Origin of the sequence: Actinomadura rugatobispora (assembly GCF_042656285.1) — a bacterium.
Taxonomy (GTDB): Bacteria; Actinomycetota; Actinomycetes; order Streptosporangiales; family Streptosporangiaceae; genus Spirillospora; species Spirillospora rugatobispora.
This window is the reverse complement of the sequence record NZ_JBHSON010000003.1, coordinates 115344-221031: the sequence shown is the minus strand read 5'-3', so window position 1 is coordinate 221031 and position 105688 is coordinate 115344. Positions and strand designations below refer to the sequence as shown.

Sequence of the window (105688 nt, the reverse complement as noted above, 5' to 3'; positions counted from 1 at the left end):
CCCGCGGGTTCCGGCGCGCGCCGGCGGTGCCATGACGGCAAGGGAGCCTTTCTGGGGGGTAAGGGTGGGGAGGGCTTGCGGGTGACATTCGGGGGATCCGGGTGACGCTTATGTGGGGGGATGTGAGCATGGGTCCGCCGGAAAATCGTCAGGGGGACGATCGGCGAGCGATCGATGGGAACGCACCCGATGCTCGATCTGTTGACAGAATTGCGGCGGACGCCCACGTCATTGTGGACGGAGTCGGCGTTCGGGACGCGGTCCCTCAACGCCCCGCCGGACGGTGAACGGCCCAAGCCGCGTCCGCAGTTCTGCCGGGCGGTCGTCCGGCACCTGGCCGAGATGGACGGCGGCACCGACTTCGCCGCGGTCCGGATCGGGCGCGACGAGCTGAAGCGCCGGACCGGCCACCAGGGCGAGGGCACGCTGTACGCCACCTTCGGCCCGAACGCCCAGCAGTCGCTGGCGTCGCTGCTGGCCGCCGAGATGGGCTCGACGTTCGCCGTGCGCGACGCCGTCCGCCACGTGCTCGCCGAGACGAAGGTGTGGAGCCACCGGCCGCACCGCGACGGCTGGCTGGCCGCGCTGGAGGACGGGGCGGCGCCGTCCCGGAGGTTCGCCGCCGAGACGCTGGTGCGCGTCCTGGCCGACTGGACGGCGCGCAACCCGCGGCTGGCGCGGTCGGCCGGGCACCTGCCGCCGCCGACGGCGGTGCAGGACCTGTGCGTCATCTCCGGCGGGCGCGCCTCGTCCGCCGACGCCAGGGTCTTCCTGGCGGAGGTCGTGCGGGTGGCGGCGGGCTTCGAGGGCGCCTCGGCGCAGGCGGTGCTGAACGCCGTGCACGACGACCTGATGCGGCTCCTGGCGATCGGGCACTCGGACTACGCCGACGAGCTGGTGCGCAACGCCAGGGAGTCGCTGGGCGAGATCGAGTACATGTGGCCGCACCTCGGCCCGGACGAGCGCGAGCGCGTGGCCACGAGGCTGGGCCCGATCGTGGGCGACCTGTACCGGCGCATGGACAAGGACGAATCATGACCGGACCGACGGCGCTGGCCGACGCCGAGGCGGACCTGGCGGCACGGTACGAGGTCGCGATGCACAGGGCGGAGACGTCCGGGGACCTCAGGGATCTGGAGCGGCTGCTGGCCCGGGCCGCAGAGCTCCTTGGCGCGTCCAACCGGATCGCGCTGCTCGTGGAGTGCGGGCTGGAGGAGATGAAGAGCCGCGCGCGCCCGCTCACCGAGTCGGTGGAGGTGTGGGAGGCCCTGTGGTGGCGCGCGTCCGCGGCGCTGCCGTCCGACGATCCCACGCTGATGTCCGCCCGTGCCTTCCGGGCGCGCTACCGCAGGCGGCGCGGGCGGAGCGAGGACCTGGAGGCGGGGGTCGAGTCCTACCGCCGCCAGTGGGAGCAGCGCCGCGAGGCCCTGGGCGTGGACCACTACCGGACCCGGGTGATGCACGCGAACCTGGCCCTGGCCGTCCGCGACCGGGACGCGGACGGTGACCTGGACGAGGCGCTGCGCATGCTCAGGGACGAGGTCGCGCACCGCATCGCCAATTACGGCGAGCAGCACCCGTTCACCTGGATCGTCCGGTCGGTCCTGGCGCAGACGCTGGTACGGGCGGCCGAGCGCGCCCCCGGCCCCGCCCGCCGGGCCGAGCTCGCGGGGGAGGCGGCGGAGATCGCCGGGTCCCTGGCCGACGGGCGGCGGATCAGGTTCGGCGTCGCCGACATCTCGACGCTGCGGGCGCAGCTGGTGCACGCCCACGCGCTGGTGCTGCTCGGGCGGGCGGCCGAGGCGGTGCCGGAGATCCGGCACGTGCACTCCAAGGCGCGGTGGGCGCGGGTGCCGCTGGAGCCGGGCTGGGCGGAGTCGCTGCTGGCCCGTGCCGAGGCCGGGGCGGGCGAGCCGTCCGAGGCGCTGCGCTGGGCGGAGGAGTCCCACCGGCTCAAGGCCGGCTATTTCCCGCCGGGCAGCCGCCAGGTGGTGGAGGCCGAGCGCCTGCTGTCCCGGCTCCGGGAGGACGCACCATTCGATTCCACTCATCGATCTTGATTTATGGAATCTCGTATTCCATCGGGGACATGTCTTTATTGGAATTCTTGATGGTGCGTATCTGGTTTGTCTAAAGTCGTCCGGGCATGCTGGCGATCCGGGCCGGCGGCCTTTCCCTGGCCGCGGGAGCGCGGGCGGGAATGACGGGGGACGCGATGGGGGAGTCCGATGGCGCCGCCGAAGTCGGCGGGCCGGCCTGGCGGGAGGCCCGGGCGGCCTTGATCCGCTATCTGGATCGCGGGGGTGGTCCGGCGGATCTCGACACGGCGGTCGAGCGGCTCCGCGCCGTCGTGGGTCCCGGCCCGGACGCCCGCATCGAGCGGGACGCGCTGGTGCGGCTGCTCCTGGGGGTGCTGCTCGTCGTCCGCGTCCTGCCGGAGGGCCTGCTGCGCTCCGGGACGCCCACCTTCGAGCTGGCGATGCGCCTGTTCACCAGCTGGAGCCCGCCCGGCGCAGACTCGGCCTCGGATCTCGACGAGGGCATCTGCCACCTGACGAACGCGTCCGAGGACGCCCTCCTCTCGGAGGAGATGCACACCCTCGCCAGGGGGCTGCTCGGGACGGCCCTCATCTTCAGGGGGATGTCGAACGGCGGCGGCACCGACATGGAGCGCGCCCTCGGCCTCATGTCGGAGGCGATGACGGCCGGGCTGCCCACCGGGAAGGCGTTCACGACCGGCGAAGGGCTGAAACTGCCCGACCTCATGCGGGCGCTTGTCGGCCTGACCGCCGCAGGGAACGCGCCCGGCGCGGCCGACCCGGCGCGGTTGGAGACGGCGCTCGACGCGCTCGGCCAGGCCCGCGAGGGGCTCGCCGGACACCCCCTCGGCGACTACCTGACGGGTGCCTTCGGCGAGACGCTGGCACGGCGCGCCTACCTGACCGGCCGGTTCGCCGACTTCGGGACGGCGTGGGAGCACATCTCCGGCGCCCTGGAGAAACTGGAGCACGACGACCACCTGCTGCACGACCACCTCGTCTACGACGAACTCCTGCGCACCCTGGCCGGGGTGACGGTGTCCCACACCGCGCACACCTTCGACCACGGCCGGATCGACGAGCTGGTCCGGCTGAGCGGACGGGTTCTGGAGCGTCCAGGCGACGACCCCCGGGACGAGGGCAGGGACCGGTTCCTCGCCGGCATGGCGATGGCCCTGCGCGCCCTGCGCGACCGCAGCCGCGACGACGAGGCCGCCGCGATCGGGCACCTGCGGCGGGCCGCGGAGCGGATCCCGCCCGACGACCCCCTCATGGCGAGCGTCGTCGGCCTGCTCGGGGGCCTGCTCTTCGACCGGCACGGCCGCGAGGGCGGGCTGCAGGACTCGGCGGCGGCGGGCGTCTACTTCGACATCATCACGCGCGCCCTCAAGGAGTCGCGGGCGAACGGCGAGGTGCTCGACCCCACGACCGAGGCCGCCGTGCTCGGCATGGGGACCTACGCCCGCGCGGTGCACGGCTGGCGGACCGGCGACGCCGGAGAACTGGACGCGGCGCGCGGGGAACTGCGTTCGCTCGCCGAGCTGATCCCCGCCGACCATCCGTGGCACCCCCGTGTGCGCACGTCGCTGGGCGTCACCCTCATCGTCCACGCCCGGCTGAACGGCGGCACGCCGGAGGAGATCGGCGAGGGGCTCGGCATCCTGGCCGAGGAGGCGGAGACCGCCGCGGCCCCGCTCGCCGGAGCCGAGGTCGTCGACACGCCCGCCGCCGACCTGTCCGGGCTGCTGGCCAGGGGCGGGTGCGCGCTGGCGGCACTGGCCGTTCTCTCCGGCGACGGCCCCGACGCGGACGCGCGGCTCGACCGGGGCGTCCAACTCCTCGAACTGTCGCTGGACGACCGGCTCACGCGCCGCAGCGAGCTCCCGGGCGCCCGCCTCCAGTGGGCGCTGGGCACCGTGCTCCTGCTGCGGTACGACCGGAGGCGCGTCCAGGGCGACGAGCGCGCCGCCCAGGATCTCGGCGCGGGCATCGCGCGCCTGGAACGCTCACGGGAGTTGTCGGCGGACCGTCCCGGCGATCCGTCCAGGACCGCGTGCCTGCAACGACTGGCCCTGCTCTACCGCGACATGGCCGACACGGACCGGGCGATCGAGGCCGGCATGGAGGCGCTGCGCGCCCACGCCGACGACGTCCTGCTCCAGACCACCTCTGAAGGGGCCCTGACCGTGGCCCGGGGCGCGGCGGAGCTCTCGCAGGCCATGGCCGGCTGGTGCCTGGGCGAGGGGCGGCACGAGGACGCGGTGGCCGCGCTCGAACTCGGCCGCGGGCTCGTCCTGCACGCCGCGACCGAGAGCCGGGACCTGCCCGAGGTCCTCGACGGCCTGGGCGAGACCGATCTCGCCGCGCGGTGGCGGGCCGAGCAGTCGAAGTCTCCGGCGGCGCCCTGGGACGGCGGGGTCACGGGCCTCCGGGCGGCGGACGGCCCGTCCACGCAGCTGTTCGGCGAGATCCTGGGCATGGAGCCGCCGGACGATCTGCGCGCCCGGACTCTGGAGACGTTGCCGGGACGGCTGCGCACGGCCCCGTCGGCGGTCGCCATCGCCCAGGCGGTGCGGGCTCTGGGGTCCGACGCCCTCGCCTACCTGCTCCGCGACTCCGGCGGCACGGCCGGGCGGGCGCTCGTGGTGCGCGCGAACGGAACGGTGTCGTCGGTCGAGCTGCCCCGCCTGGACGCCTCGGGCGACGGCCCGCTCGCGGAGTTCGTCGAGGCGGAAGCGGCCCTTGACCCGGACGACCCCAACGACGGCCCGGCGAACGCCAGACGCGACGCCGCGCTGGAGAGCCTGTGCGACTGGGCCGGGGAGGCGGTCCGGCCGCTGGTCGAGCACGCCCTCTCCTGGAGCCTGGCGCAGCGGGAGCCGCGGCTCACGCTGGTGCCCTGCGGGGTCCTGGGCCTGGTGCCCTGGCACGCCGCCGCGCTCGCCCCGGACGGCTCCCGGCGCGTCCTGCACGACCTGGTCGTCACCTACGGCGCCTCCGGCCGCCAGCTGATCGACGTGGCCGGCCGCGAGGCCGTGGACCCGTATCGGAACCCGGTCTTCGTCGCGAACCCGTCGGGCGAGTTCTTCTGGAACGCGAGCGTGGTCAAGGACCTCCGGCGCCACTACTACCCCGGGTCGCTCCGGTACGGACGCCCCCGCGGTTCGGCCGAGGGCGCGGGTACGGCGGAGGAGGTTCTGCGGTGGCTGCCCGGCGCCGCCGCCGAGCGCCCGGAGCGGGCGCCCGCGTCCCTGATCCAGTTCGGTTGCCACGCCCTGGCGATGCGTCCCGCCGCCCGCTCCTACCTCGAACTGGCCGGCGGCGAGCGGCTCGAAGTCTCCGACGTCCTGCGCCAGGCGCGGCGGAGCGGGACCGGGGCGGGCGGCGGCATGGTCATCCTCTGCGCCTGCTCCTCCGACCACACCGAGGTCGACCACGACGAGGCGCTGACCCCCGCCACCGCGTTCGTGGCCGGCGGCGCGGTGACCGTGCTCGGCGCCCGCTGGGCCGTGCGCGACAGCCGCGCCGCGCTGCTGGCGTTCATGTATCACCACCACCTGCGCGAGGGCCGCGCGCCGGCCGACGCGCTGCGGCTCGCGCAGCTGTGGATGCTCGACCCCCGGCGGCGGCCGCCGTCCCCGATGTCGGCGCTGCTCACCGACCGGGTCTCGGACGAAGGACTCGCCGACATCGCCTCCTGGGGCTCGTTCGCCCTGCAGGGGCGGGGAAGGTAGGAGGACGGTGCCGTCACCGACACCCTTCGGAGAGGCGCTGCGCGCGCTCCGCGACCACTGGCCGGACGTCGCAGGCAGGCTGGACGGCGCGGCGCGGGCCCGCGTGCTGGAGCTGATCGGCCGGTACCGCGACGCCGACCCCGACGACCGGCTCGACGTGGTCCTCGAACTCATGATGCTCCTCGGCGAGGTGCTGCCTGCGGGCCATCCGGTGCGGCGGGCGCTCGCCCAGGGCGACCCCATGATGCGGGCCACCGCCCTGGCCGGGGACGAAGAACTGTGGGCGGACCTCGACGTCCTCTTCGCCGAACTGGCCGAGTCCACGTCCGGCACCGGGCGCTTCGACGTGGAGGCCGTGCTGCGCGAGGTGAAGGCCCGGCTCCTGCGGAACCCCACGCTGACGGAACGGGAGGTGCGCGAGCGCGGCCAGGACCCCGCCGCCGCGGACCTGATCAAGCTGCCGGACCCGGCGGGCGTCCCGCTCCTGCCCGCCTTCCAGTTCGGGGACGACGGGGCGCCGCGTCCCGTGGTGCTGCGGGTCAACGCGATGCTCGGAGCGGGCGGCGACCCGTGGGGCGTGGCGAGCTGGTGGCTCGACCTCAACGCCCGCCTCGACGAGGCGCCGTTCCGGCTCCTGGGGCAGGTCCCGGACGAGTACATCCTGGCCGCCGCGGCCGCCGTCATCGAGGACGCCGGCTGATGGTCGCCCAGGAGCCGCCCGCCGACTACGACGGGACGCCCAACGTCCACGTGCTGAGGGCGGGCACACGCCTCTACCGCTGCCACAGCGTGCGCCGCACCGCCACCGGCTTCAACACGCGCCGGGTCCACTCCCACTTCGGAGGCGGGCGCTTCGACGCGACCGAAGAGCACCCGTACCCCTACTACTACGCGGGCACCAGCAAGACGACCGCGCTGGCCGAGACCCTCCTGCGGGACGTCCACCGCGATCAGCGCGGCTTCCACATCCTCCCGCGGGCCGCGGTGCAGGACCTCATGCTGTCCGAGGTCGAGACCCTCGCCGACCTCCGGCTCATCTCGCTGCTCAGCGCCGTCGACCTCGCCGCGGTCGCGCAGGACCGCTGGCTCATCCACTCCTCCGAGTATCCGCAGACCCGGTACTGGGGGCACTGGCTGCGGGAGCAGCGCGTCGACGCCCAGGGGATCATCTGGGAGTCGAGCCGGGACTTCCCGCACCGCACTCTGATCTTCTTCGGCGACCGCTGCGGGGACGGCGCCGCGCCGCTGAGACCCGTGGGCGCACCGGAGCCGCTCGGCAAGCCCGCGGGGATCGACCTCCTGAACACCCTCCTGAGCCCCTACCGGGTGATCGTCGCGCCCGACTGACGCCGCTCCATGAATTCCATGGCATTCATGGAATATGTGGAGAATTCCGTTTTTCGGGTCGGATCTTGGAATTGTTCGAATGGGTCGAAAATGTAGTGCCCGCTATCCTTCTTGTGTCATAATTTCGGGTATCGGAGGATGCGTGGTCAGGGCCTCCGAGACAGATCTCTGACGTGGATCGGGGCGGGACGGATCACGGATCCGTTGATCCGTACATTTCGCGGGTGAGCCGTGCTCACCAGCCTCTTCAGCATGCCGGGCGGCCGGAATCCCTTGACCGCGGCCCGCCATGCCCTCTCGCGCCCGGACGGTCGCAGCGAAAGAACGAGGTAAGTCGATGGTCTCCTTTGACAAGGACGAGCAGGGGAGCGCGAGCCGGCGCGACAGGCGCCGCCGCCGGAGGATCGATCTGATGCTGGTGCTGACGGCCTTGGCGGTGCTGGTGACCCTGGGCGCATGGCTGTTCCCCAGGGACAAGGGGCCCGTCTGGCTGCTCGGCCGGGACCCGGCCACCCCGGCCACGCCGGCTCCGGCCACCCCGGCGACCCCGGCGACCCCGCCCTCCGTGCCGCCGCCCACGGCCACCGCCACGCCCTCGCCCACCCCCGTCGCGGACTGGCTCGTCGACATGGAGCCGGTCGACGACAGCAGCGACGTCGACCCCGAGCCGGTCACCATGGGCGGCGTCGACTACCCGCGCAGCCTGCGGCACGAGTGCAGCCTGTTCTGCAACGACGACGGCAAGGGCGTCGAGGTCTACTACCTCGGCGGCAGGTACAAGAAGTTCGAGGCCATGATCGGGGTCAACGACCGGGCCGAGGAGGAGCAGGTCGGGCTGTTCCAGGTCACGCTGGACGGGCGCCACCAGCCCGGCACGAAGGTGTCGACCGGCCACCCGAAGAAGATCTCGATCGATGTCACCGGGGTGCTGCGGCTGCGGCTGGAGGCGTTCCGTCCCGGCACGACCGACGACCCGGCGATGGCCGGGGCCCGCGCGGCGGGCGGCCGGTCGAACCTGCTGCCCGACCTGGCCTGGGGCGACCCGCGCGTGTCGCAGTGACCGCGGTCAGGGGTCGCGCGAGGTGCGCCAGATGTGCTCGAACTGGCCGAGCCAGTACCCGTACCAGCGGCCGCCGTCGCGCGGTCCGAGGGTGATGTGCATGCGGCCGTGGCTGGACTCGTTGCGGGCGCCGTGGAACTCCACGATCACCTTCCCGTCGGGCGAGGACGGGTCCAGCGCGATGAGGCTGAACCCGGGGTTGTAGGGGAGCAGCCGGTAGGCGAACCGGCCGGGGCAGCTCCAGCGGCCCATCGTCCTCAGCCGTTCCAGGCTGGCGGCCAGGGAGCGGGGGAAGCGCTGCCCGGGGAAGTCCACCGAGTCGGTGAGCTGGCACGTGGCCAGCGCGATCGCCTCGGTGTGCTCGGGGTCCAGGACGACGACCCGCACGATCCCGTCGGCCCTGCCGAGCACGTGCCGCCTGAGGGTGTCGCAGCGCGCCGCGGTCAGCACGTGCGCACCCGAGGGGGCGAACAGCCACAGCTCCTTGGTGCGGCGGAGCAGCGCTTCGAGGGAGTCCTGCTCGAAGGCGGTGCGGTCGTCGAACGGCTGCCCGGGGACGGCCGCGCGGTCGTCCGGGATGGTGATCCGGTAGACCAGCAGCCCGATCCCGGTGATCGACACCGTCCAGCGCAGATCGTCGCCGATCAGGTCCGTCAGCGGGGACACGGCGGCGATGACGAGCGCGGTGAACGCCACCACGTAGGCCTCGACATGGCGCCGGTCGCGCAGATCGCGGCCGATCCTGCGAAGTAGGTCGGTCATGCCCTTCATGGTGAGCGCGTTCCTGCCCGCCGCCGAGGGCACGCCCACGATCCGCCCAGGCGGCGACCGGGGGCCGCCCCGCCCCGGAAAGGGGCGCGGCGGGGGCGCCCCAGTGACCCCCGCCGCGCCCCAGGCCATCAGCCGTTGTCGCGTGGCTCTTCGCTCTCCCCGTCGGGCGGGCCGAGTCGCATGGCGTCCTCCTCGTGCATCGGCGTGCATCGGATCTCGATGCGTCCGACGATGCTCCGCCGCGCCCCGCCGGGTAAGGCGAGAACAAGGACAGCAACTGGACAGGCCCCTCGTCGGACGGCGCGTTCCGGTGGCCGTGGACGAGGTACGCGATCCCCGGCTCGTGCAGGATCAGGACCGAGCGCTCGCCGACGGCGTCTCCCGCGCCTCCTCCAGGACTTCGATCGCCTCGCCGGCGCCGGCGCGCATGTCGTCCGCCATGCGCCTGAGCATCGGGGGAGCGTCCCGCCCGCCGGACAGCTCGTCGAAGAAGGACCGGGCGGTCTTCATCAAGGTCGCGATCTGGAAGAGGTTGATGCGGCCGGCGCGGCCCTCCGACAATGCCCGGCAGTACATGAGCAGCAGCTTCAGCAGGAGGGGCAGGGGCTTGATGTTCTCCGGGAGCCGTTCCTCCTCGACGCGGCCGAGAAGCTCGACCGCCTCCTGGAAGTCCTGGGGCCCGGTGGCCACCACGTGCATGGCGATCTTCAGCAGGTCGGCGGGGCCGGCGGCCCGGAACGGGAGGAGGATGCCCTGGACGAGCACGATGCCGAGCAGCAGGCGTGCGGTCTCGGCGCGGTCGGCCGGGAGGGCCTCGCCGGAGACGACCTCGCGCAGCAGGGCGAGGATCGTGTTCTGCTCGGTGGGATCGCCGTCCGCCATGTTGCGCAGGGTCAGCAGGGCGGCGAGACGGAAGGTGACCTCCGCGCTCCACGCGGCGCCGGGGGCCGGGTCCGTGGTCGCCTGCACCTGGCGGGCGGTCGCCAGCGCCTCGATGGCCTCGTCGAGGTAGGGGCGGCGGGCCTGGAGGTCGTCGTCGGGGGAGCTCCTCCACAGGGCCCCCGCCAGGTCGGCCAGGGCCCGGACGCGCTCGTCGTCCCGGCCCGAGGCGGCTGCGTCGGCGGCTCTGCGGCGGAGGGCCTCCAGGTCGTCCGGGGGGTCGTCGTCGGTGGTGCGGCTCATCGGACAAGCCTTTCTGTGCTCTGGTGATCTCAGTTTCCTGTTCTGATCGACCCGCCACCGAATATTCCAGGCATCTTTCTCGGGTCATGGAATGGTCCGAGGAGAATGGTGAAAATTAAAGGAAAGGCGTGCGGGTGGAATGCCTCAGTGGCGCCGGGGCGGCCGGTGGGCGGCGCCGCTCAGGCAGCGGGGCCGCGCACCCGTCCGGGGGGCGCCGTGCGGGGGCGGCGCGGTCGCGGGGCCGTGCTCGATGGTCTCGGCGAGCAGGTCGAGGGACTCGTCCAGCCGCCGCCGGACCGTCCTGGCGTCCCTGGCCATCCGCCCGGCGAGCCAGTCCAGCCGGTCGCGCAGGAAGCGCTGCCGCGTCCCCTCGTGCAGCCCGAGCGCCACCCGGGCGACCAGGGCCAGATCCTGGGGCAGGGCCTCGATCTGCGGGGTCAGCATCGCGATGAGCCGGGCCCGCGATCCGTGGTCGCCGCGGGCATTTCCCAGATGCTCTTTCAGCAATGGCCCCAGGCGTGCCGTGAGATCGGAGGCGTACACGCCCCTTCCCCGGCAGAGCATTCTGAGTTCCCGGCGCAATGACGAGGCCCGCGCTGCGCGCAGGGCGGGTTCGGAATGGTGATCGCTCATGGCCGCCTTCTTCCGCCGATCACCTTTCACGCTAAGGCGGCACGGTGCGGAACCACCGCGGGCGACCGCATGACGCCCCGCTTCCGACCGTTAGGCGACCGGCGGGACGGCGGGGTGGTGGCAGGCGATCCAGTGGCCCGGGGCCAGCGGGCGCATGGCGGGTTCCTCAGCGGCGCAGCGGGCGTCGGCGCGGGGGCAGCGGGTGCGGAAGCGGCAGCCGCTCGGCGGGTCGACGGGCGAGGGCGGCTCCCCGCCCGCCCGCTCCTCCTCCTCGGCGGTGAGCCGGAGCGGGCCGCGCGGGACGGAGGAGAGCAGCGCCCGCGTGTACGGGTGCGCGGGCCGTTCGACGAGGGTCTCGCCGGGGGCCAGCTCGCACGTCTTGCCCAGGTACATGACCAGGACGCGGTCGCTGACGTTCTTGATGACGGCCAGGTCGTGGGCGATGAAGACGAGCGTGAGGCCGAAGCGGGCCTTGAGGTCCTCCAGCAGGTTGAGGATCTGCGCCTGGACGGACACGTCCAGCGCCGACACCGGCTCGTCGCAGATGAGGACCTCGGGTTCCAGGGCCAGGGCGCGGGCGATGCTGATGCGCTGGCACTGGCCGCCGGAGAACTCGTGGGGACGGCGCCCGGCGGCGGTGGCGGGGTCGAGGCCGACCGCTTCGAGGACCTCGTCGACGCCGTCCCGCGAGCCCCAGACGCGGGGGCCCTCGGCGACGATGTCGCGGACGCTGCGGCGCGGGTTCAGCGAGGAGATCGGATCCTGGAAGATCATCTGGAGCCGGCGGCGGGTGCGGCGCAACGCCTCACCGCGCAGGCCGGTCAGCTCCAGGCCGTTCAGCCGCACCGACCCCGCGACGGGGCGAGGCATCTGCATGACGGCGCGGGCCGCCGAGGACTTCCCGCAGCCGGACTCGCCGACGATCCCCAGCGTCTCCCCGCGCGCCACGTCGAAGCTGATGCCTGAGACCGCGTGCACGGTGCGGCGCCGTCCCGCCGGGAACCGCACCGTCAGATCCTCCACGCGCAGGACCTCGTCGCCGTCGCGCAGATGCGCGGTGCCGCTACCCGCCATGCGGGACGCTCCCTTCCATCTGGGCTGTGCGCGGTTCGTCCGCCGGGTACCAGCAGGCGTAGGCGCGGCCGGTCGTGCCGTCCGAGGCCAGGGGCGGCTCCTCGGCCGCGCAGCGGTCCCGGGCGAACGGGCAGCGCGGATGGAACCGGCACCCGGACGGCGGCGCGGCCAGATCGGGCGGCCGTCCGTCGATGACCTCCAGCCGGGTGTGAGCGGGCGCGGCCAGGTCGGGTGCGGCGCGCAGCAGCGCCTCGGTGTAGCGCATCCGGGGCGCGCCGAGGACGGCGGCGGCCGGGCCGCGCTCGACCACCCGGCCCGCGTACATGACGATCACGTCGTCGGCGCGGTCGGCGACCACGGCCAGGTCATGGCTGACCAGGACCATCGCCATGTCCCGCTCGTCGCGCTGCCGGTGCAGCAGCGCCATGATCTGCTTCTGCACGGTGACGTCCAGCGCGGTGGTGGGCTCGTCGGCGAACAGCACCTCCGGGTCGCACGACAGCGCCATCGCGATGGTGATCCGCTGCCGCATCCCGCCCGACAGCTGGTGCGGGTGGCCGCGCAGGACACGGCGCGGCTCCGGGATGCCGACCGAGGCGAGCAGTTCCTCGGCCCTGGCCCGCGCCTCCCCGCGTCCCATCCCGAGGTGGACGCGGAGCGGCTCGGTGACCTGGGCGCCGATGGAGCGCACGGGGTTGAGCGCGGTCATCGGGTCCTGGAACACGGTCGCCATGCGGGTGCCGAGGACGGTCCGCATCTCCTCGGGGTCGGCGCCGTCCAGGTCCCGGCCCGCCAGGCGGACGCGTCCGGAGCGCTCGACGCCCGCGTCCGGGAGCAGCCCCAGGACGGAGCGGATGAGCATCGACTTGCCACTGCCGGACTCGCCGACGATCGCGAGCGTCCGGCCGCGTTCGAGGGTGAACGACACCCCGTCGACCGCCCGCACCAGGCCGCGCGGCGTGGGGAAGGCGGTGCGCACGTCCACCGCCTCCAGGAGCGGCGGCGGCCCGTCCCGCACGGGATCGTCCTGCACCGGCGCGTCCCGCAGCGCGGACCGCGCGGGCCGGCGCCCGGCCCGGACCGGCTCCAGGCCGCTCCGCCGATGGCCGGTGACCTCCTGGAGCCGGTCGCCGACCAGGTTGAACGCCAGCACGGTCAGGAACATCACCACGGACGGCACCAGCACGACGTGCGCGCTCGTGTCCAGCGTGCTCCGCCCCTCGTTGATCATCCCGCCCCACGTGGGCGTCGGCGGCCGCACCGACAGGCCCAGGAACGCCAGGCTGCCCTCGGCCACCACGACCACGGCCATGATGACGAACGCGTACGAGGCGGCGGGCGGCGCCACGTTCGGGGCGATCTCGCGCCGCATCACCGTCCCGCCGCGGGCGCCGAGCGCGCGTGCCGCGGTCACGAACTCGCGCTGGGCGAAGGTGAGGGTGGCGCCGCGGATCAGCCGCACCCAGGCGGGCGCCCCGAGCAGCCCCAGGACGATCAGCACGTTCCGCACCCCGGCCCCGGCGAACGCCACCACCGCCAGCGCGAACACCAGCGCGGGGAAGGCCAGCAGGATGTCGTTGGCGGTCATGATGACCCGGTCGGCCAGCCCGCGCCGGTACCCGGCGAGCAGCCCCAGCGGGCCGCCGATGAGCAGCCCGAGCGCGACCGCGCCCAGTCCGACGCCCAGCGAGACGCGGGCGCCGTGCACGACACGGCTGAGCATGTCGCGGCCGAGCGCGTCGGTGCCGAACGGGTGGGACGGGCTCGGCCCCGCGTTCGGCTCCCCGGCGAGCGTGGCGTCGTAGTGCGGCAGGGGCAGCAGGTCGGCGGCCAGGGCCGCGCCCGCCACGAGCACCAGCCACAGCGCCGCCAGCCGGAACCCCCAGCCGAACCTCCCCCGGTCAGGACGCATGGCGGATCCTCGGGTCCAGGACGCCGTACACCACGTCGATGGCGAAGTTGACCAGCACGTAGCCGACGGCGACCACCAGCACCCCGCCCTGCACGACCAGGTAGTCGCGGGACAGGATGCCCTCCACGATGAGCCGCCCCACGCCCGGCAGCCCGAACAGCGTCTCGATGATGACCGCGCCTCCGATCAGCGCCCCCAGGTTCAGCCCGACCACGGTGACCAGCGAGATCGCCGAGGGGCGCAGCGCGTGCCGCCACAGGATCCGGCGCGGTGACAGGCCCCGGGCGCGGGCCAGCGTGATGTAGTCCTCCCGCAGCGTCGCGACCAGGTCCGAGCGCAGCACCCGCGCGTACACCGCCAGCTGCCCGGCGGCGAGCGTCACCGCGGGCAGCAGCATCGACCGCAGGTTCCCGCCCGGCGACACCCCGAACGGGGTGTGCCCGGTCGCGGGCAGCAGCGGCCACCGCACCGCGAACAGCATGATCAGCACCACCCCGGACACGAACACCGGCGTGGACAGCAGCCCGAAGGCCGCCGTGCTCAGCAGCCGGTCCAGCGGCCCGCCCGGACGGCGCGCGGCGGCCAGCCCGGCGGGCACCGCCAGCCCCAGCGAGATGACCTGGGAGAGCAGCAGCAGCTCCAGCGTCACCGGCATCCGTTGCGCCAGCGACTCGCCCACCGGGACGCTGGTGATGTACGAGGTGCCCAGGTCGCCGGTCACCGCGCCCGCCAGCCAGGCGGCGTACCGGCTCCAGAACGGGTCGTCCAGGCCCAGCTCGCGGCGCACCCGCTCCAGCGCCGCCTCGTCCCCGCCGTACCCCAGGATCTGCATCGCGGGGTCGCCGGGCAGCAGCGTGATCATCCAGAACGCGAGCACGGTCACCGCGAGCAGCACGAACACCAGTTGCGCGCCCCGCCGCAGCACCACCCAGGCCATCCGCGCCTACCCGCCGATCCAGATCTGGTCGAACTTGTGCGTGGCCGAGCCGGTGAGCGCCTTCCCGACCGAGCCGTCCGGCAACGTGGAACGCCCGAGGCCCTTCACGTTCGCCTTGGTGATGACGGCGCTGGTGGTGAGGTGGTCGACCCAGATGAACGGGAGCTGCTCGCGCAGCCGCCGCTGCACGGTGGCGTACGCCTGCTTGCGCGCGGCCTCGTCGGAGCTGCGCCGACCGGAGTCCAGCGCCGCGCTCAGCTGCGCGTCCCTGATCCGGCTCATGTTGATCGACAGCCCGCCGGACGGCTGGACGAAGCGGGAGTGCAGCCAGGAGTACTCGCGGTCGGGATCGGCGCCGGTGAACTGCGTCCAGACGACCGCGCCGTAGTTGCCGGTGAGGGCCCGCTGGATGAGGTCGGCCTGCTCGGCCTGCCGGATCGTGACCTCCACACCCGCCTTGCCCCACATGTCCTGGACGAGTTCGGCGTTCTGCATCGACGACTGGTCGGGCACGCTCAGCAGCTCGAACCGGACCGGGCCCTTCTCCTTCTCGTACTCGGCCACCAGCGCCTTCGCCCGGTTCAGATCGAACGCGGGGTAGCCGCCGGGGACGTACCACCTGGAATCGGGCGACCAGGGGCCGTCGGCGGGCTTGGTCAGCCCGGACCGCAGCGTCTTGACGAACGCCTGCCGGTCGGTGGCGTGCGCCAGCGCCCTGCGGACGCGCAGATCGTCCAGCGGGGCGGCGGCGGTGTTGAGCATGAACGCCAGCTCGGGCACCGACATCCCGGTCGCCTGGTACATCCGGTACCGGCCCTGCTGGGCGAGCTTCCCGAACTTGACGATGTCGTTGTCGCGCTGCGTCGCCATCGCCGTCAGCCCGCCCGACTCCAGCGTCTGCGCCCGGGTCTGGAAGTCGGGCAGGATCCGGAACTCGATCTGGTCGAGATAGGGCAGGCCCTTGCGCCAGTACTTGGGGTTCTTCCGCACGACGAAGCGGTTGTCGGGCGTGTGGCTCTGGAACACGAACGGCCCCGTGCCGACCGGCCGCCGGCTGGCCTCCGCCGGGTTCGCCAGCGCCGTCCTCGGAATGATCATCCCGACCTGGTCGACGAGGACGTAGGGGAAGCTGCCCCACGGCTGGCTGAGATGCACCTGCACGGTGCCGCCGTCCAGGACCTCGATGCCGCGCACCGGGGCCAGGACGGCGGCGGTCAGCGGGGACGCCTTCTGCGCGTCCAGGTTGGCCTTGACGACCTCGGCGGTCAGCGGCTCGCCGGTGGAGAACGCGATCCCCTCGCGGATCTTGATCGTCCACTGGGCGCCGTTCTCCGCGGGCGTGATCGACTCGGCCAGGTGCGGCCGCCAGGCGCCGGAGGCGTCGACGGTGGCCAGCGACTCGATGATCGTCCCGCCCATGGCGTAGGTCTGGGCGGCGAAGGAGTCCTTGGTCGGGTTGAAGCCGTTGGCGTCGGCGCCCAGCCCGTAGACCAGCCGCCCGCCCGGGACCGGACTGCCCTCGGGACCGGGGCCCGAGGCCGGGGCCGTCCCCCCGCCCGAGCACGCCGCCGCGGCCAGCGCCGCACCCGCCACCAGTGCCAGGACGGGACGCCGGCGTCCTCGCCCGTCCATCGTGTGTGCCACGTGCGGACCCTCCTCAGCACCGGACAGTGATCCAGGTCACGAGATTCACCGATAGTACTATCGGTCAAATGAAAAGCAACGCTTGACGAAAGATCATCGATATGCTGCACACGATGGAACGCTTCACCGCCAGACCTATCGGCGAAGGCTCCGGGAGGCCCGATGCCTGATGTGTCGCTGAGCCGGCGCGAGGCCAAGGACCTCACCCGGCGCCGGCTGCTCGCCTCCGCGCTGCGCATCCTCGACACCGAGGGCGAGGCGGGCCTGTCGACCGGCAGCGTCTGCCGCAACGCCGGCATCGCCCAGTCCACCTTCTACGTGCACTTCCGCAACATGCACGACCTGCTGGAGGCGCTCGCCGAGGAGGCCGGCCGCCGGGTCGGCCCGGTCGTCCGGGAGGCCCGCCGACGCTCCACCGCGGAACCGCACAGCGCCGAACGGCTCCGCGAGGCGTTCCGGGTCCCGCTGGAGGCGATGTGCGGCCACCCGGAGTTCTTCCGCCTCAGCGTCCGGACCCGCCTCGACCGCAACTCCCCGCTGGGCGAGGCCGCCCGTGCCCGCGCCGCCGAAACCCGCGCCCGCCTCGTCGAAGACCTGGTCGCCGCCGGCCTCCCCGCCGCCACCGACCGCCAGCGCCGCAGCCTGGAAATGGTCGCCGACGGCGTCACCGCCCTCACCGAGTCCATGGCCCTGGGCCACCTGGACGGCCGCTACCCCGACCTGGAGGAGTGCGTGGACATCCTCGTGGCCTTCTTCGCCGGCACCCGCGCCCAACTCCTCACCGACCGCGAACCCGACGACGCGTAGGTGAAGAAGGAGACCGCCCCGATGTCGTCCGTCCGGGGACCCGTCCCGGACGGACGATGACAGAGTCCGGCGCATGACGATTCGGCAGGCGCGCCAGGCATTCGGGCGCCGGGCGCCCGGCAGGCCCGCGGCGGTTCACCACGTCACGGCGACGGCTCTGGTCATGGCGTTGGCCGGGGGCTGCTCGTCCGGAGGCGCCGACGGCCCGACGGCGAGCGGCGCGTCCGCGAAACCGGCCACGACTCCGGCGACCGCCATGTCATCCGCCGCGCCTGGGGCGCCGTTCCAGGCCGGCGAATGCTTCGATCCGCAGGCGGGCGCGAAGGGGTGGGGCGACTGTTCCCGTCCGCACGACTACGAGGTGATGCTCGCGCAGCGCCTCCCGGACAGGGTCGTCGGCGACTATGTCCGGACGGAGATGCGCCGCGCCTGCCACGCCGCCCTGCCGACCTATCTGAAAAGCCCGGACGCGAACGCCAGCCGACTGCAGGCCGCGACGGCCGGACCCTCGCGCGGCAAGGACGGCGCCCGCTGGTTCGCCTGCCTGGTGTCCGAGGAGGGGCCGGACGGCCGTCCGCGCCGCCGGACGGGCAGTCTCGCCGGGGCGCTCGCGGGTGGTCTCGGGTCCTTCCAGAAATGCCTGGTCGGCGAGCCTCTGGACGACGGCCCGCCGCGTATCGTCCCGTGCGACCGGCCGCATCGGAGCGAGGCCGTCCCGGGCGTGCTCGTGCTCGGGCGCCCCACCGACCAGCCGCCGGACCTCGAGGAAATGACCTCGCGCGCCCTCGACCACTGCAAGAAGGCGGTCGACGCCCACGTGGGCCGCGGCAGGTCAGGCGTGCGCCCGAGCGGGCTGTCTCCCCTGCCCGAGGAATGGGCGGAAGGAGAGACGACGGCGACGTGCTATGCCGTCACCAAGAAACCGGTGACCGGCTCACTGCGCGGACGCTGACCGGGACGTTCCCGTCCGGTTCCGTCACGGCGGCGGCCAGATCACGTACCACCGGCCGCCGGTCCGCTGGAGCCCGAGGAGAATGTCGTGCGCCACGGGGCCTTTTCCGTTCGCGCCCCCGATCGGCGGCAGCTTCGGGTGGACGTCCTCCACGCCCACCGTCACGAATCCGTCGCCGTCGTTCCGCACGCGGCGAACCATGGCGCCTCTCGCGTTCCGCAGGTCGGTGCGCGACCAATGCGCGCTGCCGAGCCAGATCAGGTTCCCCATGCACGTCGTGTAGTCCGGCGAGGGTCTTTCGAGCGGACGATCCGGATGGTCGAAGTCGACGGCCATCGTGCAGGCGTCCTGATACTGCCGGTGCCCGACGTGGCGGAGAAAGCGTTCGGCGCTCGTCACCGGGTCGGGTGACGCCCCCGCGGCGGGCTTCTCGAACATCACGACCGCCGCCGCCGTGAGCAGCGCGATCGTCAACGCGACCGCGCACGCGAGCAGCGCCTTCCGGGGCCACCCCCATTCGGGCGGGAGAGGCGAGTCCGGGAACAGGACGCGCACGGCCTCGAACCTGGTCACCGATCCTTGCCCTTCTTCCGGGGCCCGCCGTCATCGTCATCGTCCTTCGGGTCGTCGCCGCCGTTTCCGGGGCGCTCGTCCTTTCTCCACTGCTCCCGGATCTCCCTGATCCGCGAGCGCCTGAGGAACCACTCGGTGACGACCGAGACGAGCACGAGAAAGCCGAGGTCCTGGTTTCCGTAGACCGTGTGCCGCGCGACGTCGATGCGGCCCTTGGCGCGGGCGTCGCGCAGTGCCGCGTCACCGAGCCGGCTGAACGCGTTCGCCACGAAATCGTTCAGCTTGCTCTGCGCCTGCTTCGCCGCCGCGGCCAGTTTCTTCCCCGCTGCCGCGATCTCGCGCGGGTCGCTCGACTGCTCGGTCGCGTCCTTGACCCTGTTGTGCTCGATCACCAGAGCGTTCACGGCCGTCATCGCACGGGTCGCCTTGTCGATGAGCCCGGCCTTGCCCACCTCGTCCAGGGCGATCTCGCCGTTGGCGAGGACCTTGCGGATCAGCCTCTCCACCACGGCGGGGAGGTCCTGGACGGCGCCCGCCGCCAGGTCGGCGAGCCTCCGCGCGACGGCGACACGATCGGGTCCGGGATCCTCCGGGAGGGTCGCGAGGAAGTCCGCGACGATGTCCGCGCGGGGCTTGACGTTCCCGGCGTACAGGGACAGCTGGGCGAGCAGGTCGCGTGCGGCGTTCTGCTCCGGGGTCAGAGCGGCGGGGTCGAGGAACGGCTCGTCGTCCGGCTCGAAGCCTTCGTCGAACCGTTCGGGCACGTCGTTGCCCTGCGTCTCGTCCACCACGTTCGGCCCGTGCTCCGCGGGCGCGTCGGCGGGCGCGTCGGCGGGGGCATCGGCGGGGGCGTCCACCCCCGGCCGGGAACCGGGGGTCGCCGGGACGCCGGGCGGCGGGACCCCGTCGGGCGCGATCTGGGGCTCGGTGGGCACGCCGGGTTGCGGCGCGTCCGACGGCGGAAGCTCCCCGGGCGCCGGGACGTCCGACGGCGCGCTCTGCGGCGGCCCGGCGGCAGTCTCCGGGACGGCGGTCGCCGGCCCGAGCCCGAGCGCGACCCGCTCGAACCACGAACCCAGGAAGGGAATGACCGAGGTGGTGAGCATCACGACCGGGAGCAGCACGAACGTCACCAGCACCCCCGCGCCCAGCAGCGCGATGCCCACGAGCGGCACCGTGCCCGTGCACGCGGCGATGTCGTTGATGTCGCTGCCGCAGTCGCGTTCCGGCGCGGCGAGGACGATGAGGATCGGCGTCGTCGTCATGACAGGTGCCCCTCGCCGACGGCGGATCCCGAGGGCGTCGCCTCGGCCTCGGGTTCCGGCCCGGACGACGGCTCGGGCCGCCACGCGTCCTGTCCCGGATCGAGGCGGGCCAGGGGTTCGTTCCGCCTGATTCGGTGGACGCGGTGACGCAGCCGGTCTTCGAGGTCACGGTCCACGCCGAAGTCGCCGCGTGCGCGGTGCCAGCGCGCGAAGGCCAGGTCGATCTGTGCCGCGTGGAGCCTTCGGACGTGGCGGTAGCGGGCGTAGTCGCGCCGCCGGTACAGGCGCCACCTCGTGCGGAAGCGCGCGCTGGCGCGGGCGAGTACGTCCACCTCGTCCGGCAGGATCGCGCCCAGGCCGGTGCGGGCCTCGTTCCGCAGTTCGGCCATCAGCCCGCGCACCTCGAACCGCAGCGCGGCGATGCCCAGCACGGCGAGCAGCACGAAGTAGGGCCCGTGGTAGATCAGCGAGTTCAACGGCATCGCGACGTACACGAGCGTCGTCGCCCCTTCGGGTTGCCAGAAGAGGCCGGTCGATCCGGCGATGTTCCATATCGCGTGGGCCACGACCGCGGCGACGTAGCCGCTCAGTGCGCAGACCGCCGTGCGCCAGACCCCCCGCTGCTGGAACGCCAGGCCGAGCGCCGCGCCCGCGATACCGGTGTAAACGGTGTGCGAGGAGAGAAGCGCGACGTACTGCCGCACCCAGTACTGGTAGATCGTCACGTCGGTTTCATCCGCCAGCATGTAGGCGGCCGACTCGGTGAACTGGAACCCCGCTCCCACGACGGACCCGATCGCCAGCCCGCCGAGCGCGCCGTTGACGCGGTGCCGGAAGACGAACAGGACCGCCAGCACCCCGGCCGCCTTGACGGCCTCCTCGTTCAGCCCGGTGGCCAGGGCCTGGACGAACACGAAGGGACGGCCCGGCGTCACGAGGCCGGTCAGCGCGTCGCTCACCACCATCGTCGTCATCCGGGCGCATTCGATCGCGACGCACATCCCCCACACGAACGCGACCGCGACCAGGGCCCAGGGCAGCCGCCGGCTCCGCTCCACCCGGCGGCACATGACGACGCAGAACAGCGTGGTCGGGACGCAGATGAGCGCGGTGGCCCAGGTCTCGTCGCCGCGTCCCCAGTGCAGCACCGTGAACCACGCCGGCAGGAACACCGCGAGGACGGCCGCGACGAGCACCTGCCCGCGGCGCCGCCACCGGACGGGCCGGACGAGCGTCAGCGCCACCAGCGACACGACGCCGGCCGCGCCCACGCCGAGCAACGGAACCGACCAGGTCACATAGGTGTACGCCAGTTCGTCGTCGTAGACGACCGCCTGGTACCACGTGACGCTCAGCAGGTAGAGCACCGGGACGGCTGCGATGGCCAGCCCGCCGAGCAACCGGCGGTGCCCGACCGCGAGAACACCCGCGGACGGCACCCGGACGGGCGTTTCGATCGTCCCGTGCGCCCCCGTCATCGGACGTTCACCACCTGGATGTCGGTGCGCGCGTAGATCCGTGCGAAGCGCTTCCGGCCGGGGTCCCAGGTGCCGAACACGAACGTCATCTTTCCGGTCGGGACGATCAAGTCCGGGTCGATGGGGATCGGCCGCGTGAAGTCGGCCTTCCGCTTGCCGACCACGGAGCCCCATTCGCCGCCCAGCCCGTCGTACCAGGACGCTCGGAAGGTGCGGTCGCCGAATTCGACGTCCTTGACATCGAGAATCGCGGCGGGCCGGGCGTCCAGATACTCGAAGACCCTCTTCGGGGGCCCCTCCACCGTCGGAGCCCGCCAGAGCGGCGCCGGGAAATAGCTCCGCACCACGACCTTCACGGGCCGGTCGGCCGCCGGGGCGAACGGACCGGCCCGCACGAAGAACACCCCGGCGACACCGAGGGCCATCGCGCCGAGGACGCCGACGGCGAGCATCGGCCGCCACAGCGGATTCCGCTGCCGGCCATCGGAAGCGCTCAAGGCCTCGTCCATTCCGAACCTCAGAATTCCGCGGTACGCCCCGCTGCCCCGGTTTCGTCTGAGCGGAAACTAGCGGCGCGGCCCCGGGACGGGTCCCGACGACGGTCCTGACCGCACCGGGCCGAACGAGTAGAAAGACCCGGTACGCGGCCGCGAGGCTCCGTAGCATCGCGCGCGGGAATCCCCTCGCGATTGGAGCCTTGGTGCGCCGGACGTACAACTACCGCCAGGCGGTCATCCTGCTCGGCGGCGAGAGCGCGCTGTCCGGCCTGCTCGACAAGGTGTCCGCGGCAGCGCTGCTCGGCATGGGCGCCTTCGACCTCCTGGACGCCCGGCTGGAGGCGTCCAAACTCGCCGACTCCCTGATCAGGAGCCTGCGCGACAAGGCCAGGGGCCTGGGGAGATACGACCGCACCGACCGGCTGGCGGCAGCCCACGGCGTCATCGTCGTCACCGCCTACTTCGAGGCCCTCGGCGAACTGAACCTGCGCGTCGCGAACACGCTCACCCGCGAGGACCGCGAACTGATGGTCGGCCGCGACCCCGTAGGCCACTGGGTGGAACAGCTCATCGCCGCCGACCTCCCCCTCCCGTCCCCGCAGTCGCCGCACGAGACCCTGCTCGCCGAACTCGACGACCGCTACGCGCGTTTCTCCATCGACCTGATCATGCTTCTTCGCGGGCTTGCGATCTGGGATCGCTGGGACGACACCGAGCGCGAACACCTTCTTCTCGATCTGCGCGAGACGCTCCCCTTGCTCGCCCGCCGCCGCTACGAGGAGCACTTCCGGCAGCTCGTCGCCGACTTCCCCGAGGTCGGGGCCTGGATCGACCTCAGCGAGCACCAGGCCACCCGCGAGGCCGTCCATGACCTCCGCGAAGGGCTGTCCGGCCTGGAGGAACACCTCACCCGCATCGCGTCCGGGCGCACCCCTCGCGACCGCCTTGCCGCGCTCATCATGGACAACCGCGCCGCCCTCGACCGCACCATCATCTCCGCCGACGACGTGCCCGCGGACATGACCATCCCCCGCCTCGGCCTCGCCTACTTCAACCCCGGCTACCGGATCCTGCCGCCCGGCCGCGACCGGAGCCCCGCGGACGAGACCGACTGGAACGACCTGCCCCGCCGCGACGACCTCAACGAGTTCCTGTTCGGCCACCTCACGCTGCCGCAGGCCACCTGGGCGCCGCTGCTCGTCCTCGGCCAGCCCGGCGCGGGCAAGTCCGTCCTCACCAAGATGCTCGCCGCCCGGCTCCCGGCCGGCGACTTCCTGCCGCTGCGCGTCGAACTCCGCACCGTCCCCGCTGACAGCGACCTGCTCGCCCAGATCGAGCACGCCGTCCGGGACGCCCTCGACGAGCCGATGTCCTGGCCCGACCTGGTGCACGAGGCCCGCGGCGCGCTCCCCGTCGTCATCCTGGACGGCTTCGACGAACTGCTCCAGGCGACCGGCGTCAGCCAGACCGACTACCTGGAGAGGATCGTCGCGTTCCAGCGCCGCCAGGCCGAACGCGGCAGGCCCCTCGCGGTCATCGTCACCAGCCGCACCGCGGTCGCAGACCGGGCCCGGGTGCCGCCGGAGACACCCGTGCTGCGGCTGGAGCCATTCGACGACGAGCAGATCGACGGCTGGATCAGGGTCTGGAACACCGCCAACCAGCGCTACTTCGCGCGCCGCGACCTCCAGCCCCTCTCACCTGAGCACGTCCGTGCCGTCCCCGACCTGGCGGGCCAACCACTGCTGCTGTTGATGCTCGCCCTCTACGACGCCGACGCCAACGCCCTGGACCTCGCCGACCGCCTGAACGAGACCGAACTCTACGAACGGCTCCTCTTCACCTTCACCGAACGCGAGGTCCTCAAATCCCAGCCGGGCATCTCCAGCCCCGACCTCTCCCGCGCCGCCGAACGGGAACTCTTCAATCTGTCGGTGACCGCATTCGCCATGTTCAACCGCGGCCGCCAGTGGGTCATTGAGGAAGACCTGGACGATGATCTGGGAACGCTCGTTCCCGCATCATCGCGGCCATCCCGGGAGTCCGCGGGCTTCCGCCGCCCGCTGACCGCTGCCGAGGAGGTCATCGGCGGCTTCTTCTTCGTGCACCGCGCCCAGGCCCTCCGGGACGACGAACGCCTCAAGACCTACGAGTTCCTGCACGCCACCTTCGGCGAATACCTCGTCGCCCGTCTCATCAGCCGCGAACTGGCCGACTTCGCCGAAGAACTCGCCCTCGCCGAATCCCGCAACCGCCCGACCCGGCCCGACGACGCATTTCTGCACGCCCTGCTCTCCTTCGCCGCCCTCACGACCCGCACCAACGTGACGGCGTTCGTGGAACACGGCATCCGGCGCCGCATCCCCACCGACAAACGCGACGTACTCCTACGCCACCTCTGCGAGATGTTCGCGGGCTCCCTCGAGACTCGCACGAGCAGCGCCTACGACGCCTACCGGCCCGCCCACGCCGTCGCGCCCCGCCGCTACGCCGTCTACAGCGCCAACCTGCTGCTCCTCAGCGTCCTGGTCGCAGGCCGCCCCCTCCGGGGCGCCGACCTCTTCGCCACCGAAGACGCGAACTCCGCAATCAACAAATGGCACGGATTCGGCCGCTTCTGGTATTCGCAGTACGAGGTCCAGGAATGGAACTCGCTCACCGAAGTGCTGCGAGCGAGCTATCCTGCGCACAACGGCGTCAGGGAGCTGCAAGTAGACAGGGAGGAAGTCGACTATGTCCACCTCAGTGCCCTGTGGCCGGACTTCGACACTCTGTACGAGCGTGATCACGATGCGCTTATTGAATACTTCAGCAACAGTGGTGTGATCGCTAAAGTGGCATTCAAAGGTGATCTGGATTCGGTCGATCTGCTCGTCATGCTGGCGCCGTACATCAGACATGTCGATGGCGACGCCTTCACCACGATATCTCGGGGTGACCTGGCGGCGATTCCGGTCGCCGAGCTGCTGGACGTGCTTTTGGGTACTCCCGCTGACCCCGAAAGGATGGTCCGGGCCTACGAGCGCGCATTCATTTCTTCCTCCGTGCAGGGACGGCGCTACGGCGACATCCTCTTGGGGCGGTTCGGGAAGGATCTCGCCGTCCTGCCGGGCGCGGAGGTCCTGACACTCGTCGATGACTGGGCCCTTCCCAGTATCGAGGACCGACAGCAAAGGCTTGTCCTCCAGCGGCTTCTGGGGGAACTGAGCGGGCGGCCCGATGTGGACGCGGAGGGACTCAGCCGCACCCGAGGGCGGTTGGCCGCGCGGATCCGCGAGCAAGGGCCGGACCAGTAGTCCAGCCGCAGATCGTGATCTTCATGTCCGGGTCGGGGCTTGTCGCCGGTCATGGCTGGTGCGGGACCGGGCTTGATGGCGGCCACGAACTCCTGTGCCCGGCGTCGCGGTTCCCTTCGGCGGAAGCGCGGCGCGATGCGGCTCATGCGGACCCCGACCATGTCCTGCCGGCGGGCCGGAACGATGATGTGGTCTGCGGCCACCATCTGATCTTCTGTCCTCGCTCTCGCGTTTCAGGATCCGGCCAGGATGAGATGCTCGCTCAGTGATGGATTACGCCACGCGAGTGATCGCCATCGACTGGAGCCGATACGAATCGGCGGCGGGACCGGTGCTCGCTGCCTATGAGGTCCCGGGCCACCTGATTGAGCTGGCCCACACCAAGCCCGAGAGGGCGTCCCATGCGGCCCGCAGGCTGAACGAGAGCCTGTGTCACCAAGGTGTGTTCATCGACTCCGCCGCTCTTCCAGCCCTCCCGTTTCTGTTGGAGGCACTACGGTCGACGACCGATACGTCAGTGGCCTGGTCGCTTTTGCACCTTTTGGAAGGCTTCGCAGACTGCTCCCGATCGATTCCGGGACCGAATCGCGACTGGCCGAACCGCGAGTGGGTCATCACGCTGCGTCAAGAGCTTGTGCTGCACCGCTCCGCCATAGCGAGTTGGACCAGGCACGAGGACGAGAATGTTCGTACCGAAGCACAAGCCGTCCTGAGCAGCCTAGATATGGATTAGTTCAGCCCATACCTGTGATTCGCGAGTGAACTGGCTCCTGCGGGCTTGGCAGGGACGACGGGAGCGAGCGAGATCACGATTCACGGCTGGAGCACTAGCTAGCCTTGTCTGTCATGGAGTCGTTGCCTGCTGATCCGACCGTGCTGCATCCGTTTCCCGACCAGCCTCGGGTGGTGCTGCTCAAGCCGTTGGTGACGTCGCCGCTGATCGAGGTGGGGGAGTACTCGTACTACGACGACCCGGACGAGCCGACCGCGTTCGAGACGCGGAACGTCCTCTACCACTACGGGCCTGAGCGGCTCGTCATCGGGAAGTTCTGCGCGTTCGCGACCGGCGTGCGGTTCATCATGAACGGCGCCAACCACCGGATGGACGGCCCCTCGACGTTCCCGTTCCCCATCATGGGCGGGGCCTGGGCCGAGCACTTCGACCTCATCACCGGGCTGCCCGGACGCGGGGACACGGTGGTCGGGCATGACGTGTGGTTCGGCAACAACGTCACGGTGATGCCGGGGGTGCGGGTCGGACACGGCGCGATCGTCGCGTCCGGTTCGGTGGTCGTCGACGACGTTCCCGACTACGGCGTCGTGGGCGGGAACCCGGCCCGGCTCATCCGCACCCGGTACGACGAGAAGGACGTCGCGCGGCTGCTGGCGGTCGCGTGGTGGGACTGGCCGGTCGAGCATCTGACCCGGCATCTGCGGGTCGTGATGTCCGGCACTCTCGACGATCTCGAACGAGCCGCGCCGCCCCGCTGACCCGTCCGCCACCCTCGTAATGATCACGCTGGGTGAACGATGCGATCCGCGGCGACGCGGTGGGCCGGCCGGAATCGGTGCAAGGTGTGGCCGTTTCGGCGGCTATGGTGAAGGGAGTGACGGAAGGTGAGGTGATCACTTTCCGTGAGGGTTGGTGACCGTTCGCTCCGGTCGGCGGCCCGGTATCCCGGACCCTGACCGTGCGGAGGCGGTGACACCCTGAAAGTCAGCGTGATCGTGCCGGTGTACAACTGCCGGTCGAGCCTGGGGCGGGCCCTGCGGTCGGTGTACGACCAGTCGATCGGCCGCGACGCGATAGAGGTCATCGCCGTCGACGACGGGTCCACCGACGGCAGCGGCGAGGAGCTTGACCGCTGGGCGGAGCGGTGGCCGCAGCTGCGGGTCGTCCACCAGCCCAACTCGGGCGGGCCGGGCGGGCCGCGTAACGCTGGGCTCGAACTGGCGGCCGGCGAGTACGTCTTCTTCCTGGACGCCGACGACCACCTGGGGCCCGAGGCGCTGGAGCGCATGTGCGCCATGGCCGACGCGAACGGCACCGACGTGGTGGTCGGCCGGTACGTGGGCGTGGGACGCAAGGCGCCCCGCTTCGACCGCGACGTCCCGCGCACGACGGTGCTCGCCACCGGCCCCTCCGTGTACGACTCGCTGTCGGTGCTGAAGCTGTTCCGGCGGTCGCTGGTCGAGGGGCTCGGGCTGAGGTTCCCCGAGGGGCAGTTCTCGCACGAGGACGAGCTCTTCACCGCCAGGGCCTACTTCGCGGCCGACGGGATCTCGGTCGTCGGCGAGTACGACTGCTACTACTGGATCGACCGCGAGGACGGTACGAGCGTCCTGCAGCAGGGCGGCTCCGATGCCGCCGAGTACTTCACGGCCATCGGCGAGGTCATGGCCTTCGCCGGTGAGCAGGTGCCACCCGGGTCCGACCGCGACCGGCTCATGGCCCGGCACTTCCTGAACGAGGTCTTCTCCCGGTTCGGCCGCCGCTACCCGGCGCTGGACGCCGCCGAGCAGGCCGCGACCCGCGACGGCGCGCGGGCGCTGTTCGAGGCGTGGTGGACCGACGGCGTCGCCGAGCGGTTCGGCGCCCGCGGCCGGGTGATCGCGCACTGCGTCACCCACGGCCTGGACGGGCTGCTCGCCCGGGTCGTCCAGTCCGGCCTGGACGGGACGCCGCCGCCGGTGACCGTCGAGGGCGCGCGGGCGTTCCAGCTCTACCCCGGCTTCCGGGACGCGGCGCTGGCCGTCCCCGAGACGTGCTACGAGATCACGCACCGGGTGCGGCAGCGGCGGCGGCTGGAGGCGGTCGAGTGGAGCGACGGCCGTCTGCGGGTGCGCGGATACGCCTTCCTGACCGAGCTCGGCACCTGGGACCAGTCGGCGGAGCTCGTCCTGCGGCAGCGGGACGGCGCGGCCGAGTACGGGGTGCCGTTCGAGGTGGCGGCCTGGCACGGCGAGGTGCCGGAGATGACGGCCGTCATCGACCTGGCGACGCTGGCGGGCGGCGGACCGCTGCCCGCGGGGCGCTGGGACGTCGTCGCCGTCATGACGGCGGGCGACATCAGGCGCGAGGGTGTTCTCCTTCCGAAACCCGGCGCCACGGTGGAGTTGCCAGGGGCTCGCGTGGTGCCGGTCAAGGGCGGGCCGCCGTACGCGGCGCCGTACTTCACCAGCGGGTCGGGGGCCTTGGCCGTGCACTGCGGCGGGCTGGCCGGCGGGCCCGCCCCGATCGCGACGGCCGCCGCCGCCGTGAGCAGGGTTCCCGAGCTGGAACTGGAACTGGCGGTCAGGACGGCGGCCGACGTCGAGGTCACGGCCGTGCTGCGGCGCCGTGACGGCGCGGCGGAGTTCGAGACGCCGCTGACCGTCCGGCGCCGGACCGAGGCCGCCGGGCGGCTTCCCCTGCACGACCTCGGCCCCGGCAAATGGGACGTGTGGTGCCGTATCGCGGTCGGTGACTCGGTCGACGAGCGCCGCCTCCAGGCACCGGAGCGCCTTCACCCCACAACGGTGAAGGGCGTCGCGCCGTACGTCACCGAGAAGGGCAACCTCTCCCTCACGGTCGCTCCGCGCCGGGGTCTCGTACGGCGCGCCTTCAGGCGCTCTTGACGCCCAGGGCGCCGTGCAGGTTCCGCACGAGCCCGATCTCCGCGACGTTCTTGGTCAGTTCGACGGTGACCCAGCCCGCGATGTCCCCGAGCGTCATCCCCTCACCCCAGGGCAGGGTGGCGGTCCGCTCGGTGGAGTCGAGGTCGGCATCGGTGAGCCCGGCCAGCTGTTTCTGCCAGTCGGCCTTGAGATCGCGCAGCCAGTCGGCGGCTCCGGCGGCGGTGCCCGGCCAGGTGATCTCCTCGCGCTCCGGCGCGCCCGTCCCGAAGCAGTGCCCGAGCGTGGTCGTCCACCAGAACCCGATGTGCCAGGTCAGCCAGCCGATGGTGAGCGCGGGGACGGGGTCGGGCTCGGGAACCTGCCAGTCGGCGACCCAGCGGCCTCGCTCGTCCTGCCGGACCGTCCAGCAGTGCGGCGCCGGCTCCCAGAGACAGAGGTCGTCGTCGATCCCCTCCAGGTGATATTCGAACAGCGCCCAAGCGATGTCCACTTGCTTGAGCAGCAGGTCAACACGTGCGACAGCCATCCGCCGACCCTCCCACCACCAAGATCCATCCCACCACTCCTTTTTCATGCCCGGCGATGCGGCGCAGGTCGGGCACGTTGAGGAGCGTGATCTTCCTGGGGGGTGGGTCGTCTGCCGGGCCACCTTGATCAGCTGCCCGAGCTTCTCCTGGCCGAGCGGCGGATCGAGGACGATGCCGTGTGCCCCGCCCGGTCGACGATGCGGCGGGAAACGCCCGCGTGTTCTCCTACCTCGCGGCCGAGTCTCGATCGGCAGCGCGCGGGCCTGCCTGTAGGACAGGCGCGCCCCCGGTGGCGGGGCAGAGGTCACGCGATCCGAGCACCTTGCCCTGCCGGGTCGGCGGTGAGTGATGAACACTGGGCTCCGGGTGCGGCCGCGGCCGTCCCGGGGTCACGTCCCGGGTCGCCTCCAGCACCAGGTCCTCCCGCGCGTGCCCTGAAGAACCGTCACATGGCGACCCCGGGAACGCGTGGCTTGAGAGAAGTGTTCAGGGGCCGCCAGAACCAGCAGGTCTGACGGCCCCGTTCGGCCTGGTCGGTCAGCGGCTGGGGTCGCGGTTGAACAGCCTTACCGACCAGAAGAAGCCGACCAGGGTGATGCCCACGGACCAGGCGAGCGTCTGGTAGGCGCTGTCGCCGATGGCGTCGCCCATCAGCAGCCCGCGCAGGGTCTCGATGGCGGGAGTGAACGGCTGGTATTCGGCGAACCAGCGCAGGGCGGTCGGCATCGAGTCGGTGGGCACGAAGCCGCTGCCGAAGAAGGGCAGCAGCATCAGCAGCAGGGGCGCGTTGCTGGCGCCCTCGGGATTCTTGGCCGCCAGGCCGAGCGCGACCGCCAGCCAGGTGAGCGAGAAGACGAACAGCGTCAGCAGGCCCGCGGCGGCGATCCATTCGGCGGGGTGGGCGTCGGGCCGGAAGCCGATCGCCAGGGCGACGACGGTGACGACGACGACGCTGATCGCGATGGAGATCATGCTGCCGATGACGTGTCCGGTGAGGATCGACGATCGGGCGATGGCCATGGTCCGGAACCGGGCGACGATCCCCTCCGCCGCGTCCATGGCCACCGAGATGGCGGTGCTGGTGGCGGCGCCGACGGTGGTCATCAGGATGATGCCGGGGGTCACGTAGTTGAGATAGGCCTCGCGGCCCCCTCCGCCGGCGAGCCCGTTCCCGAGGGTGCCGCCGAAGACGTACACGAACAGCAGCAGGAAGACCACCGGCATGCCGATGAGCTGCACCGTCATCGCGGGGTAGCGGAGCATGTGCTTCAGGCGCCGGCGGATCATCGTCGCCGAGTCGGCCAGCGGGCGGGTGGCAACGGCGGTGCTCATCGAACCTCGTCCTTCGGGTTGCCGGTGAGGGTGAGGAAGACGTCGTCGAGGTCGGGGGTGTGCACCGACAGCTCCTCGACATCGATCGACTGGTCGTCCAGGCGGGCGAGCAACTGCCGCAGCGAGCCGACGCTGCCGTCGCTGGGGACCTGCAGGGTGAGAGCGTCGCCGTTCAGGAAGCCGGTGCCCAGCGCGCGGAGCGCGGAGTCGACGCCGTGCTCGTCGGCGAAGCGCAGGCTGACGTGCCCACCGGGGATGAGCCGCTTGAGTTCCTCGGGGGTGCCTTCGGCGATCAGCGTGCCGTGGTCGAGCATCGCGATGCGGTCGGCGAGATGGTCGGCTTCCTCCAGGTACTGGGTGGTGAGGAAGACCGTGACCCCGCGCTCTGCCAGGTCCCGGATGATCTGCCACATGGTGCGACGGCTGCGCGGGTCCAGGCCGGTGGTGGGCTCGTCCAGGAAGATGACCCGCGGGTTCCCGACCAGCGTCATCGCCAGATCCAGCCGGCGCCGCATGCCGCCGGAGTAGGTGGACGCGAGCTTGCCGGCGGCCTCGACCAGGTCGAACCGCTCCAGCAGCCGCGCGGTGAGCCGCCGGCCCTCGCGTCGCGGAAGGTGGTGCAGGTCGGCCATGAGGTCGAGGTTCTCCTCGCCGGTGAGGAGCTTGTCCACGGCCGAGTACTGACCGGTCACGCCGATGGACGCGCGGACCGCCTGGGGGTCTTCGGCCAGGTCGTGGCCCGCCACCCGGATGTCGCCGCCGTCGGCGCCGATCAGGGTGGACAGGATTTGGACGGCGGTGGTCTTGCCGGCACCGTTGGGGCCGAGCAGGGAAAAGATCGTTCCTTCGGGGACGGACAGGTCGATGCCGTCGAGTACCACCTTGTCGCGGTAGGACTTGCGCAGTCCGTGGGCCGCGATGGCCAGGTCGGCCATGATGCTGCTCCTCACAGGGGGATCAAAGGTCGCGGGAGGCGATGCCGCCCGGAGGCGGATGGTGCCGCCGTTGTTGAGGGGGTGCCGATGTGGCCGGCTTGGCTGCGCGGCAGGACCGCGCCGTACACGCCTTGGCGTCGCCGACTGGCAGCACCGGCGCGGGCTCGTCCCAGGTCGTGGCAGGTCGGGCTAGGCAGGCAGGGGCGGGACGCCAGTCCAGATGGTTGCGCGATGACGATCGCGCTCGGGATGTCACCGTCCGCCGGAAAAGCGGGCGGGCGTCCACCGGCCGAGCGCCGCGAGCGACCGCGACGGCGGCTTCGGCGGGAGGACCGGCGCGGCACAATAGCAAGCAGGCGGCCGACGGTCAGGGCCCGAGGTTCTCTTTCGGCTCACCCATCGAAGAATTCCGCCGGCACCGGGTTACTTCTCGGCCGTGCCGGGCTTCCCGCCGATGGACTCCTGATGGATGTCCGCGTAGGTGCGCGAGTTTTTGAGCAGGTCGTCGCAGAAGGCGGCGACATCGTTGCCGGTGAGTTCCAGAACTCCCCTGTCGGTCGCGACGCCCTCCTCGAAGAAATCAACGATCCCTGAGAGCAGGGACCCGTCCAGCAAGTCGACCGGTCCGACCTTGAAGATGTACCTCTGCATCTCCTTGTAGACGATCTGATAGTCCGGCGGAAGGGCCTTGACTCGCGCCATGTGCGCCCGCCACTGCTTCTTGCCCTCGATGATGTCCTGGATGCCCACGTCAGCCTCCTAGTCGACCCAACTTCTTCGCGACATTCCTGTTCAGCTGCTCGCGCCACCGGTCGCGGTAGCTCCGAGCCCTTTCTCCGCCGGCCAGCGCCGCGCAGAAGCCCTCGATGTCGTCACCCAGCACGTCGTGAACGCTCTGCCCGTCCGATGCGGTCTCTTCGAGCAGTCCCAGCGCGTTGTCGAGAATCGGCATCAGATTTCGACCTGTGAAGTCCGCGTAGGGAAAAATGTGGCCCTTGATCTCTTCCCACGCCGCCCGGTAGTCGGTCGGCAATACCTCGGCCCGGGCTTCGAACGCCTTCCATTCCCTGGTGAGATCGCTGCCTGTCATGGTCTCCCAGAACTTCATCTCCCACCCTCCTTGAGCTTGTCGATCCGGGACGTGACGTACTCCCATTTGGCCCAGAACGTCGCGAGTTCTTTGCGTCCCGCGTCGTTGAGCGCATAGAACTTGCGCGGCGGGCCCTGCCCGGACGGTCGTTTCGTCACCTGGACGAGCCCGTTCTTCTCCAGCCGCAGCAGGATGGTGTAAACGGTCCCCTCGACGACGTCGGCGAAGCCCAGTTCGTTCAGCCGACGCGTGATGGCATACCCGTAGGTCTCCTCGCTGCCGATGATTTCAAGCACGCAGCCCTCAAGCGTGCCCTTCAGCATCTCCGTCAGGTCGTCCAATCGCGGGCCCTCTTTGATCTCCGGGTACCTTGTAGTACCGAGTACCACTATAAAGTACCACATAGTAGCGAGCCGGCAAGGGGGCGTGCTCGATGGCGAACAGGGCGAGCGCCGCGCGGCACTTGCCTGCGAAGGCGGTCTCCGCGTTCCGCCACAGCGCGTGGAGCTCCGGCGTACGAACCAGTGCCGCCACCAACTCGGCGCCCTCGGCGATGGCGCAACTGGCGTAGGCGTCGGCTCCCGTAGCGCGCGGTCCCGGCGGCCGTAGAGTTCGGCCAGAAGGCCGCTGCGGGTCTCGAAGCGCCGCTGAGTGTGAGGGACTCGGTGCCCTCCTCCCGGATGAGCGTGCGCGCGACGTCGAGGAACTGCCGGTGGCGTGCACTCCACGGGAGGCGGATGACACCGGACGGCCACCTCGACTGACTGGTGAGCGTCCGTGGCACGAGGAAGGCCGAACCGACATCCCCACAAAGCGGAAGAACGCGGCTCTCGTCGGGCTGGACACTCCACCGCGGCGACACGCTGATGCACCTGGCCGTCAACTCCGCCGGGGTGCACGTTGTCGGCTTGAAGGCGAACCCCACACCAATGTCCGGCACCAAACCGTGCGGTATGCGGCCCCGTCCGAGCTGAGTAGCGCTGTCAAGCGCTGTCCGCCAACAGACAACACCCAGACAGCAGGGTCAACACCTTCCGCTCCGGGCTGGCCGATGGACAGGGACGCCGCGGCGGGCGATCCGCACAGCGATTCCGCGCAGGACCACCCGCGACCGGTGAGCACGCCTCCGCACTGCGCTTGATCCCGGACAGCCCATTTGGCTCGGGAAGGCGCCTACATGCAGGACAGACCTCCTATCGGCCCCTCTACCCGTTGCCCTCGTCGACGACTTCTTCGGCAACCCGTCGCTGCGGCTGACAGAACGCGCGCCGGTGTACCTCGGGGCAGTGGGCCGCCGTGTATGAGGAGGCGGGGGAGCGGGTGAGCGCCGCCAGGGTGAGGAACGCCGGCCCCGGCAGTGTGATCACCGGCTGTCCCTGGGCCGAACGGGCCGTTCCATGCGCTGGTCGGCCCAGAACTCCACAAGGGTGTCTGCGTCGAGTTCGTCGATGCGGACACCGGAGGGCAGGGTCCGGCCGGTGGTCAACGACTGGATCGCGATCAGGGTGAAGGCGATCAGGTCGTCGTCGGAGTGTCGCGGATTGAGCACCGTGCCTCCCGCGGGTGGGGACGGGGCGGACGGCGGCGCGGTGGGGGGCATGCGGGCCTTCCGGTGAGTCATAGGGCTGGGACGGCGCCCACGCTCGCACTGGCCGGCCGTCGGCGTCCCGACTGCCAAAGACCCCGAAACACCTCATATAGATCTTGGAGCATTCGGTGCGACCCTGAAACTTCCACAAGGATCTTGAACCCTTCGGAAGGATCTTGAATTCGCCTGAAAGATCTTGAAGGGGTCGGAGGGCTACGGGGTATCCGCAGATGACAACTCCGGTCTCGACAATGGTGTGAGATGTGGGTGGAGACATGCTCGCGCTAGGGGTTTGGGGACAGAGCGCAGTTCGTCACCAAAACTGCAAGCTGCTGTTCTATGTCGGAAGTATCTGATCAACTATGGACAGCAATCACTCTGTTCAATCCGGATGGGGCATGCCTCGAAACCCCCGGGCTCCACAGAGCCCGGCTCTGCGGAGCCTTATTGACGCCATGAACGACCTATTCGCCATGGCGAGTACCACATTGCCGGACCTGCGCAGATTGTCTGCCAAGAACGGCGGTGTGCTGCTGGTGGAGTCGACCACCCACGAGTGGCTGGCGGGAAAGCGTGCCAGACCGCCCCGCCTGCAGTGGCTGATGGCGTTCGTCAAGGCCTGCCGGGCGGCCGTTGCCGAGGGGGGCTTGGACCCCGACGAGCTCGGCATGGGCACTCCGACCGAGTGGGCGGCGCGATTGGCCGCCGCCAACCGCGCGATCACCAGGGAGAACGACGAACGACGGTCTCAGCCCCCCTCACCGCCACCCCTCGCCCCTCGGATTGAGGAGGTGTACACCCCCGTCCCATCTGCCCACACCCAGCCCCCAGCGCAGCCGCCTGGCGCGTCTGACAGAGCGGTGCCACCGCAGGAGGCGGGCCCACCGCCCCCTGCGGTAGGCCCGCAAAACGATGGGCAGGGCCGCCTGCCTCCCCAGGCCCGGGAGTCGACGCGCGCGCCAGTGCCCACGGCGGTCCTGGAGGCACTGGCCGCCGCGGAGGTGTTCACCGGTGGCGCCCGGATAGAGGAGGTCCCGCTGGCCGAGATACGGGAGATCGCGGTTCTGCTGGCCGCCGCCAGCAACGCCGCAGAGATGATCAATGGTGACCCGCCCGCGGAGCTGACCCCGCCGCTGAAGCGCATCTTGAACGACTACGGGCGCACCGGTGCCCGGCTGCTCAGACATGCCGAATCCGCAGCCCACCCTCCCGCCGAGGTCGCCGAGGCCGCCTTCCAGCTCGCCGTGCTGCTGCTGTGCGATGAACGCGAGGACGGCCATGCCTACCTGGACAAGGCCACCAGAGCCGGCCACGCCGGAGCCCAGCAACTCCACTACCACCCCGCGGCTCACCTGGCCATCCGCGGGACCGCCCACCAGATCGCCCGCTCCTACCAGCGCAACGGGAACTTCAGCTCGGCGCTGGTGTTCTTCCAGGCGGCCACCAAACACGGAGACGCCGAAGCCTGCTACCAGATCGGCCTGATCCACACCGACCAGGGCAAGGCATGGGAAGCGGCCACCTGGTTCTCCCGCGCCGCCCGCAGCGGCCACCTCAGCGCCTACGAGCACCTCAACGCGCTCAGCGACCAACTCGTCACCCACATCACCCAGGTCACCCAGTAGCACACCACCGGGTCGACCAGGAAGGCAGTTGCGCCGTCGCGGCCGGCACGTGGTTCAACGGGGCGCGCTTCCCGGCTCCTGTGTCTCCACACGTGGCAGGGTGCGCTGCGCGGCACCAGGGCCGCGGGCGATGTCCGAGGCGATCGTCATCGCGTGCGCAAGATCCTCAAGACGCGGGAGGCAGAGACGACTGCGATCCTGGCCAAGATCGAAAAAGCGGAGGCGGCCGGCTTCCGCATCATCACCGGCGGCCAGACTGGTCAGGACACCTAAGACATCATCAACCGGCGAACCAATGCCCTCATCGCCAAGGACGGCGGCTTGGACGGCCATCTCGAGACCTACGAGCAACTCGACCCCGAAGGAACCTGGCAACAGGAGCGTGCCGGAGCACGCGGGAGCATGACCGATCACGCGCGACCGCACTCACGATGATCGCCCCGCCACGCCCCCAGCGACGTTTGCGCCACCCCTCCCGGTGGCAACCCGCCCGAGGGCTTGGCTGCGAACCCGACGGTCGAGGACCTGCTGACGACTAACCAGGTGACCTTCAACAACGTGGCCACCACGACCGCGCCCACGATCCTCGGCGACAGCCAGGCCACCGCCATGCCCCAGGCGGGCGCCGCCCCCTGGCACCAAACCGCGTTCACCGCCTACGGCACCCTCGCGATCACGTGACTGAGCCGCACGTCAGGAGCTGCTTGCCCGTCTGGGGCTTGGACTCCGGCCTACCGACAGGCGGGGCACCATTTGATGATGCCCGCCTGGCCGGCGGCCGGCGGAACGTTCACTCGTGCGAAACGGGGCGGGCAGGATGTGTGGGCGACGCCTTGCCCACCCTGCCGATCACTTTGGGTGTGCGCACAACGCCGAACTCATACAGCGCACGAGGGCAGCCCCCGGCGCCGCATCGCCGCCGTCGTCCTCGCTCTCGGTCTCACCGCGGGTCGGGACGGCTGCAACACCCGGCATGAGGCACTCCTGGTCGAGGCGGCCCTGCACTCCCAGGTGCAGGGCCGCTGGCGCATGGTCGACGTCACGGTGACCGGAGCTCGGGGTCTGGACATCGACCCCATGGTCCCGCTGGCCGAGGCACTAGATGATCTGCTCGGTCGGGAGGATGGTGATCTCGGTCAGGTTGACGTGCTTGGGGACCGCGCTCATGAAGGCGACCGTTTCCGCGACGTCTTCGGACGAAAGGACGTCGATCTGGGCGATCAGGTCGGCCATGAGCTTGCTCGCCGCCGGGTCGGTGACGTGGTCCGGCAGCTCGGTGTCGACCATGCCCGGCTCGATCGTCGCCACGCGGATCTTCTTGCGGCCCAGCTCGGTGCGCAGCAGCTTGGAGAGCTGGGTGACGTAGGCCTTGGTCGCCGAGTAGACCTGGAAGCCCTCCAGGATCCGGACGGCGGCGATCGACGATGTGGTGATGAGGTCGGCGCTCCGGCCGGCGGCCGCGGCCGACTCCAGGGACGGCACGAAGGCCTGGATGGTGTTCATGACGCCCTTGATGTTGAGGTCGATCTGGGCGTCCCAGTCCGCCGTGGCCAGGTCGGTGATGCCCGAGATGAGCTGTACGCCGGCGTTGGCGAAGACGAGGTCGACCTGGCCGAGTTCGTCGGCGACCCGGTCGGCCATCGCGAGGACGGCGGCGCGGTCGGTGACGTCGGTCGGCAGGGCCAGGGCGGTTCCGCCGTCGGCGCGGACGCGGTCCTCGACCTGGTCGAGCCGGTCGCCGCGGCGGGCCACCAGCGCCACCTTCGCGCCGAGTTCCGCGAAGCGGGCGGCGGTCGCTTCGCCGATGCCGCTGGAGGCACCGGTCACCACGGCGACACGTCCGGCGAGCGGGGTGCCGGAGACGACCTGGGCGGAGGGCTGGATGCTCTGCGTTGTGTTCATGCCGAAAGCGTGCATCCGGTTCCGCCGAATCGGGGGGTAGTGATACGGCCCCCCACTGAGCAGGGGTGCATCGTGACCGCCGGTAGCCTCGAATCATGCCACGCGCCGAGTTGGGCGAGTTCCTCATGACCCGCCGTGCCAAGGTGACGCCCGAGGCCGTCGGAATGCCCGCGGCGGGCGAGCGTCGTGTCCCCGGCCTGCGCCGCGACGAGGTCGCCGCGCTGGCCGGAGTGAGCGTCGACTACTACCGCCGTCTGGAGCAGGGCAAGGAGACCCGCCCCTCGCAAGTGGTCCTCGCCGGCCTCTCCCAGGCGCTGCGGTTGACCGAGGCCGAGGAGCGGCACCTGTACGCACTGGCCGGTGCGGCGCACCGACTCGGCGAAGAGGCGACGGTCCGGCCGGTACCGACCGAGCTGCTGACACTGATGGACTCGTGGAGCGACTCCGGCGCGATCTTGCTGGATCCGGTACTCGACGTCCTGGCGATGAACGCCGAGGCGCAGAAGCTGTTCGCCGGCTTCGAGGAGACCGCGAACCTGCTGGAGATGGTCCTGCTGGACCCAGAGGGCCGCCGGTTCTTCGTCGATTGGGAGGCCTCCGCCGAGGCGACCGTGGCCAATCTGCGCGACAGCGCCGACTTCGCCGTCGCTCCCGCCCGGCTTCGGGAGCTGCTCGACCGGCTGGAGGCCGAGAGCCCGGAGTTCCCCGGCCTGTGGGCGCGCCACGACGTGCGGCCCAAGACCCACGAGACGAAGGTGTTGCGCCACCCCGCCCGGGGGCTGCTGAGCATCGACTTCCACGCCTTCAACGTCGCCAGCGTGCCTGGGTACCAGCTCCTGGTTTACCGGGAGAACCCCGCTGTTCCCGGCCAGGAGCCGGGCGGGTCCGGTTGAACGAAGAAGAACGGGTGGTCACTGCACCATCCGCCATGATCAGGGTCGCTTCCACGTCCGGCGAACGCCCACGTACACCAGGGCGTTCAACCCACCGGCCGAACCCGGACCATGAACAACAAGCTTCCCCTCCCGCGCGAGCCGCGCACCGCTGGGCGTGCATAGGCGCCACTGTGCCGTTCTCGAAAGCAGGTCCGCGCCCGCGTCAGGGGCCTGGTTTGGAGCCGGTGGGTGCCCGGAGCGCGATCAGGGCGATGTCGTCGGTGCCGGTGGTGGCGAGGAGACTGTTCAGGAGGCCGTCGCAAAAGCCGTCCAGGGGGCGGCGCGCGAGCGCCGAGGCTTGTTCGCGGAGCCGCTCCAGCCCCTGGTCCAGGTCCTCGCCCGGACGTTCGACCAGGCCGTCGGTGTACAGCAGTACGGTGGAGCGCGGTGGCAGGTGCTCAACGGCGCTGTCGTAGGGCTGATCGAAAACCACGCCCAGCAGGGGATTGGCGGCGTCTTCCAGCAGGCGGCAGTCGCCGTCGGGCGTGACCAGGAGCGGTGGCGGGTGTCCGGCTACGGCGTAGTTGAGCTGCCACTGGTCGGGTTGGGTTTGCTCGACGCGAGCCAGGGCACAGGTGGCGGTCGCGTCGGGGGCCAGTGATTCCATGACGATCTTGAGCCGCCGCAGGATCTCGCCGGGCCGGCCGAGGCGATCGACGCTCAGCGCCCGCAGCATGTTCCGCAGCTGGCTCATCTGGACGGCGGCGTCAAGGTTGTGGCCGGCCGCGTCACCGATGGCCAGCACGGTCGCGCCGTCGGGGAGAACGACGGAGTCGTACCGGTCGCCGCCGACCTCGGCGGCCGAGGGGCTCGGCAGGCAGCGGGCGACGATCCGCAGGTCGGCGTCGCCCGGGCTCACGGGCGGACGGTCCCCGCAGGTGGCGGCGGTCACCACCGCCGCCACGGTCCCGTCGACCATCACCGGCAACAGCACCACGCTGTTGGCGGCCGCTTCGGTCAGCCAGGCCGTCGACCCTTCGGGCAACAGGTCGGCCGGCGGCTCGCCCGGCGGGAACCGGCGGTACAGCGGGCGGCGCCGCTCCACCGCGCGGGTGAATCCGCTGTTGGCGGCGAACTGCTCTTCGCGGAGCGGCGGGTGCGGCGGCAGGGCAAGGCATGGGAAGCGGCCACCTGGTTCTCCCGAGCCGCCCGCAGCGGCCACCTCAGCGCCTACGAGCACCTCAACGCCCTCAGCGACCAACTCGTCAACCACATCACCCAGGTCACCCAGTAGCACCCCACCCGGCTCGGTCAGGAAGGAGTGGCGCCGCCGCGGCCGGCACGCGGTTCAACGGCCGCGCTCCTGGAGCCTGTGTCTCCACGCGTGGGCAGGAGGACGCTGCGCGGCACCAGGACCGCGGGCGATGTCCGAAGTGATCGTCATTGACGTGCGCAAGATCCTCAACCGGGAGGCAGAGACGACTGCGATCCTGGCCAAGATCGAGAGAGTGGAGGCGGCCGGGTGCCGCATCATCACCGGCGGCCAGACCGGTCAGGACACCGGGGACATCATCGACCGGCGAACCAATGCCCTCATCGCCAAGGGCGGGGGCGGCTTGGACGGAACCGAGCACGCCGAATCGGGATGGCGGTCACGAGATGCCGTGAGGCGGAGAGCGGGGACGGCTCTGGCTCGGGCACCTGCCGGTCGGCCACCCAGCGGTCCTGCTCGTTGTACTCGAACAGCGCTCAAGCGATGTCCACTTGCTTGTGCAGCAGGTCAACACGTGCAACGGCCATCCGCCGACCTTCCCACCACCAAGATCCATCCCACCACTTCTTCTCTCACACCCGGCGATGCGGCGGCGGGCAAGGGCCCGCATCGGTCTGCGGAGGGTTCAGTCCGCCGCGATCCGGAAGACCGGCCAGCCGATCTCGGTACGCCAGCGTGCCGGGTCGGGGGTGTCGCGCGGGCCCACCGGGTAGCTCTCCCGGACCGGGCCGGCCACGGAGAGGGCATGCTCGACAACCCAGCCGCCGAGTCGTCCATACGTGACCTCGATCGTGTCGTGGTCACCGTGGTGGGTCGTCAGGGCGAGTTCCACCGCGGGCAGCGTCACCGTACGCACTCCGCTCGCGGAAGGCGGCGGTTCGGTCACCGGCAGGTAGACCAGGGCTTCGCCCTGGCCGTGGGTGAACAGCGCGTTGTCGTACAGGCCACCGGGCGGCCCGGCCGGTTCCGGGACGGCGGCCTCCAGCAGAGCCATCGCGCCGGGATACCAGTCCAGCAGTTCGCCCTGCTCCAAGGTGGCCTTGACAGCGGCCACGAGTGTCGGCGGGACGTGCCGCAGTTCGACGTCGAGATTCTCCGGCTCGGGCTCCAGCAGGCGCCGCAACGAGGTGACGGCCGAACGGGTGCGCTCCAGCCGATCCTCCAGCCGGCGCAGGTGCTCGGCGACCAGGCTCGCCCGCTCCCGCAGGTCGGGGGTGCGCAGGATTCGCTGGACGTCGGCGAGCGGGACCTCCAGTTCGCGCAGCTTGTGGATCACCTGGGCGATGGGGATCTGCTCCGGCGTGTAGTACCGGTACCCGCTGGACCGGTCGACGCGCGCGGGTTTCAGGAGCCCGGCGTCGTGGTAGCGCCGCAGCGTGCGGATGCTCAGATGGGTGAGCCGCGAGAATTCGCCGATCGATAGCACGCTCAGATCCTGCCCCCTCCCCCTACGGGAGATTTTCGCATTTGACCCTCTCCCTGGGAGAGACTCCAAGGTCGGGAGCATGACCGAAACCATGATCGGCCGCCGCGCGCTGGTCACCGGCTCCAGCCGTGGGACCGGTGCCGCGATCGTGGCCCGCCTGCGCGCGGCCGGCGCGACCACCCTGGCGACCGCGCGCAGCAAACCGGACCGGCCTGGCCTGTTCGTGTCCGCGGACGCCACGACGACCGACGGTGTCTCGCGGATCGTCGACGCTGTACGGCAGGAGCTCGGCGGCCTGGACATCCTCGTCCACGCACTCGGCGGCTCGGAGGCCCCGGGCGGGGGGTTCGCGGCGCTGACCGACGAGCATTGGCAGGACGAGCTGAACCGCAACCTGCTCGCCGCCGTCCGGCTCGACCGGGCGCTGCTGCCGGCGATGACCGCCGGCGCCGTCGTCCACGTCTCCTCGATCCAACGCCGCCTGCCGCTGCCCGACGGCACACTCGGCTACGCGGCCGCCAAGGCGGCGCTCACCACCTACAGCAAGGGTCTTGCCAGGGAGCTCGCACCATGCGGCATCCGGGTCAACGTCGTCTCTCCCGGGGCGATCCAGACCGAGTCCGCCGACGCGCTCGTCGCCCGGATCGCGCAAGCCGAGGGCATTGACGAGCCCGCGGCCTGGGACCGGCTGCTGGCCGCGCTCGGCGGGATCCCCCTGGGCCGTCCCGCCCTGCCCGAGGAGGTCGCCGAACTGGTGGCCTTCCTGGTCTCCGACCGCGCCGCCGCCATCACCGGCGCGGAGCACACCATCGACGGCGGCACGGTGCCGACCATCTGACCTACCGATGCGAACAGGAGAAGACCGATGACGACCTCTGACACCGTTCCCCGGATCATCCAGCGTTACTTCGAACTCGCCTCCTCACAGGACAACGAGGCATATCTCGCTCTGTTCACCGCCGACGCCCTCGTCGAGGACGAGGGCAGGGAGTACGCGGGCATCAATGCCGTCCAAGGCTGGCGCAGCAGGGTCCCCGTTGTCGAGCACACGATCACCGATGTCGAGCCGGCCGACGAGGGACTGATCGTGACCTGCACGATCACGGGGGATTTCCCGGGCAGCCCTCTGGCCGGACTGAGGTTCCACTTCCAAGAGTTCGATGAGAACCACGTGAAGGTTCTGCGCATCCGGCCTTGAGCGCGCCGAGCCGCCGAGATCCTCGCGGCCCATGGCCACGAATGCCGTCCCGCGTGAGGCCGTGGCGGCTCAGCTCAGATCGAGCCGCCCGCCCTTCACCGCGCCGATGAACGTCCGCCAGGCGTCAGGGCCGAACCCGAGCACCGGCCCCTCAGGATCCTTGGAGTCCCGAGCCAACACCAACGCCTCATCAGCAGCCACCTCGACACACTCGCCGCCGTTGCCGGTGCTGTGGCTACTCTTGCGCCACATGCCGCCCTCGACGCACTCGCCACCGTTGCCCATGCTGTGGCTGCTCCTTCGCCAAGTTCCGATCTCGACGCAGTTGCCCTGCTGAGTGCTGTGACTGCTTCTGCGCCACCGGACGTGGGGGGAATGCATGATGACGCGCTCCTAGGTCGTTGTCTTTAAGACAGTTCTGCAGCCACCTGCTCCATCAAGATGCGGGACTCGTTGGGGCCGAGGGCCCGGGAGCGGAGGTGGTCGAAGAGGTCGACGTAAGCATTGACATCGGAGGGATCCTCCAGGTAGATGCTTCCTCGTCTGTATTGAAGGTACACGACGTCCGGATCAGCGGGCTCAGGGAACCTGAGGACGTTGCAGGGGCCTTCCATGGAAGGGTGGGCACCTGCGCTGTAGGGCAGTACGACGATGTTGATGTGGTTGAGGCGGGAGAGCCTGATCAGGTGGTCCAACTGCTCCTTCATGGTTTCAGGTGGGCCGACTGTTCTACGTAGCACGGCTTCGTTGAGTACTGCCCACAACTTCGGTGCGTCGTCGCTGGTCAGCCGTTCTTGACGCTTCTTTCGGAGAGAGACCTGACGGTCGATTTCTTCTTTCGTAGGTTGTTGTATGTCGGCGAGAAGCATTGAGTTGATGTATTCCTCAGCCTGCAGGAGGCCGGGGACAGCTTCGGACTCGTAGGTGAGGATCTCGGCTGCCTCTTCCTCCAAGCCGACGTAGACCTCGAACCACTCGGGGATGGATCCCGAGTACTGGTGCCACCAGCCGCGCTGGCGGCTCTGGCGGGCGAGGGTGACGAGGACCTCGGCGCGTTCGTCGTCCAGGCCGTAGAACCGGCAGAGGGCCATGATGTCGGCGACCTTCGGGGCGTGGGTCGCGGCCTCGATGCGGCTGACCGTGGCCGGGGCGATGTCGGCGAACCTGGCCGCCTCCTCCCGGGTCTTGCCCGCCTCCTTGCGGAGCCTCCGCATCTCTGACGCGAGTCGACGCCTGCGCACGGTGGGGCTCGTTCGACTTGCCATTCTTGCTCCCTTCTGGGGGGATTTGCCGCCCGCCGGACCATGATTTTTTGATCGGGCTCACTCTTATGGGTTTACAAAATCCGTGGGCTCAATCCACACTCTGAACCATAGCGACCATCACGCACGGTGCGGGTGTGATCACGGAAGATAGTCGTGATCGCGGCGGTGTGCCGTGCCCGGCGAAGGGGCGGCCTGGCGGTGACGGCGGATACACGACCGCATGCGGTGCGGTTCGGCCTTCTGGCCCATCTCTGTTTCAAGCTCAAGGAACGGCAGGGTTGCGGCTCGCTGCTCGTCCACCCCCGGCAGGGCGAGGCGGTGCTGTACGTGCCGTACACGGAGCGGCAAGGGCGGCTCGGGGTGGCGGCGGTTGATCATCGCGGGCGTTGGCTTTACGCCTTCGGCGACCAATGGAACGTCGCGGGCGATGTCGCCGGGACCGCTGCAGCGATCGCGTGGGCGGTGGGGCTGCGGTGACCCGGCGGCATCTTGGGACGTGTGTCGTCCCCTCGGCGGCGGCGCACGTGGCGATCGGGCGGCGCTGGCTGCGCGGCACGATCGAGTCGCTACCTGGTTTCGGTGACGGTGCTGGCGACGACGCCGTCCTGCTGCTGTCGGAGGCCCTGACCAACGCGATCGTGCACGGTGGCGGCGAGGTCGTCGAGGTCGACGCCTTCTTCGAGGACGGGGCGCTGCGGGTCGAGGTCGTCGACGGCGGTGGCGGCGGCGTCCCGCGGTTCAGTGAAGAGCCGTGCGGGGAGGGCGGACGAGGGCTGCCCATCATGGAGGCGGTCGCCCGGAAATGGGGCTACGAGGCCGCGGACGGTGGCCGCCTGCGGGTGTGGTTCGAGATCACCTTCCTCTGAACGCATGCAGTACTGGTTTGGTGGAGTCATTTACCTTGCTAGCGTGCTTGCCATGTCGGATGCCCTGCCCGATCCGCGGGCGTCGCACGGGGACCGGGACCGTGTCGTGGACGCGTTGCGAATCGCCGCCGGTGACGGTCGGCTCGATGCCGAGGAACTCGACGTCCGGGTGGGGCGTGCGCTGGCGGCCCGGACGCTCGGCGAGCTGGCCGAACTCACCGCTGACCTCGTGGTCGCGGCCGACGATGTACTCGTGGTCCAGCAAGGGGGCGGCAAGTATGCGAAGGAGGGGCGGTGGCGGGTACCCGCGCGCATCGAGCTTCGCACGCAACTGTGCCGGGTCACCCTCGACTTCACCCAGGCGGAGATCACAGCGAGCGTCCTGCGTATTGACGCGGAGATGGTGCACGGGAAGCTGGTCATCGTCGGTTCGCCGGGCATCGTGATCGACACTGACGGGCTCAACCGCACGTACTCCAAGGTCAAGCTTCATTCCAAGGACGTCGCCGCCGATCCCCTTCTCCGCATCGAGCTCGTCGGCACGCTCGTCCACGCGAAGGTCATCGAGCAGCGGCCGCGACGTTAGCCTGAGGCCAGGCGCGCCGTAACGCCGCCCGGGGCGGCCACCGGCCTTCGATGGCGTCGTAGGCCGCCCGGGTGGTGTCCAGAGGAGGAAGACTCGATCACGGGTGAGGACCCTGATCCGCGTAGTCCGGCCTCCGTACGGTTGCGGCGCCCTCGGGACGGGCGATACCGCAGCGAGGGCCTGACCGACTCGGCCCCCGATCGTGCGACGGGCCGGACAGTCGTCCCGAACTACATCATCCTGGACAACCTCGCCGTGGGGACCCGGCGGTATCTGGGGACGTGGGTCGTCCCCTCGGCGGCGGCGAACGTGGCGGCCGGGCGGCGCTGGCCGCGAGGCAGGATCGGGCCGCTGCTCTGTTCCGGGGATGGTGCGTGCGAGGACGCGTCCCGCTTCTGTCGAGGGCCCTGACCAACGCGATCGTGGACGGTGGCGGCGAGGTCACCCACGGCGGGGCGGTGTCCTGCGGTTCGAGATCTCCTTACCCTGAACGCCCTTCCTGCCGCGGGTTGTCAGTCCCACTTACTAGATTGACCGCATTGGTCACGTTGTGCGGTCGGGGATGGCATCGTGGGCAATGGGTGTGCAGGGTCGATTTCGGAGAGCGTGATGGCCAAACGCCAGGGCATGTGGGCGGATCTGCAACGGGAACGGGCGCGGCGGCAGCGGCTCGAACAGCAATTGCGGAGATCACGGGAGCAGGCGCTTGCCCGGGAGAACCGCGAGCGGGAGAAGGCCCGGCGGGAGGCCGAGCGGCAGGCCGCCGCCAACGAGCGGGAACGCAGGCGGCTCTACGTCGAGCAGCGTAAGGCGGAGGCCGAGGAGAAGGGCGTCGACCTCGATACGCGGGTGGCGAGGCTGGAGACGCTGTTGGCCGATGGGATCGGCGGGACGCGATCGTTCGGGTTCGCCGCGTTCAAGAAGGCGGTCGAGCCGCCGCCGTTCGACCCGCAGGGGCTGGACGTGCCGGTCGATGAACCGGCGTGGGCGGACGTGGCTCCCCGTCCGCCCGGCGCGGTGGTGGGGCGCCTTTTCGGTGGCAACGCCCGGTACGAGCGGGAGGTCGCCGCGGCGCGCGAGGAGCATGAGCGCCGCCGTGCCCAGTACACGGAGGCCGAGGAGCGGCGCCGTCGGCGGTTGGCCGAACTCCGTGCCGAGCACGCGCGGCGGGTGGAGCGGGCCGCGGACGAGACGCGGCGGCAGAACGCCGAGGTCGACGAGTTCGAGCGGGCCTTCCGCGCCGGGGAGCAGGAAGCGGTCGCGCAGTACTTCACACTCGTGCTCGACTCGGCCGAATATCCGGACGGGTTCCCGCACCGCTTCCGCGTCGTCTACCGGCCGGAGCCCAAGGAACTGGTGATCGACTACGAGTTGCCCGGCCAGGACGTCGTCCCCGCCGACCGTGGCTACAAGTACGTCCAGACACGCGATGCGATCGAGCCGCTCGTCCGGCCGCTCAAGGAGATCAAGACGCGGTACGCCTCCGTCATCGCCCAGGTCGCGCTGCGCACGCTGCATGAGGTCTTCGCCGTCGACGTCCCGGACATCGTCGCGGCGGTCACCTTTGGCGGGTACGTGCGGACCAAGGACAGGGCTACCGGCCGTCCGATCAGGCCCTACCTGCTCAGCGTGGCCGCGACGCGCGAGGTGTTCGCCGGACTCGTCCTGGCCGATCTGGATCCCGTCGCGTGCGTCAAGCAAAAGCTTGGCGCGCTCGTCTCGCCGCACCCCTACGACCTGGAGGCGGTCCGGCCCATGGTCGACTTCGAGGCGCTGCTCAAGCAGTTCGCGTTCGTGGAGGGCATGGACGCCGTCGCCGGGCTGGACAGCCGCCCTGATCTGCTGGATCTGACCCCCGCCGAGTTCGAGCACCTGGTGCGTCAGCTCTTCGAGGCGATGGGGATGAAGTCGTGGGTCACGCAGGCGTCCAAGGACGATGGCGTCGACGGCGTCGCCACCAACGAAGACCCGATCTTCGGCGGGCTGTGCATCATCCAGGCCAAACGGTACCGAGGTGCCGTCGGCGTCGACGCCGTACGCGAGCTGGCGGGGACGATGGAGGACAAGCACGCCACCAAGGGCATCATGGTGACGACGTCCTGGGTCACCAAGGGCGGGCACGAACACGCCCGACGCCATGGCCGGATGCAGGTCATCGAGAACGAGGAGTTGAAGTTCCTGCTCAAAGAACATCTGGGCCTGGACGTTCTCATCAGCCTTCCCAAGCGGCCGCCCAAGCGATCGTGAACTGCGAGGGGCGTGTGGTCCCTTTACGGCCGCCGGTGTGGCGGCCTCTCGATGGCGAGCGTGCTCGCGAGGGGACGAGGTGATGTGCGGCTTCGTCCACTCGCTGCAGCGGGATGCGTGGTCTGACCAGCGGCGTGAGCGCGGCCGCATCCGCGGAGAGAAGGGCATCCGCAGCACTCTGGTGTACATCACCTCCGCGCCATCGAAGGACCAGGAGGTCATCCCGTGAGCATCCGGCGAACACATCGCGCGCTGCTGAGTCAGCTGCTGCCCGTCGACGACCCGGACGATCTGGCTGTGCGCCGGGGACAGTTCCACACCGTCGTCATCGGCTCGGACCGGGTCGTGTGCCTGCCTCGTACCCGGGCGGCGGCCGAGCGGTTGCCGCAGCGCGTGGCCGCTCTCCGTGCACTTGCCGGGTTCGACCTCGGCTTCCGCACACCTGAGCTGCTGCTGCAGGGCGGAGACCCGCCGTTCCTGGTGCTGAGCCGCATCCCCGGCGAACCGCTGACGGCCGACGCGCTCGACGATGGCCGCGTGGCCGGCGCCGTGGCGGCGCAGTACGCCGCGCTGCTGGCCGCTCTGGCCCTGCCTCAGGCACCGGAAGACCGGTGGCGGTACTTCGCGGAATGCGTGCGCGCGGAGCTGTTCCAGCTCATGTCCGACCACGGGCGTCTGCGGGCCGATCGGGAACTCGCAGCGCTCGACGGCCTTCCCCACCTCACCCGAGCAGTGGTGCACGGTGACCTCGGCGCCGAAAACGTCCTGTGGGAGTGGACGCACGGACTGCCGCGCCTGGCCGGAGTACTCGACTGGGACGACGTCACACTCGGCGACCAGGCCGAGGACCTCGCGGCCATCGGCGCCGGCAACGGCCGCGACCTCCTGGAGCGGGTACTCGCCTTGGGCGGCTGGTCCAACGACGGACTCACCACCCGCATTGCCGCGATCCGCGGGACGTTCGCCCTGCAGCAAGCCCTCTACGCCCTCCGCGACGGCGACGAAGAAGAGCTGGCGGACGGCCTGACCGGCTACCGCTGACGCGAACGTTCCCGGACACAGGTTCACCAGCTGCCCTCGAAGAAGGCCAGGAGAGCCGGTGCAGGGTCCGCCGCGGTGGCCGTGTTCGCCACGGCGATGACGATCATGGCCAGTGACAGCAGCGCCGACAGGACGCCGAACGATCCCAGCACGCGCTTGGCGGACGGCTCCGTTCTCGCGAATCTGATCCACAGCATTGTGCTGACGGCGATGAGGAAGGCTGCCACGATCGCGGCTATCACGGCCATCGCCACGTGGTAGCGGGCGAAGTCGCTGATCATCACTTCGAGTGCGGGCGGGGTGTGGCCACCCGCGCCCGGGTAGCCGGCCAGTTGCTGCCGGACTTGATCGAGCGTGCCGGTGGGCTCTGCGCCGGCCGTCAGCATCGGCAGCAGCGAGGCGTAGGGCGCGGCCGCGCCCTGGATGTTGGCCATCGTCGCCAGCAGCGAGGACACTGCGAGCATCGTGACGAGGACGCCGGCCGAGGCGAGAGCGGCTCTCTTTCCTCGACCGTCGGCCTTCAGGAACGCCTTCCAGACGAGGGTGCCGAGCGCGACGAGCACGACCAGCAGGACCGCGGCGATCGCCGCCTTGGCCAGGTGGTAGCGGAACCAGTAATCGACGACCCTCTCCAGGTCCGGGGACAGATCCCGGTCGCCGGAACTCCAGTACCCGGTGAACGACTCGCGGAGGGCTTCGACGAGGTCGCGGCTACCGGCGAAGTCGCCCGCCAGCATGCGGGGAGCCGCGACGAAGGCGGCGGCCAGGGCCACGGCCAGGACCGCGAGCACGGAAAGAGCGCGACCAGGGATACCCGCGGATCGCGGCAGGGCTGCATGAGCAGACATGTTCCTCGCCTTTTGAGCAGGTAGGGACTCCGTGGAGCATGACGCTCTGGGGAAACCATCCGCATCAGGCCGTGGCGTGATTCGCGCATCGCTCCCCGGCATGACCAGGCCGACTCTCTGGTCTACTGGGCCGATGGACGAGCGCGGGCCGGACGCCGACGTGGTGGCCCGCTGGCGGTGGGTGTACGACTATCCCGACGATCCGCCGGGCGGCTTCGTCTTCGGCGAGATGGTCCTGTACGCGGACGGGACGCTGCTGCGCCGTTACGGCGATGGCGGGCTGCCGTGGGCCCCGGTTTTGTGGTGGCCGGGTGAACGCGACCCCGGCCGCGCCGCCGCCCTCCTGGCCTCTCGCGGCTACGGCCTCCATCCCGCCTGAGGTTTTTTTCTGGGGCGTCGCGGTTTCTTCGCGTGCAAATCGTGATTATGCGGGCACTTTTTCTGGTGATCAACTATTGGCCGCTAGATCGACTCTAACTGGGTGATGTGGTTCTCCGGCCGGGACATGGCGTCGCGGCATGCCTACTTGAAAGCGGGCAAACTGCATGATCAACCGCAATCCCTTCCGTAGGGATAAAGGTCGTGAAGAGTGGATATTCCAGGAGGTGGAGCGCGCGGTCCGCAGCGCGGCCCGCAAGTTCAGGCTCTCTCGAAGCGATGCCGACGATCTCGTCGGTGACGTCCTCGAGTCGCTGTACAGGAATCCTGAGCGGCTCGGTGACCTGGTGGACAGGGAGGTTCTGGCGGGCTACGCCTACACGGCCGCCGTTCGCAGGGTCGTCAAGAATCTGCGGCGGAGCGCGAAGTGGAACGAGATCCCTCTCGATTCGGTTCGCGTGGCCGGGCCCGAGGAGACGGGTGCGGTCGCGACCCGGATCGACGTCCGGAACGCCGTCATGGGGCTCTCCGGGACGCTCGCGGCGGTCGTGCTCGCGCGACACTTCCTGGGAATGACATTTTCCGAAATAGCGCAGAAGTTCGATGTGCCCGAGGCGACGGTCAAAAGCCGTTACCGCAAGGCGCTGACCGAACTGGCGAAGGTCATTCCGGACCCGAACGATGACGCTGGAAGGTGAGGACATGGCAGACCTCGACTGGGAGGCCGGGTTCGCGGCCCGGCTGGACGTTCTGGCGGCCGAGGACAAGAGGGAGTTCGTTCGGGAGTTCTGCGACGGCGCGGCCCCCGCGGGGCCCGTGCCGTCACCGCGCGGATCCGGCCGCCGCGCGCGCTGGGGGTTCAAGACGGGCGTGCTGGCGGGCGTCACGGCGACCGGGTTGGCGCTGGGTTCACTCGGTGTGGCCTATTACGTCCTCGGCCCGGCCGATCACAAGTCCGGGTCCATGCACCTGGCGGATCCGGGCCGTTCGGACGACCCTGGCGGGCCGAGGAGGAGCATCCGGATCTCGTGGCCCGACAAGGAGTTCGTGACCGACGGAACCACCGGCCGTCCGCGGGCGGGGGCGGGGGCGGAGGGCATCCGGATCGGCGGCCGGACCTACACCTCGGGGTGGGTGCTCAGCGGCGGCGCCGTCGCGGCCGAGCGCGTCATCGACTTCGAGACCTCCGTGGCGCGGGGCGACCTGACCGCGGTGGTCGCCGCGCTCGGAACCTCGGAGCCATGCCGCTGGACCGCGACGGCCGGTGGGGTCCGGAAGAGCGTGCGCGCTTCCGCCGGGGGCCACGAAGCCTTCTCCCTGCCGATCGACCGCTCCACCGACGGTGTCACGGTGCGGGTGGAGAGGGAGTCGCCGCAGGCCGGACGGCCGGAGGGCTCGTGCGTCATGGCGGGCATCAAGGTGCAGGGCCGTCCGGCCGTCCCGGACGAGCGTGTCAAGCCCTCGACCACCCCGAAGGACGACCGCCCGCCCGGGAAAGCGGTGGAACGGGTACCGGTCGAGACCTCCAGCGGCCCGGCGCAGCCGTCGCCGCCTGTGGAGTCGCCGTCGGCGGAGCCCGTCCAGCCGGATTCGCAGTCTCCCGCTCCCGCGAACTGAAAGGACCTGTATCCGGATGCTGAATTCCGATGGGACGGTCTGGCGCAAGAGCCGGCGCTGCGAGAAGGGGGAGGCGTGTGTGGAGGTCACGGCCCTGCCCGGCGGCATGGTCGGGGTCCGGGACGGTGCGCATCCTGAGGGCGGCTCCGTGCTGCGGTTCTCCGGTCCCGCGTGGAGAGCGTTCCGCGCGAGCGTCGGCACCACCGTCCAGGCGCGCCGGTGAAGATCTCGCTACTTGGTTCATACGGAGGCGCAATCTTCCGGAAATGCGGTGTACCTAGCGTCTGTCAGCGCGTTGCCGCGCTCGGCGAGGCCCGTGAAACGCAGCCTTGCTCGCTGGCGGCCGCTCGATGGTGAGCGCGCTCACGAGGGGATGGGGCCGATGAGGGCCGAGTCTGCTGGGGCCGGGGCATGAGTCCCCGCCATCGTGCGCCGGTTCAGGAGAAGGGCCGGGGTGCGGGCGGGCGGCGCAGGTTCGCGCCGGCCCGCACGATCCGGGCGCGGCTGGCGCTCATCCTGGCCGTGCCGACGGTGTCGCTGGTGGTGCTGGCCGGGGCCGGTGTCGCGGGGCAGGCGCGGGTCGCGGCCGACGCCGAGGCGACGGTACGGGACGTCACGCTGGTGCTGGCCGCCCAGGAGCTCATCCACTCGCTGCAACGGGAACGCGGTCTGACCAGTGGCCTGCTCGGCGGCGCGGGCGGGTACCGGGCGCAGGTGGACGCGCAGCGCCGCGAGTCCGACCGGTACCGCGCCGATCTCGGCGTCGCGGCGCGGGCACCGGACGGTACGGCGCGGGCGGTGCGGGGTGCGCTGGGGCGGCTGGGCACGCTGGGGTCGGTCCGGGGGCTGGTCGACTCGGGGCGGATGGGCCGTACCGAGACGCTCGACTTCTACACCGGGGCGATCACCGCGCTGGCCGGGGCCGCCGCGGCCGACTCGGCGGCCCGGCAGGACCGCGCGCTGCGGCTCGGGCTGGAGGCGCTGAACGTGCTCGGCGACGCCAAGGAGGCGACCGCGCTCGAACGCGGCCACCTGAACGGGGTGTTCGCCGCCGACCGGTTCACCCAGGACGACTACCGGCGGTTCTCGGAGGTGCGGGCCGCGAAGGTGAACGCGCTGGCCCGGTTCGGGCGGGTGGCGACGCCGGGGCAGGCGGCGGCGCTCCAGGCGGCGCGGGCGACCCCGGCGGCGGGCACGGCCGACGTCTACGAGCGGCGCGCGCTGGACGGGACGAACGGCGGGCGGCTGGGCGTCGACGCGGCGCGCTGGTGGGACGCGATGACGGTCCTGGTGGACGACCTGCGCGCCGTCCAGCACCGGATCGGCGCGGACGTGCGGGAGCGGGCGCTGGACGTGCGGGCCGGCGCGCGCCGGACGCTGGTGCTGTACTCGGCGGGCGCCGCCGCGGCCCTGCTCGTCGCGGTGCTGCTGTGGCTGTACACGTTCCGGTCGGTGGTGCGGCCGCTGCGGCTGCTGGCGGCGGAGGGCCGGGAGGCGTCGGAGCGGCGGCTGCCGTCGGCGGTGGCGCGGATCCGGGCGGCCGAGGATCCCGGGACGGTGGTGGTGGACGCGTCGCGGTCGGCGCTGACCCGGCGGGCGGACGAGTTCGCGGAGGTGGCCGAGGCGCTTGAGGACCTGCAGCGCACCGCCGTGCGGCTGGCCGTCGAGCAGGCGGTGATGCGGCACAACACCGCCGAGTCGCTGGCCAACCTGGGGCGCCGCAACCAGAACCTGGTGCGCCGCCAGCTCGGTTTCATCAGCGCGCTGGAGCGCAAGGAGGAGGACCCGGGCGCGCTGGCGGACCTGTTCGAGCTCGACCATCTGGCGACCCGGATGCGCCGGAACGCCGAGAGCCTGCTGGTGCTGGTGGGCGAGCACAGCCCGCGGCGCTGGTCCGGGACGGTCCCGGTCGGGGACGTGCTGCGGTCGGCGTTCGCGGAGGTGGAGGACTACCGGCGGGTGGTGCTGCGGCGCGCGGACGAGGCGGCGGTGCGGGGGTCGGCGGCGGCGGAGATCTCCCATCTGCTGGCCGAGCTGATCGAGAACGCGCTCTCGTTCTCGCCGCCGGACATGCAGGTGGAGGTGCAGGCGCGGGCCGACGCGACGGGCTACCACATCGCGATCGTCGACCAGGGGATCGGGATGGCGCCCGAGGCGATGGCCACGGCCAACGCGCGGCTGCGCGGCGAGCAGAACTTCCTGGTGAGCCCGGCCCGCGATCTGGGCCACTACGTGGTGGGACGGCTCGCGGCGCGGCTGGGCGTCCGGGTGTGGCTGCACGACTCGCCGCTGAACGGGGTGTCGGCGCGGGTCGTGCTGCCCCCGAGCCTGCTGGTGGAGCCCGAGCCGCCCGCGCCGGAGCCGGTGCCGGAGCCGGTGCCCGTGCTGGCGGTGGCGGGTGAGCGGGGGCGGGCGGTTGACGTCGTGGCGGTGATGCCGCCGCCCGGCGACGTGGCCACGACGCGGAACGGCCTGGTCAAGCGCCGTCCGCGCGAGCAGCCCCTGCGGCGTCCGGTGCGTCCTCGGGAGGCGCCGTCCAGACCCGCCGACGATCCGGCGCGCAGGCCGGACGAGGTGCGCTCGATGCTCAACGACTTCCGGGCGGGTGTGCACCGGGCCGCCGAGCGGCGCCCCGGCGAGGAGGAGGGTGAGGACCGATGACCCAGGTGGCGGCGGAGGCGCAGAGCTTCAACTGGCTGCTCGGCAATTTCGTGCGGAACACCGACGGCGTGACCGACTCGGTGGCGGTGTCGTCGGACGGGCTGCTGATGGCGATGTCGGACGGCCTGGACCGGGACGGCGCCGAGCAACTGGCCGCGATCGTGTCCGGCGTGACCAGCCTGGCCCGCAGCGCGTCCCGGCACTACGACTTCGACGGCCTGAAGCTGGTGATGATCGAGATGCGCCGCGGGTTCCTGCTGGTGTCGGCGATCTCGGACGGGAGCTGCCTGGGCGTGGTGGCGACGGCGGGCTGCGATCTCGGCCTGGTGGGGCACGAGATGGCGACGCTGTGCGACCGGTTCGGCGGGCTGCTGACGCCGCAGATGGTGACCGAGCTGAAGAACCAGGTGCTGCGGCGGGCGGCGCCGAGATGACCGCTCCGGACGACGGGTTCGACGGCGACGGGGGGTTCGTGCGGCCGTTCATCGTGACGGGCGGCCGGACCCGTCCGGTGGACGGGCGGCTGCGGGTGGAGACCGTGATCAGCGCGCCGCCGTCCGCGCTGTCGGCGCCGCTGGGGTTCGAGCGGCGGCGGATCGTGGAGACCTGCCAGCGTCCGGTGGCCGTCGCGGAGGTGGCGCACGCGCTGCGGGTGCCGGTGGGGGTGGCGCGGGTGCTGATCGCCGATCTCGTCGCGGAGGGCCTGGTGACGGTGCACGAGCACGTGACGGGCCTGGCGGGCGCCGCGGGCGGCGACGGTCCTTCCCTGTCGCTGCTGGAGAGGATCCGTGACGGTGTCCGTGCGCTCTGAGCCCGCGGCGGGCCGGATGGTCTCCGCGAAGATCGTCGTCTCCGGCGGGTTCGGGGTCGGGAAGACGACCTTCGTCGGCGCGATCTCCGAGATCCGCCCGCTGACCACGGAGGCGGCGATGACCGAGGCGGCGGCCGGGGTGGACGACGCCTCGGCCGTGACCGGGAAGACCACCACGACCGTGGCGTTCGACTTCGGGCGGATCACGCTGGACGGGAGCGTGGTGCTGTACCTGTTCGGCACGCCCGGTCAGGAGCGGTTCGCGTTCCTGTGGGACGACCTGGTCGAGGGCGCGCTCGGGGCGGTGGTGCTGGTCGACACCCGCCGGATCGACCAGGCGTTCCCGTCCGTGGACTTCTTCGAGGAGACGGGCGTCCCGTTCGCCGTCGGCGTCAACCACTTCGACGGTTCCCGCGTGTTCGACGTGGACGAGGTGCGCGAGGCGCTGGGCGTCGCGGAGCACGTGCCCGTGGTGCCCTGCGACGCCCGTGACCGCGAGTCGGTGAAGGGCGTGCTGGTGGCCCTGCTCGACGACGTCATCATGGGCACCGCCGCCGTCCGCTAGCCGGAGGAGGCCGGGCAGGAGGTGTCGCGTGCCGGGACCTTCAGGTCGGTGAGGTAGGCGTTGACGGTGTTCTCCATGCAGGGGCCGCTGGTGGCGCTGCCGTGGCCGTGCCCTTCGTAGGTGAGGAGCACGCCGCCGCGGCCGAGCTGCCGGGCGACGGATCGGGCTCCGGCGTGGCCGGTGGCGGGGTCGTGCCGCGCGTTCGACAGCAGGATCGGCGGGGCGCCGTCCACCTTGAGGCGGTGCTGCGGGTTGGTGGCGGGGGCGCCCAGGCACGCGGTCGTGATGCGGAGGGGGAGCAGGTACGGCATGTCGGGTGCGGCGGTGTTCAGCGTCCGTACGAGCGAGGCGTACTCGCGGTGGTCGCGGACGGGAAGCCGCCAGTCCGAGCAGAAGATCGGGGCCGTGGGCGGGAGGGGGGAGAGGGCGGTGGGCGCGGCGGGCAGCGGCGTGCTCGCCTCCATCGCGGCGATCGTCCTGGCGAGACCGGCGAAGTCGGCGGTGTAGAAGGCGCGGAAGGCGATCACGTTGACCAGGTCGATCGAGGAGATGCGGGTCCCGGGCTTCTTCGGGTGCTCCAGCTCGCCGCGTTCGGCGCGGGCGAGCAGCGTCTTCCAGGTCGCGCGCACGTCGCGGCCGTGCAGGGCGCAGCCTTCGTTGGCGCCGCACCATTTCACGAACTCGTCGAAGGAGTCCTGCGCCGCGATCCCCTGGTCGCGCAGCAGCGCGCGCGCTGTCGGGAGGCTGTGGTCGAGCACGCTCTCCAGGACCATGGCGCGGATCCGGTGCGGGTAGGTCTCGGCGTACTGGGCGCCCAAAACCGTCCCGTACGAGCTGCCGTGGAAGGTCAGCTTCGGTTCGCCGAGGGCGGCCCGCAACGCCTCCAGGTCCCGGACGGTGTGGGCGGTGTCCAGGTGGTCGAAGACCGGGCCGGTGCGCTCGCGGCAGTCGGCGCGCAGTTCGGCGTTGTAGGCGAGGGTGGCCGCGAAGTCGGCCTGGCCGTCCATCTTCGGTGAGGGGCGCCGGGCGAGCAGGTCGCCGGAGCAGGTGATCGGGTTGCTGTCGCCGACGCCGCGCGGGTCGAAGCTGACGATGTCGAAGCGGCGCCGGATCTCGGGGCTGAACCTGCCGATGCCGGTCACGACGCGGTCGACGCCGCTGTCGCCCGGGCCGCCGGGGCCGAACACCAGCGTTCCGACGCGTTCGCCGGGGCCGGTGGCCGTGCGGCGGGCGAGTGCGAGGCCGAGCTTGGGGCCGTCTGGACGCTCCCAGTCGACGGGCACGGAGAGCGTGGCGCACTCGGCGCCGGGGTTCTCCGGGTCGTCGCACGGGGACCACGCCAGGCGCGAGGCGGCGGCGGGCGCGGCGTTCGGCACGGCGTTCGTCACGGCGGGTGCCGCGTGCACGGTGAAGGCGGTGACGGCGGCGGCGCCCGCGGTGAGCCCGGCGGCCGCGCCGAGCCATCGTCCAAGGATCGTCATGCCGCCCGAACCTACTCTACAGAGACTTCTTTGCAAAGCTTTCTCTGCAATTCACGAGTTCTCATGCGACGTTAAGAATCGTCCGATGCCCCGTTGAGGTCCGCGTCGCACCGTTGCGTGAGAAGGCGGAACGAACGGGGAGGACGCCTTGACCACGACCTACGACGCCGAGCGCCGGATCCTGGTGGCCTGCGACGACCACGAGGCGCGCGCCGCGGTGGAACGCGCGCTGCGCTTCGGCGGCTACACGGTGGAGACCGCCCGCGACGGGCTGGAGACGATGGAGGCGATCGACCGCGCCCGTCCCGACGCCGCGGTCCTGGACGCGCGGCTGCCGTACCTGGACGGCCTGGACGCGTGCCGGATGCTGCGCCTGCGCGGTGACGACCTGCCCGTCCTGCTGCTCGGCTCCCGCCACGGCCTGCGCGACCGGATCGACGGCCTGGAGGCCGGGGCCGACGACCACCTCGCCAAACCGGTCCAGCCGGAGGAACTGCTGGCCCGGCTCCGCATCATGCTGCGCCGCGCCCGGCGCTACGACCGCGAGCCGGAACCCGGGGAGGTCCCGCGGTTCGCCGGCCTGCCGCTGAACGCCGGCCCCCGCGAGGGCCGCCGGCGCCGCGAACCCGAGGTGGTCACCGGCTGGTGAGCGTCCAGGTGAACGCGGCCGCGATCGGGTAGTGGTCGGACAGCATCTCGTCGTCGGCGGTCCGGAAGCGGGCGTCGTCGTTGGAGTAGCCGGTGAGGCGCAGGCCGACGGTGCCGCTCCCACGGAAGAGGATCTTGTCGACGACCTCGCACGCGTCGGTGACGGCGGCGTCGTCGCAGACCAGCGCCGGGTCTCCGGCCGGGGGCGGGTCGCCGCCGCGCTCGGCGGCGACCCACGCGTCGGTGAGGCCGCCCGCCGTCACCAGGTCGCGGATGTTATCGCCCGCGCGCGTGTAGCGGGTGTTGGTGTCGCCCGCCACGATGACCGCGTTGCCCGCCGAGTGCGCCGTGATGTACGAGGCGAGCTGGGTGATGTTGGCCCTGCGCGCGGCCAGGTCGGCGTTCGTGGACCCCGCGTTCGCGTGGACGTTGTAGAGGTCGATCACGGCGCCCTCGGCGAGCCGGAGCCGTTTGAGGGTGAAGCCCTTGGGCGTCAGGCAGTCGAAGCCGTTGCAGGAGGTCCACTTCACGCGGGTCAGGCCGGTGAAGGGGTGGTCCGACATCGTGTTGAGGCCGCTGCCGAACAGGACGCCGCCGCTGGTGGGCGTCCGGTGCGGATGCCGGTCGGTGCTGTAGAGGTCGGCGTGGTAGTTGAAGTCCTCCTGGACGTTCACCACGTCGTAGGCGTTCACGCGCTCGCCGATCGGCTTGGTGTTCTGCGCCGGGTTCCCGCCGGAGATCGGCTCGGGCAGGCCCGCCACGTTGTAGGCCAGGACCGTCAGGGTCCCGCCGGTGGCGGCCGCCGCCGGGGCGGGGACCATCGCCGCCGCCACGGCGAGGGCCGCCGCCAGCCGGGTCGTCGTTCTCGCGCGCATGTCGTCCCTCCGGGGGGCAGGGGCCGGGCACGGTTCAACCCGCGTACCGATCAATCTCGCCCGGCGGCGGGCTCCCGGGAAAGGGACGAAGGTGACAAATTTCGTTCGGTGGTCGTGCGGGCGGCCGGGTGCACGGCACGGGCCGACAGCGCCATGAGCCCCGCCAGCGCCGCCACCAGGCCCAGCGCCGGGCCGAGCCCGATCAGCTGGGCGACCGCGCCGATCAGCGGGGGACCGGCGATGAACCCCAGGTAGCCGCAGGTCGAGACGGTCGCGATCGCGGGTCCGGGCGCGTCGGTGACGTGCGCGGCGGCGGTGAACACCACCGGGACCACGCACGCCAGCCCCAGCCCCAGCGCGGCCAGCCCGGCCAGGGCGGCCGGGGCCGTGCCGACCGCCAGCGCGGCGCCCAGCGCGGCGGCGGCGACCCCGCCCAGGACGCCGACGACCCGGACCGGCCCGACGGCCGTGACCAACCGGTCACCGGCGAGCCGCCCGACGGTCATCGCCACCGCGAACGCCGCGTACCCGGCCCCGGCCGTGCCCGCCCCCGTGCCCAGCGTGTCGCGCAGGTAGACCGCGCTCCAGTCGGCCACCGCGCCCTCCGACAGCAGCGCGGCGAACGCGAGCGCGCTGAGCAGGAGCAGCCGCCCGGTCGGGCGGGCCAGCGCGGGGCCCCGCGCCTGCGCGTCGTGGTCGGCGGGCAGCAGCCCCCGGGTGGCCGCCAGCCCCGCCACCAGCGCGATCGCGCCGCCCCCGGCCAGATGGACGGTCACGGGCACCGACAGGTGCGCCGCCACCGATCCCGCCGCCGCGCCCGCCAGCGCGCCGCCGCTGAAGGCCGCGTGCAGCCCGGACATGATCGGGCGGCCGTAGAGGCGCTGGACGGTCATGCCCGCGCTGTTCATCGCCACGTCCAGGCACCCCATCGCCGCGCCCCACGCGGCCAGCGCGGCGAACAGCGCGGGCCCGGACGGCGCGGGCCCCACCAGGGCGGGCAGGGCGCAGAACGCGGCCAGCGAGACCCGCGTCACCGGGCGGCTGCCGAGCCGGACGACCAGCACCCCGGCCGCCATCATCGCGATCACCGCGCCCAGCGCCGGGCCCGCCAGCGCGGCGCCCAGTTCGGCGTCGCCGAGCCCGAGCGCGGCCTTGACCTCCGGAATGCGCGGCAGCCACGAGGCGAAGACCGCGCCGTTGAGCGCGAACACCGCCGCCACGGCCCGCCGGGCCCTGCGCGTTTCGGGCATCACCGTCCCCCGCATCGCTCCCACCTCCCCGTTTCCTCGGGTTGACCGGTAAACAAGACGAGCCTACGGGTAGTCTGGTTTACCGGTCAAACGGAGAACGAACGGGGACACCATGGCCACCTTGCGGGACGTGGCGCGCGCCGCGGGCGTGTCGCACACCACCGTCTCCAACGCCTACCACCGCCCCGGCAAGCTGTCGGCCGCCGTGCGCGAGCGGGTGTTCCAGGCCGCCCGCGAGCTCGGCTACCACGGCCCCGACCCGCTCGCCGCGGGCTTGGCCACCCGCCGCGTCGGCGCCCTGGGCGTCCTGTTCACCGAGGCCCTGGCCTACGCGTTCACCGACCCGGCCGCCGTGCTGTTCCTCCAGGGCGTCGCCGGGACGAGCGAGCTCGCCGACGTCGGCCTCACCCTCATCCCCGCCCCGCCCGAATCGCCCGCCTCCGGGGCCACCGCCACCGACGCCGTGAGCCGCGCCGTCGTGGACGGCTTCCTCGCCTACTCCCTCTCCGACGACCACCCCGGCCTCGTCGCCGCCCGCGCCCGCGGCCTGCCCCTGGTGGTGGTGGACGAGCCCGAGCTCCGGCCCGGCGACAGGGAGCCCTACATCGGCGTCGACGACCGCGACGGCGCCCGGCAGGCCGCCGCGCACCTCACCGGCCTCGGCCACGAGCGGATCGCGGTGCTGGCCGACCGGCTCGCCGCCGACGCCCGCTCCGGCCCCGCCGACCGGGCCCGGCTGGAGGCCATCGGCTTCGCCGTCGCCCGCCTCCGCATCGCCGGATACCGCGACGGGCTGCCCGCCGGGCGCGCCGTCCCGGTCGTCGAGTGCGGCGGCAACACCGCCGACCTGGGCCGCGCCGCCGCCCGCGCGCTCCTCGACCAGCCGTCCGGGCGGCGCCCCACCGCGATCCTGGCGATGACCGACCGGCTCGCCCTGGGCGTCCTGGACGCCGCCCGCGAGCTGGGCCTGGACGTCCCCGCCGACCTGTCGGTGGTCGGCTTCGACGACCTGCCGCTGTCGGTCGGCGCCAGCCCGCCGCTCACCACCGTCCGGCAGCCGCTGGTGGAGAAGGGCCGGCTCGCCGCCCGCACGCTCCTCGACCTGATCGCGGGCACGGCCCCGGCCGCGCAGAGCCTCCTGCTGCCCGCCGGGCTGGTCGTCCGCGACACCACCGCCCCGCCGCCCGCCGCCTCCTGAGGGGGAGATGTCGGAGGCCCTCGGTACGGTGCGGGGGCATGGAGGAAGACGTGATCGTCCTGCCCGGCATGTGGCGTGGCCTGGTGCATCCACGGCGCGGGACGCCGGTCGAGCACCCGGTGCGGATCGACCCGGAGGCCGCCGGGGCCGTGCGGGAGCTGACCCGGGCGGCCGAGCCCGTGATCGAGACGATGCTCCGGCAACCCGTCACCGACCCGGAGATGGCCGGGGCGGTACGGGCGTGGCTGCGGGGCGAGCCCGACCCGGTCGGCGCGGCGGCCGTCGCCTCCATCCTCGTCACGTGCACCGGCGTCGACGACGCGCGCCGCGCCGCGTTCGCGGACGCCTGGGCGAGCGAGCACGGCCTGCCCTTCGCGGCCTGCGCGTTCACCGAACTGGTCGGCGTCCAGGTCGGATTCCCCCGGCGGGAACCGCCCCCGTGGGTCGTCGGCAAGCGCGGCCTCGGCCGCGGTATCGTCGCCGTCCCCGGGCCCGAGCGGCACGGCGGGGTGATGCGCGCCGCCTCACCGAGGGATCTCTCCTGGTGGTGGGCCGATGGGGCGTTCATGCGGAGGCTCCGCGCGCTGCTCGCCACCGCGGGCGACGAGGAGTACCGGGAGGCAGTACGGCGGCTCGCCGCCCATCGCGGGGACGGGCTCCGGCGGCTCGCGGTCACCTACCTCGTGCCCACCGAACGGGAGTGGGCGGACGAATGCCTCACCGAGGACCGTCCTCACGTGTCGCGGGCCACGCACCTCCAGTACTTCTGCTCCCTCTCCACCGCCGAGCAGGCCGCCGACGTGTGGGCGCAGCCGCTGGTGTCCTGGGACGAGGGGCGGCCGGAGATCCTCGCCACCCTGCTGCACGGCGGCGGAACGGCCACCATTCCGGTGCTGGCCGCAGCCCTCGGCTACAACTTCCGCAGCTACCCCTCGGCCTGCCGCGAGGTCCTTGAGGCGCTCGCCCTGGTGCCGAGCGACGAGGCGTTGCGGGTGCTGGTGAGTCGGATCCGCGAGAAGGACGCCCTGCCGTGGGTGGCGGCCGCGGCCGAGCGGTTCCCCGCCCAGGCGATCCGGGTACTGGCCGAGGCCACCGGCACGAACACCACCGAGCGGCTCACCATCGAGGGGCTGCTGCGCTCCCGCGTCAACGCCGATCCCGACCTCGCCAAGGCCGTGCTGCCCACGCTGACACCCGAAGGCCGTAAGACCGTCGAGCCGCTGCTGCCCGTCGCCGCCGACGTCCTCGATTCCCCCGATCTGCCCCCGCTGCTGGCCGACCCGCCGTGGACGCGCCGCACCCGCAACCGGGCCAAGCCCGTCGTCCTGGACGGCCTCACGCCGCCCGCCGAAAGCTCCATGCGGTGGGAACCGGGCGAGCACGAGGTCTACGACGAGTTCATGCGGCACCTCCCCGATTGGGCGCGGAAGCCGGACGCCCACTGGGCCGCCGTCGAGACCTGGGCGTCCGAGCGGATGCCCCTCGCCAACCTGTGGCTGCCGGCCGTGATGGCGCGGTTCGGGGCCGACGCCCTGCCGCTGGGGCTGCGCGTCGCCACCGGCGCGCCCGTCCAGCACGGCGCGACGCTGATCCCCTGCCTCGACGCCGACGTGGCCCGCACGATGGCCGACTGGCTCGCCCGGCTCAAGAGCGCCGGGGAGTTCGCCCGCCGCTGGCTACGGCGGCACGGCGTCGCGGCGGTGCCGTACCTCGTCCCGGTCGCGTTCGGAAAGACCGGCCCTGAACGGCGCGGCGCCGAGAGCGCGCTGCGGCTGCTGGCCGAGGAGCACGGCGAGGACGCGGTCAGCGAGGCGGCGGGCGAGGCGGGTTCAGCCGTCCGGGACCTGCTCGCCCTCGACACGCTGGAGATCCTGCCCGGCCGCATCCCCAAGACCGACTGGGCCGACCCCGCCCTGCTGCCTCGGGTGCTGCTGCGCGGGCGGGAGAGCGCCCTGCCCGCCGCCGCGACGCGGCACGTGCTGACCATGCTCGCCATGTCCAAGGCGGACGAGCCCTACGCGGGCGTCGACGTCGTCCGCGAGTTGTGCGACCCGGTGTCGCTGGCCGAGTTCTCCTGGGCGGTGTTCCTCTGCTGGCAGGGGTGCGGCGCGCCCAGCAAAGGCAACTGGGCGCTGACCCAGCTCGGGCTGCTCGGCGACGACACCACCGTGCGGCGGCTCGCGCCCCTCATCCGCGCGTGGCCTGGGGAGAAGGGCACCCCCAGGGCCGTCACCGGGCTGGACGTCCTCGCCCGGATCGGCTCCGACGTCGCGCTCACCCACCTGCACGCCCTCGTCCGCAAGGGCAAGTACGCGGGAATCAAGGACCGGGCCCGCGCGAAGATCGACGAGATCGCCGCCGCCCGGGGGCTGACCTCCGACGAACTCGCCGACCGGGCCGTCCCCGACTTCGGCCTCGACGCCGAGGGCGGCATGACCTTCGACTACGGCCCGCGCCGGTTCGCGGTCGGCTTCGACGAGCAGCTCCGGCCGCACGTCGTCGAGCAGAACGGCAAGACGCGCAAGAGCCTGCCCAAGCCCGGCCCCGCCGACGATCCCGTCCTGGCCCCGGCCGCGCACACCCTCTTCGCCGGGCTCCGCAAGGACGTCAAGGCGGTCGCGGAGGACGAGATCCGGCGGCTGGAGACCGCGATGGTCCAGGGGCGCCGCTGGAGCCCGGACGACTTCCGGCGGTTCTTCGTCACGCACCCGCTGCTGTGGCACATCGTCCGGCGGCTGGTGTGGCTCGCCGAGGACGGCGAGGGCGGGGCGACGGCGTTCCGGATCGCCGAGGACCGCACGTTCGCGGACGTGGACGACGACGCCGTCGAGCCGCCCGAGGGCGCGCGCATCGGCCTCGCCCACCCGGTCCAGCTCGCCGGATCGGTGACCGCGTGGTCGGAACTGTTCGCCGACTACGAGATCCTCCAGCCGTTCCCGCAGCTCGGACGGCCCGTCCACCGCCTCACCGACCAGGAGCGCGCCGCCACCCGCCTGACCCGGCTCGAAGGACGCGTCGCGCCCTACGGCAAGGTGCGGGGCATGGCGCAGTCGAGGTTCCAGGACTGGGGCGGCCGGCTCGTCCGCGCCGACCAGAACGGCCGGTACGTCATCGTGCACATCAGCCCCGGCCTCGGGACCTACTACGCGGGCCAGGGCGACGACCAGACCGTCACCGCGGTCTGGGCGAGCCCCGACCCGCGCGTCACGTCCGAGGACCTCCCGCTCGGCGAGATCCACCCGGTCACGATGAGCGAGGTGATCGCCGACATCCTCCGGATCAGCGACTGACCCCGGCCTCCGTCTCGGTCTCGGAGGCGAGCAGGTCCTGGAGTTCCGCGACGGCCTCCCGCAGCTTCCCGGCGAAGAGGTGCATGGCGCCGGCCACCTTCGCGGGGGTGCTCAGGTAGACGTTGAACCGGTCGGGCAGCAGCACGTACGCCACGCCGATGCAGTCCTCGCTCGTCGACCCGAACCCGAAGTAGCGGATGTTGACCGACGGCGCCGAGCTCGTGCTCAGGTAGTCGTGCCGCATGACCTGCCAGCCCGGCGTCTCGAACAGCGGGAGCGGCCCGGCCACCCCGAGCTCCTCGCCGCGCCGCTGCTGGATCAGCTGCAGCTCCCACAGGTGCTGCTCGGGCGCGTCCCCGGCCTGGCAGTCCTTCGCCCGCCGCACATGCGCCTCCGCGGCGGCCCGGAACGCCGCCCGGCGGGCCTCCTCGCCGGCCGCCGGATCGTCCAGGACCTCGACGAAGCGCAGCGCCTCGGGCGTCACCACGCGCATCGCCTCGGTCCGGCCGTGCTTGAAGTGGCGGGTCGCGATCGACTCGTAGGTGGCGCCCGTGAAGCCCTTCGAGCGCTTGTGGGCGAGCTGGTAGGCCAGCTGCACGAACGCGTCCGGCGAGATCCGCAGCCGCTTGGCCCGGTCGCCGCCGAAGTCGTCGAACGACACCGTTTCCGTCGCGGTGGCCGCGCCGTACGCGGCGAACGCCTCGCCGGCGTCCCGCACGACCTTCCGCAGCTTCTCGTCCAGCGCGAACACGATCGGCCGCACGGCCGGGACGCCCTGCGCCTCGGCGCCCGAACGGGCCGACTGTGCCTCGGCGGGCTCGCCCAGCAGCGCGTCCACGAAGCTGAGGATCGTGGTGCCGTCCAGACCGCAGTGCTCCACGTTGATGCCGGCCGTGCCATCGGCGAAGACGATCAGGGAGACCGCCTTGTCGAACCAGCGGTTGCCACTGCCGCCGTACAGGAGCTCGTCGCAGGCGTCCAGGTCGTCGCGCGGGGCGAGGTCCTCCAGGCAGACGCAGAACAGCGCGGTCTCCACCTCGTCGAGCGAGGCCGCGTTGCCGGGGTCGTGGTCCAGGAGCGCCTCGCGGGCCTCCGCCCACTCCGCCCTGGCCATGGTGGTGAGGTGCCCGACGGGCGCCTCCGGCCGCCGCTCGGCCTCCAGGACCGTGCGGAGGGCGGCGGCGAGCTCGTCCAGGGTGTGCGGGCGGCCGCCCGGCCCCAGCACGTCCACCCGGAACATGTTCCCGCGGAAGAACACCACGATGTGGCGGGCGCGGGACGGGCCGGGCCACTCCTCCGAGTAAGGGACGCGCACGGTGTCCTGCACCACGCCGGGGATCCGGGTGGTGGAGAACAGGAACGTGTTCTGCACCATCGACAGGGGGCGGCCGCGCTGGGTCGCGGGCGGGATGCGCTCCTCGTCCAGCCGCAGCTTGTAGTCGAGCGCGGCGGCGATCAGCCCGGCGGCCCGCTCCACCTGCGGCGACGCGGATCCGCTCAGGGCGGGGTCGTCCTTGAAGAGGAAGAAGAAGTTGGCGTTGAGCGCGATGCGGTCGCGGCGGCCCAGGTAGCGGTACGGCCAGAACGTGTCGAGCCAGCTGTGCACGCCCTCGCTCGCGTCGTACCGCTCCAGCTCCGCCTGCAGCGCGCGGCCGGGGCCGCCGGGGCGCTGGAATTCCTCCAGCGCCGCCCGGGTCTCGGCGAGCTGCGCCTCGTCCAGGAGCGGCGCGCACCAGTCGAGCAGCCGCTCGCAGCTCGCCTCCAGGGAGGGCAGGGGAACGCGGGGCAGGCCATCCTCGTTGCCGAAGGTGCGGGGGGACGGCTCATGATTACTGTTCAATGCGTCGATCCTCGGTCCGGATGGTCTTATCGGCTGCCAGGTCCATGATTACGCGTCACTCGCGGCGCGGGGCCGGGAAATGTGGAGTCGGGCGTAAAGGCCGCCTTCGGATTCCACGCCGCCGGCGTCCACGCCCACACCGGCCAGGGTGTCCAGCACCTGCGACTCCTCGTCCGCGGTCGCGAATCGGCGTTGCCTGAACACCCCGTCGGCGCGGACGGTCTCGTAACCGGCCGCCGCCAGGGTCTCCTCGACCGCGTCGAACGGGAACATCCGCAGCACGAAGTGCGCCATCCACGGCCGGCGCCCGCCTTCCCGGGCGGCGGCGACGATCCGGCCGATCGTCTTTTCGGTGACATAACCGATGCAACCGGTGGAGATCACCAGGTCCGCGGCGGCGAGCCGTTCGCGCTGCGGGCCGGTGGGGTCGTTCTCCTCGAGATCGGCGTGCACGGCGTCGTCGAGGAACCCGGCCCGGACCGCGTACGACAGGGCGGGCTCCGAGGTGTCCAGGCCCACGAAACGAGTGGTCCTCGAACCGGTGCGGGAACGGACCAATTCCCGGTCGCGACGCACCATTTCCTCGGTTCCGGGTTCGGCGGAGCCGGGGCCGCTGTAACGCTCGTAAAGCTCGTCCATCGTCGCGTCGCAGCGCAGCAGTGCGGCGTTGATTCCGTACGAGCAGCCGAGGTCGAGCACCGTCGGATGCCGCACCCCCGTCGCGTCCTTGTATTCCTGGAGGAGCTTGGTGAAATACGGCTTGGCGAGCTGCGGAATGGCGTAGTCGAGTTCGCGGAGCGTGCTGAAGTAGGCGCGTGGATCGGGCTGCGTGTAGATGTGGTCGAGCGAGATCTTGCCGGTGCTGTCGGCGCGCACGGTGGCGTTCCTCTCGGGGAGCAGCTCGGGCGTTGCTGGGCTAGTCGAGGAGGGCGTCGACCCGTACGGCACGGCTCTCGGCGGCCAGATGCTCGGGCAGCACGCGGCCGAAGAGCTGCTTCGTCCGCGCCACGCTGCCGATGACGCCGGGCCGCTCGCTGTAGGCGAAGATCGCCGTGTGGCGCGGTGTCGCGCCCCGGACCGGGCTGACCCGGTGCAGCGAGTAGCGGCCCTTGAAGAGCTGGAGGTCGCCGGGACGGAGGTCGAGCCGCCGGACCAGCCGGCCGCCCCCGCCGTCCAGGACGGCGCGCACGTCTTCGAAATTCTCCGCCTCGGCCGTACGGATGTTCGGGCAGTATTCGAAGGTGCCGCCGTCCTCGGCCCGCTGGGTGAGCATGCTCACGGTGAACTCATTGGTGTCGAAATGCCACGGATGTTCCATACCCGGATCGACGACGTTCAGACACAGCCCTGAGAGCGGGTCGGCGAGCTCGTGCACGCGCTCCAATCCGAAGCAGTCGGCGACGAAACGCTGGAACGGCCGGCTGGAATAGATGCGCTGGACGATGTGCCCGGCGGGGATGAGGTCGCGCGCGACGAAGGCGTTGCCGCGCGCGAACGAAATACGTCCGGGATGGCCGGCGGGCAGCGGCGCGTCCACGGCGATGTTGTAGGCGTTGACGGTCTCGACCTCGAAATGCGCCCGCGGCGCGATGGCCGCGCATTCCTCCCGCAGCGCCCCGCGCGATGCGGGAGGCACGAAATCGGGTAGCACGCTGCAGCCCGATTCCCGCAGTTCGCGGCGGGTGCGGGCCACCACGGCCCGCCATCCTGCGCTTCCCGGGTCGGACAGCGGATAGCGCGCGGTGTTGATCACCTGTTCGACGTCCCGAGCCTCGGGCGTGCCCATGACGATCCTCTCCACCCGCGGGCGCCCGAACAGGAGCCGCCCGCCGTCAAGACCCTCGATCGCGAACAGGCGACGCTGCCTGCGTCAGGAGATCCCGCCCGCAACCGGACGGGAACCCCAGACGGGTTTTAGCACAATCAATGCCGGAAATAATGGCCGAATTTTCCGTGCGGGATTGTCACCGGAAGGCGGGCCGGGCGGGGTGACCTGTGCGTACGGACGCCTCCGCACACGGCCAGTCCGGGCCCCGCCCGGAGGGGATGTGGTCCATATCACCCCCGGGCTCACCCCTCGGTCCAGCGGGGCGTGCCGTCCTCCACGCGCACCGCCGCCCGCGGGACGGGCGCCTTCTCGTACGGCGTCTCCGTCGACCGCGCCTGGCGCGGCGGCACGTGGGAACCCCCGAGCCCCTCGTGGACGCGGCACGCGCAGGACGAGTCGAGCGGCGCCGGGCAGGAGGCCGCCGCCTCCAGCATCGCACCCATGTCGGCGGGGTCGATGCGCCACCACCAGTACATGTCCCAGGACGGGTGGTCGGCCGGATCCCAGCAGTCGTGCGAGTGGTGGACGACCACGCCCCCGGCGCAGGCGCCGCAGCGGCTCACCCGCGTGTAGTCGTGGCCGATGCTGTGCCCCGGGCCGCCGTGCGGGACCCCGCGCTCGGACAGGTTCATCAGCGGTGTGAGGGACGGGCTGTCACAGCATCGGGAGACCATGGTCGATTCTGGCAAGCGGCACCGACAGACCCACCCAAAGCACTACCCCGCGCCCGTCCGCACCTTCTAGTCTCCTGCCGGGGACCACGCAACGTGAACGGTGTGCTTCACCGGGTGGGGAGGAGGCGGTGGACCCGCTCCAGCCGGGCGATCCCGAACGGATCGGCTCCCACCGGCTGCTCGCGCGCCTGGGCGCCGGCGGCATGGGCGTCGTCTACCTGGGCCGGTCGCGCGGCGGCCGGCTGGTCGCCGTCAAGGTCATCCGCAGCCGCTTCACCGGCGACCCCGACTACCGCGCCCGGTTCCGGCGCGAGATCGGCGCCGCCCGCAGGGTGACCGGGACGTTCACCGCGCCGGTGCTGGACGCCGACCCCGACGCGCACGACCCGTGGCTGGTCACCGCGTACCTGCCGGGCCTCACGCTGCGGGACGCCGTCGGCTCCCACGGCCCGATGCCCGCGGACTCGGTGCGCGCGCTGGCGGGCGGGCTCGCCGAGGCGCTCGCGGCCGTCCACGGCGCGGGCGTCGTCCACCGCGACCTGAAGCCGGCGAACGTGATCCTGACCGCCGGAGGGCCCCGGGTCATCGACTTCGGGATCGCGCGGCCGGAGGACGGCACCGCCGTCACCCGGGCCGGGACGCCCATCGGCACCCCCGGATTCATGTCGCCCGAGCAGGTGTCCGGCGAAGAGGTCGGACCGGCCGGCGACGTCTTCATTCTGGGCGCGGTCCTGGCGTACGCGGCGTCCGGGACCGAGCCGTTCGGCAGCGGCTCCGCGCGCTCCCGCCAGTACCGCATCAAGACCGGCCAGGCCGACCTGGACGGCCTCACCGACCCGTGGCTGCGCGCACTGGTCACCGACTGCCTCCACCAGGACCCCGGAAGGCGCCCGACCGCAGCCGCCCTCCTGGAACGGCTCGGCAACGAGGGCGGGCCGCCGCTGCAGGGGACGAGGTGGCTGCCCGCCCCGCTCGCCGAGGAGATCGACCGCCGCACCAACGAGTCCCGCCGCCTCGACGCCACCCCGGTCCCGCCCGCCACCAACGCCGCGTCCGTCCAGGCGGCAGAGCGACCCGGCGCCTTCGCGGTGACGGCGGAGCCGCCCGACGGCATCGGAGGGGCCGCCGAGCCGCCCAGCGCCGATGCGGCGACCGCGGATCCCGCGGACGTACCAGGCTCACCGGCGAGGGCGATGAGCCGTCGCGGGCTCATCGCCGGGGCGGGTGCTCTGGCCGCGGGCGGGCTCGGAGCGGTGCTCTGGAGCCGCAGCCGGGACGACGGTCCGGCGCGGGCGGCCGGGAGCGGCGCGTCGCCGTCGTCCTCGCCGGAAGGGCCGCCGCCGCGCGCCGTCCAGCGCTGGAAGGTGAAGGTGAGCGACTACTACCCGAACCTGATGAGCGCCGGAGGGCTGGTCCTGGCGAAGGGCGACGAGGAGCGCGTGCAGGCCCTCGACCCCCGCACCGGGCGCGTCGTGTGGAAACGCGGTGCGCTCGGGCTGTCCGAGGCCGTGGGGGACGTCGCCTACCTCGTCGACCCGGACACCTGGGACCTCACCGCCGTACGGGCGGCCTCCGGCAGGATCCTCTGGAAACACGACCTGCCGTTCGGGACCATGCCGACCCCCGGGCCCGCGCTCACCGGGCCGGTGGCCTGTTTCGGGCACGGCGACGACAAGCGGGTCCGCGCGCTCGGCGCCCGCGACGGCCGGGTGCGGTGGACGGCCCGCGCCGGCGCCGAGGAGGGCATCGCCGCGGGCGACGGCATCGTCGTCGCCGTCGACACCAAGGTCGTCGGGCTCGACGCCCGCGACGGCCGTACCGCATGGACCCGCGCGATCGACACGGGCCGCTACCCGCACCACGCCGACGGGCTGTTCCTCGTCGCCGACAAGCACGCCACCCTGCACGCCCTGCGCGCCGCCGACGGCCGGGTCGCCTGGCGCAGGCCGGGCGCGGGGTACGGCTTCCGGCTCCAGTCCGGCGGCGGGATGGTCTACACCGACGCGGGCGGCGGGACGGTCCTGGCGCTCCGGACCGCCACCGGCGAGGTCGTCTGGTCGCGCCGCCTCGGCCGGGGCGAGGGCGGCGACTACGGGCGGGGCAACGCGCTCGGCCTGTCCGGCGGCACCCTCCACGTCGGCTGCACCGACCGGAACGTGTACGCGCTCGACCCGGCGACCGGCCGCGTCCGGTGGACCTACGCCGCGGACATGACGCTCAGGTCCGGGCCGGTGGGCATCGGCGGGCTGGCGTTCGTCGCCACCCGGGACGGCCACGTCCACGCCGTCGCCCCGCCCGGCGGCACCACGACCAACGGAGGCGCCCGTGCGGCCCCTTGAACCAGACGACCCGCGTTCCATCGGGACGGCGGAGCGGCGCTACCGCGTCCTGGCCCGGATCGGCTCCGGCGGCATGGGCACGGTCTACTTCGGCCGCTCGGCCGGGGGCCGCGCCGTCGCGGTCAAGCTGGTGCACCCCGAGCTGGCCGGGGACCCCGAGTTCCGCGACCGGTTCCGGCGCGAGGCCGCCGCGGCGCGGGCGGTCGGCGGCGGGTTCACCGCGCCGCTGATCGACGCCGACCCGGACGCGGACGTCCCCTGGCTGGTGACCGAGTTCCTGCCCGCGGTCCCGCTGGGCGAGGCGGTCCGGGACGGCGGCCCGCTGCCGCCCGCGGCGGTGTGGCCGCTGGCAGCCGGGATCGCCGAGGCGCTGGCGGCGATCCACCGGGCCGGGATCGTCCACCGCGATCTGAAGCCCGCCAACGTGCTGCTCACCGCCGACGGCCCGCGCGTGATCGACTTCGGGATCGCCCGCGCGGTGGACGCCGCCACGGTCACCCGGCCGGGGGCCCGGGCCGGTTCGCCCGGTTTCATGTCGCCCGAGCAGGTGGCGGGCGCGGAGGTGGGCCCGGCCGGGGACGTCTTCTCGTTCGGGGCGACGCTGGCGTTCGCGTGCACGGGCGAGGAGCCGTTCGGCGACGGGCCCTGGCACGCCGTGATGCGCCGCATCGAGTCGGAGGAGCCGCGGCTGGACGGCATCGCCGACGCGGGGCTGCGGGAACTGGCCGCGTCCTGCCTGGCCCGCGACCCCGGGCGCCGTCCCAGCGCGGAGGAACTCGCCGAACGGCTGTCGGCGCCGCCGCCCGGTGACGCGTCCTGGCTGCCGCCCCGGGTGGCGGCCGAGATCGGCAGGCGCGCGGGCGAGGCGGAGAACCCGCCCGGCGGCCCGCCCACCGCCGGTGCTCAGCCCGCGACCGGCGCGGCGTGGCGGCGCGGGCGCAGGCTGCCGGCCGTCGGCGCCGTCGCGCTGGCCCTGGTCGCGGGCGGCGTGATCGTGGCCTGGCCGGGGGACGGCGCGCGGCCCGCCGCGTCCGGCACCGTCACGCCGACGGCGTCACCGGTCGTGCGGCAGACGCAGCCGAGCCCCCGCACGCTGGAGTTCTACATCACCGGCGACGTCAGGCTCACCTCCGTGACCTACACCGTGAACGGCCGGGCGACCACACTGAGGAAGGTGAAGCTGCCCTGGCGGCAGGTCGTGCAGGTCCCGCCGCTGCCGCAGCGCAGCAAGTGGCGGCTCCAGTACCGGTTCCCGCCCGGAGAGGTCAGGTGGCGCGTGCTCGTCAACGGGTTCGAGACCTCCAGCGGCGTGGCCGCGGCGGCGGGGCAGTCGGGCCGCGGAGACTACGACGGCACCGGATGAGAAACGTTCCGGGACCCCTCCCGGGCCCGGTGGGTAGCGTGGAGCGGGGGCACGGCCCCCCGGGTGTGCACAAGGAGAGGTGAGCCATGGTCCTGGCGATGCCCAAGCGGTCGAACAAGGTCGACATCCTGCCGAAAGAGGCCGGCAGCCTGGCCCATGGGCTCCCCCCGGCCCAGCCGGGGACGCTGTTCGTCATGGGGCTGAACGGCGGCATGAGCGTCGCGCCGGGCGCGCGCTTCGACCTGCTGTTCGGACGCTGCGAGCCCGACGTCCACGTCTGCGTCGGCGGCAACGACCCGCACGTCAGCAGGCGGCACGGCTACATCACCGCCGAGGGCTCCCGCTGGATCCTGCACAACACCGGCAGGCTGGCGATCCGCTTCCCCGGCTCCCGGCTCGTCCTGGGCGGGCACCGCGCCGAACTGCCCGTCGCGTACACGCCGCTGTTCATCGTCGCCCCCCGGCAGGAGCACCTCCTGGAGGTGCGGATCGCCACGAAGGCGGCGACGCGGAACCGGGCCGAACGGCACGAGGCCGACACCTGCGACGCCGACCAGTGGGAGCTCAGCGACGCCGAGCATCTGGTGCTGGTGTGCCTGAGCCAGCGCTACCTGCGGCAGGAACCGCACCCGCAGCCGCTCACCTGGGCCCAGGTCGCCGACGAGTTGAGCCGCCTCCAGCCCGGGGGGCGGTGGACGAGCAAGCGCGCCGCGCACATCGTCACCGACGTGCGCAAGCGCCTCAGCCCCAAGGTGTACGGCCTGGTCGAGGAGGAGGTCCCGCCGCCGCTCGGCAACACCCTCAACCACAACCTCATCACCGAGCTCCTGGTCACGGCCACCATCGCCCAGTCCGACCTCGCCCTCCTCGACGGCGCCCCGCGCACGAGCGAATCGTGAAGTAAATCAGCCGCTCCATAAAACGCACCGAAAAGAGCACGTCCGCGACCTCATAACCAACGGTTATAGCGGTATGTCTTGGACGCCGTCCGAGAGCGTGCGGCAATGTTCGGGGCACATCCACCTTCTTTCTGGAGGAATTGTGCTCGACATTTCCCGTGCGGCCCTGCCGCGTGCGGCAGGCGCGTCGACCCTGGGTACCGCCGCGCTGGGCCCGGCCACTGCCGCTCCCGGCCGTCGCGAACACCCGCACGTACGGCTGATCCGCGGATATCACACCGCCTATGCGGCGGGCGACCTCGACGCCCTGCGCGACCGTTTCTCCGCCTCCGGCATCGAATGGACGACCATCGACCGGCCGGCCCGCCGGTGATCGCCCCCGCCGAAGGAGGAAACGCCGTGAACGAGCACACCGCCGAGCCCGCGTCGTCCGGGCAGGAGTCGTCCAGGTCGCGGCGGAGCCTGCTGGCCGCCGGGGCGATCGGCGCCGCCGGGCTGGCCGCCGTGCCGCTGACCGCCCGGACCGCCGCCGCCAACACCCAGAACCCGCCCGCCCCGGCCACCGGCCGCGCGAACCCCGATGGCCGCTTCGCCGGAAAGGTAGTCCTGATCACCGGCGCCACCTCCGGCATCGGCCAGGCCACCGCGTACGAGATAGCGCGGGAGGGCGCCCGGGTCGTGTTCTGCGGCCGCCGCGCCGAACTCGGCCGCCGCCACGAGCGCGAGATCCGCGGTTTCGGCGGCGACGCCCTGTACGTGCGGGCCGACGTCACCCGCGAGTCCGACGTGCGCGCCCTGGTCGAGGCGTGCGTCCGCCGGCACGGCCGCATCGACATCGCCTTCAACAACGCCGGGATCGAGAGCCCCCGCTCGGCGCCCCTGCACGAGCAGACGCTGGGCGACTTCGAGCAGGTCTGGCGCACCAACACCGCCGGGACGTTCCTGTCGATGAAGTACGAGATCCCGCACATGCTGCGCCGCGAGCGGGGTGTCATCATCAACACCGCGTCCATCTCGGCCGAGGTGGGCTTCGCGACGATCGCCCCGTACAACGCCAGCAAGCACGGCGTGGCCTCGCTCACCAAGGTCGCGGCGCTGGAGTACGCCGCCCGCAACATCCGCGTCAACGCCCTGGCGCCCGGCGCGGTCGACACCCCGATGCTGCGCCGCGCCGCCGAGGCGTTCGGCATGACCTACGAGCAGATCGCCCAGGACTACCCGATCAGGAGGATCGTCCAGCCGCAGGAGATGGCCCGCGTGGTGATGTTCCTCGCCTCGGACGACGCCACCGCCGTCCTGGGCACCGACATCGACGCCTCCGGCGGCTACCTCACCGGCTGATCGCGCGGGGCGGCTCAGGCCGGGACGAGCGCGCGGGCGGTGGCCAGGAGATTGGTCAGTGCGGGGGAGGGCGCGGCCGGGTGCCAGGCGAGGGAGAGTGCGGAGGTGACCGTGCGCGGGGTGACCGGGACGAACGCCACGTCCTCGCGACGCAGCCTGGCGACCGAGTCGGGCACCAGGGAGACGCCCAGCCCGGCCGCGACCATGCCCACGATCGTCTGCATCTGGACGGCCTCCTGGCCCAGGGCGGGGACGAAGCCGGCGCGCCTGCACAGCGCGGTGATCTGGTCGTGCAGGCCGGGCCCGGCGGGACGGGGGAACAGCACGAACGACTCGGCCGCCAGCTCGGAGATCGCGACGCGGCGGCGGCCGGCCAGGGCGTGGCCCGCGGGCAGGGCGGCGACCAGCGGTTCCGTGCCGAGGGCGAGGAGCTGCAGGTCGCGGGCGGCCTCCCCGGCCAGCGGCGGGCGCAGCAGCCCGGCGTCCAGCTCGCCGCTGAGGAGCCGGGCGGCCTGCTCGGCGGTCGTCATCTCGCGCAGCGTGAGGTCCACGCCGGGATGGCGGCCGCGGAACGCCCGCACCAGCCGGGGGAGCGCGGCGAACGCGGCCGACCCGACCAGGCCGATCACCAGGTGGCCGGTGTCGCCGCGTCCGGCGGCCTGGGCCGACAGGCGGGCGCGGTCGGCGGCGGCCAGCACCCCGCGCGCCTCGGCGACGAACGCCTCCCCGGCGGGTGTGAGGGTGACGCGGCGGGAGCTGCGGTGGAACAGCCGCACCCCCAGCTCTTCTTCGAGGGCCTTGATCTGCTGGCTCAGCGGGGGCTGGGCCATGTTCAGGGACCGGGCGGCGCGGCCGAAGTGCAGCGCGTCGGCCACCGCCACGGCGCAGCGCAGGTGCCGCAGTTCCACGGGCGGGCTCCCTTCCGGCGATATGAGATCAGTATCGTCGAGCATCGATCCATCTATTCGATTGGATCGTCGGGTGGGCCGTTCGGCAGGCTGCGAGGAGATCCGCCGACGACGAACGGGGCCGAGAGATGGCTGACGTACCGCCCACCCGCCGCCAGGTGGCCCGCTTCGGGGCCGCACTGGGCGCCCTCCCGCTCCTTTCCGGCCTGGCCGCACCGGCGGCCCGCGCCGAAGCCCGCTCGGGCGGCGGTGTGCGCCGGAGCCGGTGGCAGGCGCCGAGCGACCGCGGCGTCCGCGTCGCCGTCCGGGAGGTCTGGCACACCCGGGCCTTCGACCGCGACCTGCCGCAGGTCGTCCTGCTGCACGGCGCGCGGGTCCCCGGCGCCGCCAGCTTCGACCTGCCCGTGGACGGCGGGTCGCTGGCGCACGACCTGGCCGCGGCCGGGCACCGGGTCCACATCATGGACGCCCGCGGCTACGGGGACTCCACGCGCCCGCCCGCGATGGACCGTCCAGCCCGGGAGAATCCGCCGCTGGCCGTGGGGACGGAGGTCGTCCGCGACATCGCCGCGGTCGTGGACCAGGTGCGGCACCGCAGCGGGCGCCGGGTCTCGCTGGTCGGCTGGGCGACCGGCGGGCACTGGCTCGGCTGGTACGCCGCGCGGCACCCGGCGGCGGTCGGCCACCTCGTGATCTACAACAGCCTGTACGGGGAGGTCGACGGCCATCCCACGCTGGGCCGCGGGACCGACTACGAGGACCCCGAGCGGCCCGGAGAGTTCAACGCCGCCCTCTTCGGCGCGTACCGGTTCAGCACGGGGGCGTCGCTGCTGCCGAGCTGGGACAACAGCATTCCGGTGGACGACAAGAGCCGGTGGCGCGATCCGGAGGTCGTCGAGTCCTACGTGCGGGAGGCCCTGGCGAGCGACCCGACGTCCGGGGACCGCGAGCCGCCGAGCTTCCGCGCTCCCACGGGCGCCCTCTCCGACAGCTTCTACCTGGCCACCGGCCGCAAACTCTGGAACGCCCGCGGAATCAGGGCGAGGACGCTGGTGCTGCGCAGCGAGTTCGACTTCTGGAGCCGTGCCGAGGACGTGCCGACGCTGCGCGCCGACCTGGTGAACGCGGCGAGGGTGCGGACCGTGGAACTGGCCGGTGCCACCCACTACGCCCATCTGGACCGCGTGGACAAGGGCCGCGGCCAGTTCCTGGAGGAGGTGCTGGCCTGGCTCAGGCGCTGATCACGAGGAGGGCGGGGGCGTCAGAGCTTGCGGGCGCCGATGGCCCGCATGATCGTGGGCCAGTTCTCGTGCATCTCCCGCTTCCAGTAGCCCCAGGTGTGCGAGCCGCGGCCGTAGAAGTCGGAGGTGACCGGGACGCCGGCGGCCCTGGCCCGCGCGACGAAGTCCCGATTGGTGCGCTCGACCTGGGACTCGCTCAGGTAGCGGATGTCCCAGGGGGCGTGGCCGCCCTTGTCGAGGGGGCCCGCCGAGCCGTTGCCCGAGGACACGTACACGCCTGTGCCGCGCAGGTTCCCCGCGAGGGTGGCGGGGTCGTGCGCCGCCCAGTTGGCGCGGTCGCGCACCGGGTCGCCCCAGATGTCGTTGGCGTTCTGCCCGGCCCGCGTGTTGATGAACAGCAGCAGGGCCGGGATGCCGGGCGAGAGCATCGACAGGACCCCGCTGTAGGCGGCGGCGTACTTGTACATGCCCGGGTGGCGCGCCGCGTAGGTCATCGCGCCCTGCGCCCCGGAGGAGATCCCCATGGCCGCGCGGGCCGCGCCGGCGCGGAAGTTGCGTTCGAGGAGCTGGCGCACTTCCTGGGTGTGGAAGGTCTCCCACTTGGGGGTTCCGCCCCGGCCGCCGTTGTGCCAGTCGGCGTACGAGCCGTTGAGGCCCTCGGGCATGGCCACGAGCACGTCGTAGGCGGCGGCGACCTTGGCGATGTCGGTGCTGCGGGTCCAGGAGATGTAGGTGTCGTTGCCGCCGTGGAAGGCGTAGACGGTCGGCCAGGTGCGGGTGGACGAGGTGCTCCAGGTCCGGGGGACCAGCACCCTGACCTTCTGGGTGGAGCCGAGCGCGGGGGAGGAGATCGAGACGTCCGCCCGGGTCTTGCCGCTCCACTTCACGGCGGTGATGCGGGCGCCGTTGTCGGCCGGGACGTTGTAGCCGGACGGCTTGGCGGGGCTCGATGATCTACCGCCGCCTCCCTGCCCGGTCCTGGGAGTGTCGATGTCGGGGAGCGTCCCGGAGTTGCGTCCCGCCGGGACGGGCGGGACCGGGCCGTCGGTGGGCGTGGGGCTCGCGGGCCCCTCCACGCCTCCCGCGGCGGGGGACGCTCCGGGCTGTCCCGTGGTGCCGGCCGGTTCGTCCTTCGTCAAGGGCATCAGCACCAGGACCGTGGGCACCACCGCCACGGCGACGATGCTCCCGACCCCGATCCAGCGATCCAGCTGCTCGCGCACGGAACCCCACCTTTCAGTGGGGAAACTTTACTTGCGCACTGGTCCCATTGGCGAGCACTTTGCTCAGGAATGTCGAGCTTGTACCACTCGAAGCTGGATAAGGGGTTTATCGGAGTTCTTTCGGGGCACTCGCCTGCGGGTTCGCGGTCATCCCCGCGATCACCCTGCGCTCATCCCTCGGCTCATCCCTCCGCGCGGCGGGCTTCTGGGACGTGGGCACCGTGGTCGGCGGACCGGTCGGTGTGCGGGGCGTCGTCGGTCGCGGTGCGCGGCCGGGGCCAGGCGTCGATCCGGGTACGGCGGGGGTTGGCCAGCGAGGTGCGCATTCTGTCTACTTCCTCCGTCTTGGTCATGTTCAGTGCGTTGCACGGTGATTCCACTCAGTTGTAACGCGACAGGCCCGCGAACCTTGCCAGAAGGTTTTCCCTGTTTCCGTAAACACCTCTTTGCCCAGGCCGCAATCCGGTCAACGTCCCGCCAAAGCGCCGTCCACGCCCGCCCCCGGCGGCCCCGGCGCCCGGCGCGGATACCGACTTTGGTGGGTGCCGGGGCCGGGCCGGCCCTGGCTAGCGTGTGGCCGGTGAAACGGTGTTCGGGCAGAAGAGCCGAGGTCATCTTCCTCCTCGGCGTCATGGGAACCCTCGTCGGGCTCACGCTCCTGGCGCGCCACCAGGCCGGCGACCTGATCGTGCTGGACCTCGTCGCCGGGATCGCGGGCTGGCTGGCCGCTCCGATCGCGCTCTGGCGCCCCGTGACCGGAACCCTCGGGCTCACCGTCCTGGCGGTGCTCTCCCCGGCCGCCACCCCGCCGGCCACGTTCGGGGCGCTGCAGGTCGCCCAGCGGCGCGACGGGCGGATCGCGATCGCCGTGGCCGCCGCCGGGATCGCGGCGCACGCCGTCCAGGGCCTCTGGCGGCCCAACGGCGGGATCTCCTTCGGCTGGTGGCTGCTCCTGGTCACCCTCGCCTACGGCGCGCTGATCGCCTGGGGCGCCCGGACCCGGGCCCGCCGGGCGCTGCTGGAGTCGCTGCGCGAGCGGGCCCGCCGCGCCGAGGCCGAGCAGGGCCGCCGGGTCGCCGAGGCGCGGATGCTGGAACGCACCATGATCGCCCGCGAGATGCACGACGTCCTGGCGCACCGGCTGTCGCTGCTGGCCACCTACGCCGGCGCCCTGGAGTACCGCCCCGACGCCCCGCCCGAGAAGCTGGCGCACGCCGCCGGGGTGATCCGCGCCGGGGTGCACCAGGCCCTCGACGAGCTCCGCGACGTGATCATCGTGCTGCGCGAGGAGGACTCCGGCGGCGCGGGCGAGCGGCCGCAGCCCCTGCTGGCCGACGTCCCGCGGCTGGTCGGCGAGGCCCGCGAGGCCGGCGGCGAGATCCGGCTGCGGAACGGGGTGGACGGCTCCGGCGAGCCGCCCGCCGCCGTCGGCCGCACCGCCTACCGGGTCGTCCAGGAGGCGCTGACCAACGCCCGCAAGCACGCCGCGGGCCGCCCGGTGGCGGTCCGGCTGGACGGGCGGCCCGGCGACGGCCTGATCATCGACGTCCGCAACCCGCTCCCGCCGCCGGACGGCGACGGCCCGGACGGCCCGGACGGCAAGGCCGGCGCGCCGCTCGCGCCCGGCAGCGGCACCGGCCTGGTCGGGCTGACCGAGCGGGTGCGGCTGGCCGGAGGACGGCTCGACCACGGGACCGCGGGCGGCGAGTTCCGCCTGGAGGCGTGGCTACCATGGCCGGCGTGAACCCTCCCCTGCGCGTGCTCATCGTGGACGACGAGGACCTGGTCCGGGGCGGGCTGACCATGATGCTGGACGGCGTCCACGGCATCGCGGTGGTGGGCGAGGCCGCCGACGGCGACGAGGTGCCCGCCGCCGCCGACGCGCACGCCCCCGACGTGGTCCTCATGGACCTGCGGATGCCGCGGGTGGACGGCATCACCGCCACCCGCAGGCTGCGGCTCCGGCGCGACCCGCCCGAGGTGATCGTGCTGACCACGTTCGACGCCGACGAGGACATCCTGCGGGCGCTGCGCGCCGGGGCGAGCGGGTACCTGCTCAAGGACACCCCGCCGGCCCGGATCGTGCAGGCGGTGCACTCCGTCGCGGCCGGCGAGCCGATCCTGTCGCCCGGGATCACCCGCCGGCTGATGGACCGCGCGCTCACCCGGGCGGGCGCCTACGAGCGGGCCCGGGACGCCCTGGCCGCGCTGAGCCCGCGCGAGAACGACGTGGTGGTGGCCGTGGCGCAGGGGCGGTCCAACGCCGACATCGCCGCCGAGCTCCACATGAGCGTGGCCACGGTCAAGGCCCACGTGTCCAACGTGCTCGACAAGCTCCACCTCGACAACCGCACCCAGATCGCCCTGCTCGCCCACGACGCCGGCATGGCCTGATGGGAGCTGACCCCCGGAGCGCTCCCGGAAGGGCTACGCGGTGGAGGGCAGCCAGGTGCGCGCCGCCGACACCAGCGCGGCGACCCCGGTCTCCAGCGTCGGCTCGACCACCGGGGCGAACAGCGGGGAGTGGTTGGACGGCAGCCCCCGCACGATCCGCTCGATGTCGGCGATCGAGGCGGCCATCGCGAACGCCGCGGGGTCGGCGCCGCCCAGCAGCCAGTAGACGCACGGCGCCCCGGCGGCGGTGGCGAGATGGCCCACGTCCTCGCTGCCGGTGACCGGGCCGGGGTCGTGCACCAGCCCGGGGCCGAGGTCGGTGTCGAAGCCGCGCCTGGTGAACGCGCACGCCTCGGGGTCGTTCACCACCGCGGGGAAGGACTCGATCACCGTGACCTCGGGGGCCTGCGGGGCGCCGGAGGCGGCGGCCTCGGCCCGCACGATCCGCTCGATCGCGGCCAGGACCCGCTCGCGCACCGCGGTGTCGAAGGTCCGCACGCTCAGCAGCATCTCGGCGTCGTCGGGGATGACGTTCTCCCGGGCCCCGGCGCGCAGCGACCCGACCGTGACCACGGCGGTCTCGGACGCGGCCACCTCGCGCGCCGCGATGCCCTGCAGCCGCATCACCGTCGCCGCGGCCATCACCACCGGGTCGACCGCGGTCTCCGGCCGCGACCCGTGCCCGCCGCGCCCGTGCAGCACGACCCGCAGCGCGTCGGACGCGGCGAACGCCGGGCCGGGCCGCAGCGCCAGCACCCCGGCGGGCAGCGGCGCCACATGCTGGCCCAGCACCACCGCCGGGCGGTCGAACCGCTCGAACAGCCCGTCGTCGATCATGGCGCGGGCGCCGCGTCCGGCCTCCTCGGCGGGCTGGAACACCAGCAGCAGCGTGCCCTGCCAGCCGGAGCGGTCGCCGGCCAGGACCGCCGCCGCGCCCAGCAGGCAGGTCACGTGCACGTCGTGGCCGCAGGCGTGCATGACCGGCACCTCGCGGCCGTCGGCGTCGATGGTGCGGGCGGCGCTGGCGTAGGGGAGCCCGGTCCGCTCCTGGACGGGGAGGGCGTCCATGTCGGCGCGGAGCAGCGCCGCCGGGCCGGGCCCGTTGCGCAGGACGCCGACGACGCCGGTTCCGCCGACCCCGGCGGTGGTGTCGTAGCCGAGCTCGCGCAGGCGGGCGGCGACGATCCCGGCCGTGCGGGTCTCCTGGAAGGCGAGCTCGGGATGGGCGTGCAGGTCCTCGTAGAGGCCGGCCAGCCCGGCGAGATCGGTTCCGTCGCGCCCTGCCATGCCCGACCGCCTTCCGTAGCCGTCCGTGCCCATCCTATGACTCGGCGCGTTCTCCCTGGTCGGAGAGGGGGACGCTGGACGCCCGCCGCACCAGTTCGGGGGCCAGCCGGCGGGACCGGGCGGGCCTGCCCTCGATCAGCTTGACGATGGCGGCCGCGGCGCCGCGTCCCATCTCCCGCATCGGCGACCGGACGGTGGTGAGCGACACCGGGAGGTCGGCGGCGATGGACACGTCGTTGTACCCGACCACCGAGACGTCCTCGCCGACCCGCAGGCCGGCCTCGCGGATCGCGCCCATCGCGCCGATGGCGGCGAAGTCGTTCACCGCGTAGATGGCGGTCGGCCGCGGGTCGAGGGCGAGCAGCGCCTCGGCCATGCGCCGTCCGCCCTCGGCGTCGAACGGCGAGTGCAGCACGTGGTCGTCGGGGACGGGCACGCCCGCGGCCGCGTACACCTCGCGGAACCCCCGGGTGCGCTCGATGCCGGTGGAGGCGTACGGCCGCCCGGCGATGACGCCGACCCGGCGGTGCCCCAGCTCCAGCAGGTGCCGCCCGGCCAGCCGGCCGCCGTCGAGGTCGTCGCAGGTGACGGAGGTGACGCCGGGGAGCCGCCGGGACGTGAGGACCACCTTGGCGCCGCTGTCGACCAGCCCGTGCACCAGGCCGGAGTCGGTCCGGGCGTCGCCCAGGATGAGGCCGTCCACCCGCATGCCCAGCAGCGTCTCGGTGCGCAGCCGCTGGGTCTCGATGTCGTCGCCGCTGTTGGCGACCACGGCCTGGTATCCGGCCGCGGCGGCGCCCTCCTCGATGCCCTCGTAGATCGTGGCCAGCACCAGGTCGGTGAGCCGCGGCACCACCACGCCGATCATGCGGGACCGGCCGGTGCGCAGGCTGGTGGCCGCCGGGTGGGGGAGGTAGCCGAGGTCGGCGGCCACCCGCCTGATCCGCTCGGCGGTCTCCTCGCCCACTCCCTCGCTGCCCCGCAGGGCGCGCGAGACGGTCGTGGTGTGCACGCCGGCGGCGCGCGCCACGTCGGACAGGCGCGGTCGGTCGGCCAAGTGGATCTCCTCCGGGTCGGGTCCCTCCACATTGTGGCGGACGGGCGGGTCGCCGGTGTTAAACCGCCGCATTCTCGGGAACCGGGGCTTGACGTGCGCCGATGCGGACCCCACTATGTACGCAATCGTTAGCGCAAACGTTAGCGGAGGTTGCGTGCGTCATCTGATCCTGCTGGGCACCGGGGGCACCATCGCCACCACGGACGGGCCCGGCGGCCGCCGGGTCGGCGTCCCCACGGCCGAGCTGCTCGCGGCGTCCACCGCCGTCTGGGCGGATCCGGCCGTGCGGGTCGAGGTGCGCGAGGTGCGCCGCACCGTCAGCTTCGCCGCCACCGTCGCCGACGCGCTGGCCCTGGCCGCCACCGTGCGCGAGCTGGGCGCCGCCGCCGACGGCGTCGTCATCACGCACGGCACCGACACCATGGAGGAAGTGGCCTTCCTGCTGGGCCTGGCGCACGGCTCGGACGTCCCCGTCGTGCTCACCGGCGCGCAGCGGCCCTACGGCCACCCCGGCGCCGACGGGCCCCGCAACCTCGCCGCCGCGCTCCGCTGGGCCGCCTCGCCCGCCGCCCGCGGCACCGGCGTCACCGTGGCCTTCGACGACCGGGTGTGGCCCGCCGCCGGGGTGCGCAAGGTCAGCAGCCTCGCGCTCGCCGCCTTCGCCGCCCCCGGGCGCGGCCCGGTCGCGCACGTGGACGAGGCGGGCGTCCGGCCGCACGCCGTCCCGCCCCGCCCCGCGCCGCTGCTCACCGGCCGCCACGACGACCTGCCCCGCGTGGACGTCGTCCCCCAGTACCTCGGCGCCGACGCCACCGCCGTGCACGCCGCCCGGCGGGCGGGCGCGCGCGGCCTGGTCGTCGCCGGGTTCGGCGTCGGGAACGCCACCCCCGAGGTCGTCCGCGCCTGCCTCGACCTGCTCCGCGAGGGCGTCCCGGTGGCGGTCGCCAGCCGGGTCGGGGAGGGCCCCGTGCTCGGCCTCTACGCGGGGGCGAGCGCCGAGCTGTCGGCGGCCGGGGCCCTGTTCGCGGGCGACCTGTCGCCCTGGCAGGCCCGGCTGCTGCTCGCCGCCGCCCTCGCCGCCGAGCCCGGCGCGGGCCCGGCGGAGGCGGCCCGCCGCTGCCGCGCCTGGCTCGCCGAGGCCGGGGCGCTCAGCCCGTCCGGCACCAGCACCTACACCTACACCGGCACCGGCACCGGCACCGCCGGGGTGCCCGGCCCCGTCCGAGAAGTCTGAGAGGGAGACAATGGCAAAGGAAATCCTGGTCGCGTACGGAGTGGACGTCGACGCGGTCGGCGGCTGGCTCGGCTCGTACGGCGGGGAGGACTCCCCCTGCGACATCTCCCGCGGGCTGTTCGCCGGCGAGGTCGGCGTGCCGCGCCTGCTGGAGCTGTTCCGCCGCCACGAGCTGCCCACCACCTGGTTCTGGCCGGGCCACTCGATCGAGACCTTCCCCGAGCAGTTCGACGCCTGCGTCGCCGCCGGGCACGAGATCGGCGCGCACGGCTACAGCCACGAGAACCCGATCGCGATGAGCCGGGAGCAGGAGGCCGCCGTCCTGGATCGTTCCATCGAGCTGATCGAGGACCGCGCGGGCCGCCGCCCCACCGGCTACGTCGCGCCCTGGTGGGAGTTCTCCCCGGTCACCAACGAGCTGCTGCTGGAGCGCGGCGTCAAGTACGACCACTCGCTCATGCACCGCGACTTCGAGCCGTACTACATCCGGGTCGGCGACTCCTGGACGAAGATCGACTACGACCGTCCGGCCGGCGCGTGGATGAAGCCGCTGGAGCGCGGCGAGGAGACCGCGCTGATCGAGATCCCCGCCTCCTGGTACCTCGACGACCTGCCGCCGATGATGTTCATCAAGGCCAGCCCGAACAGCCACGGGTTCGTCAACCCGCGCGACCTCGAGCAGATGTGGATCGACCAGTTCGACTGGATCCACCGCGAGTCCGAGTACGCGGTGTTCACCATGACGATCCACCCGGACGTCTCGGGACGTCCGCAGACCCTGCTCATGCACGAGCGGATCATCGAGCACATCAACCGGCACGACGCCGTCCGCTGGGTCGGCTTCGACGAGATCGCCGACGACTTCGCCCGGCGCAACCCGCGCTGACCGCCACCGGTGCGGGCGCCCCGCGCCCGCACCGCACCCGCCGTACCTGATCACGACGGCCCCAGCCTCCCCCCCGCAGTCCCTTTCCTTCTTTCACCCCTGAAGGCTGACCATGTCTGGAAACTCCGCGCCCTTCCCCCCTGGCGGCGCACCGCTCGCCCCGGCGGCCGTCCGCCGCGTCTCGATCGTCTGCTTCCTCGCCTGGGTGTTCAGCGTGTTCGACTACACCCTCTTCGGCACCCTGCTGCCCGCCATCTCCGACGACTACGGCTGGGACTCCGGCACCGCCACCGCCGTGACCACCTGGATCACCATCGGCACGTTCGTGGTCTCGCTGTGCGTCGGCCCCATGCTCGACCGCTGGGGACGCCGCCGCGCCCTGGCCGTCACCACCGCCGGCGCCGCGGTCGCCTCCGGCCTCACCGCGCTGGCCGGCGGCAAGGTCTCCATGGTCCTCATCCGGGCGCTGTCCGGCCTCGGCTACTCCGAGGAGGTCGTCAACAGCGTCTACCTGAACGAGGTCTACGGGAACAACCGGCGGCGCGGGTTCATGTACAGCTTCGTCCAGAGCGGCTGGCCGGTCGGCGCGCTGCTGGCCGCGCTGGTCTCGGCGCTGCTGCTGGACACCATCGGCTGGCACGGGGTGTTCCTGTTCGCCACGTTCCCCGCCGTGGTGATCGTGCTGCTGGTGCGCAAGCTCCCCGAGTCGCCGACCTTCGTCAACCTGACCCGGATCCGCGAGCTGCGCGCCGAGGGGCGCGCCGGCGAGGCGGCCGAACTGGCCCGGCACGCCGGCGTCGAGACCGGCGAGACCGGGCGGCTGCGCGACATCTTCACCCCCGAGCTGCGGCGCCACACGATCTGCCTGTCGGCGGCCTGGCTGCTGAACTGGATGGGCATCCAGGTCTTCTCCGTGCTCGGGACGACCGTGCTCACCGACTCCAAGGGCGTCTCGTTCGACAGCGCGCTGCTGGTGCTGATCCTCGGCAACGCGGCGGGCTTCGCCGGGTACATCGCGCACGGTTACGTCGGCGACCGCATCGGCCGCCGCCTGACGATCACCATCGGCTGGCTGATCGGCGGCGTGGTGATGACGGTGATGCTGATCGGCCCGTCGTCGGCGGCGTTCGTGATCCCCGCGTACGCGCTCGGCCTGTTCTTCCTGCTCGGCCCGTACGCCGCGCTGCTGTTCTACATGGGCGAGTCCTACCCCGCGAAGGTCCGCGGCATCGGCCCCAACACCGCGCACATCATGGGCCCCATCGGGGCGATCGCCGGATCGGCCGTGCTGTCGGTGCTGCTGAGCGCCGTCCTGCCGATGTCGGTGGCCGCCTTCTTCGCCGGCGCCGTCGGCATCCTCGGGTCCGGCCTGGCCATGCTCGGCACCCGCCGCGTCGACCAGGACGGCTCCGGCGCCGCGTCCGGCGGGCCCGTCCCGTCCCAGAACCCGCACGACCTGAGGAGCACCCTGTGAGCGAACCGGCCAAGGCGGCCGTCATCAGCGGCGGCGCCAGCGGGATCGGCCGCGCGCTCGCGGTCGCCTACGCGAGGGCGGGCGTGGCCAGCGTCATCGGCTACCACCCCGGCGACCCGCACGACCCGCGGGCCGCGGTGGACGAGGTGACCGCCGCCGGGGGACGGGCCGTCGCCGTCCCGGCCGACGTGCGCGACTCCGCCGCCGTGGACGGCCTCGTCCGGACCGCCGTCGACACCTTCGGCCGCCTCGACATGGCCGTGGCGGCGGCGGGCGTGCTGCGCCGCGCCCCGCTCGCCGAGCTCACCGACGACCGCTGGGACGAGATGCTCGGCGTCGACCTCACCGGCGTGCTGCGCGTCTTCCGCTCCGCCGCGGCGGTCATGGGCGAGGGCGGCGCCATGGTCGCGGTGTCGTCCATCGCGGGCGGCGTGTACGGCTGGGACGACCACGCGCACTACGCGGCGGCCAAGGCGGGCGTGCTCGGACTCGTCCGTTCCCTGGGCGTGGAGCTGGCGCCGCGCGGCATCCGCGTGAACGCCGTCATCCCCGGCCTGATCGAGACGCCGCAGTCGCTGGACGCGGAGAACTCGCTCGGGCCGGAGGGGCTGCGCGCCGCCGCCCGGGTCATCCCCGCCGGGCGGGTCGGGAGCCCCGAGGAGGTCGCCGACGTGATCAGGTTCCTGACCTCCGACGAGGCGGGCTACGTCACCGGCCAGCAGCTCCTGGTGGACGGCGGCCTCACCGTCCGGTTCCCCGACTGACCGAGGAGAGCGACATGACAGCCACTCCCGTCCTCGCCGGACGGCGCGCCCTGATCACCGGCGCGGCCAGCGGGATCGGCGCCGCGATCGCGCGGGCCTACGCCGAGGCGGGCGCCGCGCTCGCCCTCGCCGACCTGGACGCGGCCGGGCTGGAGGCGGTCGCCGACGGTCTGCCCGGCGGCACCGCCGTCACCCGGCACGCCCTGGACGTCACCGACGACGGCGCCGTCCGGGAGACGGTCGCGGCGGCGATCTCCGCGCACGGCGGCCTCGACGTCCTGGTCAACGGCGCCGGGATCCTCAGCGAGGTGCCGCTGGTGGAGATGGACACCGCCACCTGGGACCGGATGCTGGAGGTCGACCTGCGCAGCGTGTTCCTCTGCTGCCGGCACACCGTCCCGCACATGATCGAGGCGGGCGGGGGCCGCGTCGTCAACATCGCCTCCCAGCTGGGCCAGAAGGGCGGCGAGGGGCTCACCCACTACTCGGCGGCCAAGGCCGGCGTGATCGGCTTCACCAAGGCGCTCGCGCTGGAGGTGTCGCGGCACGGCGTGCTCGTCAACGCGATCGCGCCCGGCCCCATCGAGACGCCGCTGATCGGCGGCCTCAGCGCCGAGTGGAAGGCCGCCAAGGGCGCGGAGCTGCCGCTGGGACGGTTCGGGCGGCCCGAGGAGGTCGCGCCCACCGCCGTCCTGCTGGCCTCCGACCCCGGCGGCAACCTCTACACGGGGCAGACGCTCGGGCCCAACAGCGGCGACGTGATGCTGTAGGCACCGATGTGCGGAGCCTGCGGCACGGCCGCGACGTGGACCGAACGGATCGCCCCGCTCGACCAGGGCGGGGCGGTCCGCCGGGCGCGCGCCCTGAACGCCCTGCTCGCCGTCGGCCCGCCGCGGCTGCGCCGGGTGAAGGCGTCACCATGGCCGGGCGGCGGGTGGCGGCTGCACGCCCCGGACGGGTGGCACTTCGCCCGCTCGCTGGACGAGGCGATCGGCCTGCTGGCCCGCCGCTACGGGCCGCTCGTGGCGCCCGACCCCGGCGACGCCTCGACCGAGGCCCCGCTGCCGGAGGCGGTGCCGGGCCACGCCCTGGTGGTGTGGGCGGTCGCCGTTCGGCACGCGGGCCTCACCGCGACCGTGCGCACGCTGGACGTGAACCTCGCGATCGACCCGTCCGGGGTGCACGCCACCGCCGTGCGGCCCGGCGCACCGGACGCGGGCGTGCTGCGTTCGGGACGGGCGGCCCGCTCCCTCGCGCGGCACCTGGAGATTGCCTGCGCCTGACCTGCCCGGGTTCGCGCGGCTCAGGGCTTGCGGGCCACCGCGCAGTACGCGTCCACCGGCTCGATCGTCCCGACCTCCACCTCGTCCGGCCGCCACTGCGTCAGCGGCACCAGCCCCGGATCGACCATCTCCAGCCCCTCGAAACATTGGGCGAGCCGCTCCGGGGAACGCAGGTTGTAGGCGATGGGCGCATTGGCGTTGTAACCGTCGGTGCCGACGCGCATTCCCTCACTGGTGTCGGTGGCGTCCCAGAGCACCAGATAACTGCCCGAAGGTGCCGCGTCCATGACCCGCCGGACGATCGAGAGCACCTCGTCGAAATCGGGGGCGAAACCCAGCACGCCCATGAACATGGCGGCCAGCGGCTCGTTGAAGTTCAGCACGTTCCTGGCGTCGGCGATGATCTGGTCGGGCTGGTGGTAATCGGCGTTGACATAGGTGGTCACGCCCTCGGGACTGGTGTTCACCAGCAGCGCGCGGGCGTGCGCCAGCACCAGCGGGTCGTTGTCCACGTACACGACCTTCGACTCGGGCGCGACGCCCTGCGCGACCTCGTGGGTGTTCTGCATGGTGGGCAGGCCGGTGCCGATGTCGAGGAACTGGCGGACGCCCGCCTCCGCCGCCAGATGCCGTACGGCGCGCACCAGGAACCCGCGCGACTTCACCGCCATGTCGACGATCTGCGGGTAGGTCGCGGTAACGGCGTCACCGGCGACGCGGTCGGCCTCGTAGTTGTCCTTGCCGCCCAGCCAGTAGTTCCAGACCCGCGCCGCGTGCGCCACGTCCGAGCGGATCTCGGGAATCGACGCGAACTGCGAAGCGGGAGGCCGTTCTGTCATGGGGTCGGACTCCAAGTCGGGGTCGGCAGTCCATACGGACCTGGGAATGGTGTGATCGCATACTAGCGGCGGACTTTCCCGGAACCGGACGACGAACGCGCCGATTTTCCGACTCCGCGGTTTTCGTCCGGGCCTCCGCCCGGATCCCCGCCGGACCTCGGCCGGAGCGGCTCCGAAGTGCTATTTTCCGAGGGGGTCGGCCGGGAAATTGGTCCCTGATTCATGCTGAATGTCCGTGTCCCGCCGGTACCGAAGCGCCGGAGCTGGAGGAGCAGATGCGCGAGGTCGCCTTCTCGGTGCTGGGCCCGGTCGAGGTGACGATCGGCGGGAGCGCGGTGCCCCTCGGCGGCGGGCGGCAGCGCGCGCTGCTGGTCGCGCTGGTCCTCGACACCGGCCGGGTGGTGTCGGTGGAGCGGCTGGTGGACGAGCTGTGGGGCGACCTCCCGCCGGGGTCCGCCCGGACCCAGGTGCACACGCTGGTCCACCGGGTGCGGCGCGCCCTGGGCGAGGCGGGCTCCCTCATCGAGACCTGCCCGCCCGGCTACGTGCTGCGCGCGGGCCCGGCGCGAGTGGACGTCACCGCGTTCACCGAGCTGGTCGCCCGCGCCCGCGACGACGTCCGGCGGGGGCACCCGGACGAGGCGGCCGCCGCCTTCCGCGAGGCGCTCGGGCTGTGGCGCGGCCGGGCCCTGGACGGCGCGAACGCGGCGTTCGTCCTCCGCGAGGCCGCCCGCCTGGAGGAGCTGCGGCTGGCCGCGTACGAGGAATGCCTTGGCGTGGAGCTCGCCCTCGGCCGGCACGGCGCCGCCGCCGCCGAACTGGCCGCGCTGGTCGCCGAGCACCCCCTCCGCGAGGAGCTGCGCGCCCTGCTGATGCTGGCCCTCCACCGCTGCGGACGGCGGTCGGAGGCGCTGGAGTCCTACCGCCAGGGGCGCGCCCTGCTGGTCGAGGAGACCGGGCTCGAACCGACCGAACGGCTGCGCCGCGTCCACGACGCCGTGCTCCGGGACGATCCGGCCCTGCGCGCCGCCGAGCCGGACCCGCCCCCGACACGTCCGGAGCGTCCACCGCCACCAGCGCCTGCGCCGCCCCCGGCTCCGCGGAGAACGAGCAGCGTACGGCTCCGCCTCGCCGCGGCCGGCGTCGCGCTGACGCTGGCGGTCAGCCTGAGCGGCTCGTCGGTCACCGACCGCCACCGCGCCGAGGCCGGCACGCCCGACCGGCAGTGGGTCCCGGGGCCCGCGTGGGTGAACGACCCGCCCAAGCCGGTCCCCGCGACGTTCTTCGGCACGAGCGTCGGCACCAACAGCGGCGCCATGCCCGGCTTCCGCACCGGGGCCGTCCGGTTCTGGGACAGCCGCACCCGCTGGGCCAACGTCGAGCCGCGCCCCGGGGCGTTCGACTGGGCCAACCTCGACCGCATGGTCGACGGCGCCGAGGGCGCCCGGCTCCCGATGCTCTACACCATGGGCATCACGCCGTCCTGGGCGGCGCCCGACGGCCCCCGGAGCGCCTACGACGACGACTCCAGGACCGCGCCGCCCCGCGACCTGGCCCACTGGGACCGCTACGTCCGCGCCGTGGCGTCCCGCTACAAGGGACGCATCGGCGCCTACGAACTCTGGGACTACGCCAACACGCCCCACCACTACACCGGCGACCTGCCCACCCTGGCCGAGATGACGCGGCGCGCCTCCGCCATCATCCGGCGGGAGGACCCGCGGGCCACGGTCGTGTGCCCGTCCATAGGGGAGCTGTGGGAGGCCGAAGGGCTCCGCTACATCGCCCGGTTCGCGTCCCTGAAGGGCTACCGCCACTGCGACGCGGTGGCCGTCAAGCTGCACCCGCGCGACCCGGGCGGACGGCCGGAGGAGATGACCGAGCAGGCGACCCTCGTCTACAACGCCCTGCACGACGAGGGCGTCCACCTGCCGATGTGGGTCACCGGCCCCGGCCACTCCGGCCCGACGGACGCCTCGCTCGGGGAGGAGGACGCCAACAACTTCGCGGTGCGGTTCTACCTGGCGGGCCTCTACGCCCGCTACGCCCGCATGTACTTCTACAGCTGGGGCGTCCGGAACCTGCCCCTGGTGCTCCAGGTGGAGGGCAGCCCCCCGACCCGCGCCGCGTTGTTCGTCGAACAGCTGCAGGAGTGGCTGGACGGCGCCCGCATCCGGTCGTGCGGGCAGGGCCGCGTGGACGGCCTGCCCGAGGGCGTCCGGCAGTGCCGCTTCCGGCTCGCCGGTGGAGAGGAGGGCGCGGTGCGGTGGGCGATCAAGGGCGGCGCCGAGATGCGGCTGGAGCACGGCGCGTACCGCGCGGACCACCTCGACGGCCGGGTCGCGGCGGTGCACGGCGGGGTGAAGCTGCCGCTCACCGAGCGTCCCGTCCTGGTGCGCTTCCGCGCCGTGCGGCCCGCCGACCCGTGATGACAGGCGCCGCATAGCGGTCGGACAGCCCGCTCGGGCCAGGCGCCCCGGGCCGTCCAGCCGGGCCAGGCCGTCGAGGTCAACGGCAGCCCCGTCATCGTCCGCTACCGGACGGCGTAATGGACATGAAGACCATGGGAGGGAAGGGCCGCCGGAGAATCTCGCGGCGGGCGGCATAGGGAGTACGGGGCTCCGGTGTCTATTGGGGTGACATCGGAAGGAGGCGCCGTGAACCGAGAAGCCCGCGAGAGCTTCACCGCGTTCGTCGCGGCGCGGTCCGGCACCCTCATCCGGACGGCGTACGTGCTCACCGGCGACCAGCACGCGGCCGAGGAGCTGCTGCAGTCGGCGCTGGCCAAGACGGCGGCGCGGTGGCGCCACGTCCACGACAACCCCGAGGCGTACGTGCGCCGCGTGCTCTACAACGAGCAGGTCAACCGCTGGCGGCGGCGGGGCCGGGAGGCGATCGTGGCCGAGCCGCCCGACATACCGGTGGACGACGGCAGCCGCGAGGTCGACCTGCGCGTGACGCTGGAGCAGGCCCTGCTCGCGCTGCCTCCGCGCAAGCGCGCCGTGCTGGTGCTGCGCTACTACGAGGACCTGCCTGAGAGCGAGGTCGCGCAGATCCTCGGCTGCTCGGTCGGGACGGTCCGCAGCCAGGCCCACCGCGCCCTCGCCCGGCTGCGCGAGCTGGCCCCCGACCTCGCCGCCCACCTCGAGTTCACGGGAGCGTGAGATGACCGACGACATGCTCAAGGACGCGCTGGGCCGCATCGCCGACCGGGCCGAGCCCGTGGACGGCCTCGCCGAACGCGCGCTGCGCGCCGCCGACCGCCGCCGCCGGACCCGCGCCACGGCCGGTGCCGCGCTCGCGCTGGCCGTGGCCGTCGCCGTGCCCGTCACTTTCACGCAGGCCACCGGCTCCGGGGAGAAGGCCCCCGCCCTGAACACCACCCGGCCGGACAAGACCTCGCAGGGCCTCCCGGAGAACTCGCCCGAGGAACTGAACACCGCCCGCCGCTGCCTGCGGAACGGGGTCCCCAGGGGAATGGGGGGCGAGCACCGTCCCGAGTACGGCAGCGCGAGCGACTTCCGCTTGCTGGTGAAGTCACCGGTGGACAAGGGAGATTACCTGGCCGAGGTGGCGAGCGAGGCGGGCTTCGTGCTGTGCGCCACCAGCGAGAGGGCGGGGAATGTCGAGGTGCCGATCTTCCATGCCTGGCCAGGACGGACCTCCGGTGGCCTGTGGACGTTCGGCGCCCCGTTCCGCGTCGACGCGATACGGCAGGTGTCGCCCAGCGCGTGGGATGCGTACGCGCTCAGTGTCGTCCTCGTGGGCCGCGCGAAGCCCGGCGTGGCACGCGTGAGGATCGCCTGGGAGAACGGGCGCACGTCCGAGGCCACCGTGGACAACGGGTTCTTCCTCGGTCACACGCCCACCAAAGTGGTCCCGACCAAGGGCGAGGGCGACGCGATGTCGCGCGGTGCGATGAGTCCCGTGACGATCCGGGTCGCAACGGTGACCGGGTACGACTCGGCGGGCCGCGCCGTGCACACGTGGCGGCCCGAGAGCAAGGGCGAGGCCGGGGGCTTCGCGCCCGCCGACTGCCATGACGGCCTCACCAATCCGCCCCCGTCCCTCTGCTCGGACTGACTGCGACCGACCAATACTGGCAATTCGGGCAGCACCTTTTGAGAATATCGTTTAAGGAGAAGTCCGCCCTTTTGATGTCGGTTAGGGTTTACCTGTGGATCTGGGGCTGGTCCAGCGATGGTATTCCGTCGGCTCGGACGTTGTGGTGCATCTGATCGGGGGGCGGTCCACCCGCGGCCGGCTTGAGGCGATCGACGCCGACAGCCTGGTGCTGGTGACCGAAAAAGGACCCTCGCTTCTTCTGGCGACGTCGATCGAGCAGATCGAACTCGCGGACGCGTCGGTGGCGGTCGCGGCGCCGCCGCCCGCCGTCCCGGCCGCCGCGCGGGCGCCCGCCCCGCCCCCCGAACCCGAACCGGTCGTGCTGTCGGCCGACTGGGAGCGGCTGCCGGAGGAGTTCGCGGTCGACGCCGAGCAGGCCGAGCTGACCGCGCCCGTCTTCGCCCGCGACACCGCGATCCCGCTCTCCTACGGCATCGTCCAGGAGGTCGACGGGCATCTCAACCGCGTGCGCAACCGGCTCGCGTCGTCCAGCACGCTGAACGAGCCCGGCCGCGCCATCCAGGCGATCCGCGACCTGGTCACGGCGAGCGGGCGATGCGGGTACGCGCCCGCCGCGCACCTGGCCGCGCTGCTGCTCCTCGAACGCAGCGGCACGGAGGCGTCCCGGCGGCAGGCCGCGGAGTGGATGGCCGGAGCGGCCCGGTACGGCGGGCGCTACGCCTGGGACCTGGCCGTGCTGCGTATGCGCGCGGGCGAGCACGAGGCGGCCGCGGCGGTCCTCGGCGACGCGCTGCGCCTGAGCCCCGCCCAGCAGGCCGACGACCAGCCGCTGGGCCTCTTCCTCGCGCTGGTGCTGGACGTCGGCGACCTCTCCCTGCCCGCGTCGGTGCTCGCGGCGGCGCGGACCGGCGCCGCCGAACGCGCGGTCGCGGTACGGGCCGGCCTGTACCTGGTGTGGCGGCTGGCCACCGACCGGGCGTACGACCTGGAGCCGCTCCTGTACAAGACCGGCCCGGACGCCGACGACCTCGCGCGGGTGCTCGACGCCCTCGAACCGGGCGCGGCCGAACGGTACCGTCCCGAGGCGCAGGCCCCTCGCGGAGGCGTTGCTCCGCGCGTCCCGGCGCGTCCCGGCATGCCCGTCCCGCCGCCGGGGCCGGGGCGCACGCCCGCGCCGCCGGCGCCGTCCGAGACGGCCGCACGGCTCGTACCGGAACCCGAGTCGGCCCGGCCCGCGCCCGCCGCCTCGCGGCCAGGCTCGGCGGAGGAGACCGAGGACGAGACCGCGATCAGCCCCAAGGACCCGCGCCTGCACGTGTTCGCCGCCCGCCGCCAGCTCGACCTCGGCAGGTTCGCGGACGCGCTGAAGATCGCGCAGCGGGCGCTGGCCGACCACCCCGAGCATGCCGAGCTGCTGGAGATCGTCGACGTGGCGCGGCGCGAGAAGGCCCCCGCGCCGCGTCCCGCCACGGCGCCCGGCCGGCCGTCCAAGCCCCAGTCCGCCCGCGACCGGGGGTCGCTGTACGCGCGGGCGCAGCGCGCCGACACCCAGGAGAAGGACCCGGCCAAGGCCGAGGAGCTGTACCGCCAGGCGATCGCCAAGGGCGGCGACAACGAGCGCGCGGTGCGCTCCCTGGCCTGGCTGCTGCACCGGCAGAAGCGCAGCGAGGAGGCGCTGACGCTGCTCCGCGACGCCGACCACGAGGTGCAGGAGCACCTCCCGCACCAGAACATGATCATCACCATCGTCAGCGACCTCGGCCGGTGGGACGAGGCGGCGCTGCTGCTGGAGGCGCTGCTGGAGGGCGACCACTCCAAGCAGACCCGCACCGGGCTGCTCAAGCGGCTGATCGTGGCGTACCGGAAGCTGCGGGACGCGCGCAGCGCCAAGGACGCGGCCGAGCGGCTGCTCAAGCACGGCCCCCGCAACCCCGAGTTCCGCGACATCTGGGAGGAGCTGGAGAAGGCCGAGCGCACCGGCATGTGGGACAAGATCGACGTGCTGCTCGCCAAGAGCGACTGGAGCCCCGAGCAGCCCGGTTCGATCAGCCCCATCCTGCTGCTGCACCTGGACCGCTGCGAGTACGCGGGCGTCAACCCGCTGCGCGTCCAGGAGGGCACGCTCAGCGAGAAGGACGTGCACGGCCTGGAGGCGCTGATCCGCAAGCTCGGCTCGCGGCGCTCGGCCGACCGGGCCGCCTACAACCTGTCGGCCGCGCGGATCCTGCGCGACCTCAACCAGACCGACGACGACCTGTTCCGCCGGTCGCTGCGCGGTTTCGGCGCGGCGATGGGCGACCTGTGCGCCGCCGAGCGCCGGCACGGGGACGTGACCCGCACCTACTACGCGCAGGCGGTGGCCCTCGGCCCCTGGGACGAGATGGGCAGGCTCAAGGTCATCCAGTTCGTCCTGTCCTACCTGGACCCCGACTGGCAGCAGCCGCAGGAGAAGCCCCCGTTCGAGAAGGTCGTGGAATGGGTGCTGGAGAACGAGAGCCTGCGCCGCCCGCTGCTGCTCGGGCTGCTCAACCTGGCCGGCGGGTCCGACCCGGTGCGCAAGGAGATCGTGTCGCGCACGTTCCTGGTCGCCGAGATCCGCCGGGTGCTGTTCGACGAGGTGTGCGCCTACCTCGGCCGGGAGGCGGGCAGCTGCACCCGGGACGTGTACGTCACCGTCTGGCAGGAGGCGCTGCGCACGCTCCGCCAGCAGAACGACGAGCAGCGCAAGTCGCTGCAGCTTCCGCTGGACCGCAGCGAGCCGCTCGGCACGCTGGCCGAGGACCAGCAGCAGCTGGAGCAGGCGCGCACACTGGCCCCGACGACGCCGCTGGACATCGACCGGCTGAAGACCGTCGCCACCACGCTGGGCGACATCCGCGGCTACCTGGAGCAGACCTCCTACCTGGAGCAGGAGCGGCTGGAGTCCAAGATCCGCACCGCGGTGCGGGAGCTGGTCGCGGAGATCGAGGAGTACCCGACCCGGCTCTCCCTGGAGTACCTCGTACCGCTGCTGCGGAAGCTGGACGCCGCGATCACGGCGCACTTCGACGAGGTGGGGCGCGCCGCCGAGCCCAGCGAACTGGAGGTCGACCAGGTCCTGCCCAGCTACGCGCCCGACGCCGCGTCCACCATCCAGGTGCAGCTCAGCGTGAAGAACCTGCCGCGCCGCAGCCCGGCCGTGGACGTGATGCTGCGCGTGCTGGACAACCCCGACGACTACCGGCGCGTCCCGGAGCCCATCCAGGTCGCGCACAGCCTCCGGGACGAGCAGACCGAGAGCTGCACGGTGCCGCTGGTGGTGACGCCGTACGCGGTCGGGGAGCGGCTGGTGACGCTGCGCTACCGGCTGGAGTTCACCGTCCGGTCCGACCGGCGCGTCGTCACCGAGCCCGACACGCTGTCGCTGCGGCTGAACGACCCGCAGGACTGGAAGCCGATCCCCAACCCGTACTCGGAGGGCTCCCCGGTCGAGGACGTGGAGATGTTCTACGGCCGGGAGGAGCTGATCCAGACCCTGGTGGACGCGCTGGAGCGGCCCGACGCCAAGTGCGTGGTCATCTACGGCCAGAAGCGCGTCGGGAAGTCCTCGGTGCTCCACCACCTGCAGCAGGCCCTCGAACCGCCGGTGCTGGCGGCCAAGTTCAGCCTGCTGGAGCTGGCCACCAACCTCGACCACGCCCGCTTCCTCTACAAGATCGCCGACGCGTTCTTCCGGCAGCTGGAGGACCACGAGGAGGAGGGCCGGCCCGCCCTGGACCTGCCGCGCCCCGTGCTGCGCGACTTCATCGACAGCGGCGACCCGCAGATCTACTTCGACGACTACATGCGCGGGATCCAGCGCGGGATGCGGCGCAGCGAGGCCTACCGCGACTGGCGGATGGTGCTGCTCCTGGACGAGTTCACCGTGCTGTACTCGGCGATCGAGCGCGGCGGCCTGCCCCGCGAGTTCATGAAGGCGTGGAAGGCGATGCTGGAGAGCAAGCTGTTCAGCAGCGCCGTCGTCGGCAACGACCTGATGCCGCGGTTCCTGAAGGCGTTCCCGAACGAGTTCCAGGTGGCCCGCCAGGAGCCGGTGTCGTACCTGGACATCGGGCCCGCCGAGGCGCTGATCACCAAGCCGGTCCGGCTGGAGAACCAGGAGAACCGCTACCGGGGCGACTCCGTGCAGCGCATCCTCGAACTCACCGCGCGCAGCCCGTACTACATCCAGCTGTTCTGCAACCGCCTCATCCAGCACATGAACGCCGAGCGGCAACTCCTCATCGGCCCCGCCGACGTCGACCGGGTCGCCACCGCGCTGGTCAGCGGCGACCAGGCCCTCCTGCAGGAGCAGTTCGACAACCTGCTCACCCCGGGCGACGCCGATGTCAGCGACCTGCCGGGGGACACCGTCATGGCGGTGCTGAACGTCTGCCTCACCGGCCGCCGCCGCGACCTGCACCTGGACGGCCGCAAGGCGCGCGACCTGCCGGAGGGGCCGCGGGTCCTGGACGACCTCGTGCGGCGGAACGTGATCGTCCAGGAGGCCGAGGACCGCTACCGCATCCGGGTGGGGCTGTTCGCCGAGTGGCTGTGGCACAGGAAGGCGTAGCGGACATGACCGACAGCCGTGCGGGCAACCCGTTCGCCACGGTCGGGCACATCGTGCACGGCGACGCGCACGTCGGCCGGGCCGGGGCGATCGGGACGCTGCGGGAACGCGTGCTGGCGCAGCCGACCGCCGCGGCCACCGCCATCATCGGGCCGCCGCGGATCGGCAAGTCCAGCCTGGCCTACCACCTGTTCATGCGGCCCGAGGTCCAGGCCGAGCATCCGCGCCTGCTGCCCGTCTGGATGAACGTGAGCGTGCAGGGCGGGGCGCACCGGCTGTTCCGCCGCCTCGTCGAGGACGTCTGGGACCTGGTGTGCGAACGCGTGCCGGACACCGACGCGCGGATCGCCCGCGCCTACGAGCGCGCCCTCGCCCCGGACCTGGACTGGGCGGAGCTGCAGAGCGAGGCGCGCGAGTTCCTCCGGCTGGTGCGGCGGCGGGGCTGGCGGGTGGTGCTGGTCCTGGACGAGTTCGACGCCGCCCGCGAGGCGTTCAAGTCCCAGCCGGGCACCTTCCAGGCCCTCCGCGAGCTGGCCTACAACCTGGACTGCAACGTCGGCCTGGTCACCACCTCGCGCCGGGAGCTGCGCGAGATCGTCGACATGGCCGACCCGGACGAGTCCACCTTCCCGGGCATCTTCCGTTCGATCTTCCTGGTCTGCTTCGACCGTCCCGAACTGGAGGAGCTGGTCGCCCGCCTGCCCGTCCCCGGCGACCTGGCGGGCCGCCTGGAGGAGCTCACCGGCGGCCACCCGTACCTGGCGAGCGTCCTGCTGGAACGCGTCTTCGAGGCGCACCCGGACGGCCCGCCGCCCGGCGACATCCCGACGCTGAACGGCCCCATGCCCCCGGAGTTCCAGTACTACTACCGCGACCTGGAGGAACTCCTGCGCGCGGACGGCAAGCTCCGCGACATGCTGGAGGTCGTCTTCGGCCCCCAGCTCGTGGTGACCCCGAACGACGCGCTGAGCCTGCAGCAGCGCGGCCTCGTCCGGGTGCGGGACGACTCCTACGGCGCCTTCTCCGACCACTTCCAGCAGTACCTCGCCCTGCTGAGCCGCGACGTGGCCGACTGGGACAACTGGATGAGCGTGGAGCGCGGCCTCCGCGACCTCATCGAGCGCTCCTTCGAGGACCGCTACGGCCCCGACTGGCCGGACGAACTCCGCAAGACCCGCCCCAAGCTCACCGCGATGCTCGACAAGTGCGGCCAGCTCATGGACCGCGAGGTCGCCTCCTTCGGCTCCCGCGCCTCCACCCGCCTCCTCGACTTCACCTACCCGCGCGACCTCTACGACCTGATGGCCTCGCACTGGGACATCTTCGGCAAGGTCATCAACAAGGACAAGAGCTACTGGAGCGAGCGCTTCTCCCTGCTCGCCAAGGTCCGCAACCCCATGGTCCACAACAGGATGTCCGTGGTCACCCCCATGGACCAGCGCAAGTTCAAGCTCTACTGCGACGAACTGAGAGAACTCCTCAACCCCTAGAGCAGTCCGGCGAGCTTGTAGAGGACCAGGGAGCCGGCGACGGCCACGTTGAGGCTCTGGCCGGTGCCGACCATGGGGATCTCCACCGCCAGATCGAGCAGGTCGAGGGCCTCGGGCGGGATGCCGTGCTGCTCGTGGCCCAGCACCGCGACCGTACGCGTACGGGCGGCGGGGAGGTCGGCCAGGCGGACGGCCTCGTCGGCGAGTTCGACGCCGACGACCTGGGTGTCCTCGGCGCGCTGGTGCTCCAGCCAGGAGAGCGGGTCGTTCACCCAGTGCACGCAGGACGGACGGCGGAGCGTGTTGCCCCGTTCCAGGGCTTCGGGCACCCAGGGGAAACGCGGCACGGCCAGGCAGGCGCCCACCGCGTCGCAGGTGCGCAGCAGGGTGCCGAGATTGGCGCCGTGCAGCGGCCACAGCGGGGCGGCGATCAGATGATCCCAGCAGGAGTGCGCGCGGCGCCGACGGGTGCGGCGGAGTTCGCGGCGCGGCCTGGTGCGGATCTTGCCGGGGTTTCCTGCCCCGGTACGGGTCGTCACCGGGACGGGGCGGTCAAGCCCCCCTTGCACGAGAGAGAGTTCATGGAGCAGCGCACTTCTCGGTGTGAGCGGACCATCGCCGGTACGGATTTCGCCCCATTTTACGGCCTGGCGGACCAAAGGGGCCAGGGCCCGCCCCGCTGATCACAGCGGCTCGTCCACGACCAGCATGTCGGCCACGAAACATGCCACGCCGCCCCGCTCGTCCCGGCCGATCCACGTCGGGTACGAGCCGTCGCCGAATCCGGACCGGAACGCGATGAGGTTGGCGCCCGTGCCGGGATCGGTGAACTCGTGCGCCGGCCCGGTCTCGTCCCCCGAGAAGGTCTCCTCCCACGCCTCCTCGACGATCTCCGCCAGCGAGGGGAGGGCCGCCGCGTCCACGAAGCAGCCGAGCCCCGCGTCGACGCCGAAGCCGAAGAACTCGCCCTCGCCGAGCGTCCGGGGATCCTGCCCGTCGCGCAGCGCGAGCTCCCAGCTCGCGACGGGCTGCTCGCTGATCTCCAGCCTGGCCGCCGCGACGATCGCGGCCTCCGGGGGGTCGTCGAGCCGGAGCCGGGACAGCACCAGGTCGTACTCGCCCGGCGAGACCGCCGTGGTGAACGGCGCGACATCGGAGTCCAGCCAGCCGGGATCGGCGGCGGCGACCTTCCCGGACGAGAACCGCCCCGCCCCGGCCCGCCACACCTCGACGGTGACCTCCTCGCCGGTCGTCAACCGGTGGCGCGTGCCCTCGGTGAACAGGAGGTCGATCCGCCCCGGCCGCAGTGGCCGCGGCGGGTGCCAGGGCCGCTCCTCCGGGGGAAGCCCCTCGCCCTCCACCCCGGGCACCTCGCGCAGGACCACTTCCCCGGAAAGCTCCCCGCGAATGGCCAGGAACCCGGCGAGCGCTCCCCAGTCGCCGAACTCGGGGACGTCCATCCAGTAGTCGTCCGGTGAGACCTCGCGGCCGGTGTCCGTCCGCCCGCCGCGACTGCCGGACGGCTCGTGCTGCAACCACAGCTGCCCGTCCAGCCTGACCACCCAGGTGCGCCGCTCCGCGACGTCGTCGAACTCGGGCCGCCCCGCGTCCGCGTACACCCACTGGCGCAGCCGCTTGATGAAGAGGCGGCCCTCGGCGAGGACGCGTCCCTCGGCGACGAAGTCGCGCCGCCCCTCCTCGTCCAGGAGCCAGGTCGCGCAGTAGTGGGCGCCCCACGCGATCTCGATGACCGCGACGGGCCGTCCCGCACTCGACAGCAGCACCGCGTACTGCTCGCCCGCATGATCACGGCCGCGCGCGACCTCCGGGGACAGCGCCCCGACCGCCGCACGGGCGCCCGGATCCCACCCCTCGTGGTAGGAGACCTCAAGCTCATCCACCATGTTCGCCTCCTAGAGAGCCAGTGGTTCGCCGTCCATCCAGCGGGCGAGCGCGTCGCGGTCGACCAGGACCAGCGTGCCGTCCGCCTCGTCCAGCGCGTGCCGCGTGAACGTGCTGTTGGTGACCAGCACCCCGACATGACCCCGATACGTCGAATGCACGGCCCCGATGAGGTTGCGCACGCGGTCGGCGCCGACCGTCTTCTGCTGCCGCTTGCACTGCACGGCGACCTTGACACCGTCGCCGGTCAGCGCCGTCACGTCGACGCCCCGGTCACCGGCCCGGCCGACCACCTGGACGGCCCGGAACCCGTCCCTGCGCAGCAGCTCGGCCGTGAGCTCCTCGAACTGCGCGCCGGTCATCACGTCCACCCGTTCCAGATGGGCGAGCTCGCGCAACCGCTCCGCCCGCCGCCTCCTCTCGCGCCGCTCCATCACCAGCAGCACGGCCCCGCCCGCCGCCAGCAGCAGCGCGACGGTCAGGACGCCCACGATCCACGGCCAGTACTCGGCCACCAAGGGAGCGACCACGAACACGACGGTCATGGCCAGCGCACCGGCGACCAGCGCGCCCCCGGCGACAACGACGACATGCGGCCCGCTCCGGGCGGGCGGAGGAGCTGCCATCAAGAACCTCCGTTGACTGCGACCTGACCCGAGAATGACACCCCCCTCTGACATTCCGGTCGCTCTTCCAGGATTTCCCCCCTCAGCCAAGGGATTGGCGCAAGGAGGACGGCCGCACACTTCGGCCTACGTGCCGATCTCCTGCTTCCCGACGCCGACCCACTGGCCGACATCGCGCCACACAAACCGCGCCGTAGGCTCGGTGCTCGATGGACGGTGGACGCATGTCGGGTCGCGCCATCAGCGATCGCGTCGTCCTCTGCGGCGAACGGGCGGGCGTCCCCGGCCTGAACGGGCACAGCCTGCGTTCGGGGTTGGCCGTTTCGTCCAGGTGGAGTGAGCCGGAGCAGACCCGAGATCGCACGCTCGGCCCCCACCTTCGCGCCCTGGCCACCATCGCGAGGCTTGATTCGGAGGCTGCGCGGACGAGGTAGGCAGGCCCGGTGACGCGCTTCACAGTCGGCTCCTGTCAGGAATCGGGGCGCTGTCTCGCTCAAGGGGCAACGAACCAGACAGGAGCAACGCCATGAAGCACCGCATCCTCGTCCTCGGCGCCGGATACGCCGGGGCGTACGCCGCCGGGAACCTGGCCCGCCGCCTCTCTCCCGCCGACACCGAGATCACCGTCGTCAACGCCGAGCCCGACTTCGTCGAGCGGATGCGCCTCCACCAGCTCGCGGCGGGCCAGCGGCTCAGGACCCAGAAGCTCGCCGACATGTTCGCCGGGACCGGGGTGCGGCTGCGCCTGGCGCGCGTCACCTCCGTCGACCCCGAGGGAAAGACCGTCGCCATGACCGGCGGGGACGAACTCGCCTACGACACGCTCCTCTACTCGCTCGGCAGCCGGGTCGCCGACCACGGTGTCCCCGGCGTGGCCGAGCACGCCTTCAACGTTGCCGGGCGGCCTTCGGCGCTGCGTCTGCGCGAGCGCCTGGACAGCCTGGACGAAGGCGGGACCGTGCTGGTCGTCGGCGAGGGGCTGACCGGCATCGAGACCGCCACCGAGCTCGCCGAGTCACGGCCCGGTCTCTCGGTCGCGCTCGCCGCCCGCGGCGAGCTGGGCGCCTGGCTCTCACCCGGGGCCCGCCGCCACCTGCGCCAGGCGTTCGACCGGCTCGGCATCACGGTCCACGAGCACACCAGCATCGAGGCCGTCGAGCCGACGCGGGCGGTCGGCGCCGACGGCACCTTGTTCCCGGCCGAGGCGACCGTATGGACGGCCGGGTTCGCCGTCGACTCCATCGCGGCCGCCGCCGGCCTGAAGGTCGCCGAGACCGGTCAGATCGTCGTCGACCGCACCATGCGCTCGGTCTCGCACCCGGACGTCTACGCCGCGGGCGACAGCGTCCACGCGATCGGCGAGAACGGCCGGCGACTGCCGATGTCGTGCGCGTCGGCCGGCTACACCGGCGTCCAGGCGTTCGAGGCGATCGTGGGACGCCTGACCGGCGACCGGGTCTCGAACACCAAGCTGGTCTACGTCGGCAACCACATCAGCCTCGGGAGGCGGGACGGGATCCTCCAGATGGTCGACGGTGAGGCGCGATCGAAATCCTGGTACGTGGGCGGCAGGAAGGCCGCCCGTGTCAAGGCGGGCATCCTCAAGGGCGCCCGCTTGGGCGTGGCGCACCCGACCTTCGGCATGCCCAAGCGCAAGCGCCGCCTGGCCGCGGCACCCGAGAGGGTCGCCGCATAGGTTGGTCCTGATGGACAGCACCGCCATCGAACGGTTCGAGGCCAGCCGGGACCGGCTGGCCTCGCTCGCGTACCGTCTGCTCGGCTCGGCCGCCGACGCCGAGGACGCCGTGCAGGACGCGTTCCTGCGCTGGCAGGCCGCCGACCGGGAGCTGGTCGAGGTGCCGGAGGCCTGGCTGACCAAGATCGTCACGAACCTGTGCCTCGACCGGCTCCGCTCGGCGCAGGCACGCCGCGAGCGCGCGGTCGGCGCCTGGCTGCCCGAGCCGCTCCTGGAGGGCGACCCGATGCTCGGCCCGGCCGACACCTTCGAGCAGCGCGAATCGGTGTCGCTGGCCGTGCTGACCCTCATGGAGCGCCTCTCGCCGGTCGAACGGGCCGTCTACGTCCTGCGCGAGGCCTTCTCCTACGGCCATGCGGAGATCGCCGGGATCCTCGACATCACCGAGTCGTCGAGCCAGCAGCACGCCCACCGGGCCCGGCGCCGTGTCGCGGGCGCGCGCCGCGGCGGCGAAGTCGACCTCGCGTCCGCGCGCGAGGTCGTCGAGGAGTTCCTCGCCGCCGCCTCGTCGGGGCGCACCGAACGGCTGGTGGCGCTGCTCACCGATGACGCGACCGCGATCTCCGACGGCGCCGGACTGGCCAGGACGCTGCTGCGGTACGGGACCCCCGAACGCGTCGCCGTCGTCGCGCGGGCCGGGTTCACACCCACTCCCGCCAAGCGGCGGCTGGTCGGCGGTGCCCTCGCGATGCACTTCGGGCTGGTCAACGGCTCCCCGGCCATCCTCGCCGTGCTCGGCGACCAGGTCGTCGGCGCCGCGGCGTTCGAGATCAGCGGCGGCAAGGTCGCGACCGTCCGCGGCTTCGCCGCCCCGTCCCGCCTCGCCCGCCTCACCGAGACCTGGCGGCAGCACGAACCCGACGCGCCGATCATCGCCGAGTGGTGACCGCCGATTTGCTGAGCGCGTTCACAGGTTGGGGAGGGGTGTGCGTTCGTGGGGGCGGGGGAGGAGGGAGAGGAGGTAGGGGGGGCCAGAAGTCGTCGCGGTCGGAGATCATCAGTTTTCCGTTCCGGCGTAGGAGCCAGGTGATTTCTCCGGCGAAAGTCAGGAGAGCCGGGCCGTCGAATCGGTCGAGGATGGTCGTGGCCAGGCGGATCATGTCCCGGCGTTGCCGGGCGCCGTCTTCGAGCATGTCCAGGCGGAAGAGGACGTGGACGGTCGGGGTGAAGCCGAATTGCTCTTCGACGGGGTCGGGGAACGGGAGCGGGGACCGTTCGCCGGCCATCACCAGGAGTCCGCTGGGCAGGCGGGTCTGGGGCAGGACGCGGGCGACGCGGTCCGCGGGCTCGGGGCAGGCCAGTTCCAGCGCGTAGTCGATGGCCATGTGACGACCTCGCTTGCAGATGTGGGGCCCGCGGCTTTCGGTCAGTGCTACCGGGTGTTCTCCAGGTAGCGCAAGACGGCGGCGACGCGGCGGTCGGTGCGGTCGGCCGGGGCCAGGTCGAGCTTGGCGAAGATGTTGCGGATGTGCTTGTGGACGGCCCCGTCGGTGATGAAGAGGCGTTCGGCGATGGCGCTGTTGCCCAGCCCTTCGGCCATGACGGCGAGTACTTCCCGTTCGCGGGGGCTGAGGCGTTCGAGGGCGGTGTCGGGGCGGGTGCGGGTGAGGAGTTGCGCGACGACGTCGGGGTCGACGGCGGTGCCGCCCGCGGCCACGCGGTGCAGGGCGTCGATGAACTGCTCGACGCGGCCGACGCGTTCCTTGAGCAGGTAGCCGAGCCCGTCGGCGCCGCCGGAGAGCAGCTCGGTGGCGAACGCCTGCTCGACGTAGGCGGACAGCACGAGCACGGCCAGCCCCGGACGGCGGCGCCGGGCCTCGACGGCGGCGACGATGCCCTCGTCGGTGTGCGTCGGCGGCATCCGGACGTCCACGATCGCGACATCGGGTCCGTGCTCGTCGACGGCCTTCAGGAAGGCGTCCGGGCCGTCGGTGGCGGCGACCACGTCCAGCGACTCCGCGCGCAGCAGCAGCGCGAGGCCCTCGCGCAGCAGCAGGTCGTCCTCGGCGATCACGATCCGCATGGCAGCTCCACCTGGAGTGTCGTCGGCCCACCGGCCGGGCTGGTCAGGGTGAGGCGGCCGTCGTGCGCCTCGATCCGGCGGCGGATCCCGGTGATCCCGGAGCCGTGGCCCTCGTCGGCGCCG

General features: G+C 72.3%; 98 protein-coding genes (1 of these 98 running past the window's edge). 55 read left to right on the top strand and 43 right to left on the bottom strand.

Features of this window, described 5'->3' with window-relative positions; translation table 11 throughout:
• Positions 1-189: 189 nt before the first annotated feature.
• From ACFPZN_RS03235 to ACFPZN_RS03210, 6 genes are all read left to right on the top strand, one after another.
• Positions 190-1038 (top strand): hypothetical protein, encoded by an 849-nt coding sequence (locus ACFPZN_RS03235; RefSeq protein WP_378279948.1) that lies wholly within the window; start codon positions 190-192, stop codon positions 1036-1038.
• Positions 1035-2060, top strand: a complete 1026-nt coding sequence (locus ACFPZN_RS03230; RefSeq protein ID WP_378279946.1) for a hypothetical protein — start codon at positions 1035-1037, stop codon at positions 2058-2060. Before ACFPZN_RS03235 ends, ACFPZN_RS03230 begins: the two co-directional genes overlap by 4 nt.
• 86 nt (positions 2061-2146) lie before the next feature.
• Entirely contained in the window at positions 2147-5773 is a 3627-nt protein-coding gene (locus ACFPZN_RS03225; RefSeq protein ID WP_378279944.1) for a CHAT domain-containing protein, read from the top strand.
• Positions 5774-5780: 7 nt separating this feature from the next.
• Positions 5781-6473 carry a hypothetical protein gene (locus tag ACFPZN_RS03220; RefSeq protein ID WP_378279943.1) on the top strand — a complete coding sequence of 231 codons (693 nt, stop codon included), beginning with the start codon at positions 5781-5783 and terminating at the stop codon, positions 6471-6473.
• Complete coding sequence (locus ACFPZN_RS03215; protein WP_378279941.1) at positions 6473-7120, top strand: RES family NAD+ phosphorylase; 648 nt, start codon at positions 6473-6475, stop codon at positions 7118-7120. The genes ACFPZN_RS03220 and ACFPZN_RS03215 overlap by 1 nt, the downstream gene beginning before the upstream one ends.
• 337 nt (positions 7121-7457) lie before the next feature.
• Positions 7458-8180 carry an NPCBM/NEW2 domain-containing protein gene (locus tag ACFPZN_RS03210; protein ID WP_378279939.1) on the top strand — a complete coding sequence of 241 codons (723 nt, stop codon included), beginning with the start codon at positions 7458-7460 and terminating at the stop codon, positions 8178-8180.
• A 6-nt stretch (positions 8181-8186) separates the two neighbouring features.
• On the opposite strand, the gene ACFPZN_RS03205 is transcribed toward ACFPZN_RS03210, so the two are convergent.
• The 7 genes from ACFPZN_RS03205 to ACFPZN_RS03175 form a co-directional block, all read right to left on the bottom strand.
• The gene (locus ACFPZN_RS03205) at positions 8187-8942 is read right to left on the bottom strand and encodes a hypothetical protein (protein WP_378279938.1); all 756 of its coding nucleotides are present in this window, start codon (positions 8940-8942) and stop codon (positions 8187-8189) included.
• A gap of 360 nt (positions 8943-9302) precedes the next feature.
• Positions 9303-10133, bottom strand: coding sequence for a hypothetical protein (locus tag ACFPZN_RS03200; RefSeq protein WP_378279936.1), 831 nt, complete (start codon positions 10131-10133; stop codon positions 9303-9305).
• Between the two features lie 144 nt (positions 10134-10277).
• Positions 10278-10766 (bottom strand): hypothetical protein, encoded by a 489-nt coding sequence (locus ACFPZN_RS03195; protein WP_378279934.1) that lies wholly within the window; start codon positions 10764-10766, stop codon positions 10278-10280.
• 90 nt (positions 10767-10856) lie between these two features.
• Positions 10857-11840 carry an ABC transporter ATP-binding protein gene (locus ACFPZN_RS03190; protein ID WP_378279932.1) on the bottom strand — a complete coding sequence of 328 codons (984 nt, stop codon included), beginning with the start codon at positions 11838-11840 and terminating at the stop codon, positions 10857-10859.
• Entirely contained in the window at positions 11830-13752 is a 1923-nt protein-coding gene (locus ACFPZN_RS03185) for a dipeptide/oligopeptide/nickel ABC transporter permease/ATP-binding protein (protein WP_378279931.1), read from the bottom strand. The genes ACFPZN_RS03190 and ACFPZN_RS03185 overlap by 11 nt, the downstream gene beginning before the upstream one ends.
• On the bottom strand, positions 13742-14689 hold the full coding sequence (locus ACFPZN_RS03180) for an ABC transporter permease (RefSeq protein WP_378279929.1): 948 nt from the start codon (positions 14687-14689) through the stop codon (positions 13742-13744). Before ACFPZN_RS03180 ends, ACFPZN_RS03185 begins: the two co-directional genes overlap by 11 nt.
• A 6-nt stretch (positions 14690-14695) precedes the next feature.
• On the bottom strand, positions 14696-16333 hold the full coding sequence (locus tag ACFPZN_RS03175; protein WP_378279927.1) for an ABC transporter substrate-binding protein: 1638 nt from the start codon (positions 16331-16333) through the stop codon (positions 14696-14698).
• Between the two features lie 162 nt (positions 16334-16495).
• Between ACFPZN_RS03175 and ACFPZN_RS03170 the strand changes: the two genes are divergently transcribed.
• Both ACFPZN_RS03170 and ACFPZN_RS03165 read left to right on the top strand, forming a co-directional pair.
• Entirely contained in the window at positions 16496-17140 is a 645-nt protein-coding gene (locus ACFPZN_RS03170) for a TetR/AcrR family transcriptional regulator (protein WP_378279925.1), read from the top strand.
• A gap of 73 nt (positions 17141-17213) precedes the next feature.
• The gene (locus ACFPZN_RS03165) at positions 17214-18092 is read left to right on the top strand and encodes a septum formation family protein (RefSeq protein ID WP_378279924.1); all 879 of its coding nucleotides are present in this window, start codon (positions 17214-17216) and stop codon (positions 18090-18092) included.
• 24 nt (positions 18093-18116) lie between these two features.
• Here ACFPZN_RS03165 and ACFPZN_RS03160 read toward each other — a convergent pair whose 3' ends face one another.
• The 4 genes from ACFPZN_RS03160 to ACFPZN_RS03145 are packed head-to-tail and all read right to left on the bottom strand — an operon-like array spanning position 18117 to position 21905.
• The gene (locus ACFPZN_RS03160; protein ID WP_378279922.1) at positions 18117-18665 is read right to left on the bottom strand and encodes a hypothetical protein; all 549 of its coding nucleotides are present in this window, start codon (positions 18663-18665) and stop codon (positions 18117-18119) included.
• Positions 18662-19930, bottom strand: a complete 1269-nt coding sequence (locus ACFPZN_RS03155; protein WP_378279920.1) for a hypothetical protein — start codon at positions 19928-19930, stop codon at positions 18662-18664. The genes ACFPZN_RS03160 and ACFPZN_RS03155 overlap by 4 nt, the downstream gene beginning before the upstream one ends.
• On the bottom strand, positions 19927-21408 hold the full coding sequence (locus ACFPZN_RS03150; protein ID WP_378279918.1) for a PrsW family intramembrane metalloprotease: 1482 nt from the start codon (positions 21406-21408) through the stop codon (positions 19927-19929). The genes ACFPZN_RS03155 and ACFPZN_RS03150 overlap by 4 nt, the downstream gene beginning before the upstream one ends.
• Positions 21405-21905 carry a hypothetical protein gene (locus ACFPZN_RS03145; RefSeq protein ID WP_378279916.1) on the bottom strand — a complete coding sequence of 167 codons (501 nt, stop codon included), beginning with the start codon at positions 21903-21905 and terminating at the stop codon, positions 21405-21407. The genes ACFPZN_RS03150 and ACFPZN_RS03145 overlap by 4 nt, the downstream gene beginning before the upstream one ends.
• Positions 21906-22108: 203 nt before the next feature.
• Between ACFPZN_RS03145 and ACFPZN_RS03140 the strand changes: the two genes are divergently transcribed.
• From ACFPZN_RS03140 to ACFPZN_RS03120, 5 genes are all read left to right on the top strand, one after another.
• Positions 22109-25201 (top strand): NACHT domain-containing protein, encoded by a 3093-nt coding sequence (locus ACFPZN_RS03140; RefSeq protein WP_378279914.1) that lies wholly within the window; start codon positions 22109-22111, stop codon positions 25199-25201.
• Between the two features lie 286 nt (positions 25202-25487).
• Positions 25488-25934: a hypothetical protein gene (locus tag ACFPZN_RS03135; RefSeq protein ID WP_378279912.1), complete on the top strand. Its 447-nt coding sequence runs from the start codon at positions 25488-25490 to the stop codon at positions 25932-25934.
• A 113-nt stretch (positions 25935-26047) separates the two neighbouring features.
• Positions 26048-26692 carry a CatB-related O-acetyltransferase gene (locus ACFPZN_RS03130; RefSeq protein ID WP_378279910.1) on the top strand — a complete coding sequence of 215 codons (645 nt, stop codon included), beginning with the start codon at positions 26048-26050 and terminating at the stop codon, positions 26690-26692.
• A gap of 32 nt (positions 26693-26724) precedes the next feature.
• Positions 26725-26850, top strand: coding sequence for a hypothetical protein (locus ACFPZN_RS03125; protein WP_378279908.1), 126 nt, complete (start codon positions 26725-26727; stop codon positions 26848-26850).
• A 73-nt stretch (positions 26851-26923) separates the two neighbouring features.
• Positions 26924-28819 carry a glycosyltransferase family 2 protein gene (locus ACFPZN_RS03120; RefSeq protein WP_378279907.1) on the top strand — a complete coding sequence of 632 codons (1896 nt, stop codon included), beginning with the start codon at positions 26924-26926 and terminating at the stop codon, positions 28817-28819.
• Here the strand turns inward: ACFPZN_RS03120 and ACFPZN_RS03115 are convergent.
• From ACFPZN_RS03115 to ACFPZN_RS03085, 7 genes are all read right to left on the bottom strand, one after another.
• Positions 28806-29345 carry a DinB family protein gene (locus tag ACFPZN_RS03115; RefSeq protein WP_378279905.1) on the bottom strand — a complete coding sequence of 180 codons (540 nt, stop codon included), beginning with the start codon at positions 29343-29345 and terminating at the stop codon, positions 28806-28808. The genes ACFPZN_RS03120 and ACFPZN_RS03115 overlap by 14 nt on opposite strands.
• A gap of 538 nt (positions 29346-29883) precedes the next feature.
• Complete coding sequence (locus tag ACFPZN_RS03110) at positions 29884-30678, bottom strand: ABC transporter permease (RefSeq protein WP_378279903.1); 795 nt, start codon at positions 30676-30678, stop codon at positions 29884-29886.
• The gene (locus ACFPZN_RS03105; protein ID WP_378279902.1) at positions 30675-31613 is read right to left on the bottom strand and encodes an ATP-binding cassette domain-containing protein; all 939 of its coding nucleotides are present in this window, start codon (positions 31611-31613) and stop codon (positions 30675-30677) included. Before ACFPZN_RS03105 ends, ACFPZN_RS03110 begins: the two co-directional genes overlap by 4 nt.
• Before the next feature lie 423 nt (positions 31614-32036).
• Entirely contained in the window at positions 32037-32363 is a 327-nt protein-coding gene (locus tag ACFPZN_RS03100; protein ID WP_378279900.1) for a DUF1048 domain-containing protein, read from the bottom strand.
• A 1-nt stretch (position 32364) separates the two neighbouring features.
• Positions 32365-32721: a DUF1048 domain-containing protein gene (locus tag ACFPZN_RS03095; protein ID WP_378279898.1), complete on the bottom strand. Its 357-nt coding sequence runs from the start codon at positions 32719-32721 to the stop codon at positions 32365-32367.
• Positions 32718-33044: a PadR family transcriptional regulator gene (locus ACFPZN_RS03090; RefSeq protein ID WP_160826263.1), complete on the bottom strand. Its 327-nt coding sequence runs from the start codon at positions 33042-33044 to the stop codon at positions 32718-32720. The genes ACFPZN_RS03095 and ACFPZN_RS03090 overlap by 4 nt, the downstream gene beginning before the upstream one ends.
• Before the next feature lie 1022 nt (positions 33045-34066).
• A complete protein-coding gene (locus ACFPZN_RS03085) occupies positions 34067-34252 on the bottom strand; it encodes a hypothetical protein (RefSeq protein WP_378279896.1) in 186 nt (61 codons plus the stop codon).
• A gap of 1001 nt (positions 34253-35253) precedes the next feature.
• Between ACFPZN_RS03085 and ACFPZN_RS03080 the strand changes: the two genes are divergently transcribed.
• Positions 35254-35916, top strand: coding sequence for an SEL1-like repeat protein (locus ACFPZN_RS03080; RefSeq protein WP_378279894.1), 663 nt, complete (start codon positions 35254-35256; stop codon positions 35914-35916).
• A 498-nt stretch (positions 35917-36414) separates the two neighbouring features.
• On the top strand, positions 36415-36597 hold the full coding sequence (locus ACFPZN_RS03075) for a hypothetical protein (protein WP_378279893.1): 183 nt from the start codon (positions 36415-36417) through the stop codon (positions 36595-36597).
• Positions 36598-37014: 417 nt separating this feature from the next.
• Here ACFPZN_RS03075 and ACFPZN_RS03070 read toward each other — a convergent pair whose 3' ends face one another.
• On the bottom strand, positions 37015-37818 hold the full coding sequence (locus ACFPZN_RS03070; RefSeq protein WP_378279891.1) for an SDR family oxidoreductase: 804 nt from the start codon (positions 37816-37818) through the stop codon (positions 37015-37017).
• A gap of 95 nt (positions 37819-37913) precedes the next feature.
• On the opposite strand from ACFPZN_RS03070, the gene ACFPZN_RS03065 reads away from it, so the two are divergent.
• Positions 37914-38711 (top strand): helix-turn-helix transcriptional regulator, encoded by a 798-nt coding sequence (locus ACFPZN_RS03065; protein ID WP_378279890.1) that lies wholly within the window; start codon positions 37914-37916, stop codon positions 38709-38711.
• 205 nt (positions 38712-38916) lie between these two features.
• Here the strand turns inward: ACFPZN_RS03065 and ACFPZN_RS03060 are convergent, their stop codons facing one another.
• Together ACFPZN_RS03060 and ACFPZN_RS03055 are read right to left on the bottom strand one after the other, a co-directional pair.
• Positions 38917-39990: a PP2C family protein-serine/threonine phosphatase gene (locus ACFPZN_RS03060; protein WP_378279888.1), complete on the bottom strand. Its 1074-nt coding sequence runs from the start codon at positions 39988-39990 to the stop codon at positions 38917-38919.
• A gap of 601 nt (positions 39991-40591) precedes the next feature.
• Positions 40592-41392: a MerR family transcriptional regulator gene (locus tag ACFPZN_RS03055; protein ID WP_378279887.1), complete on the bottom strand. Its 801-nt coding sequence runs from the start codon at positions 41390-41392 to the stop codon at positions 40592-40594.
• Positions 41393-41471: 79 nt separating this feature from the next.
• Between ACFPZN_RS03055 and ACFPZN_RS03050 the strand changes: the two genes are divergently transcribed.
• Together ACFPZN_RS03050 and ACFPZN_RS03045 are read left to right on the top strand one after the other, a co-directional pair.
• Positions 41472-42230: an SDR family oxidoreductase gene (locus ACFPZN_RS03050; RefSeq protein ID WP_378279885.1), complete on the top strand. Its 759-nt coding sequence runs from the start codon at positions 41472-41474 to the stop codon at positions 42228-42230.
• A gap of 27 nt (positions 42231-42257) precedes the next feature.
• Entirely contained in the window at positions 42258-42590 is a 333-nt protein-coding gene (locus tag ACFPZN_RS03045) for a nuclear transport factor 2 family protein (protein ID WP_378279883.1), read from the top strand.
• A 69-nt stretch (positions 42591-42659) separates the two neighbouring features.
• Here ACFPZN_RS03045 and ACFPZN_RS03040 read toward each other — a convergent pair whose 3' ends face one another.
• Entirely contained in the window at positions 42660-42875 is a 216-nt protein-coding gene (locus tag ACFPZN_RS03040) for a DUF397 domain-containing protein (protein ID WP_378279881.1), read from the bottom strand.
• Between the two features lie 122 nt (positions 42876-42997).
• A complete protein-coding gene (locus ACFPZN_RS03035) occupies positions 42998-43855 on the bottom strand; it encodes a helix-turn-helix domain-containing protein (protein ID WP_378279879.1) in 858 nt (285 codons plus the stop codon).
• Positions 43856-44008: 153 nt separating this feature from the next.
• On the opposite strand from ACFPZN_RS03035, the gene ACFPZN_RS03030 reads away from it, so the two are divergent.
• The 5 genes from ACFPZN_RS03030 to ACFPZN_RS03010 all read left to right on the top strand — a co-directional run bounded on the left by ACFPZN_RS03030 (position 44009) and on the right by ACFPZN_RS03010 (position 48595).
• Positions 44009-44332, top strand: a complete 324-nt coding sequence (locus ACFPZN_RS03030) for a hypothetical protein (protein ID WP_378279877.1) — start codon at positions 44009-44011, stop codon at positions 44330-44332.
• The gene (locus ACFPZN_RS03025; RefSeq protein WP_378279875.1) at positions 44329-44721 is read left to right on the top strand and encodes an ATP-binding protein; all 393 of its coding nucleotides are present in this window, start codon (positions 44329-44331) and stop codon (positions 44719-44721) included. The genes ACFPZN_RS03030 and ACFPZN_RS03025 overlap by 4 nt, the downstream gene beginning before the upstream one ends.
• A gap of 52 nt (positions 44722-44773) precedes the next feature.
• A complete protein-coding gene (locus tag ACFPZN_RS03020) occupies positions 44774-45307 on the top strand; it encodes a DUF1707 SHOCT-like domain-containing protein (protein ID WP_378279874.1) in 534 nt (177 codons plus the stop codon).
• Between the two features lie 609 nt (positions 45308-45916).
• A complete protein-coding gene (locus ACFPZN_RS03015) occupies positions 45917-47554 on the top strand; it encodes a restriction endonuclease (RefSeq protein WP_378279872.1) in 1638 nt (545 codons plus the stop codon).
• A gap of 225 nt (positions 47555-47779) precedes the next feature.
• Positions 47780-48595: a phosphotransferase family protein gene (locus ACFPZN_RS03010; RefSeq protein WP_378279870.1), complete on the top strand. Its 816-nt coding sequence runs from the start codon at positions 47780-47782 to the stop codon at positions 48593-48595.
• 23 nt (positions 48596-48618) lie between these two features.
• Here the strand turns inward: ACFPZN_RS03010 and ACFPZN_RS03005 are convergent, their stop codons facing one another.
• Positions 48619-49386, bottom strand: a complete 768-nt coding sequence (locus tag ACFPZN_RS03005) for a hypothetical protein (RefSeq protein WP_378279868.1) — start codon at positions 49384-49386, stop codon at positions 48619-48621.
• Positions 49387-49576: 190 nt separating this feature from the next.
• Here ACFPZN_RS03005 and ACFPZN_RS03000 point away from each other — a divergent pair, with 190 nt between their 5' ends.
• The 8 genes from ACFPZN_RS03000 (at position 49577) to ACFPZN_RS02965 (ending at position 55475) form a co-directional block, all read left to right on the top strand.
• Positions 49577-49822, top strand: a complete 246-nt coding sequence (locus ACFPZN_RS03000; protein WP_378279867.1) for a hypothetical protein — start codon at positions 49577-49579, stop codon at positions 49820-49822.
• Positions 49823-49988: 166 nt separating this feature from the next.
• Positions 49989-50519, top strand: coding sequence for an RNA polymerase sigma factor (locus ACFPZN_RS02995; RefSeq protein WP_378279866.1), 531 nt, complete (start codon positions 49989-49991; stop codon positions 50517-50519).
• Between the two features lie 4 nt (positions 50520-50523).
• Entirely contained in the window at positions 50524-51438 is a 915-nt protein-coding gene (locus ACFPZN_RS02990) for a hypothetical protein (RefSeq protein ID WP_378279864.1), read from the top strand.
• 16 nt (positions 51439-51454) lie between these two features.
• Complete coding sequence (locus tag ACFPZN_RS02985; RefSeq protein WP_378279862.1) at positions 51455-51661, top strand: DUF397 domain-containing protein; 207 nt, start codon at positions 51455-51457, stop codon at positions 51659-51661.
• A 188-nt stretch (positions 51662-51849) separates the two neighbouring features.
• Positions 51850-54099, top strand: coding sequence for a sensor histidine kinase (locus ACFPZN_RS02980; protein ID WP_378279860.1), 2250 nt, complete (start codon positions 51850-51852; stop codon positions 54097-54099).
• On the top strand, positions 54096-54533 hold the full coding sequence (locus ACFPZN_RS02975; RefSeq protein ID WP_378279859.1) for a roadblock/LC7 domain-containing protein: 438 nt from the start codon (positions 54096-54098) through the stop codon (positions 54531-54533). The genes ACFPZN_RS02980 and ACFPZN_RS02975 overlap by 4 nt, the downstream gene beginning before the upstream one ends.
• On the top strand, positions 54530-54910 hold the full coding sequence (locus tag ACFPZN_RS02970) for a DUF742 domain-containing protein (RefSeq protein WP_378279857.1): 381 nt from the start codon (positions 54530-54532) through the stop codon (positions 54908-54910). Before ACFPZN_RS02975 ends, ACFPZN_RS02970 begins: the two co-directional genes overlap by 4 nt.
• A 16-nt stretch (positions 54911-54926) precedes the next feature.
• Positions 54927-55475: a GTP-binding protein gene (locus ACFPZN_RS02965; RefSeq protein WP_378279952.1), complete on the top strand. Its 549-nt coding sequence runs from the start codon at positions 54927-54929 to the stop codon at positions 55473-55475.
• On the opposite strand, the gene ACFPZN_RS02960 is transcribed toward ACFPZN_RS02965, so the two are convergent.
• The gene (locus ACFPZN_RS02960) at positions 55472-56956 is read right to left on the bottom strand and encodes an alpha/beta hydrolase (protein ID WP_378279855.1); all 1485 of its coding nucleotides are present in this window, start codon (positions 56954-56956) and stop codon (positions 55472-55474) included. The two genes, ACFPZN_RS02965 and ACFPZN_RS02960, sit on opposite strands and share 4 nt — an antisense overlap.
• A gap of 148 nt (positions 56957-57104) precedes the next feature.
• Between ACFPZN_RS02960 and ACFPZN_RS02955 the strand changes: the two genes are divergently transcribed.
• Positions 57105-57605, top strand: a complete 501-nt coding sequence (locus ACFPZN_RS02955) for a response regulator transcription factor (protein WP_378279853.1) — start codon at positions 57105-57107, stop codon at positions 57603-57605.
• Here ACFPZN_RS02955 and ACFPZN_RS02950 read toward each other — a convergent pair.
• Together ACFPZN_RS02950 and ACFPZN_RS02945 are read right to left on the bottom strand one after the other, a co-directional pair.
• Entirely contained in the window at positions 57592-58479 is an 888-nt protein-coding gene (locus tag ACFPZN_RS02950) for an exonuclease/endonuclease/phosphatase family protein (protein ID WP_378279851.1), read from the bottom strand. The two genes, ACFPZN_RS02955 and ACFPZN_RS02950, sit on opposite strands and share 14 nt — an antisense overlap.
• Before the next feature lie 50 nt (positions 58480-58529).
• Positions 58530-59744 (bottom strand): MFS transporter, encoded by a 1215-nt coding sequence (locus ACFPZN_RS02945; protein ID WP_378279849.1) that lies wholly within the window; start codon positions 59742-59744, stop codon positions 58530-58532.
• Positions 59745-59841: 97 nt separating this feature from the next.
• Here ACFPZN_RS02945 and ACFPZN_RS02940 point away from each other — a divergent pair, with 97 nt between their 5' ends.
• Together ACFPZN_RS02940 and ACFPZN_RS02935 are read left to right on the top strand one after the other, a co-directional pair.
• A complete protein-coding gene (locus ACFPZN_RS02940; protein ID WP_378279847.1) occupies positions 59842-60927 on the top strand; it encodes a LacI family DNA-binding transcriptional regulator in 1086 nt (361 codons plus the stop codon).
• 38 nt (positions 60928-60965) lie between these two features.
• Complete coding sequence (locus ACFPZN_RS02935; protein ID WP_378279846.1) at positions 60966-64217, top strand: DUF4132 domain-containing protein; 3252 nt, start codon at positions 60966-60968, stop codon at positions 64215-64217.
• Here the strand turns inward: ACFPZN_RS02935 and ACFPZN_RS02930 are convergent.
• From ACFPZN_RS02930 to ACFPZN_RS02915, 4 genes are all read right to left on the bottom strand, one after another.
• Entirely contained in the window at positions 64207-66057 is a 1851-nt protein-coding gene (locus tag ACFPZN_RS02930; RefSeq protein ID WP_378279844.1) for a choline/carnitine O-acyltransferase, read from the bottom strand. The two genes, ACFPZN_RS02935 and ACFPZN_RS02930, sit on opposite strands and share 11 nt — an antisense overlap.
• 48 nt (positions 66058-66105) lie before the next feature.
• Entirely contained in the window at positions 66106-66933 is an 828-nt protein-coding gene (locus ACFPZN_RS02925; RefSeq protein ID WP_378279842.1) for a class I SAM-dependent methyltransferase, read from the bottom strand.
• A gap of 40 nt (positions 66934-66973) precedes the next feature.
• On the bottom strand, positions 66974-67843 hold the full coding sequence (locus ACFPZN_RS02920) for a HalD/BesD family halogenase (RefSeq protein WP_378279840.1): 870 nt from the start codon (positions 67841-67843) through the stop codon (positions 66974-66976).
• A gap of 284 nt (positions 67844-68127) precedes the next feature.
• Positions 68128-68517, bottom strand: coding sequence for a hypothetical protein (locus ACFPZN_RS02915; protein ID WP_378279838.1), 390 nt, complete (start codon positions 68515-68517; stop codon positions 68128-68130).
• A 170-nt stretch (positions 68518-68687) separates the two neighbouring features.
• Here ACFPZN_RS02915 and ACFPZN_RS02910 point away from each other — a divergent pair, with 170 nt between their 5' ends.
• The 5 genes from ACFPZN_RS02910 to ACFPZN_RS02890 all read left to right on the top strand — a co-directional run bounded on the left by ACFPZN_RS02910 (position 68688) and on the right by ACFPZN_RS02890 (position 74501).
• Positions 68688-70898, top strand: coding sequence for a protein kinase domain-containing protein (locus tag ACFPZN_RS02910; protein WP_378279836.1), 2211 nt, complete (start codon positions 68688-68690; stop codon positions 70896-70898).
• Positions 70885-72261 (top strand): serine/threonine-protein kinase, encoded by a 1377-nt coding sequence (locus tag ACFPZN_RS02905; RefSeq protein ID WP_378279835.1) that lies wholly within the window; start codon positions 70885-70887, stop codon positions 72259-72261. Before ACFPZN_RS02910 ends, ACFPZN_RS02905 begins: the two co-directional genes overlap by 14 nt.
• A gap of 86 nt (positions 72262-72347) precedes the next feature.
• A complete protein-coding gene (locus tag ACFPZN_RS02900) occupies positions 72348-73160 on the top strand; it encodes an FHA domain-containing protein (RefSeq protein ID WP_378279833.1) in 813 nt (270 codons plus the stop codon).
• A gap of 142 nt (positions 73161-73302) precedes the next feature.
• On the top strand, positions 73303-73533 hold the full coding sequence (locus ACFPZN_RS02895) for a hypothetical protein (RefSeq protein ID WP_378279831.1): 231 nt from the start codon (positions 73303-73305) through the stop codon (positions 73531-73533).
• A gap of 26 nt (positions 73534-73559) precedes the next feature.
• Positions 73560-74501, top strand: a complete 942-nt coding sequence (locus ACFPZN_RS02890; RefSeq protein ID WP_378279829.1) for an SDR family NAD(P)-dependent oxidoreductase — start codon at positions 73560-73562, stop codon at positions 74499-74501.
• A 14-nt stretch (positions 74502-74515) separates the two neighbouring features.
• Here the strand turns inward: ACFPZN_RS02890 and ACFPZN_RS02885 are convergent, their stop codons facing one another.
• Positions 74516-75409, bottom strand: coding sequence for a LysR family transcriptional regulator (locus tag ACFPZN_RS02885; RefSeq protein WP_378279827.1), 894 nt, complete (start codon positions 75407-75409; stop codon positions 74516-74518).
• 128 nt (positions 75410-75537) lie between these two features.
• Between ACFPZN_RS02885 and ACFPZN_RS02880 the strand changes: the two genes are divergently transcribed.
• Complete coding sequence (locus ACFPZN_RS02880; protein ID WP_378279825.1) at positions 75538-76650, top strand: alpha/beta hydrolase; 1113 nt, start codon at positions 75538-75540, stop codon at positions 76648-76650.
• Positions 76651-76670: 20 nt separating this feature from the next.
• Here the strand turns inward: ACFPZN_RS02880 and ACFPZN_RS02875 are convergent, their stop codons facing one another.
• Both ACFPZN_RS02875 and ACFPZN_RS02870 read right to left on the bottom strand, forming a co-directional pair.
• Entirely contained in the window at positions 76671-77873 is a 1203-nt protein-coding gene (locus ACFPZN_RS02875; RefSeq protein WP_378279823.1) for an alpha/beta hydrolase, read from the bottom strand.
• A gap of 182 nt (positions 77874-78055) precedes the next feature.
• Positions 78056-78226, bottom strand: a complete 171-nt coding sequence (locus tag ACFPZN_RS02870; RefSeq protein ID WP_378279822.1) for a hypothetical protein — start codon at positions 78224-78226, stop codon at positions 78056-78058.
• A 227-nt stretch (positions 78227-78453) separates the two neighbouring features.
• On the opposite strand from ACFPZN_RS02870, the gene ACFPZN_RS02865 reads away from it, so the two are divergent.
• Positions 78454-79617, top strand: a complete 1164-nt coding sequence (locus tag ACFPZN_RS02865; RefSeq protein ID WP_378279820.1) for a sensor histidine kinase — start codon at positions 78454-78456, stop codon at positions 79615-79617.
• Positions 79605-80267 (top strand): response regulator, encoded by a 663-nt coding sequence (locus ACFPZN_RS02860; protein ID WP_378279818.1) that lies wholly within the window; start codon positions 79605-79607, stop codon positions 80265-80267. The genes ACFPZN_RS02865 and ACFPZN_RS02860 overlap by 13 nt, the downstream gene beginning before the upstream one ends.
• A gap of 33 nt (positions 80268-80300) precedes the next feature.
• On the opposite strand, the gene ACFPZN_RS02855 is transcribed toward ACFPZN_RS02860, so the two are convergent.
• Positions 80301-81554: an amidohydrolase gene (locus ACFPZN_RS02855; protein ID WP_378279816.1), complete on the bottom strand. Its 1254-nt coding sequence runs from the start codon at positions 81552-81554 to the stop codon at positions 80301-80303.
• A gap of 34 nt (positions 81555-81588) precedes the next feature.
• Positions 81589-82611, bottom strand: coding sequence for a LacI family DNA-binding transcriptional regulator (locus ACFPZN_RS02850; protein WP_378279815.1), 1023 nt, complete (start codon positions 82609-82611; stop codon positions 81589-81591).
• 154 nt (positions 82612-82765) lie between these two features.
• Between ACFPZN_RS02850 and ACFPZN_RS02845 the strand changes: the two genes are divergently transcribed.
• The 6 genes from ACFPZN_RS02845 (at position 82766) to ACFPZN_RS02820 (ending at position 88252) form a co-directional block, all read left to right on the top strand.
• Complete coding sequence (locus ACFPZN_RS02845) at positions 82766-83845, top strand: asparaginase (protein ID WP_378279813.1); 1080 nt, start codon at positions 82766-82768, stop codon at positions 83843-83845.
• A gap of 10 nt (positions 83846-83855) precedes the next feature.
• A complete protein-coding gene (locus ACFPZN_RS02840) occupies positions 83856-84731 on the top strand; it encodes a polysaccharide deacetylase family protein (RefSeq protein WP_378279811.1) in 876 nt (291 codons plus the stop codon).
• A 112-nt stretch (positions 84732-84843) separates the two neighbouring features.
• The gene (locus ACFPZN_RS02835; protein WP_378279809.1) at positions 84844-86205 is read left to right on the top strand and encodes an MFS transporter; all 1362 of its coding nucleotides are present in this window, start codon (positions 84844-84846) and stop codon (positions 86203-86205) included.
• Positions 86202-86969 carry an SDR family NAD(P)-dependent oxidoreductase gene (locus ACFPZN_RS02830; protein WP_378279807.1) on the top strand — a complete coding sequence of 256 codons (768 nt, stop codon included), beginning with the start codon at positions 86202-86204 and terminating at the stop codon, positions 86967-86969. The genes ACFPZN_RS02835 and ACFPZN_RS02830 overlap by 4 nt, the downstream gene beginning before the upstream one ends.
• A 14-nt stretch (positions 86970-86983) precedes the next feature.
• The gene (locus ACFPZN_RS02825) at positions 86984-87739 is read left to right on the top strand and encodes an SDR family NAD(P)-dependent oxidoreductase (protein WP_378279805.1); all 756 of its coding nucleotides are present in this window, start codon (positions 86984-86986) and stop codon (positions 87737-87739) included.
• Positions 87740-87745: 6 nt separating this feature from the next.
• Entirely contained in the window at positions 87746-88252 is a 507-nt protein-coding gene (locus ACFPZN_RS02820) for a hypothetical protein (RefSeq protein ID WP_378279803.1), read from the top strand.
• Between the two features lie 20 nt (positions 88253-88272).
• Here the strand turns inward: ACFPZN_RS02820 and ACFPZN_RS02815 are convergent, their stop codons facing one another.
• Positions 88273-89091, bottom strand: coding sequence for an SAM-dependent methyltransferase (locus tag ACFPZN_RS02815; RefSeq protein WP_378279801.1), 819 nt, complete (start codon positions 89089-89091; stop codon positions 88273-88275).
• Between the two features lie 275 nt (positions 89092-89366).
• Here ACFPZN_RS02815 and ACFPZN_RS02810 point away from each other — a divergent pair, with 275 nt between their 5' ends.
• The 5 genes from ACFPZN_RS02810 to ACFPZN_RS02790 all read left to right on the top strand — a co-directional run bounded on the left by ACFPZN_RS02810 (position 89367) and on the right by ACFPZN_RS02790 (position 99258).
• Positions 89367-91520: a BTAD domain-containing putative transcriptional regulator gene (locus ACFPZN_RS02810; RefSeq protein WP_378279799.1), complete on the top strand. Its 2154-nt coding sequence runs from the start codon at positions 89367-89369 to the stop codon at positions 91518-91520.
• Between the two features lie 228 nt (positions 91521-91748).
• Complete coding sequence (locus tag ACFPZN_RS02805; protein ID WP_378279797.1) at positions 91749-92255, top strand: SigE family RNA polymerase sigma factor; 507 nt, start codon at positions 91749-91751, stop codon at positions 92253-92255.
• Position 92256: 1 nt separating this feature from the next.
• The gene (locus ACFPZN_RS02800; protein ID WP_378279795.1) at positions 92257-93174 is read left to right on the top strand and encodes a hypothetical protein; all 918 of its coding nucleotides are present in this window, start codon (positions 92257-92259) and stop codon (positions 93172-93174) included.
• 145 nt (positions 93175-93319) lie between these two features.
• Positions 93320-97768: a tetratricopeptide repeat protein gene (locus ACFPZN_RS02795; RefSeq protein ID WP_378279793.1), complete on the top strand. Its 4449-nt coding sequence runs from the start codon at positions 93320-93322 to the stop codon at positions 97766-97768.
• 5 nt (positions 97769-97773) lie between these two features.
• On the top strand, positions 97774-99258 hold the full coding sequence (locus tag ACFPZN_RS02790) for an AAA family ATPase (RefSeq protein WP_378279791.1): 1485 nt from the start codon (positions 97774-97776) through the stop codon (positions 99256-99258).
• Here ACFPZN_RS02790 and ACFPZN_RS02785 read toward each other — a convergent pair.
• From ACFPZN_RS02785 to ACFPZN_RS02775, 3 genes are all read right to left on the bottom strand, one after another.
• The gene (locus ACFPZN_RS02785) at positions 99255-99827 is read right to left on the bottom strand and encodes a TrmH family RNA methyltransferase (RefSeq protein WP_378279789.1); all 573 of its coding nucleotides are present in this window, start codon (positions 99825-99827) and stop codon (positions 99255-99257) included. The two genes, ACFPZN_RS02790 and ACFPZN_RS02785, sit on opposite strands and share 4 nt — an antisense overlap.
• Positions 99828-99941: 114 nt before the next feature.
• Positions 99942-101162: a DUF4241 domain-containing protein gene (locus ACFPZN_RS02780; protein WP_378279787.1), complete on the bottom strand. Its 1221-nt coding sequence runs from the start codon at positions 101160-101162 to the stop codon at positions 99942-99944.
• Between the two features lie 9 nt (positions 101163-101171).
• Complete coding sequence (locus ACFPZN_RS02775) at positions 101172-101786, bottom strand: restriction endonuclease (protein WP_378279785.1); 615 nt, start codon at positions 101784-101786, stop codon at positions 101172-101174.
• 526 nt (positions 101787-102312) lie between these two features.
• Between ACFPZN_RS02775 and ACFPZN_RS02770 the strand changes: the two genes are divergently transcribed.
• A complete protein-coding gene (locus ACFPZN_RS02770; RefSeq protein WP_378279783.1) occupies positions 102313-103482 on the top strand; it encodes an NAD(P)/FAD-dependent oxidoreductase in 1170 nt (389 codons plus the stop codon).
• 10 nt (positions 103483-103492) lie between these two features.
• Positions 103493-104428 (top strand): sigma-70 family RNA polymerase sigma factor, encoded by a 936-nt coding sequence (locus ACFPZN_RS02765; RefSeq protein WP_378279781.1) that lies wholly within the window; start codon positions 103493-103495, stop codon positions 104426-104428.
• On the opposite strand, the gene ACFPZN_RS02760 is transcribed toward ACFPZN_RS02765, so the two are convergent.
• The 3 genes in view from ACFPZN_RS02760 to ACFPZN_RS02750 are tightly spaced (at most 47 nt apart) and all read right to left on the bottom strand, a layout consistent with a single transcriptional unit that may run on beyond the window.
• Positions 104412-104867: a SitI3 family protein gene (locus ACFPZN_RS02760; protein ID WP_378279779.1), complete on the bottom strand. Its 456-nt coding sequence runs from the start codon at positions 104865-104867 to the stop codon at positions 104412-104414. The genes ACFPZN_RS02765 and ACFPZN_RS02760 overlap by 17 nt on opposite strands.
• A 47-nt stretch (positions 104868-104914) precedes the next feature.
• Positions 104915-105565, bottom strand: a complete 651-nt coding sequence (locus tag ACFPZN_RS02755; protein ID WP_378279777.1) for a response regulator — start codon at positions 105563-105565, stop codon at positions 104915-104917.
• Positions 105553-105688, bottom strand: the 3' end of a protein-coding gene (locus ACFPZN_RS02750) for a sensor histidine kinase (RefSeq protein ID WP_378279775.1). It continues 1106 nt past the right edge of the window; 136 of the gene's 1242 nt are visible here — the last part of the coding sequence; its start codon lies beyond the right edge, outside the window; the stop codon is at positions 105553-105555. Before ACFPZN_RS02750 ends, ACFPZN_RS02755 begins: the two co-directional genes overlap by 13 nt.

What these genes read in the sequence shown, in the direction of transcription:
- ACFPZN_RS03150 (WP_378279918.1), bottom strand. Translation starts at nt 21,408, where the DNA reads ATGACGGGGGCGCACGGGACGATCGAAACGCCCGTCCGGGTGCCGTCC.
- ACFPZN_RS02775 (WP_378279785.1), bottom strand. Translation starts at nt 101,786, where the DNA reads ATGGCAGCTCCTCCGCCCGCCCGGAGCGGGCCGCATGTCGTCGTTGTC.
- ACFPZN_RS02950 (WP_378279851.1), bottom strand. Translation starts at nt 58,479, where the DNA reads ATGCGCGCGAGAACGACGACCCGGCTGGCGGCGGCCCTCGCCGTGGCG.
- ACFPZN_RS03065 (WP_378279890.1), top strand. Translation starts at nt 37,914, where the DNA reads ATGCCACGCGCCGAGTTGGGCGAGTTCCTCATGACCCGCCGTGCCAAG.
- ACFPZN_RS02840 (WP_378279811.1), top strand. Translation starts at nt 83,856, where the DNA reads ATGGCAAAGGAAATCCTGGTCGCGTACGGAGTGGACGTCGACGCGGTC.
- ACFPZN_RS03130 (WP_378279910.1), top strand. Translation starts at nt 26,048, where the DNA reads ATGGAGTCGTTGCCTGCTGATCCGACCGTGCTGCATCCGTTTCCCGAC.
- ACFPZN_RS02995 (WP_378279866.1), top strand. Translation starts at nt 49,989, where the DNA reads ATGATCAACCGCAATCCCTTCCGTAGGGATAAAGGTCGTGAAGAGTGG.
- ACFPZN_RS02935 (WP_378279846.1), top strand. Translation starts at nt 60,966, where the DNA reads ATGGAGGAAGACGTGATCGTCCTGCCCGGCATGTGGCGTGGCCTGGTG.
- ACFPZN_RS02975 (WP_378279859.1), top strand. Translation starts at nt 54,096, where the DNA reads ATGACCCAGGTGGCGGCGGAGGCGCAGAGCTTCAACTGGCTGCTCGGC.
- ACFPZN_RS02870 (WP_378279822.1), bottom strand. Translation starts at nt 78,226, where the DNA reads ATGACCAAGACGGAGGAAGTAGACAGAATGCGCACCTCGCTGGCCAAC.
- ACFPZN_RS02825 (WP_378279805.1), top strand. Translation starts at nt 86,984, where the DNA reads ATGACAGCCACTCCCGTCCTCGCCGGACGGCGCGCCCTGATCACCGGC.
- ACFPZN_RS02820 (WP_378279803.1), top strand. Translation starts at nt 87,746, where the DNA reads ATGTGCGGAGCCTGCGGCACGGCCGCGACGTGGACCGAACGGATCGCC.
- ACFPZN_RS02765 (WP_378279781.1), top strand. Translation starts at nt 103,493, where the DNA reads ATGGACAGCACCGCCATCGAACGGTTCGAGGCCAGCCGGGACCGGCTG.
- ACFPZN_RS03165 (WP_378279924.1), top strand. Translation starts at nt 17,214, where the DNA reads ATGACGATTCGGCAGGCGCGCCAGGCATTCGGGCGCCGGGCGCCCGGC.
- ACFPZN_RS02980 (WP_378279860.1), top strand. Translation starts at nt 51,850, where the DNA reads ATGAGTCCCCGCCATCGTGCGCCGGTTCAGGAGAAGGGCCGGGGTGCG.
- ACFPZN_RS02990 (WP_378279864.1), top strand. Translation starts at nt 50,524, where the DNA reads ATGGCAGACCTCGACTGGGAGGCCGGGTTCGCGGCCCGGCTGGACGTT.
- ACFPZN_RS03110 (WP_378279903.1), bottom strand. Translation starts at nt 30,678, where the DNA reads ATGAGCACCGCCGTTGCCACCCGCCCGCTGGCCGACTCGGCGACGATG.
- ACFPZN_RS03215 (WP_378279941.1), top strand. Translation starts at nt 6,473, where the DNA reads ATGGTCGCCCAGGAGCCGCCCGCCGACTACGACGGGACGCCCAACGTC.
- ACFPZN_RS02780 (WP_378279787.1), bottom strand. Translation starts at nt 101,162, where the DNA reads ATGGTGGATGAGCTTGAGGTCTCCTACCACGAGGGGTGGGATCCGGGC.
- ACFPZN_RS03020 (WP_378279874.1), top strand. Translation starts at nt 44,774, where the DNA reads ATGTCGGATGCCCTGCCCGATCCGCGGGCGTCGCACGGGGACCGGGAC.
- ACFPZN_RS03190 (WP_378279932.1), bottom strand. Translation starts at nt 11,840, where the DNA reads ATGGCGGGTAGCGGCACCGCGCATCTGCGCGACGGCGACGAGGTCCTG.
- ACFPZN_RS03015 (WP_378279872.1), top strand. Translation starts at nt 45,917, where the DNA reads ATGGCCAAACGCCAGGGCATGTGGGCGGATCTGCAACGGGAACGGGCG.
- ACFPZN_RS02945 (WP_378279849.1), bottom strand. Translation starts at nt 59,744, where the DNA reads ATGCGGGGGACGGTGATGCCCGAAACGCGCAGGGCCCGGCGGGCCGTG.
- ACFPZN_RS02760 (WP_378279779.1), bottom strand. Translation starts at nt 104,867, where the DNA reads ATGGCCATCGACTACGCGCTGGAACTGGCCTGCCCCGAGCCCGCGGAC.
- ACFPZN_RS03070 (WP_378279891.1), bottom strand. Translation starts at nt 37,818, where the DNA reads ATGAACACAACGCAGAGCATCCAGCCCTCCGCCCAGGTCGTCTCCGGC.
- ACFPZN_RS02985 (WP_378279862.1), top strand. Translation starts at nt 51,455, where the DNA reads ATGCTGAATTCCGATGGGACGGTCTGGCGCAAGAGCCGGCGCTGCGAG.
- ACFPZN_RS03200 (WP_378279936.1), bottom strand. Translation starts at nt 10,133, where the DNA reads ATGAGCCGCACCACCGACGACGACCCCCCGGACGACCTGGAGGCCCTC.
- ACFPZN_RS02940 (WP_378279847.1), top strand. Translation starts at nt 59,842, where the DNA reads ATGGCCACCTTGCGGGACGTGGCGCGCGCCGCGGGCGTGTCGCACACC.
- ACFPZN_RS02915 (WP_378279838.1), bottom strand. Translation starts at nt 68,517, where the DNA reads ATGAACCTGTCCGAGCGCGGGGTCCCGCACGGCGGCCCGGGGCACAGC.
- ACFPZN_RS03045 (WP_378279883.1), top strand. Translation starts at nt 42,258, where the DNA reads ATGACGACCTCTGACACCGTTCCCCGGATCATCCAGCGTTACTTCGAA.
- ACFPZN_RS02835 (WP_378279809.1), top strand. Translation starts at nt 84,844, where the DNA reads ATGTCTGGAAACTCCGCGCCCTTCCCCCCTGGCGGCGCACCGCTCGCC.
- ACFPZN_RS02900 (WP_378279833.1), top strand. Translation starts at nt 72,348, where the DNA reads ATGGTCCTGGCGATGCCCAAGCGGTCGAACAAGGTCGACATCCTGCCG.
- ACFPZN_RS02960 (WP_378279855.1), bottom strand. Translation starts at nt 56,956, where the DNA reads ATGACGATCCTTGGACGATGGCTCGGCGCGGCCGCCGGGCTCACCGCG.
- ACFPZN_RS02855 (WP_378279816.1), bottom strand. Translation starts at nt 81,554, where the DNA reads ATGGCAGGGCGCGACGGAACCGATCTCGCCGGGCTGGCCGGCCTCTAC.
- ACFPZN_RS03105 (WP_378279902.1), bottom strand. Translation starts at nt 31,613, where the DNA reads ATGGCCGACCTGGCCATCGCGGCCCACGGACTGCGCAAGTCCTACCGC.
- ACFPZN_RS03205 (WP_378279938.1), bottom strand. Translation starts at nt 8,942, where the DNA reads ATGACCGACCTACTTCGCAGGATCGGCCGCGATCTGCGCGACCGGCGC.
- ACFPZN_RS02965 (WP_378279952.1), top strand. Translation starts at nt 54,927, where the DNA reads ATGGTCTCCGCGAAGATCGTCGTCTCCGGCGGGTTCGGGGTCGGGAAG.
- ACFPZN_RS03115 (WP_378279905.1), bottom strand. Translation starts at nt 29,345, where the DNA reads ATGGCTGTCGCACGTGTTGACCTGCTGCTCAAGCAAGTGGACATCGCT.
- ACFPZN_RS02810 (WP_378279799.1), top strand. Translation starts at nt 89,367, where the DNA reads ATGCGCGAGGTCGCCTTCTCGGTGCTGGGCCCGGTCGAGGTGACGATC.
- ACFPZN_RS03050 (WP_378279885.1), top strand. Translation starts at nt 41,472, where the DNA reads ATGACCGAAACCATGATCGGCCGCCGCGCGCTGGTCACCGGCTCCAGC.
- ACFPZN_RS03040 (WP_378279881.1), bottom strand. Translation starts at nt 42,875, where the DNA reads ATGGGCAACGGTGGCGAGTGCGTCGAGGGCGGCATGTGGCGCAAGAGT.
- ACFPZN_RS03170 (WP_378279925.1), top strand. Translation starts at nt 16,496, where the DNA reads ATGCCTGATGTGTCGCTGAGCCGGCGCGAGGCCAAGGACCTCACCCGG.
- ACFPZN_RS03235 (WP_378279948.1), top strand. Translation starts at nt 190, where the DNA reads ATGCTCGATCTGTTGACAGAATTGCGGCGGACGCCCACGTCATTGTGG.
- ACFPZN_RS02770 (WP_378279783.1), top strand. Translation starts at nt 102,313, where the DNA reads ATGAAGCACCGCATCCTCGTCCTCGGCGCCGGATACGCCGGGGCGTAC.
- ACFPZN_RS03195 (WP_378279934.1), bottom strand. Translation starts at nt 10,766, where the DNA reads ATGAGCGATCACCATTCCGAACCCGCCCTGCGCGCAGCGCGGGCCTCG.
- ACFPZN_RS03035 (WP_378279879.1), bottom strand. Translation starts at nt 43,855, where the DNA reads ATGGCAAGTCGAACGAGCCCCACCGTGCGCAGGCGTCGACTCGCGTCA.
- ACFPZN_RS02800 (WP_378279795.1), top strand. Translation starts at nt 92,257, where the DNA reads ATGACCGACGACATGCTCAAGGACGCGCTGGGCCGCATCGCCGACCGG.
- ACFPZN_RS03230 (WP_378279946.1), top strand. Translation starts at nt 1,035, where the DNA reads ATGACCGGACCGACGGCGCTGGCCGACGCCGAGGCGGACCTGGCGGCA.
- ACFPZN_RS03155 (WP_378279920.1), bottom strand. Translation starts at nt 19,930, where the DNA reads ATGACGACGACGCCGATCCTCATCGTCCTCGCCGCGCCGGAACGCGAC.
- ACFPZN_RS02815 (WP_378279801.1), bottom strand. Translation starts at nt 89,091, where the DNA reads ATGACAGAACGGCCTCCCGCTTCGCAGTTCGCGTCGATTCCCGAGATC.
- ACFPZN_RS03095 (WP_378279898.1), bottom strand. Translation starts at nt 32,721, where the DNA reads ATGAAGTTCTGGGAGACCATGACAGGCAGCGATCTCACCAGGGAATGG.
- ACFPZN_RS02970 (WP_378279857.1), top strand. Translation starts at nt 54,530, where the DNA reads ATGACCGCTCCGGACGACGGGTTCGACGGCGACGGGGGGTTCGTGCGG.
- ACFPZN_RS03210 (WP_378279939.1), top strand. Translation starts at nt 7,458, where the DNA reads ATGGTCTCCTTTGACAAGGACGAGCAGGGGAGCGCGAGCCGGCGCGAC.
- ACFPZN_RS03000 (WP_378279867.1), top strand. Translation starts at nt 49,577, where the DNA reads ATGGACGAGCGCGGGCCGGACGCCGACGTGGTGGCCCGCTGGCGGTGG.
- ACFPZN_RS03185 (WP_378279931.1), bottom strand. Translation starts at nt 13,752, where the DNA reads ATGCGTCCTGACCGGGGGAGGTTCGGCTGGGGGTTCCGGCTGGCGGCG.
- ACFPZN_RS03225 (WP_378279944.1), top strand. Translation starts at nt 2,147, where the DNA reads ATGCTGGCGATCCGGGCCGGCGGCCTTTCCCTGGCCGCGGGAGCGCGG.
- ACFPZN_RS03180 (WP_378279929.1), bottom strand. Translation starts at nt 14,689, where the DNA reads ATGGCCTGGGTGGTGCTGCGGCGGGGCGCGCAACTGGTGTTCGTGCTG.
- ACFPZN_RS02880 (WP_378279825.1), top strand. Translation starts at nt 75,538, where the DNA reads ATGGCTGACGTACCGCCCACCCGCCGCCAGGTGGCCCGCTTCGGGGCC.
- ACFPZN_RS02920 (WP_378279840.1), bottom strand. Translation starts at nt 67,843, where the DNA reads ATGGGCACGCCCGAGGCTCGGGACGTCGAACAGGTGATCAACACCGCG.
- ACFPZN_RS02755 (WP_378279777.1), bottom strand. Translation starts at nt 105,565, where the DNA reads ATGCGGATCGTGATCGCCGAGGACGACCTGCTGCTGCGCGAGGGCCTC.
- ACFPZN_RS02860 (WP_378279818.1), top strand. Translation starts at nt 79,605, where the DNA reads ATGGCCGGCGTGAACCCTCCCCTGCGCGTGCTCATCGTGGACGACGAG.
- ACFPZN_RS02790 (WP_378279791.1), top strand. Translation starts at nt 97,774, where the DNA reads ATGACCGACAGCCGTGCGGGCAACCCGTTCGCCACGGTCGGGCACATC.